The 114029-nt window shown below is 70.6% G+C and carries 107 protein-coding genes, 1 tRNA gene, 2 pseudogenes and 1 riboswitch (1 of these 111 running past the window's edge); of the genes and pseudogenes, 26 read left to right on the top strand and 84 right to left on the bottom strand.

Going from position 1 to position 114029, the window contains the following annotated elements; genetic code table 11:
• The 12 genes from IEX31_RS08800 to IEX31_RS08745 form a co-directional block, all read right to left on the bottom strand.
• Window positions 1-373 carry the 5' portion of an ECF transporter S component gene (locus IEX31_RS08800; protein ID WP_229662211.1) on the bottom strand. It extends 254 nt beyond the left edge of the window, so only the first 373 of its 627 coding nucleotides appear in the window; the start codon lies at window positions 371-373; the stop codon falls past the left edge of the window.
• 37 nt (window positions 374-410) lie between these two features.
• A riboswitch (TPP riboswitch) is annotated at window positions 411-520 on the bottom strand.
• 35 nt (window positions 521-555) lie between these two features.
• Window positions 556-888, bottom strand: a complete 333-nt coding sequence (locus tag IEX31_RS08795; protein ID WP_188743055.1) for a hypothetical protein — start codon at window positions 886-888, stop codon at window positions 556-558.
• Between the two features lie 30 nt (window positions 889-918).
• On the bottom strand, window positions 919-2214 hold the full coding sequence (locus IEX31_RS08790) for a DNA polymerase IV (RefSeq protein ID WP_188743054.1): 1296 nt from the start codon (window positions 2212-2214) through the stop codon (window positions 919-921).
• Window positions 2215-2261: 47 nt separating this feature from the next.
• Complete coding sequence (locus tag IEX31_RS08785; RefSeq protein WP_188743053.1) at window positions 2262-2888, bottom strand: hypothetical protein; 627 nt, start codon at window positions 2886-2888, stop codon at window positions 2262-2264.
• Window positions 2889-2968: 80 nt separating this feature from the next.
• Complete coding sequence (gene gatB / locus IEX31_RS08780) at window positions 2969-4513, bottom strand: Asp-tRNA(Asn)/Glu-tRNA(Gln) amidotransferase subunit GatB (protein ID WP_188743052.1); 1545 nt, start codon at window positions 4511-4513, stop codon at window positions 2969-2971.
• On the bottom strand, window positions 4513-6048 hold the full coding sequence (gene gatA / locus IEX31_RS08775; protein WP_188743051.1) for an Asp-tRNA(Asn)/Glu-tRNA(Gln) amidotransferase subunit GatA: 1536 nt from the start codon (window positions 6046-6048) through the stop codon (window positions 4513-4515). The genes gatB and gatA overlap by 1 nt, the downstream gene beginning before the upstream one ends.
• Window positions 6045-6344, bottom strand: coding sequence for an Asp-tRNA(Asn)/Glu-tRNA(Gln) amidotransferase subunit GatC (gene gatC / locus IEX31_RS08770; protein ID WP_188743050.1), 300 nt, complete (start codon window positions 6342-6344; stop codon window positions 6045-6047). The genes gatA and gatC overlap by 4 nt, the downstream gene beginning before the upstream one ends.
• A 279-nt stretch (window positions 6345-6623) precedes the next feature.
• Window positions 6624-8909 (bottom strand): NAD-dependent DNA ligase LigA, encoded by a 2286-nt coding sequence (ligA, locus tag IEX31_RS08765; RefSeq protein ID WP_229662210.1) that lies wholly within the window; start codon window positions 8907-8909, stop codon window positions 6624-6626.
• Window positions 8910-9238: 329 nt separating this feature from the next.
• Window positions 9239-10039 carry a hypothetical protein gene (locus tag IEX31_RS08760; protein ID WP_188743049.1) on the bottom strand — a complete coding sequence of 267 codons (801 nt, stop codon included), beginning with the start codon at window positions 10037-10039 and terminating at the stop codon, window positions 9239-9241.
• Between the two features lie 177 nt (window positions 10040-10216).
• A complete protein-coding gene (locus tag IEX31_RS08755; RefSeq protein WP_188743048.1) occupies window positions 10217-10933 on the bottom strand; it encodes a hypothetical protein in 717 nt (238 codons plus the stop codon).
• Window positions 10934-11097: 164 nt separating this feature from the next.
• On the bottom strand, window positions 11098-12204 hold the full coding sequence (gene mnmA / locus IEX31_RS08750) for a tRNA 2-thiouridine(34) synthase MnmA (RefSeq protein WP_188743047.1): 1107 nt from the start codon (window positions 12202-12204) through the stop codon (window positions 11098-11100).
• Window positions 12205-12425: 221 nt separating this feature from the next.
• Window positions 12426-13682, bottom strand: coding sequence for a cysteine desulfurase family protein (locus IEX31_RS08745; RefSeq protein ID WP_188743046.1), 1257 nt, complete (start codon window positions 13680-13682; stop codon window positions 12426-12428).
• A 93-nt stretch (window positions 13683-13775) separates the two neighbouring features.
• Between IEX31_RS08745 and glgX the strand changes: the two genes are divergently transcribed.
• Together glgX and ybaK are read left to right on the top strand one after the other, a co-directional pair.
• Entirely contained in the window at window positions 13776-15842 is a 2067-nt protein-coding gene (gene glgX / locus IEX31_RS08740) for a glycogen debranching protein GlgX (RefSeq protein ID WP_188743045.1), read from the top strand.
• Complete coding sequence (gene ybaK / locus IEX31_RS08735) at window positions 15842-16339, top strand: Cys-tRNA(Pro) deacylase (RefSeq protein WP_188743044.1); 498 nt, start codon at window positions 15842-15844, stop codon at window positions 16337-16339. Before glgX ends, ybaK begins: the two co-directional genes overlap by 1 nt.
• 75 nt (window positions 16340-16414) lie before the next feature.
• On the opposite strand, the gene glgP is transcribed toward ybaK, so the two are convergent.
• Complete coding sequence (glgP, locus tag IEX31_RS08730) at window positions 16415-18982, bottom strand: alpha-glucan family phosphorylase (protein WP_188743043.1); 2568 nt, start codon at window positions 18980-18982, stop codon at window positions 16415-16417.
• Between the two features lie 379 nt (window positions 18983-19361).
• Between glgP and IEX31_RS08725 the strand changes: the two genes are divergently transcribed.
• Together IEX31_RS08725 and glgB are read left to right on the top strand one after the other, a co-directional pair.
• On the top strand, window positions 19362-21383 hold the full coding sequence (locus IEX31_RS08725) for a maltotransferase domain-containing protein (protein ID WP_229662209.1): 2022 nt from the start codon (window positions 19362-19364) through the stop codon (window positions 21381-21383).
• Window positions 21384-21426: 43 nt separating this feature from the next.
• Entirely contained in the window at window positions 21427-23619 is a 2193-nt protein-coding gene (glgB, locus tag IEX31_RS08720) for a 1,4-alpha-glucan branching protein GlgB (RefSeq protein ID WP_188743106.1), read from the top strand.
• Between the two features lie 30 nt (window positions 23620-23649).
• On the opposite strand, the gene IEX31_RS18820 is transcribed toward glgB, so the two are convergent.
• Together IEX31_RS18820 and IEX31_RS18815 are read right to left on the bottom strand one after the other, a co-directional pair.
• A complete protein-coding gene (locus tag IEX31_RS18820; protein WP_229662208.1) occupies window positions 23650-24597 on the bottom strand; it encodes a tetratricopeptide repeat protein in 948 nt (315 codons plus the stop codon).
• Window positions 24594-26519 (bottom strand): DUF8094 domain-containing protein, encoded by a 1926-nt coding sequence (locus IEX31_RS18815; RefSeq protein WP_229662207.1) that lies wholly within the window; start codon window positions 26517-26519, stop codon window positions 24594-24596. The genes IEX31_RS18820 and IEX31_RS18815 overlap by 4 nt, the downstream gene beginning before the upstream one ends.
• A 96-nt stretch (window positions 26520-26615) precedes the next feature.
• Between IEX31_RS18815 and IEX31_RS08710 the strand changes: the two genes are divergently transcribed.
• Together IEX31_RS08710 and IEX31_RS08705 are read left to right on the top strand one after the other, a co-directional pair.
• Complete coding sequence (locus IEX31_RS08710; RefSeq protein ID WP_229662206.1) at window positions 26616-28271, top strand: DivIVA domain-containing protein; 1656 nt, start codon at window positions 26616-26618, stop codon at window positions 28269-28271.
• Between the two features lie 22 nt (window positions 28272-28293).
• Window positions 28294-29358, top strand: a complete 1065-nt coding sequence (locus tag IEX31_RS08705; RefSeq protein ID WP_188743042.1) for an AI-2E family transporter — start codon at window positions 28294-28296, stop codon at window positions 29356-29358.
• An 18-nt stretch (window positions 29359-29376) separates the two neighbouring features.
• On the opposite strand, the gene IEX31_RS08700 is transcribed toward IEX31_RS08705, so the two are convergent.
• From IEX31_RS08700 to rpsB, 9 genes are all read right to left on the bottom strand, one after another.
• Window positions 29377-30102 (bottom strand): alpha/beta hydrolase, encoded by a 726-nt coding sequence (locus IEX31_RS08700; protein WP_188743103.1) that lies wholly within the window; start codon window positions 30100-30102, stop codon window positions 29377-29379.
• Window positions 30103-30116: 14 nt separating this feature from the next.
• Window positions 30117-30425 (bottom strand): Rv1322 family protein, encoded by a 309-nt coding sequence (locus tag IEX31_RS08695; protein WP_188743041.1) that lies wholly within the window; start codon window positions 30423-30425, stop codon window positions 30117-30119.
• A gap of 61 nt (window positions 30426-30486) precedes the next feature.
• Window positions 30487-31146 (bottom strand): aggregation-promoting factor C-terminal-like domain-containing protein, encoded by a 660-nt coding sequence (locus IEX31_RS08690; protein ID WP_229662205.1) that lies wholly within the window; start codon window positions 31144-31146, stop codon window positions 30487-30489.
• 47 nt (window positions 31147-31193) lie between these two features.
• The gene (locus tag IEX31_RS08685; RefSeq protein WP_188743040.1) at window positions 31194-31748 is read right to left on the bottom strand and encodes a DivIVA domain-containing protein; all 555 of its coding nucleotides are present in this window, start codon (window positions 31746-31748) and stop codon (window positions 31194-31196) included.
• A 20-nt stretch (window positions 31749-31768) separates the two neighbouring features.
• Window positions 31769-32752 (bottom strand): phosphatidate cytidylyltransferase, encoded by a 984-nt coding sequence (locus IEX31_RS08680; protein ID WP_188743039.1) that lies wholly within the window; start codon window positions 32750-32752, stop codon window positions 31769-31771.
• Window positions 32753-32762: 10 nt separating this feature from the next.
• Window positions 32763-33317 carry a ribosome recycling factor gene (frr, locus tag IEX31_RS08675; RefSeq protein ID WP_188743038.1) on the bottom strand — a complete coding sequence of 185 codons (555 nt, stop codon included), beginning with the start codon at window positions 33315-33317 and terminating at the stop codon, window positions 32763-32765.
• Between the two features lie 33 nt (window positions 33318-33350).
• Complete coding sequence (gene pyrH / locus IEX31_RS08670; RefSeq protein WP_188743037.1) at window positions 33351-34082, bottom strand: UMP kinase; 732 nt, start codon at window positions 34080-34082, stop codon at window positions 33351-33353.
• 107 nt (window positions 34083-34189) lie between these two features.
• On the bottom strand, window positions 34190-35020 hold the full coding sequence (tsf, locus tag IEX31_RS08665; RefSeq protein WP_188743036.1) for a translation elongation factor Ts: 831 nt from the start codon (window positions 35018-35020) through the stop codon (window positions 34190-34192).
• A gap of 43 nt (window positions 35021-35063) precedes the next feature.
• Window positions 35064-35993, bottom strand: coding sequence for a 30S ribosomal protein S2 (gene rpsB / locus IEX31_RS08660; protein ID WP_188743035.1), 930 nt, complete (start codon window positions 35991-35993; stop codon window positions 35064-35066).
• Window positions 35994-36255: 262 nt separating this feature from the next.
• On the opposite strand from rpsB, the gene IEX31_RS08655 reads away from it, so the two are divergent.
• Window positions 36256-36873 (top strand): M23 family metallopeptidase, encoded by a 618-nt coding sequence (locus IEX31_RS08655; RefSeq protein ID WP_188743034.1) that lies wholly within the window; start codon window positions 36256-36258, stop codon window positions 36871-36873.
• A gap of 1 nt (window position 36874) precedes the next feature.
• Here IEX31_RS08655 and IEX31_RS08650 read toward each other — a convergent pair whose 3' ends face one another.
• On the bottom strand, window positions 36875-37810 hold the full coding sequence (locus IEX31_RS08650; protein ID WP_188743033.1) for a tyrosine recombinase XerC: 936 nt from the start codon (window positions 37808-37810) through the stop codon (window positions 36875-36877).
• 7 nt (window positions 37811-37817) lie between these two features.
• Window positions 37818-38720, bottom strand: a complete 903-nt coding sequence (locus IEX31_RS08645) for a phosphodiesterase (RefSeq protein WP_188743032.1) — start codon at window positions 38718-38720, stop codon at window positions 37818-37820.
• Window positions 38721-38787: 67 nt separating this feature from the next.
• Between IEX31_RS08645 and IEX31_RS08640 the strand changes: the two genes are divergently transcribed.
• Window positions 38788-39567 carry a TIGR01458 family HAD-type hydrolase gene (locus IEX31_RS08640; protein WP_188743031.1) on the top strand — a complete coding sequence of 260 codons (780 nt, stop codon included), beginning with the start codon at window positions 38788-38790 and terminating at the stop codon, window positions 39565-39567.
• A 138-nt stretch (window positions 39568-39705) separates the two neighbouring features.
• On the opposite strand, the gene IEX31_RS08635 is transcribed toward IEX31_RS08640, so the two are convergent.
• The 9 genes from IEX31_RS08635 to IEX31_RS08595 all read right to left on the bottom strand — a co-directional run bounded on the left by IEX31_RS08635 (window position 39706) and on the right by IEX31_RS08595 (window position 46680).
• The gene (locus IEX31_RS08635; RefSeq protein WP_188743030.1) at window positions 39706-40377 is read right to left on the bottom strand and encodes a hypothetical protein; all 672 of its coding nucleotides are present in this window, start codon (window positions 40375-40377) and stop codon (window positions 39706-39708) included.
• Window positions 40378-40434: 57 nt separating this feature from the next.
• Window positions 40435-41712, bottom strand: coding sequence for a DNA-processing protein DprA (gene dprA, locus IEX31_RS08630; RefSeq protein WP_188743029.1), 1278 nt, complete (start codon window positions 41710-41712; stop codon window positions 40435-40437).
• Window positions 41709-43250 (bottom strand): YifB family Mg chelatase-like AAA ATPase, encoded by a 1542-nt coding sequence (locus IEX31_RS08625; RefSeq protein ID WP_188743028.1) that lies wholly within the window; start codon window positions 43248-43250, stop codon window positions 41709-41711. Before IEX31_RS08625 ends, dprA begins: the two co-directional genes overlap by 4 nt.
• Complete coding sequence (locus IEX31_RS08620) at window positions 43250-43606, bottom strand: YraN family protein (RefSeq protein WP_188743027.1); 357 nt, start codon at window positions 43604-43606, stop codon at window positions 43250-43252. Before IEX31_RS08620 ends, IEX31_RS08625 begins: the two co-directional genes overlap by 1 nt.
• A 105-nt stretch (window positions 43607-43711) precedes the next feature.
• Window positions 43712-44035, bottom strand: a complete 324-nt coding sequence (locus IEX31_RS08615; protein ID WP_130352672.1) for a DUF2469 family protein — start codon at window positions 44033-44035, stop codon at window positions 43712-43714.
• A gap of 6 nt (window positions 44036-44041) precedes the next feature.
• Window positions 44042-44728, bottom strand: coding sequence for a ribonuclease HII (rnhB, locus tag IEX31_RS08610; protein WP_188743026.1), 687 nt, complete (start codon window positions 44726-44728; stop codon window positions 44042-44044).
• Between the two features lie 2 nt (window positions 44729-44730).
• Complete coding sequence (gene lepB, locus IEX31_RS08605) at window positions 44731-45456, bottom strand: signal peptidase I (RefSeq protein ID WP_188743025.1); 726 nt, start codon at window positions 45454-45456, stop codon at window positions 44731-44733.
• 120 nt (window positions 45457-45576) lie between these two features.
• Window positions 45577-45924 carry a 50S ribosomal protein L19 gene (gene rplS / locus IEX31_RS08600; RefSeq protein ID WP_188743024.1) on the bottom strand — a complete coding sequence of 116 codons (348 nt, stop codon included), beginning with the start codon at window positions 45922-45924 and terminating at the stop codon, window positions 45577-45579.
• Between the two features lie 207 nt (window positions 45925-46131).
• Window positions 46132-46680: a hypothetical protein gene (locus IEX31_RS08595; protein ID WP_188743023.1), complete on the bottom strand. Its 549-nt coding sequence runs from the start codon at window positions 46678-46680 to the stop codon at window positions 46132-46134.
• 86 nt (window positions 46681-46766) lie between these two features.
• Here IEX31_RS08595 and map point away from each other — a divergent pair, with 86 nt between their 5' ends.
• Window positions 46767-47534 carry a type I methionyl aminopeptidase gene (map, locus tag IEX31_RS08590; RefSeq protein ID WP_188743022.1) on the top strand — a complete coding sequence of 256 codons (768 nt, stop codon included), beginning with the start codon at window positions 46767-46769 and terminating at the stop codon, window positions 47532-47534.
• Here the strand turns inward: map and IEX31_RS08585 are convergent.
• Together IEX31_RS08585 and IEX31_RS19555 are read right to left on the bottom strand one after the other, a co-directional pair.
• Window positions 47518-47892, bottom strand: coding sequence for a sirohydrochlorin chelatase family protein (locus IEX31_RS08585; protein ID WP_188743021.1), 375 nt, complete (start codon window positions 47890-47892; stop codon window positions 47518-47520). The genes map and IEX31_RS08585 overlap by 17 nt on opposite strands.
• Window positions 47893-47926: 34 nt before the next feature.
• A pseudogene (locus IEX31_RS19555) lies at window positions 47927-48046 on the bottom strand (hypothetical protein); the annotation flags it as partial.
• Between the two features lie 28 nt (window positions 48047-48074).
• Between IEX31_RS19555 and IEX31_RS19550 the strand changes: the two are divergent.
• Window positions 48075-48140: pseudogene (locus IEX31_RS19550) on the top strand (hypothetical protein); the annotation flags it as partial.
• Window positions 48141-48523: 383 nt separating this feature from the next.
• Complete coding sequence (locus IEX31_RS08575) at window positions 48524-48709, top strand: (2Fe-2S)-binding protein (protein ID WP_268236972.1); 186 nt, start codon at window positions 48524-48526, stop codon at window positions 48707-48709.
• 29 nt (window positions 48710-48738) lie between these two features.
• Here IEX31_RS08575 and IEX31_RS08570 read toward each other — a convergent pair whose 3' ends face one another.
• The 5 genes from IEX31_RS08570 to rpsP all read right to left on the bottom strand — a co-directional run bounded on the left by IEX31_RS08570 (window position 48739) and on the right by rpsP (window position 51579).
• Window positions 48739-49500 (bottom strand): sirohydrochlorin chelatase, encoded by a 762-nt coding sequence (locus IEX31_RS08570; RefSeq protein ID WP_188743019.1) that lies wholly within the window; start codon window positions 49498-49500, stop codon window positions 48739-48741.
• A gap of 110 nt (window positions 49501-49610) precedes the next feature.
• The gene (gene trmD / locus IEX31_RS08565) at window positions 49611-50321 is read right to left on the bottom strand and encodes a tRNA (guanosine(37)-N1)-methyltransferase TrmD (RefSeq protein WP_188743018.1); all 711 of its coding nucleotides are present in this window, start codon (window positions 50319-50321) and stop codon (window positions 49611-49613) included.
• A 9-nt stretch (window positions 50322-50330) separates the two neighbouring features.
• Window positions 50331-50915, bottom strand: a complete 585-nt coding sequence (gene rimM / locus IEX31_RS08560; RefSeq protein ID WP_188743017.1) for a ribosome maturation factor RimM — start codon at window positions 50913-50915, stop codon at window positions 50331-50333.
• Window position 50916: 1 nt separating this feature from the next.
• Entirely contained in the window at window positions 50917-51153 is a 237-nt protein-coding gene (locus tag IEX31_RS08555; RefSeq protein WP_188743016.1) for an RNA-binding protein, read from the bottom strand.
• A gap of 3 nt (window positions 51154-51156) precedes the next feature.
• Window positions 51157-51579 carry a 30S ribosomal protein S16 gene (gene rpsP, locus IEX31_RS08550; protein WP_188743015.1) on the bottom strand — a complete coding sequence of 141 codons (423 nt, stop codon included), beginning with the start codon at window positions 51577-51579 and terminating at the stop codon, window positions 51157-51159.
• A gap of 221 nt (window positions 51580-51800) precedes the next feature.
• Here rpsP and IEX31_RS08545 point away from each other — a divergent pair, with 221 nt between their 5' ends.
• Window positions 51801-52943 (top strand): glutamate--cysteine ligase, encoded by a 1143-nt coding sequence (locus IEX31_RS08545; RefSeq protein WP_188743014.1) that lies wholly within the window; start codon window positions 51801-51803, stop codon window positions 52941-52943.
• On the opposite strand, the gene IEX31_RS08540 is transcribed toward IEX31_RS08545, so the two are convergent.
• Window positions 52930-54363 carry a GH1 family beta-glucosidase gene (locus IEX31_RS08540; RefSeq protein WP_188743013.1) on the bottom strand — a complete coding sequence of 478 codons (1434 nt, stop codon included), beginning with the start codon at window positions 54361-54363 and terminating at the stop codon, window positions 52930-52932. The two genes, IEX31_RS08545 and IEX31_RS08540, sit on opposite strands and share 14 nt — an antisense overlap.
• A gap of 108 nt (window positions 54364-54471) precedes the next feature.
• Window positions 54472-55500 carry a lipid II:glycine glycyltransferase FemX gene (locus IEX31_RS08535; protein ID WP_188743012.1) on the bottom strand — a complete coding sequence of 343 codons (1029 nt, stop codon included), beginning with the start codon at window positions 55498-55500 and terminating at the stop codon, window positions 54472-54474.
• A 168-nt stretch (window positions 55501-55668) separates the two neighbouring features.
• On the opposite strand from IEX31_RS08535, the gene IEX31_RS08530 reads away from it, so the two are divergent.
• From IEX31_RS08530 to IEX31_RS08520, 3 genes are read left to right on the top strand one after another with little or no spacing between them, the layout of a single operon-like run.
• A complete protein-coding gene (locus IEX31_RS08530) occupies window positions 55669-56481 on the top strand; it encodes a spermidine synthase (RefSeq protein ID WP_188743011.1) in 813 nt (270 codons plus the stop codon).
• A 4-nt stretch (window positions 56482-56485) separates the two neighbouring features.
• Window positions 56486-58366, top strand: a complete 1881-nt coding sequence (locus IEX31_RS08525) for an LVIVD repeat-containing protein (protein ID WP_188743010.1) — start codon at window positions 56486-56488, stop codon at window positions 58364-58366.
• Window positions 58363-59055: a DUF305 domain-containing protein gene (locus IEX31_RS08520; RefSeq protein ID WP_188743009.1), complete on the top strand. Its 693-nt coding sequence runs from the start codon at window positions 58363-58365 to the stop codon at window positions 59053-59055. Before IEX31_RS08525 ends, IEX31_RS08520 begins: the two co-directional genes overlap by 4 nt.
• A 23-nt stretch (window positions 59056-59078) precedes the next feature.
• Here the strand turns inward: IEX31_RS08520 and ffh are convergent, their stop codons facing one another.
• The 3 genes from ffh to ftsY are packed head-to-tail and all read right to left on the bottom strand — an operon-like array spanning window position 59079 to window position 62093.
• On the bottom strand, window positions 59079-60659 hold the full coding sequence (ffh, locus tag IEX31_RS08515; RefSeq protein ID WP_188743008.1) for a signal recognition particle protein: 1581 nt from the start codon (window positions 60657-60659) through the stop codon (window positions 59079-59081).
• A 52-nt stretch (window positions 60660-60711) separates the two neighbouring features.
• Window positions 60712-61200, bottom strand: coding sequence for a hypothetical protein (locus tag IEX31_RS08510; RefSeq protein ID WP_188743007.1), 489 nt, complete (start codon window positions 61198-61200; stop codon window positions 60712-60714).
• 17 nt (window positions 61201-61217) lie between these two features.
• Entirely contained in the window at window positions 61218-62093 is an 876-nt protein-coding gene (gene ftsY / locus IEX31_RS08505) for a signal recognition particle-docking protein FtsY (RefSeq protein WP_188743006.1), read from the bottom strand.
• Window positions 62094-62196: 103 nt separating this feature from the next.
• Here ftsY and IEX31_RS08500 point away from each other — a divergent pair, with 103 nt between their 5' ends.
• Complete coding sequence (locus IEX31_RS08500) at window positions 62197-63165, top strand: TIGR03885 family FMN-dependent LLM class oxidoreductase (RefSeq protein WP_188743005.1); 969 nt, start codon at window positions 62197-62199, stop codon at window positions 63163-63165.
• Entirely contained in the window at window positions 63162-64826 is a 1665-nt protein-coding gene (locus IEX31_RS08495; RefSeq protein WP_188743004.1) for an alpha-amylase family protein, read from the top strand. The genes IEX31_RS08500 and IEX31_RS08495 overlap by 4 nt, the downstream gene beginning before the upstream one ends.
• 91 nt (window positions 64827-64917) lie before the next feature.
• Here IEX31_RS08495 and smc read toward each other — a convergent pair whose 3' ends face one another.
• Window positions 64918-68436 (bottom strand): chromosome segregation protein SMC, encoded by a 3519-nt coding sequence (gene smc / locus IEX31_RS08490; RefSeq protein WP_188743101.1) that lies wholly within the window; start codon window positions 68434-68436, stop codon window positions 64918-64920.
• A 164-nt stretch (window positions 68437-68600) separates the two neighbouring features.
• Between smc and IEX31_RS08485 the strand changes: the two genes are divergently transcribed.
• Window positions 68601-69731: a GNAT family N-acetyltransferase gene (locus IEX31_RS08485; protein WP_188743003.1), complete on the top strand. Its 1131-nt coding sequence runs from the start codon at window positions 68601-68603 to the stop codon at window positions 69729-69731.
• Here the strand turns inward: IEX31_RS08485 and mutM are convergent.
• The 10 genes from mutM to IEX31_RS08435 all read right to left on the bottom strand — a co-directional run bounded on the left by mutM (window position 69619) and on the right by IEX31_RS08435 (window position 80373).
• The gene (mutM, locus tag IEX31_RS08480; RefSeq protein ID WP_188743002.1) at window positions 69619-70590 is read right to left on the bottom strand and encodes a bifunctional DNA-formamidopyrimidine glycosylase/DNA-(apurinic or apyrimidinic site) lyase; all 972 of its coding nucleotides are present in this window, start codon (window positions 70588-70590) and stop codon (window positions 69619-69621) included. The two genes, IEX31_RS08485 and mutM, sit on opposite strands and share 113 nt — an antisense overlap.
• A 1-nt stretch (window position 70591) precedes the next feature.
• Window positions 70592-71254: a ribonuclease III gene (gene rnc, locus IEX31_RS08475; RefSeq protein WP_229662220.1), complete on the bottom strand. Its 663-nt coding sequence runs from the start codon at window positions 71252-71254 to the stop codon at window positions 70592-70594.
• 76 nt (window positions 71255-71330) lie between these two features.
• Entirely contained in the window at window positions 71331-71534 is a 204-nt protein-coding gene (gene rpmF / locus IEX31_RS08470) for a 50S ribosomal protein L32 (RefSeq protein WP_022887809.1), read from the bottom strand.
• A 9-nt stretch (window positions 71535-71543) separates the two neighbouring features.
• The gene (locus tag IEX31_RS08465) at window positions 71544-72110 is read right to left on the bottom strand and encodes a YceD family protein (protein WP_229662219.1); all 567 of its coding nucleotides are present in this window, start codon (window positions 72108-72110) and stop codon (window positions 71544-71546) included.
• 8 nt (window positions 72111-72118) lie between these two features.
• Window positions 72119-74455, bottom strand: a complete 2337-nt coding sequence (locus tag IEX31_RS08460) for a transglutaminase TgpA family protein (RefSeq protein ID WP_188743000.1) — start codon at window positions 74453-74455, stop codon at window positions 72119-72121.
• Complete coding sequence (locus IEX31_RS08455; RefSeq protein WP_188742999.1) at window positions 74445-75779, bottom strand: DUF58 domain-containing protein; 1335 nt, start codon at window positions 75777-75779, stop codon at window positions 74445-74447. The genes IEX31_RS08460 and IEX31_RS08455 overlap by 11 nt, the downstream gene beginning before the upstream one ends.
• Window positions 75780-75782: 3 nt before the next feature.
• Window positions 75783-76817 carry an AAA family ATPase gene (locus IEX31_RS08450; RefSeq protein WP_373285513.1) on the bottom strand — a complete coding sequence of 345 codons (1035 nt, stop codon included), beginning with the start codon at window positions 76815-76817 and terminating at the stop codon, window positions 75783-75785.
• The gene (gene coaD / locus IEX31_RS08445; protein WP_188742998.1) at window positions 76814-77305 is read right to left on the bottom strand and encodes a pantetheine-phosphate adenylyltransferase; all 492 of its coding nucleotides are present in this window, start codon (window positions 77303-77305) and stop codon (window positions 76814-76816) included. Before coaD ends, IEX31_RS08450 begins: the two co-directional genes overlap by 4 nt.
• Before the next feature lie 51 nt (window positions 77306-77356).
• The gene (locus IEX31_RS08440; RefSeq protein ID WP_188742997.1) at window positions 77357-79564 is read right to left on the bottom strand and encodes an ATP-dependent DNA helicase RecG; all 2208 of its coding nucleotides are present in this window, start codon (window positions 79562-79564) and stop codon (window positions 77357-77359) included.
• Window positions 79561-80373: a tetratricopeptide repeat protein gene (locus tag IEX31_RS08435; protein WP_188742996.1), complete on the bottom strand. Its 813-nt coding sequence runs from the start codon at window positions 80371-80373 to the stop codon at window positions 79561-79563. The genes IEX31_RS08440 and IEX31_RS08435 overlap by 4 nt, the downstream gene beginning before the upstream one ends.
• A gap of 78 nt (window positions 80374-80451) precedes the next feature.
• Here IEX31_RS08435 and rsmD point away from each other — a divergent pair, with 78 nt between their 5' ends.
• Entirely contained in the window at window positions 80452-81042 is a 591-nt protein-coding gene (rsmD, locus tag IEX31_RS08430) for a 16S rRNA (guanine(966)-N(2))-methyltransferase RsmD (RefSeq protein ID WP_188742995.1), read from the top strand.
• On the opposite strand, the gene thiL is transcribed toward rsmD, so the two are convergent.
• Window positions 81012-82010: a thiamine-phosphate kinase gene (gene thiL, locus IEX31_RS08425; protein WP_188742994.1), complete on the bottom strand. Its 999-nt coding sequence runs from the start codon at window positions 82008-82010 to the stop codon at window positions 81012-81014. The genes rsmD and thiL overlap by 31 nt on opposite strands.
• Before the next feature lie 24 nt (window positions 82011-82034).
• On the opposite strand from thiL, the gene IEX31_RS08420 reads away from it, so the two are divergent.
• Window positions 82035-82550: a DUF3515 domain-containing protein gene (locus IEX31_RS08420; RefSeq protein ID WP_188742993.1), complete on the top strand. Its 516-nt coding sequence runs from the start codon at window positions 82035-82037 to the stop codon at window positions 82548-82550.
• Window positions 82551-82561: 11 nt separating this feature from the next.
• On the opposite strand, the gene IEX31_RS08415 is transcribed toward IEX31_RS08420, so the two are convergent.
• The 12 genes from IEX31_RS08415 to IEX31_RS08365 all read right to left on the bottom strand — a co-directional run bounded on the left by IEX31_RS08415 (window position 82562) and on the right by IEX31_RS08365 (window position 92962).
• Window positions 82562-83653, bottom strand: a complete 1092-nt coding sequence (locus IEX31_RS08415) for a D-alanine--D-alanine ligase family protein (protein ID WP_188742992.1) — start codon at window positions 83651-83653, stop codon at window positions 82562-82564.
• Entirely contained in the window at window positions 83553-84644 is a 1092-nt protein-coding gene (locus IEX31_RS08410; RefSeq protein WP_229662218.1) for an NAD(P)H-dependent glycerol-3-phosphate dehydrogenase, read from the bottom strand. The genes IEX31_RS08415 and IEX31_RS08410 overlap by 101 nt, the downstream gene beginning before the upstream one ends.
• A 37-nt stretch (window positions 84645-84681) precedes the next feature.
• Entirely contained in the window at window positions 84682-85458 is a 777-nt protein-coding gene (locus IEX31_RS08405; RefSeq protein ID WP_229662204.1) for a lysophospholipid acyltransferase family protein, read from the bottom strand.
• Window positions 85459-85465: 7 nt separating this feature from the next.
• Window positions 85466-86836 carry a UDP-N-acetylglucosamine 1-carboxyvinyltransferase gene (gene murA / locus IEX31_RS08400; protein WP_188742989.1) on the bottom strand — a complete coding sequence of 457 codons (1371 nt, stop codon included), beginning with the start codon at window positions 86834-86836 and terminating at the stop codon, window positions 85466-85468.
• On the bottom strand, window positions 86833-87453 hold the full coding sequence (gene leuD, locus IEX31_RS08395) for a 3-isopropylmalate dehydratase small subunit (RefSeq protein WP_188742988.1): 621 nt from the start codon (window positions 87451-87453) through the stop codon (window positions 86833-86835). Before leuD ends, murA begins: the two co-directional genes overlap by 4 nt.
• Window position 87454: 1 nt before the next feature.
• Window positions 87455-88903 carry a 3-isopropylmalate dehydratase large subunit gene (leuC, locus tag IEX31_RS08390; RefSeq protein WP_188742987.1) on the bottom strand — a complete coding sequence of 483 codons (1449 nt, stop codon included), beginning with the start codon at window positions 88901-88903 and terminating at the stop codon, window positions 87455-87457.
• 117 nt (window positions 88904-89020) lie between these two features.
• Window positions 89021-89149 (bottom strand): hypothetical protein, encoded by a 129-nt coding sequence (locus tag IEX31_RS19270; RefSeq protein ID WP_268236971.1) that lies wholly within the window; start codon window positions 89147-89149, stop codon window positions 89021-89023.
• A 187-nt stretch (window positions 89150-89336) separates the two neighbouring features.
• A complete protein-coding gene (locus tag IEX31_RS08385; RefSeq protein WP_188742986.1) occupies window positions 89337-89507 on the bottom strand; it encodes a hypothetical protein in 171 nt (56 codons plus the stop codon).
• Between the two features lie 54 nt (window positions 89508-89561).
• Window positions 89562-90446: a PP2C family protein-serine/threonine phosphatase gene (locus IEX31_RS08380; protein ID WP_188742985.1), complete on the bottom strand. Its 885-nt coding sequence runs from the start codon at window positions 90444-90446 to the stop codon at window positions 89562-89564.
• A gap of 149 nt (window positions 90447-90595) precedes the next feature.
• A complete protein-coding gene (locus IEX31_RS08375; RefSeq protein ID WP_188742984.1) occupies window positions 90596-91639 on the bottom strand; it encodes a TerC family protein in 1044 nt (347 codons plus the stop codon).
• A gap of 270 nt (window positions 91640-91909) precedes the next feature.
• A tRNA-Glu gene (locus IEX31_RS08370) sits at window positions 91910-91982 on the bottom strand.
• A 77-nt stretch (window positions 91983-92059) separates the two neighbouring features.
• Entirely contained in the window at window positions 92060-92962 is a 903-nt protein-coding gene (locus tag IEX31_RS08365) for a diacylglycerol/lipid kinase family protein (protein ID WP_188742983.1), read from the bottom strand.
• A gap of 62 nt (window positions 92963-93024) precedes the next feature.
• On the opposite strand from IEX31_RS08365, the gene IEX31_RS08360 reads away from it, so the two are divergent.
• Entirely contained in the window at window positions 93025-93663 is a 639-nt protein-coding gene (locus IEX31_RS08360; protein WP_188742982.1) for an MBL fold metallo-hydrolase, read from the top strand.
• Window positions 93664-93674: 11 nt separating this feature from the next.
• Entirely contained in the window at window positions 93675-94604 is a 930-nt protein-coding gene (locus IEX31_RS08355; RefSeq protein ID WP_188742981.1) for an NAD-dependent epimerase/dehydratase family protein, read from the top strand.
• A 26-nt stretch (window positions 94605-94630) separates the two neighbouring features.
• Here IEX31_RS08355 and IEX31_RS08350 read toward each other — a convergent pair whose 3' ends face one another.
• The 3 genes from IEX31_RS08350 to IEX31_RS08340 form a co-directional block, all read right to left on the bottom strand.
• Window positions 94631-96976 carry a transglycosylase domain-containing protein gene (locus IEX31_RS08350; protein WP_188742980.1) on the bottom strand — a complete coding sequence of 782 codons (2346 nt, stop codon included), beginning with the start codon at window positions 96974-96976 and terminating at the stop codon, window positions 94631-94633.
• Between the two features lie 342 nt (window positions 96977-97318).
• Entirely contained in the window at window positions 97319-98680 is a 1362-nt protein-coding gene (locus IEX31_RS08345) for a SoxR reducing system RseC family protein (protein WP_229662203.1), read from the bottom strand.
• A gap of 371 nt (window positions 98681-99051) precedes the next feature.
• Complete coding sequence (locus IEX31_RS08340) at window positions 99052-99279, bottom strand: hypothetical protein (protein ID WP_188742979.1); 228 nt, start codon at window positions 99277-99279, stop codon at window positions 99052-99054.
• Window positions 99280-99410: 131 nt separating this feature from the next.
• Between IEX31_RS08340 and IEX31_RS08335 the strand changes: the two genes are divergently transcribed.
• The 3 genes from IEX31_RS08335 (at window position 99411) to IEX31_RS08325 (ending at window position 102687) form a co-directional block, all read left to right on the top strand.
• Window positions 99411-100334 (top strand): ABC transporter ATP-binding protein, encoded by a 924-nt coding sequence (locus tag IEX31_RS08335; protein ID WP_188742978.1) that lies wholly within the window; start codon window positions 99411-99413, stop codon window positions 100332-100334.
• A complete protein-coding gene (locus IEX31_RS08330; protein ID WP_188742977.1) occupies window positions 100331-101950 on the top strand; it encodes an ABC transporter permease in 1620 nt (539 codons plus the stop codon). Before IEX31_RS08335 ends, IEX31_RS08330 begins: the two co-directional genes overlap by 4 nt.
• 326 nt (window positions 101951-102276) lie before the next feature.
• The gene (locus IEX31_RS08325) at window positions 102277-102687 is read left to right on the top strand and encodes a hypothetical protein (protein ID WP_188742976.1); all 411 of its coding nucleotides are present in this window, start codon (window positions 102277-102279) and stop codon (window positions 102685-102687) included.
• 1 nt (window position 102688) lies between these two features.
• On the opposite strand, the gene IEX31_RS08320 is transcribed toward IEX31_RS08325, so the two are convergent.
• The 4 genes from IEX31_RS08320 to IEX31_RS08305 form a co-directional block, all read right to left on the bottom strand.
• The gene (locus IEX31_RS08320) at window positions 102689-103369 is read right to left on the bottom strand and encodes a hypothetical protein (RefSeq protein ID WP_188742975.1); all 681 of its coding nucleotides are present in this window, start codon (window positions 103367-103369) and stop codon (window positions 102689-102691) included.
• Window positions 103335-103691, bottom strand: coding sequence for a helix-turn-helix domain-containing protein (locus tag IEX31_RS08315; RefSeq protein ID WP_188742974.1), 357 nt, complete (start codon window positions 103689-103691; stop codon window positions 103335-103337). The genes IEX31_RS08320 and IEX31_RS08315 overlap by 35 nt, the downstream gene beginning before the upstream one ends.
• A 92-nt stretch (window positions 103692-103783) precedes the next feature.
• The gene (locus tag IEX31_RS08310) at window positions 103784-104968 is read right to left on the bottom strand and encodes a tyrosine-type recombinase/integrase (RefSeq protein WP_188742973.1); all 1185 of its coding nucleotides are present in this window, start codon (window positions 104966-104968) and stop codon (window positions 103784-103786) included.
• Complete coding sequence (locus tag IEX31_RS08305; protein ID WP_188742972.1) at window positions 104961-105161, bottom strand: helix-turn-helix domain-containing protein; 201 nt, start codon at window positions 105159-105161, stop codon at window positions 104961-104963. The genes IEX31_RS08310 and IEX31_RS08305 overlap by 8 nt, the downstream gene beginning before the upstream one ends.
• Before the next feature lie 175 nt (window positions 105162-105336).
• Between IEX31_RS08305 and IEX31_RS08300 the strand changes: the two genes are divergently transcribed.
• Window positions 105337-105825, top strand: coding sequence for a helix-turn-helix domain-containing protein (locus IEX31_RS08300; RefSeq protein ID WP_188742971.1), 489 nt, complete (start codon window positions 105337-105339; stop codon window positions 105823-105825).
• Window positions 105826-105896: 71 nt separating this feature from the next.
• Here IEX31_RS08300 and IEX31_RS08295 read toward each other — a convergent pair whose 3' ends face one another.
• The 6 genes from IEX31_RS08295 to IEX31_RS08270 all read right to left on the bottom strand — a co-directional run.
• Window positions 105897-107057 (bottom strand): TIGR02391 family protein, encoded by a 1161-nt coding sequence (locus IEX31_RS08295; protein WP_188742970.1) that lies wholly within the window; start codon window positions 107055-107057, stop codon window positions 105897-105899.
• 11 nt (window positions 107058-107068) lie between these two features.
• Complete coding sequence (locus tag IEX31_RS08290; protein WP_188742969.1) at window positions 107069-108532, bottom strand: DUF8370 family protein; 1464 nt, start codon at window positions 108530-108532, stop codon at window positions 107069-107071.
• Complete coding sequence (locus IEX31_RS08285; protein ID WP_188742968.1) at window positions 108529-109635, bottom strand: XRE family transcriptional regulator; 1107 nt, start codon at window positions 109633-109635, stop codon at window positions 108529-108531. The genes IEX31_RS08290 and IEX31_RS08285 overlap by 4 nt, the downstream gene beginning before the upstream one ends.
• Window positions 109628-110425, bottom strand: a complete 798-nt coding sequence (locus tag IEX31_RS08280; protein ID WP_188742967.1) for a hypothetical protein — start codon at window positions 110423-110425, stop codon at window positions 109628-109630. The genes IEX31_RS08285 and IEX31_RS08280 overlap by 8 nt, the downstream gene beginning before the upstream one ends.
• A gap of 346 nt (window positions 110426-110771) precedes the next feature.
• Window positions 110772-113138: a DEAD/DEAH box helicase gene (locus IEX31_RS08275; protein WP_188742966.1), complete on the bottom strand. Its 2367-nt coding sequence runs from the start codon at window positions 113136-113138 to the stop codon at window positions 110772-110774.
• A 264-nt stretch (window positions 113139-113402) separates the two neighbouring features.
• Window positions 113403-114029, bottom strand: a 627-nt coding sequence (locus IEX31_RS08270) for an ATP-binding protein (RefSeq protein WP_188742965.1), incomplete at its 5' end; no start/stop codon positions are given.

The raw sequence follows: 114029 nt of genomic DNA, 5'->3' as shown, positions 1-114029 counted from the left end.
TCGCGAAGACGAGCTCGGCGCCGAGTCCCTGGACGAGTCCGGCTTCGATGGTGAGGAGGCCGCCCCACTGGCTGCCGATGAGCGCGGAGACGATCGCCGCGACGAGTTCGGTGTAGAGCGCGGCGCCCGGCTTGCGGATGATGAGCGCGCCGAGCACGCCCCCGACGAGCCAGACCGCGGCGGGCGCGGCCTGAAGACCCGGCAGGAGCGCCTCGATGGGTGCCGAGATCGGCCCCCACACGGCGCCCCAGGCCCAGAAGACGACGCCGACGGCGACGCCGATGACGCTCGCGACGACGATGTCGACCACCCGCCAGCGGAAGCGGCGCGAGCCGCTCGTGGTCGATTCTGATGAGGTGACGGTTGCGTGCACTGTTCGTGCCCTTTCTGTTCGTTGAAAGAGGCACGGGATCGAGAAGTGATGCCCTCCCTGCGCTGGCATGACCCAGATCAGGTTCGACGGTCGAAGGTTGAGAACCTTCCTCTCAGCCCGGTTCACCGGACTCCCGTGTTCGCCACTGAGTATACGCCGGAGCGACCCGGCCGTTGCCGCTCTCAGCGCTTCAGCGCGCGGATGACCACCTTCAACGCCTTGCCGGTCACCCAGACGAGCGGCGTGACCACGAGCAGTAGTCCGATGAGATTCGGTTCGAACCGGACGTCGCCGCCACGGCCGACGTATGCGCCGAGCGGAATCGAGGCGCCCCCACCGCCACCGCCACTGCCCACGTCGCCCTTCTCGTCTTTGCCGCCGCCGCCCCCGAAGCCGTAGTAGCCGAGGGCCACGGGCACGATCTTGGTGCCGTCGATGTCGACCGTCTCCCCGTACGAGGTCTTCACGCCGACGCCGGCGACGGTCTCTGCGAGTTCCAGTACGAGTTCAGCCATGCGGACCACGCTACTCGCCCGTGCTGCGGGCTACCACCCCCACCCGGCAGCGGCGGCCGCGGCGTCATCGTCGTCGAGGTCGGTGCCGGGGCGCGGCCGTTCGCCGCGGCGCTCGCCGCCGGGCTGCACGAGCGTTGCCGGGCGCACGGCGCCCTTCCCGAACTTCGCGGTGACCTCGTCGATCGTGCGCTCGGCATCGCGCCACCCCTCGTCGGGATCCCACAGCATCGCCCCGCCACCCGACGGCCGCAGGTGCTCGGCACGCACACCGATGAGGCGAACGCGCTCGCCGTGGCCGACGAGCTCTGCCAGGGCGTCGGATGCCTCGTCGTAGATGCGGCGCGCGACATCCGTCGGCTCGGCCAGCGTGCGCGACCGCGTGATGGTGCGGAAGTCGCCGTAGCGGAGCTTCAGCGTCACGGTGCGACCGAGCAGCCCGGCCTTGCGCAGCCGCACCGCCACGTTGTTCGAGAGGCGGAGCAGTTCGCGCCGGATCTCGTCGGGGTCGGTGAGGTCGTGGTGGAAGGTGTTCTCGTGGCCGATGCTCTTCTCGGCGCGTGTCGTGTGCACGTCGCGCGGGTCGATGCCATTCGCGAGCCGCCCGAGTCGCGCCGCGAGCGCAGGGCCCACGGCCCGCTCGAGCGCGTCGTGGGGCATCGCGGCGACGTCGCCGACGGTGCGGAGCCCGAGCCGCAGCAGCGACTCCTCGGTGACCCGGCCGACGCCCCACAACGCCGAGACGGGCAACGGGTGCAGGAACGCGACCGTGTCGGCGGCGGGCACCACGAGCATCCCATCGGGCTTCGCCCGGCTCGACGCGACCTTTGCGACGTACTTCGTGGCCGCGACCCCGATCGAGCAGGTGAGCCCCGTCTCGGCGCGCACTCGCTCGCGGATGGTCCAGGCGATCTCCGCAGGGCTGCCGTGCAGGCGGCGGGCACCCGAGACGTCGAGGAACGCCTCGTCGATCGACAGCGGCTCCACGAGCGGCGTGATCTCGCCGAAGATCTCCATGACCCGCTTCGAGTACTTCGAATAGCTCGCGTAGTCGCCGCGAAGCACCACGGCGTTCGGGCACCGCTGCAGGGCGATCGACATGGGCATCGCCGAGTTCACGCCGAACCGGCGCGCTTCGTAGCTCGCCGCGGCCACGACGCCGCGCCCCGCGGTGCCGCCGACGAGCACCGGCTTGCCGCGGAGGTCGGGCCGGCTGAGCAGCTCCACCGACACGAAGAACGCGTCCATGTCGACGTGCAGGATCGGCGTCGCCGAGTCGTCGACGGGCCCCGTCGTCACCTGGCGCGACGAGCCGTCCTGCTTGCTCATGCTGCGACCATAGCCCGTGCCGCCGTCATCGCCGGACCGGGCCGGCGTCAGAAGCCGAAGTCGCCGCCGAAGTCGCCACCGCCGAAGTCGCCACCGCCGCCGAAGTCGCCACCGCCGTAGTCTCCGCCAGCGTCACCACCCGACGCTTCGGCACCGGAGGCATCCGCCCCGGCGTCACCCGCATCGCCGCCTGCTTCGAATGCGGAGGGATCGGGGAGGAACGCCTGCGCGATCGCGGAGCCGATGACGACACCGGCGATGGTGCCCAGCAGCGAGCTGCCGAACATCTGGCCCATCGAGGGGCCGCCGACGCCACCGCGTCCGTTCGCGGCATTCGCGCCCGCGAAGGCGCGCTCCATGGTGCCCGGCGAGCGCATCTCGGCGCGCGTCGCCGCGCGGGCGAGCGCCGCCGGATCGTCGGAGACGACACGCTCACCGGCGGGCGCCTGCTCGGCGAGAGTACGGTACACCTCCGCCCGCTGCTCAGGCGTGAGCTTGGCGAAGGCCTCGGCGTGCACCGCCTCGATCGACTCGGGCGGGGCGGTGCGCAGCAGGTAGCGGTAGCGCTCGATGGCCAGCTCGTCCTCGCTCAGCCGGCGCGCGAGCGGGGCGGGCCGGGACGGCGGGGCCGTGCGCTCGTCCGACGAACCGAACAGTCGGTCCAGGAAACCCATGATGTCCTCGTCAATCGCTCAGGGACGACCAAATCTACGGTCGCCGCCATCGAACCGGCTGTGAATGCGCCGCGTGGCCGCTACGCGCCGGCGTCGGCACCCGCGGCGCGCTCGAGCACGAGTTCGCGAACCCGCGCGGCATCCGCCTTGCCCTGCATCGCCTTCATGACCGCGCCGATGACGGCGCCGGCCGCCTGCACCTTGCCGTCGCGGATCTTCGCGAGCACGTCGGGCTGCGAGGCGAGCGCCTCATCGATCGCCGCGACCAGTGCCCCGTCGTCGGACACGACGGCGAGGCGCCGGGCGTCCACGACCTGCTTCGGGGAGCCCTCGCCCGCGGCGACGCCCTCGAGCACCTGCCGGGCGAGCCGGTCGGTGAGCGTGCCGGCCTCGACGAGGGCGGCGAGTTCGGCGACTTCGGCGGGGGTGACGAGCGACGCGGCATCCGTGTCGCGGGCGTTCGCGAGCCGGGTGAGCTCGCCGGTCCACCACTTGCGGGCGGCGGCCGGCGAGGCGCCGGCCGCAACCGTCTCCGCGACCTCGACGAGGAGTCCCCCGTTCAGGACATCGAGGAACTCGAGGTCCGTGAAGCCCCACTCGGTCTTCAGGCGGCGGCGGCGGGCGGCGGGCGGCTCGGGCAGCGCGGCCCGCAGCTCCTCGACGAGCTCCCTCGACGGCACCACCGGCAGCAGGTCGGGCTCGGGGAAGTAGCGATAGTCGTCGGCGTCGGACTTCGGCCGTCCCGGGCTCGTGGTGCCGGTGTCCTCGTGCCAGTGCCGGGTCTCCTGCGTGATGGTGCCGCCCTTCGCGAGGATGGCCGCCTGACGCTGGATCTCGTGCCGCACGGCCCGCTCGATCGAGCGGAACGAGTTGACGTTCTTCGTCTCGGTGCGCGTTCCGAGGGGTTCGGCAGGCTCACCCGCCGCAGCGCGCGGGCGCAGCGACACGTTCGCGTCGCACCGGAGGTTGCCGCGCTCCATGCGCGCTTCGGAGATGCCGAGCGAGATGACGATGTCGCGGATGGTCGACACGTAGGCGCGCGCGAGCGCGGGGGCATCCGCCTCGCCGCCGAAGATGGGCCTCGTGACGATCTCGACAAGTGGCACGCCCGCGCGGTTGTAGTCGACGAGCGAGTACTCCGCGCCGTGGATGCGGCCGGTCGAACCGCCCACGTGCGTGAGCTTGCCGGCGTCCTCCTCCATGTGCGCGCGCTCGATCGGCACCTGGAAGACCCGCCCGTTCTCGAGCTCGACCTCGACCGAGCCCTCGAAGGCGATCGGCTCGTCGTACTGCGAGATCTGGTAGTTCTTCGCGAGGTCGGGATAGAAGTAGTTCTTGCGGGCGAAGCGGCACGACTCGGCGATGCCGCAGCCGAGCGCCAGCCCGAGCGAGATCGAGTTGCGCACGGCCTCGCCGTTGACGACCGGGAGCGAGCCCGGCAGGCCGAGGTCGACCGGAGCGACGAGCGTGTTCGGCTCGGCGCCGTGGAACTCCGAGTTCGCCGGGTTCGGGGCCGCCGAGAACATCTTCGTACGCGTGTTCAGCTCGACATGCACCTCGAGACCGATGACCGGCTCGAACAGCTCGAGCGCCTCGTCGAAGTCCATCAGTTCTGCGCGCGCCATCAGACGACACCCTCCTCGGCCGCGGCCATCTCATGTGACGAAAGATCGGGGGCCCGGTCGAGGAGCGGACCGCCCCACTGCTCGACGAGGAGCCGCTCGAGGGCGGCGCCCACGTTGTACAGCCGCGCGTCCTCGCGGGCCGGCGCGAGGAACTGGATGCCGACGGGCAGCCCGTCTTCGGGTGCGAGGCCCACGGGCACCGAGATGCCTGGCACGCCCGCGAGGTTCGCCGGGATCGTCGCGACGTCGTTGAGGTACATCGCGAGCGGGTCGTCGAGCTTCTCGCCGAGCTTGAACGCCGTGGTCGGCGCGGTCGGGGTGGCCAGCACGTCGACCTTCGCGAACGCCGCGTCGAAGTCGCGTTGCACGAGCGTGCGCACCTTCTGGGCGCTGCCGTAGTACGCGTCGTAGTAGCCGGCCGACAGGGCGTAGGTGCCGAGGATGATGCGGCGCTTCACCTCGGGGCCGAATCCGGCCTCGCGCGTGGCGCCCATGACCTGCTCCACAGTGCCGCCGCCCTCGGGCGTGACCCGCAGGCCGAACCGCACGGAATCGAACTTCGCGAGGTTCGAGGATGCCTCGGCGGGCAGGATCAGGTAGTACGCGGCGATCGAGTACTCGAAGTGCGGAGCGCTCACCTCCACGATCTCGGCGCCGTTGCGCTCCAGGAGCTCGAGTGCCTCGTGGAAGCGCGAGCGGACGCCCGCCTGGAAGCCGTCGGAGTCGAGTTGCTTCACCACGCCGATGCGCAGGCCCGCGACATCCGCTCGCCGCACCGCCTCGGCCATGGACGGCCATGCCTCGGGGATGGACGTGGAGTCGAGCGGGTCGTGGCCCGCGATGACATCCTGCAACAGTGCGGCGTCGAGCACGGTGCGCGTAACCGGGCCGACCTGGTCGAGCGAGGAGGCGAGCGCGATGGAGCCGTAGCGGCTCACGGCGCCGTAGGTGGGCTTCACGCCGACCGTGCCCGTGACGTGCGCGGGCTGGCGGATCGAGCCGCCGGTGTCGCTGCCGAGGGCGAGGGGCGCTTCGAAGGCGGCCACGGATGCCGCGGAGCCGCCGCCCGAGCCGCCGGGGATGCGCTCGAGGTCCCAGGGGTTGTAGGTGGGGCCGTAGGCCGAGTGCTCGGTCGACGAGCCCATGGCGAACTCGTCCATGTTGGTCTTGCCGAGCGGGATCATGCCGGCCTCGCGCACCTTGCGCACGGGCGTCGCGTCGTACGGCGGCACCCAGCCCTCGAGGATGCGGGACCCGGCCGTCGAGGGCATGCCCTCGGTCACGAGCACGTCCTTGATGGCGATCGGCACACCCGCGAGCGGGCCGAGCGACTCGCCGGCAGTGCGACGACGATCGACAGCGGCGGCGGTCTCGAGCGCACGCTCGCCGTCGACGTGCAGGAACGCGTGCACCGCGCCGTCGACGGCGGCGATGCGGTCGAGGTGGGCGCGCGTGGCCTCGACCGAGGAGACGTCGCCCGATGCGAGACGCTCGCCGAGTTCGGCAGCGGTGAGGCGGACCAGGTGCTCGCTCACTGCTCCTCCCCCAGGATCGCCGAGACGACGAAGCGCGAACCGTCGGACTCGGGTGCGCCCGAGAGCGCCTGCTCGACCGTGAGGACATCACCGACGACGTCGTCGCGGAAGACGTTCTGCATCGGGATGGGGTGACTCGTCGGCGGCACGTCGGGCGTGGCCACCTCGCTCACCTTCTCGACCGCCTGCATGATCTGGCGGAGCTCCGCCGTGAGGTGCTCGATCTCTTCCTCGGTGAGCGCGATGCGGGCGAGGTTCGCGAGGTGGGCGACCTGCTCCGCATTGATTTCGGACATGCTGCTCCGTCGTGTCGGGATGGGGATCCCACCGATTCTACCGGGGTGCGCCGAACAGGCCGATGCCGTAGCGACGCAACAGCTCGTACGCGTCCGCGTACGTCGCGGGCTCCTCCGCGTCGGGCGTGCCGTACTTCGCCGGCAGGAGCCCGAGGAGCCCACGCGCGGACGGACTCGGCGGCTTGTCCTGGTGCGCGTGGGCCGGGTGCGGCGCCTCGGCCTGCGGATTCCAGCACCTCGGCCCGCGTCATCCGTCATCGATCGCTCCCCCGCTCGCGGTCACGCGTCGAGCGCCGCCGGGCCATCGGTCACGAGCCGAGCGAACTGTGCCGCGTCGATGATCCGGATGCCGAACTCCTCCGCCTTGGCCAGCTTCGACCCGGCTCCCGGGCCGGCTGCGACGAAGTCGGTCTTCTTCGATACGCTCGAGGCCGCCTTGCCGCCGGCCGCGATGATCGCCTCCTGCGCACCCTCGCGGGTGAAGCCGTCGAGGGAGCCGGTCGCCACGACCGTGAGTCCGGCGAGCACGCCGCCGCCTTCCGCGGCGCGGCCCGGTCCCGGATGCCCCGGGGTTGCGAACTGCACGCCCGCGGCGGCCCAGCGGTCGACGATCTCGCGGTGCCAGTCGACCTCGAACCACTCGATGAGGGAATCGGCGATGATCCCGCCGACACCCTCGACTTCGGCGAGCTCGTCCCGGCTCGCGGCGCGGATGGCGTCGAGCGATCCGAAATGGTCGGCGAGCGCTCGCGCCGCCACCGGGCCGACATGGCGGATGTTCAACGACACGAGGATTCGCCAGAGCGGCTTGGTCTTGGCCTTCTCGAGTTCGTCGAGGAGCTTGATCGCGGGCCCTGACGGACCGTACTCGGCCGGCCGGGACCTGGTGCCTTGACGGATGATCTTCTGGAACGGCGCACGCCGAGCCGGTTCCCCGGTCTGCTCGTCGACCTTCGGCTCACCGGTCTCGGGGTCTCGCACGACGACCACGATCGGCACGAGCTCGTCGATCGTGAGTTCGAACAACCGCGCCTCGGTTCTGAGCGGCGGCACCTCGGGGAACTCGGGCTGGGTCAGCGCGGCCGCGGTGACCTCGCCGAGGGCCTCGATGTCGAGCGCGCCCCTCGACCCGATGTGCTCCACGCGCCCGCGCACCTGCGCCGGGCACGACCTCGCGTTCGGGCAACGGAGGTCGATGTCGCCCTCCTTCATGGGCCGTAGCGGCGTTCCGCACTCGGGGCATTCGGCGGGCATCTGCCATTCGCGCTCGGTGCCGTCGCGAAGCTCCTCGACCGCACCGAGGATCTCGGGGATCACGTCGCCCGCCTTGCGGAGCACGACGGTGTCGCCGACGAGTACGCCCTTTGCCCTCACGACCTCCTGGTTGTGCAGCGTCGCCTGCTGCACCGTGCTGCCCTGCACCTTCACCGGAGCCATGACCGCGTAGGGCGTCGCACGCCCGGTGCGGCCGATGGCGACACGGATGTCGAGGAGCTTCGTGTGCACCTCCTCGGGCGGGTACTTGTAGGCGATCGCCCAGCGAGGCGCTCGGCTGGTCGCGCCGAGTTCGGCGTGGAGCGCGAGCTCGTCGACCTTCACGACGATGCCGTCGATCTCGTGTTCGACGTCGTGGCGGTGTTCGCCGTGGTGCGCGATGAAGGCGGTGACCTCGTCGATCGAGTCGAACACCCGCGCGTGCGGGGAGACGGGCAGGCCCCATCCGGCGAGGAGGCTGTAGACCTCGGACTGGCTCGAAACGGGAGGGTTGTCCCACGCGCCGATGCCGTGCAGGTACAGCGAGAGCCTCCCCAGGCGCTCGCGCATGAGCTCGAGCGCCTGCGGCGACTTGTTCTCACGCCGCTGGCGGAGGCTGCCGGCCGCGGTGTTGCGCGCGTTCGCGAACTCCGGGAATCGCGTGGGAATCGCGTCATCCGCCCTGCCCCTGGCCCGCTGCTCGGCCGCGAACTCGGCCTGCAACGCATGCTGCCGAGCGTTGAGCGCCTCGAAGTCCTCGGATCGGAGGAACACCTCGCCGCGCACCTCGAAGAACGACGGGTAGCCCTCGCCCTCGAGGCGCCGCGGGATCGCCGGGATGAAGTCGACGTTCTCGGTGATGTTCTCTCCCACACGGCCGTCGCCACGAGTCGTCGCCGTCTCGAGCACGCCGTCGCGGTACGCGAGGCTGATCGCCAGGCCGTCGATCTTGAGCTCGGAGAGCCAGCGCACCGGCCGGCCCGCTGCGGCCTGGGCTTTCGCCGCCCACTCCGCGAATTCGTCGAGGGTGAAGACGTTGTCGAGGCTCAGCATGCGCTCGGCATGCTCGTGCGGCGGGAACCCGGCCGAGACGAGCGCCGCACCGACCTGCTGGGTGGGACTGTCCTGCCCGGCGAGCTCGGGGAACTCCCGTTCGAGGGCTTCGAGCCGGTGGAAGAGCACGTCGTACTCGGCGTCGCTGACGAGGCTGACGCCTTCGGCGTAGTAGGTGGTGCGATACCGCTCGATGCGCTCGGCGAGCTCCTCCGCTTCGGCGCGGGCGGTTTCGAAGTCGGCTGGGATGTCGCTCACAGCCGCAATCCTATGGGCGCCCCCCGACGCCGCCACGGACGCCGCGAGTCATCCCGCTCCGATCCCGGCCTCATCGTTCACGAGTCGAAGGACGATCCCGACGACACACCGGCGGACGCCGGCGTGTCGCGTCGATCGACCTGCGACCGGCGAATGGATGCTACGGCAGCACCCACTTCGCGGACCGTCGCGCGCGTCGCATCGCACCAGGGAGGAGATCCGCGCATCCGAGGTCGATCTCGCCGGCGGGTTCACCCTCAGATCCCCGGATCTTCTCGGAAACGCGAAGGGGGCGGGACGCCGACGCGCCCCGCCCCCTTCACCGCGGTCTACCGCTCGGGCACCAGGCCCGCGCGGTCCACCTTGCGGTGGTAGTGCGTACCGGCCTTGCCGCCGAGGATCGCGCCGCCGAGGCTCGCGATGATCACGACGATCGTGGTGATGATGCCGGCGACGGTGAGATCGCCCTCGGCCACGGGGAACCGCGGGAAGACATTCAACTCGCCGAGCACGTCGTACTGGCTCCCGACGACGACGCTGATCAGCGCCACGATGATCGCGATGACGAGCGCCCACACCCAGACGGCGATGCCCTGCAGGATCCCGTTGAAGCGCGCCATCCGGCCGGCGACGTATCCGCCGGCGTAGTACGCGACGAACAGGATCACGAGCAGCGCGATCGCGCCGACCCAGCCGACGGTCTCGGCGTCGACGGCGGCGTCGACGGCGGCGTCGTCGACGGTGGTCTCGGAATCGACGATGCCGAGCCCGAGCGCCGCACCGGTCGCGGCGAGCAACGCGGTGAGGATCACGGCGGTGCCGGTTGCGGTGAGCCAGCCGAAGAACGCCGACCCCACCTTCACGCCGCCGAACGCCTCGCGCTCGCGGGCGACGACCTCGTTGCGATCGACGAGGCGGCGGTCGCGATCCGCGACCTCGCGCCGGTCGTCGACGCCGTCACGGTCGCGGTCGACGACCTGGCGACGGTCGTCGACGCCGTCGCTGTTCCGGTCGACGACCGGTTCCGCGGGCGTCGCCGCAGGCGTGGTCGCCCGGTAGGGATCTCGGCCCGGCCGGTCGGATGAGGTGCTCCGGTCGGATGAGGTGCTCCGGTCGGATGAGGTGCTCACGGTGGTCCCCTCTCGTCGTGCGCCGCTCATGGGTCATGCCTGCGACGCCGATGCGACCCTACGACGATGCCGGCGTCGCGGCAGGGGCCTTGACAGGCGCATGATTTCCGTACTCGCGACGTGCAGCCGACACTCGGCGCGTGTTCAGGATCCACGCGCCGGCCGCGGGGCCGCGCCCTACGCGTCGAGCGCGACGCGGTCCACCCTGCGGTGGTACCGCATGCCCGCCATGCCGCCGAGCATGGCGATGCCCAGGCTCGCGACGGCCACGACGACGACCGTGATGATCCCGGCGATCACGACGAAGTCCCCGGGAACCAGGAGGCGTCCGAAGCCGCCGACACGGTCGGTCACGTTGTCGAACAGGCGTCCACCGAGCAGGAAACCGGCGACGCCCGCGAGGATCGCGATGACGAGCGCCCACGCCCAGACCGCGAGCCCCTGCACGAAGCCGCTGAAGCGCGCCATGCGCCCCGCCACGTACCCGCCGCAGTAGAACGCGACGAGCACGATCGCGAGGCCCGCGCCCAGGACGATCCAGCCGACCAGCTCGGCATCGAATGAACCGACGCGCGCCGGCACTCGCGGAAGCAGCAGCGGGCCCAGTCCGAGCGCCGCCCCGGCGCCGGCGAGGAGCCCGCCGAGGATGGCTCCCACGGCCAGGGCGATGAGCAATCCGAAGAACGCGGAGCCGACCTTCACGCCGCCGAACGCCTCCCGTTGGCGTTCGACGATTTCATCGATCGTCAGCGGGCGGGCATCCACGGCCGGCGCCCATGCACCGGGTCGTTGGCCGACGGTCGACACGGGACTCGTCATCGGTCCCGTGTCGAGCTTGCGAAACGGCTCGGCGGGGTCTGCGGTCGGATCGGCGGGGTACAGCGGGTAGGACACTGGTATCTCCTCGTCACGTGCTCGGCGCCGGGGGTAGCGCCAGCCGCGAATCTACGCGAATCGGCTCGCGGCGGCGAGAGCCCGCACCGAAGCTGGGGAATACCCTCAGGTGATTCCGGCCACGAGTTCGACGGATGTCGCGGTCGCCCGGCGCGACACCACGCTCAGGCGTCGACGGGAACCGCGCTCACCGTGCGGTCGATGGTGCACTGGCCGAGCACGCGTGTGCCGACGTACACCACCGCGGTCTGCCCGGGTGCCACGCCGTCGAGCGGATGCTCCGGGGTGACCACGAGCTGGCCGCCGGCGACGACCGCCGTCGCGGGCACGGGGTCGGCGTGCGCCCGGATCTGCACCTCGCACGCGAACGGCGTCGCGGCATCCTCGGGCGGCTGCCCGGCCCACGTGTAGCGCGACCCGGCGATCTCGGCCGTCGCGAGCGCCACTTTCGGGCCGACGACGACCGTATTCTCCTTGGGGCGCACCTCGAGCACGAAGCGCGGCTTGCCGTCGGGGGCGGGCGTCCCGAGCCGCAGCCCGCGGCGCTGGCCGACCGTGTACGCGTGGGCGCCCTCGTGCGAGCCGACGACCTCGCCCGCGCGATCGACGATGTCGCCGTGCGCGGTGCCCACCTTCTCGGCGAGCCAGCCGCGCGTGTCGCCGTCGGGGATGAAGCAGATGTCGTGCGAGTCGGGCTTCTGCGCCACCGACAGGCGGCGTCGGGCGGCCTCCTCTCGCACGAGCTGCTTCGAGGGGGTGTCGCCGAGCGGGAAGTACGCGTGCGCGAGCTGCTCGGCGGTGAGCACGCCGAGCACGTACGACTGGTCCTTCGCCCACGCGCTCGCGCGGTGCAGTTCGCGGTTACCCGCGGCATCCGTCACGATCGTCGCGTAATGGCCCGTGCACACGGCGTCGAACCCGAGCGCGAGCGCCTTCTCGAGCAGCGCTGCGAACTTGATGCGCTCGTTGCAGCGCATGCACGGGTTCGGGGTGCGGCCCGCGGCGTACTCGGCGATGAAGTCGTCGACCACATCCGCCTTGAAGCGCTCGGAGAAGTCCCACACGTAATACGGGATGCCGAGCACGTTCGCGGCGCGCTGGGCGTCCATCGAATCCTCGATGGTGCAGCAGCCGCGACTGCCCGTGCGGAGCGTGCCGGGCATGCGGCTGAGCGCGAGGTGCACCCCGACCACGTCGTGCCCGGCGTCCACGGCGCGCGCGGCCGCGACGGCGCTGTCGACGCCGCCGCTCATCGCTGCCAGGACTCGCATCGTTCCAGTGTACGAAACCGATGCTGAGCGGATGCCGCGACCCGCGGATCAGCGGTCGAGGAGGCGCTCAGCGCCGTCTCGGACCAGCCGCCGCTCCCCCGTTCACGAGTCGCAGGAAGATCTCGCCGACACGCCGAGCGACACGCCGCCGCGGGCACAATTCCTCCGTCGACCCTGGAACCCGAGGCCTCGAGCGAGCGGATGCCTCGCGGCCGCGCGCGTCAGCGGTCGAACGAGGTCGCCCGGGCCGCGAGGCCGGCGCGAGCCGCCTGCTCGTACGCCCCCGGCAGGGCCGCGAGGAACGCGTCGACGTCGGCGTCGGTGGACTCGTGCCCGAGCGTGATGCGCAACGCGCCGCGCGCATCGGCCTCCGAGCGACCCATCGCCATGAGCACGTGCGACGGCTCGGGCACGCCCGCCCGGCAGGCCGACCCCGTCGACACGGCGACGCCCGCCATGTCGAGGAGGAACAGCAGCGAGTCGCCCTCGCAGCCGGGGAACGAGAAGTGCACGTTCCCGGGCAGCCGTCCGGCCGCGTCGGGGTCGCCCGACAGCACCGCCGAAGGCACCGCAGCGGAAACACGGGCGATGACCCGGTCGCGCAGCCGCGACATCCGCTCGGCATCGACGTCGAGCCCTTCGTGCACCGCGGATGCCGCCGCAGCGAACGCCGCGGCCGCCGCGACGTCCTGCGTGCCCGACCGCACCTTGCGCTGCTGCCCTCCGCCGTGGATGAGCGGCTCGATCGTCGCAGAGCGGTCGAGCACGAGGGCCCCGATGCCCACGGGTCCGCCGATCTTGTGCGCCGAAACGCTGAGGGCCACGAGACCGGCGCCGGCCGGGGCATCCGTCGCCCGCCGCAGGTCGTGGACGTCGATGGGCACCTGCCCGTACGCGGCGATCGCGTCGACGTGCAGGGGCACGCCGGCACGCGCGGCGAGGCGCGCGACCTCGGCAACGGGCTGGACGGTGCCGACCTCGTTGTTCGCCCAGATCATGGTCACGAGCGCCACGGATGCCGCGTCCCGCTCGAGTGCCGCAGCGAGCGCGTCGAGCCGCACCCGCCCCACCTGGTCGAGCGGCACCTCCTCGACGACCGCGCCCTCGTGCTCGGCCAGCCACTCGACGGAGTCGATCGTGGCGTGGTGCTCCCCCGCGGGGACGATGATGCGCGGGCGGGGCCGCGGACTCGCGAGCAGCCCAGCTGCCGGGCCCGCGCCCTGCCGGCTCCACCACAGCCCCTTGATCGCGAGGTTCACGGCCTCGGTGCCGCTGCCCGTGAACACGACCTCGATGCCGTCGGCGCCGAGGGTGGCGGCGACCCGCTCGCGCGACTCCTCGAGCAGGCGCTTGGCCGCCTGGCCCGCACTGTGGATCGACGACGGGTTCCCAACGACGCGCAGGGCGGCGGTGAGCGCCTCGATCGCCTCGCGACGCATGGAGGTCGTGGCGGCATGGTCGAGGTAGACCATGACCATGACGACACCTCCTCCCGGGAGCACCGAACACCCGGTGCGCGGCACGAGACACCGCGGCGCGGGCAGCGCCTCCACACAACTACTGTAGATCGCATGCCCGCGCCCGACCCCATGCACGACCTCGGCGTCCGCACGGGTCCCGACGGCGGCACCGTCCGGGTCTGGTCCGAGCATGCGAGCTCGATCGAACTCGAGGTGTTCGCCGACGGCGACCTCGACTGGGCGACGTCGCGCACACCGCTCGTGCGCGACGAGCACGGCGTGTGGGAAGCGGCATCCGCTGCTCTCGTGCCCGGTGCCCGCTACGGGCTGCGCGTCGACGGCCCCGCGGGGCTCGAGCACGCGTTCGACCCGGCGCACACATTGCTCGACCCGTACGCGCGGGGCCTCGCGCCGGCGGCCGACGGATCCTGGCGCTGTGTCGCACTCGAGTCGCTCGCCGAGGGCGGCTTCGACTGGTCGGGCACGGCGAAACCCCACGTGCCGCTCGACCACACCGTCGTGTACGAGGCACACGTGCGCGGTTTCTCGAGGCTCAACGAACGCATCCCCGAGCCGATCCGCGGCACCTACGCGGGGCTCGCCCACGACGCCTCGCTCGAGTACCTCACGGGGCTGGGCGTCACGACCGTCGAGCTCCTGCCCGTGCACGCGTTCGTCTCCGAGGAGCGACTCGTGCGGCAGGGCCGCCCGAACTACTGGGGCTACAACACGCTCGCGTTCTTCGCCGCGCACGCGCCGTATGCCACGGCTGCCGCGCAGGCCGAGGGCGCCCGCGCGGTGCGGCGCGAGTTCGCCGGCATGGTGCAGCGGCTGCACGGGGCCGGTCTCGAGGTGGTGCTCGATGTCGTCTACAACCACACCGCCGAGGAGGGACGCCAAGGACCGACATATTCCTTCCGCGGCATCGACAACGTCGCCTATTACCGGCACGACGCGCACGGCCGCTACGTCAACACGACGGGCTGCGGCAACACGCTCGACTTCGGCGGCGAGCCGGCCCGGCGCCTCGTGCTCGACTCGATGCGGTACTTCGCCGACGAGCTGCAGGTCGACGGGTTCCGGCTCGATCTCGCAGCGACGCTCGGCCGCGACGACCACGGTGGCTACACGCCCGAGCATCCGCTGCTGCAGGAGATGCTCGACGACCCCGTGATCGGCGACACGAAGCTCATCGCCGAGCCGTGGGACGTCGGCCCCGGCGGCTGGCAGACCGGCAACTTCCCGGCGGGGTTCAGCGAGTGGAACGACCGGTACCGCGATCGCATGCGCGACTTCTGGCTGGGCGACCTCCGTCGCGAGCGCGAGACGGGCACCGCGGGCAGCGGCATCGGCCGGTTCGCGACGCGCCTCGCGGGATCGTCGAACACCTTCTCGACCGAGCGCGGTCCGCTGGCGTCCGTCAACTTCGTCACCGCGCACGACGGCTTCACGCTCGCCGACCTCACCGCGTACGACGTGAAGCACAACCTCGGCAACGGCGAGGCCAACCGCGATGGCACCGACAACAACAACTCGTACAACCACGGCATCGAGGGCGACACGGACGACGCGAGCATCCTCTCGGCGCGCCGGCGGAGCATCCGGAACCTGCTCGGCACGCTGCTGCTCTCGGCGGGCGTGCCGATGCTCACGGCCGGCGACGAGTACGGGCGCAGCCAGCGCGGCAACAACAACGCGTACTGCCACGACTCCGAGCTGACCTGGCTCGCGTGGGGCGACGCCGAACGCGACGCGGGACTCCTCGCGACCACGAGGCGGTTGTTGCGCCTGCGGGCGGAGAACCCGGCGATCCGGCCGGTGCGGTTCGGGCGGTTCGGCGAGACGACCCCGAGCGCGTCCCAGATGGACTGGTTCAACGCCGAGGGCGCCACCATGACCATCGACGACTGGCACTCCCCCGAGCAGCGCACGCTGCAGTACCTCGCCGCGTCGACGCCCGAGTTCGAGGCGTTCAACCGCATCCTCCTCGTGGTGCACGCGCACGAGACCCCGACCGATGCGGTGCTGCCCGCGCACGAGGGCGTGACCGCCTACACACGGCTGTGGGACTCCGCGGGCGACGAGGCCGTCGACGTCGGCGCAGACCACGTGCCGGGCGAGCGCATCGCGGTGGCGCCGCTGTCGATGGTGCTGTTCCGCGCGCACGGTGAGCGATGATGGCCAAGCGAGCGGATGCCTCGGCCGGCACGCCCGCGACGGTCGCGCTCGCCAGGGCGGGCATCGCGTTCACGGTGCACGCCTACGAGCACGACCCGCGCGCCGCGGCATACGGGCTGGAGGCCGCTGAGAAACTCGGCCTCGACCCCGATCGGGTGTTCAAGACCCTGCTCGCCAGCGTCGACGGCACGCTCGCGGTGGGCATCGTGCCGGTCGCGATGCAGCTCGACCTCAAGGCGCTCGCGCAGGCCCTCGGCGGCAAGCGCGCCGAGATGGCCGACCCGGTGGTGGCCGAGCGCAAGACGGGCTACGTCGTGGGCGGCATCAGCCCCATCGGTCAGAAGACGGCGCTGCCGACCGTGCTCGACGAGTCGGCGATCCTCTGCGAGACGATCTACGTGTCGGGCGGCCGGCGCGGCCTCGACCTCGAGCTCGCGCCCGACGACCTCATCGCCGTCACCGCGGGCCGCTACGCGCCGATCGCCCGCGCGCGCTGACCCGCGGCGCGCCGCGCGCGCTGACCCGCGGCGCGCGGCGCGCCAGCGCTGTCTCGAAACCCGCCCACGCCAAGCTCAGCCCGCGACCGCCACCAATCCGAACTCGGCGGCCGAGAGCATGAGCGGATGCCGCGGCACCACGCGCACCGTGTACCCGAACGCGCCCGCCCGGTCGAGCACGACCGTGCCGGTGTACAGGCGCGGACCCGACGTGTCGGCCGCGGCATCCGGAACCGCCGGCTGCAGTGCGACGCGCCGGGCGCCTTCGATGGACTCGTCGACGCGACTGCGGCCGTAGACCACCTCCACCGTGACGTCGTCGGGCGCGAGACCGTCGAGCTCGACGTACGCGCGCAGGCGCAGCTCGTCGCCGACGTGCGGCGACTCGACGCCACCCGACTCGACGTGCGTCACGTGCACGCCGGGCCACGCCTTGCGCACGCGGCCGCCGAATGCGGCGAGCTCGCGGGCACCTCGGTCGCCGTCGGCCTCGACGCGGCCCGCCTGCTCGGCCGCGGGCCGGTAGAGCCGTTCGACGTACTGGCGCACCATCCGGTCGGCGCCGAGCTCGGGGACGAGCGTCGCGAGCGTCCGCCGCACCCGGCGCACCCACTCCACGGGCACGCCGTCGCCGTCGCGCTCGTAGTACCGAGTCGCGACGCGGTGCTCGAGCAGGTCGTAGAGGGCGGCCGCCTCGAGGGCGTCGCGCTCACCGGCGTCGCCCGCGGCATCCGCCGACGGAATGATCCAGCCGTAGTCGTCGCCCGCGTACTCGGCCCACCAGCCGTCGAGGATCGACAGGTTCAGGGCGCCGTTCATGGCTGCCTTCATGCCCGAAGTGCCGCACGCCTCGAGCGGGCGCAGCGGGTTGTTCAACCACACGTCGCAGCCCGGGTAGAGCAGTTCGGCCATGCCCATGTCGTAGTCGGGCAGGAACACGATGCGCTCACGCAGCTCGGGCTGCTGCGCGAACTGCACGAGCTGCTGAATGAGGCGCTTGCCCTCGTCGTCGGCCGGATGCGCCTTGCCGGCGATCACGAACTGCACGGGCCGATCGGGGTTCGTGAGGATCGTCTTCAGGCGATCCGGGTCCTGCAGCATGAGCGTCAGCCGCTTGTACGTCGGCACGCGGCGCGCGAAGCCCACCGTGAGCGTGTCGGGGTCGAGCACCCGCGCCACCCACTGCGGCGGCTGGGTGCCCCCGTGCTGCTCCGACCACGCCGCGGACAGCCGGCGCCGCGCCTCCTCGACGAGCTGCAGCCGCATGCGCCGTTTGACCGTCCAGAACTCGCCGTCGGAGAGCGCGCCGCTCTGCCAGTCGGCGTGTTCGGAGTCGCCGGTGCCGAGCGTGGCCTCGGCGAGGCCGAGCAGGGCGGGGTCGGTCCAAGTGGGCGCGTGCACGCCGTTGGTGATCGACGTGATCGGCACGTCGTCGGCGTCGAAACCGGGCCAGAGGTCGCCGAACATGCGTCGGCTGACCTCACCGTGCAGCTTCGAGACGCCGTTGGCGTGCTGGGCGAGGCGCAGCCCCATGACGGCCATGTTGAAGGCGCTCGTTGCGGGATCGGCAGCAGGCTCGACGCCGAGCGCCATGGCGTCGGCGGGCTCCACGCCGGGCAGCAGCGAGCTCGTGAGGTACCGCTCGACGAGTCCGTGGTCGAAGCGGTCGATGCCGGCGGCCACCGGCGTGTGGGTCGTGAACACCGTGCCGGCGCGCACGACCTGCAGCGCCTGGGCGAACGAGAGCCCCTCGGCGATGTGCGTGGCGATGCGCTCGAGCCCCAGGAAACCGGCGTGGCCCTCGTTCATGTGGAACACGTCGGGCGCCGGCAGGTTCGCGAGCTCGGTGAAGGCGCGCACGGCACGGGCGCCGCCGATGCCGAGCAGCAGCTCCTGCAGCAGCCGGTGCTCGCCCCCGCCGCCGTAGAGCCGGTCGGTGACCGAGCGCAGCTCGTCGGTGTTCGCCGGGATGTCGGTGTCGAGCATGAGCAGCGGGATGCGGCCGACATCCGCCTTCCACACCCTTGCGTGGAGCGACCCGTCGTCTGGCAGGGCGAGGGTGATCTGCACGGGCGCGCCGTCGGGGCGGCGCAGCACCGACAGCGGCAGCCCATCAGGGTCGAGCACCGGGTAGCGCTCCTGCTGCCACCCGTCCGGCGAGATCGACTGCGAGAAGTACCCGGCCTTGTAGAACAGCCCCACGCCGACGAGCGGAACACCGAGGTCGGATGCCGCCTTCAGGTGGTCGCCCGCGAGGATGCCGAGCCCGCCCGAATACTGCGGCAGTGCCGCCGTGATGCCGAACTCGGGCGAGAAGTAGGCGACGAGCCGAGGGGCATCCGCGCCGAGGGACTGGAACCAGCGTGGCTCTGCGAGGTATTCCCGCAGGCCCGCCCGCTCGCGCTCGGCCCACTCGACGTAGGCGCCGTCGGCAGCGAGCGCCTCGAGGCGCGCCGGATCGACCTCGCCGAGGAAGGCCACCGGGTCGCGGCGGGAGCTGCGCCACAGCTCGGGATCGATGTGCTCGAACAGGCGCTTCGTCGGCTCGTGCCACGACCAGCGCAGGTTTCCCGCGAGCTCTTCGAGGGCCGAGAGCGCACCCGGAACGACGGCACGAACGGTGAACTTGCGGATGGGCTTCACGGGTTTCACCCTAAGGCGGACTCGTGACGAACGTGTGAACGTCGGGTTCCGGATGCCGCGACGCCGGCTTCGGGGCATCCGCCCCTGCCGGCTCCGGGCCGGCGGCGGCCTCGCGGCGCTCGGTGTCGGTGCGGCATCCCGTCGCGACGGGCGCCCCGCTGGATCCGCGCGGGCCTGACCCGCGGCACGCGGGCTTGATCCGAGCATCCTCTGGCCGTGAGCCGCCGGCGTCGTGCTGTCTCGTGCGGGGAATGAGGGTTCTCGGCCGATCGAGGCTCGTCCGGCGCCGAATCGTCCTCAGTCGACGGTATCTCCTCAGATCGCAGAGGGGTGCCGGGCGCTCCGCACGGAAGCGACCGATCCGCGCTACGGTCGGAGCGTGACGACCAATGCAGTGCTGGCCGGCCGGATCCCGGTGACCCGGGTCACCCCCGCCCTCCCCGACGGTCGATGGAGACCCAAGGCCTATGAGGGCGAGGTCGTGCCCTTTCGCGCCACGGTCTTCCGCGAGGGGCACGACATGGTGGGCGCCATGCTGGTGCTCACGAGCCCGTCGGGCAGCGCCATCAGCGAGCGGATGTCTCCGCTGGCGGCCGGCACCGACCGCTGGGAGGCCAAGGCACTCCTCGACGAGCAGGGCGTCTGGCGCTGGCACGTCACGGGCTTCGACGATGAGGTGGCCACGTGGCGTCACGACGCCGCGCTCAAGATCGACGCGGGCGTCGACGTCGAGCTGATGTTCGAGATCGGCGCGCGGCTCCTCGAGCGGGCCGCGGCCGAGACATCCCGCACCCGCGCCGTGCGGGAGCAGCTCACGACGCTCGCTGGCGCCCTCCGCGATGACGGGGCATCCATCACCGACCGCCGCGCCCTCATCGACGACTCCAGCTTCGACGAGTTCGGCCCGCGCCCGCTCATGCGGCTCGCGACCGACTCCCCCGAGCACGAGATCCTCGTCGAGCGGCGCCGGGCGGGCGTCGGTTCCTGGTACGAGTTCTTCCCGCGATCCGAGGGAGCACGGCGGTTCAAGGACGGCCGCTGGCGCAGCGGCTCGTTCCGCACGGCCGCCCGGCGACTCGACGGCGTCGCCGCCATGGGCTTCGACGTCGTATACCTGCCGCCCATCCACCCGATCGGCGTCACGAACCGCAAGGGGCGCAACAACACCTCCGACCCCGGCCCCCAGGATCCCGGTTCGCCGTGGGCCATCGGCGGGCCGATGCGCGACGGCACCCCCGGCGGCCACGACGCGGTGCATCCCGACCTCGGCTCGCTCGCCGACTTCCGTGCCTTCGTGCGGCACGCCGCCGGCCTCGGCATCGAGATCGCGCTCGACCTCGCGCTGCAGGCCTCGCCCGATCACCCGTGGGTTACGGAACATCCGGAATGGTTCACGCAACTGCCCGACGGCACCATCCGCTACGCCGAGAACCCGCCGAAGAAGTACCAGGACATCTACCCGATCAACTTCGACGAGGACTTCGAGGGCCTCGTCGTCGAGGTCACGCGCATCGTGCGGCACTGGATGAAGCAGGGTGTGCGCATCTTCCGAGTCGACAACCCGCACACCAAGCCGCTCGCGTTCTGGGAGCGGCTCATCGGCGACATCAACGCCACCGACCCCGACATCGTCTTCCTCGCCGAGGCGTTCACGCGGCCGGCGATGATGCGCGCCCTCGCGATGGTGGGCTTCCAGCAGTCGTATTCGTACTTCACGTGGCGCAACACCAAGGCCGAGCTCGAGGAGTTCCTCACGAGCGTCTCGCAGGAGACGGCCGACTTCATGCGGCCGAACCTGTTCGTGAACACGCCCGACATCCTCAGCGAGTACCTGCAGTTCGGCGGTCCCGCCGCGTTCACGGTGCGCGCGACCATCGCGGCGACCGCGGCGCCGACCTGGGGCGTGTACTCGGGGTTCGAGCTCTTCGAATCGGTCGCGCGGCCGGGCGCAGAGGAGGCCATCGACAACGAGAAGTACGAGTACAAGCCGCGCGACTTCGCCGCGGCCGAGCGCGAGGGCCGCTCGCTCGCGCTCTACCTCGGCATCCTGAACCGCATCCGCACCGATCACCCGGCCCTCGGGCAGTTGCGCAACCTCAGCATCCACGCGAGCGAAGACGACGCCGTGCTCGTCTACTCTAAGCACCTCGAGGGGCGCTTCACCGCCAGCGGCGTGGACGACACCATCATCGTCGTCGCCAACGTCGACCCCCACTCCGTCAGGGAGACCACCGTGCACCTCGACCTCGCCGCCATCGGCCTCGAACCGGGCGCCCGCTTCGAGGTCGCCGACCTCGTGACCGGCGACCGCTGGACCTGGGGCGCCGCCAACTACGTGCGCCTCGACGCGTTCACGCAGCCCGCGCACGTGCTGAACGTCGTGCGAGGCGCAGATGCCTGACCGGAAGCCGCGTGAGCGGAAGCCTGACCGGGGGCCGCAGCGGATGCCCCGCACCGGCCCGCAGGTGCACGGCGACGTGCTCGCGGCCGTCGCCGGGGGCCGGCACTCCGACCCGCACTCCGTGCTGGGCCAGCACGGGTTCGACGTGGCCGGCACGCCGGGCGCGCACACCGTGATCCGCGCCCGCCGACCGCTCGCCGACGCCGTCGAGGCGCTCCTCGACGACGGCCGCATCGTGCCGCTAGGCCACATCGGGTACGGCGTCTGGGCGGGCGCGGGCGACTTCGGGCCGACGGGCTACCGGGTGCGCGCGCGCTACGGCGACGACGAGTGGACGAGCGACGACCCCTACCGATTCGCCCCCACGATCGGCGACCTCGACCTGCACCTCATCGGCGAGGGCCGGCACGAGGAGCTCTGGCACGTGCTCGGCGCCCACCACCGTGAGCACTGGGGCGCGGGCGGCGGCGTGCGCGGCACGGGCTTCACCGTGTGGGCACCGCACGCTCGCGCGGCGCGCGTCGTCGGCGAGTTCAATCGCTGGGACGGCGCCGGGCACGCCATGCGCAGCATGGGCGGCACGGGCGTGTGGGAGCTGTTCGTGCCCGACCTGCCGCCCGGCACGATCTACAAGTTCGAACTCCTCACGGGCTCGGGCGACTGGGTCATGAAGGCCGACCCCATGGCCCGCCAGGCCGAGGTCGCACCGGCCACCGCCTCGGTCGTGAGCACCAGTTCGCACGCTTGGGGCGACGACGAGTGGATGTCGCGGCGGGCGCACGCGAACGCGCACGAGCTGCCGATGAGCATCTACGAGCTCCACCTCGGATCGTGGCGGCCCGGCAGGGGCTACCGCGACATCGCCGACGAACTCATCGAGTACCTCGACTGGCTGGGCTACACGCACGTGGAGTTCATGCCGCTGGCGGAGCATCCGTTCGGCGGCTCGTGGGGCTACCAGGTGACCGGCTACTTCGCCGTGACCAGCCGCTTCGGCAGCCCCGACGACCTGAAACACCTCATCGACCGGCTGCACCGGGCCGGCATCGGCGTGATCATGGACTGGGTGCCCGGCCACTTCCCGAAGGACGACTGGGCGCTCGCGCGCTTCGACGGCGAGCCCCTCTACGAGCATCCCGACCCGCGGCGCGGCGAGCAGAAGGGCTGGGGCACGCTCGTCTTCGACTACGGCAACCCGCGCGTGCGCAACTTCCTCGTCGCGAACGCGCTGTTCTGGCTCGAGGAGATGCACGTCGACGGCCTGCGCGTCGACGCCGTGGCATCGATGCTCTACCTCGACTACTCGCGCGAGGACGGCGAGTGGCTGCCGAACATCCACGGCGGTCGCGAGCACCTCGAGGCGATCGGATTCCTGCAGGAGGCCACCGCGACGGCCTACAAGCGCAACCCCGGCATCGTCATGATCGCCGAGGAGTCGACGAGCTGGCCCGGCGTGACCGCACCGACGAGCTCGGGCGGGCTCGGCTTCGGCTTCAAGTGGAACATGGGCTGGATGCACGACACGCTGCAGTACATCCAGAAGGACCCGATGTACCGCTCGCACCACCACCACGACCTGACGTTCTCGTTCCTGTACGCGTTCAGCGAGCACTTCGTGCTGCCCATCAGCCACGACGAGGTCGTGCACGGCAAGGGGTCGCTGCTGCGCAAGATGCCGGGCGACCACTGGCAGCAACTCGCGAACACCCGCGCCTACCTCGCGTACATGTGGGCACATCCCGGCAAACAACTGCTGTTCATGGGGCAGGAGTTCGGGCAGCTCAGCGAGTGGAGCGAGGAGCGCGGGCTCGACTGGTGGATCCTCGACCAGCCCAGCCACCGGCAGCTCGCAGAGTTCGTGGGCGCACTGAACCGCACCTACCGGTCGATCACGGCGCTCTGGCAGCTCGACGACGACGCCGCGGGCTTCGAATGGGTCGAGGGCGGCGCCGCGGCCGAGAACGTCGTCGCGTTCCTGCGGTACGACCGCGAACGGCGGCCGCTCCTCTGCGTCGTGAATTTCGCGGGTCGCCCGCACGACGGCTTCCGGCTCGGGCTCCCGTCGGCCGGGCGTTGGCGCGAGGTGCTGAACTCGGACGCCGTGGAGTTCGGCGGTTCGGGCGTCGGCAACCTCGGCGGGATCGACGCGACGGATGCCCCGTGGGCGGGCCGCCCCGCGTCGGGCACGTTCACCCTGCCGCCGCTCGCGGCCGTGTGGTTCACGCCCGGAGGCTGAGGGGCGGCATCCCTCGCCCTTCGATACCGATCAGTACAGCAGGTTCGTGAGCCGGCGACGGGCGGCGCCGACCCGCGCGTCCTCGGGGCCGGCCACCTCGAAGAACTCGACGAGGCGCTCGCGCACGCGCTTCCTGCCGTCGGTGTCGAGCTTCGGGAACAGCGTGAGGAGCCGGTCGAACGCGTCGTCCACGTGACCGCCCGAGAGGTCGAGGTCGGCCACGTCGAGCTGCGCGTCGAGGTCCTCGGGGGCGGATGCCACGGCACTCCGGATCTCGTCGAGCGTCTTGCCCTGCAGGCGCGCGAGCAGGTTGACCTGGGCGAGGCCCGCCACCGCGAGCGCGTCGCGCGGGTCCTGCGCGATCGCCGTGCGGTACGCGGATGCCGCTGCCTCGTAGTCGCCGCGGTCGATCGCGTCGTACGCCTCCTGGTGGAGTGGCGGCAGCGGCGGCTCTGCGCGTTCGGCCGAGTCCACCTCGGCGCCGCCCTCGGCAGCGCCCGACTCGACGCGACCGGACACGCCGTGCTGGGCGCCGAGTTCGAGCAGCTCGTCGAACACCTGCTCGATCACCTCGTCGGGCTGGATACCGGCGAACAACGGCACGGGCTGGCCGGCCACCACGGCGACCACCGTGGGGATGCCCTGGGCCTGGAAGGCCTGCACGAGTTGCGGGCTGCGATCGGCGTCGGCAGCGGCGAGCACGATACGCCCCTCACGTTCACGCACGAGCCGCTCGAGCGTGGCGACGAGCTGCGTCGACTGCTCGCTCCACGACGCCCACAGCACGACGACAACCGGAACGCTGCGCGAGAGCTCGAGCGCGGAGCCGAACGCCGCATCATCCGTCTCGAACACGACGGCGTCGCCGTTCCCCGGACGCTGCGCCGGTTGTGCCTGCTGGGGCTGCTGCTGTCGCTGCACGAGCGCGGAGAGGTCGACGGCTCCGCGCAGGCCACTCGGCGGTGTGGGATCGGTCACGGTACCTCCGATGCTGCGATCAGGTTCTCGGACCAGCCGAGAAGTCGGATCTTCTCCTCCGAGCCGACGCTCGGCACGTAGAACAGCAGTTGCACGCCGATGACGCGCTGCACGCCCTTCGCGCTCTTCTCGGTGAAGCCCGAGAGGGCGGCGCCCGGGGCGCCCTCCTGGAAGCCGATCGTACCGCCGTCGTTCGGCGTGACGTTCTCGGTCTGCTCGATCGAGACGGTCACGAGGGCACCAGAGTCGTTCGTCGCGAGCGCCACGGTGGGCGTGTCGCCGACCGCGTTCGAGAACGCGATGTCGGCCGTCTCGGGGAGGTCGGCGTCGGCCGCCTGCTGACCGGCGACGCCCAGCTGCTGCTGCAGCATGTCGCCCTCGGTCTCGAAGAGGGGGTAGGACTCGGATGCCTCGCCCTTCAGCAGCACGTCGGCGTACGCCGCGGCGACCTGGCCGGGCGGAAGCACGAGGCCCTTGAACTCGGGCGAGATGAGCGGTGCTCCGATGGATGCAGGCGCCACCTCGGGCACGTCGGCGTCGGGCGCGAGCGACATCGCGTAGACGATCTTGTAGTTGTCGCGCGGCGTGGCCTGCTGGAGCACGAGCGCCGTCGGCGCGATCGTCGGGTCGGAGTTCTGTGCGATGGTGAGCACGGTGCGTCCGCTCGTCGGCCATCCGGCGACCTGCTGCGGCAGGGTCAGCGTGAGCGGCGAGGCCGGCACGGCCACGGGCGCGGCATGGTCCGGCAGCGCGCCACGGATCGTGTAGTTGGCAAGTCGTGCCTCAAGGGCGGGACCCGTGAACCGCTGTTCGACGGCCGACGCGTCGCGGGCCCCGTCGACCTCGGTCGTGAAGACCGCGACCCGGCGCATGATGCGCTCCATCTGCTGCACGGTGACGGCGGGCTCCATGACCGCTTCCTCGTCTTCGGCTGGCGCGTCCGTCGGCGCGGGTGTCGACGTCGTCGCCGGGGCGGTCGACGCGGGCGCCTGATCGAAGCTCGGCCAGTAGTCGGGGGAACAGGCCGTCAGCGCGATGGCCGGCACGGCGATCAACGGCACGATGGCGATACGCCTCGCCCGGCCGATGGCGCGACGGTTCCCGCCCGTCACCTGGCTGCGCCGGATCGACGGCGGCTTGGGTGCGCTGGGGAGCTTGCCACGCCGACCGCCCGGCAGGTTGCGGCGCGGGCCGCGTGAGCGGCGGTGGTGCATGAAGCCAGCGATGAGCAGGGCGGTGCCGACCAGGAACACGAGGGCACCGCCGGCGATGAGCGGGCCGGCCATCGGCGTGGAGTTGTCGAGCGGCCACGAGACGGTGAGATCGGTCGGCGCCGGCGCCGCGCCGTCGCTCGCGAGCAGTACCGAGATGCCATCGGGCACGTCGATCGTGGTCGTCAGGGATCGCTCGTCGGTGAACTCGTCGAGCCAGAGATCCGATCCGGCCGGGGATGCGGCCGGGTCGGGCGCGGCCTCCGCCTCGGGGGTCGCGGGCGGCGTGGTCGGCGTGGTCGGCGTCGCGGTGGCGGTCGTGCCGTCGTCGTCCACGGCCGCGGTCGTCACGACCTCACTCGCGAATTCCTCCGCCTCGGCGTCGTAGCGCACGGCCACGTACGGCTCGTCGCCGAGCCAGGCCTCGACGTCGGAGGCGCGGCCGTAGGCCATGAACACCGTCTCGGAGCCCGACACCGTCAGCGTCTGCTTGCCGGAATGCGCGCCGAGCGCATCGGGCTCGACGACGACGTAGGCCGCCTGCCCCTCGAGTTCGCTGGAGAGCGTCACCCGATCGGGGTCGAGGTAGACGGTGCGCTGGGCGATGCCGAACCCGATCATCACGGCCGCGGCCACGAAGGCCACGATGGCGAGAGCAAAGCGCACGAACAAACCTCCGGTGCCGCCGATGGCGGCTTCGAACAAAGACATTCCACACTACCGGCGGTGTCTGGGAGTCTCCTAACCACAGCCTGTGGGCAGCGTGCACGCGCGGCCCTCCGTGCCCGTACAATCGACACATCCCGCATGAGCCCCCACGAACGCGGGACCGAGCCCGGAGGAAGAATGGCCGTCGAAGAGACCGAGTTCACGCAGGTGTTCCGCGGATACGACAAGGACGAGGTCGACAAGAGCATCAATGGGCTCCGACGCGACATCATCAACGCGAACAACCAGCTCGCCGAGCAGGCGAAGGAGACCAAGCGCCTCCATGCCCGCATCGAGGAGCTGACGGCTGAACTCGAGGAGGTCGGGAGCCCCACGTTCTCCGGCCTCGGCACCAAGCTCGAGAACACCCTCCGCGTCGCCGAGGAGCAGTCGACCCGCCTCATCGCGCAGGCGGACATCGACGCCGAGAAGCTCCGCCGCGCCGCCGAGGACGAGGCGCACCTCATGCGCTCCGACGCGCACGAGGTCGCCGAGCGGTCGCTCAGCGAGGCCCGCGCCCAGGCGAACCGCGTGCTCGAGAACGCCCGTGCCGAAGCCGACGACATGGTCTCCCGCGCGCACGAGGCGAGCGAGCAGCTCCGCCAGGAGGCCGCCCGCGACGCCGCCGCGATCCGCGGCGCAGTGGCGACCGAGTCGGCCGAACTGCGGTCGAGCGCGAAGCGCGAGGCGGCGGCCACCGTCGCGTCGGCCGAGCGCAAGGCCTCGGAGATCCTGGTCGCGGCGAACACCGAGGCCAATGACGCCCGCGCCACGGCAGCCGGACTCGCACAGGAGACCGAGCAGACGCGAGCCGAGGTCGCCATCGAGCTCGACCGGGCGCGCGCCGAGCTCGCCAAGGAGACCGAGCAGGCCCGCATCGACCTGGCCCGTGAGACCGAGCAGGCGCGTCTCGACCTGGAGCGGGAGACCACCGAGGCCCGCGCCGGCATCGACGCCGAGATCGCCGAGCGCCGCGCGGCCCTCGTGCACGAGCTCGAGCAGGCCCGCACCGATCTCGACCACCAGCTCGAGGCCAGCCGTGCGGAACTCGCGCAGCAGAAGGAGCAGGCCAAGGTCGACCGCGACCGCGAGGCGGAGGCCGCGCGCCTCAAGCTGCAGCACGAGCTGGAGCGCATCCGCGCCAAGCACGCCGCCGACCTCGACCAGATGCGCGCCGACCTCGCGCTCGAGCAGGAGCAGGCCCGCGCCGACTTCGAAGCGGAGGCCGAGCAGGCCCGCATCGACCTCGACAACCAGCTGACCTCCATGCGCAAGAAGACCACGCACGAGGTCAACCGCATGCGACGCGAGATCGAGAAGGCCCACCTCGACCTCGAGGCCGAGCTCACCCGCAAGCGCGACGAGGCCGAGCAGGAGTTGCTCACGGCGCACCAGGAGGCCGCCGCGCAGACGCAGAAGTTCCTCGACGACGCCAACGCCGAGCTGGCCGAGGCCGTGGCCCACACGGCCGGGAGCCGCGCCGAGGCCGAGCGACTCGAGACGAAGGTGCGCAGCGAGATCGCAGCGGTTCGCGACCGCGCCGACGAAGAGGCGCGCGAACGCATCTCGGCCGCGCACGACCAGGCGCGCAAGCTCATCGCCGACGCCGAGGAGCGCACCCGTGCCCTCGTCGCCGACGCGGAGGACCGCCTGTCGCAGATCAAGATCGAGCGCGATGCGGTCGCTGGGTACTTCGAGAGCCTGCGCGGCGTGCTGACGCAGGCCGAGCAGGTGGCCGCCGAGTCCCGCCGCTAGTCCGGGCGACGCGCGTCAGTCGATGAAGATCCAGAACGCGTTCCGAATCGGTCTCGTCGGAACGCTCGGGGTCGGCGTCGGCCTGCTCATCCTCTCGGCCATCGCGACCCTGTCGACGATCATCGCGTACGTCGGCGCGGCGCTCTTCCTGGCCCTCGGCCTCGACCCGGCGATCAGCTGGCTCGAGCGCCGAGGGCTTCCGCGCTGGGCGGCGATCGTCATCGTCATGACGGGGGTCGGCCTCCTGGTCGCCGCACTCGTGCTCGCGGTCGTGCCCATCATCGTCGACCAGGTGAGCCAGCTCGTCGACGAGATCCCGGCCATCTTCGAGCGCGTGAGCAGCTTCGACTGGGTCGAGTCCCTCGAGGAGCAGTTCCCGCAGCTCGCGATCAGCGACCTGCAGCAGCAGGTCTCGGCGGCGATCACCGACTTCTTCACCAATCCCGAGAAGCTGAGCGAGCTCGCCGGCGGCGTGCTGCAGGTGGCGATCGCCGTCGGCGCAGGAGTCTTCGCTATCGTGATCGTGCTCATCCTGACGCTCTACTTCACGGCTTCCCTCAACAGCATGAAGCGCGCGAGCTACCAGTTGGTGCCCGCCTCGAAGCGTGCACGATTCGCCGACCTGACCGAGCAGATCACCCAGTCGGTCGGCCGTTACGTGCTCGGCCAGGTGTCGCTCGCCGCCGTCAACGGCATCCTGAGCTTCGTCTTCCTCTCGATCATCGGGGCGCCGTTCCCGGCGGTCCTCGCGTTCATTGCGTTCCTCTTCTCGCTCGTTCCGCTCGTCGGCACGCTCTCAGGCTCGATCCTGATCGTGCTGGTGTGCCTCATCCCGGGCCTCGGCTCGTCGCTCACGGCGCTCGCGGCCGCGATCTACTACCTCGTCTACATGCAGGTCGAGGCGTACGTGTTGAGCCCGCGGATCATGACGCGTGCGGTCAAGGTTCCCGGGGCGCTCGTCGTGGTCGCGGCCCTCGCGGGCGGTTCGCTCCTCGGCATCCTCGGCGCGCTCATCGCCATCCCGTTCGCGGCGTCGATGCTGCTCATCATCAAGCAGGTCGTGATCCCGCGTCAGAACGAGCTCTGACCCTGTTCGACGAGGAAATCAGTCCGTGGCGGATGCCGCGGGCCAGGTTGTCGGCAGCGGCAGCGCCGCCGGATTCACGGCCGCGACGATCTCCTCGAGCACCCGACGGGTCTGCGCCTCGCCGACCCACAGGTGCTTGCCGCCGGCCACGTCGATGCGGCGCACGCGCGGCAGCACCGCGAACCGCTCCGCTGCGGCGTCGGGCCTCAGGTAGTCGTCGTGCTCGGGGATGAGGGCGACGATGGGCGCCGACGACGCGTTCCAGCGCCTGAGCTCCTCCTCGCTCGTGCGGTGCAGCGGCGGCGACAGGAGCACGGCTCCGGCGATGCCGTGGTCGAGCCCGTACTTGAGCGCGAGCTCGGTGCCGAACGACCAGCCCACCAGCCACGGGTTCGGCAGGCCGCGCTCGGCGACGAACGCCATCGCGGCCGCGACATCCGCTCGCTCCTCGATGCCCTCGCCGAACGATCCCTCGCTGGTGCCGCGCGGCGAGGTGGTGCCGCGGGTGTTGAACCGCAGCACCGCGAGGTCCGCCAACGCAGGCAGTCGGGCGGCCGCCTTCCGCAGGATGTGGGAGTCCATGAATCCACCGGCGGTCGGCAGCGGATGCAACGTCACGAGCGTCGCGACGGGCGGCCGGTCGACCGGGGTGGCCAGCTCTCCCACGAGCGTGAGCCCGTCGGCGGTGCGCAGCTCGATCTCCTCGCGGATCGCCGGCAACTCGACGCCGGCCCTGATCTCGATGTGGTTCTCGTGGGTCACTGGGTGACGATCCTCCAGCAGTGGATGTGCCAATGGCGGCGTGCGGCGAGGTCGGCGGCGTCGCCGAGCACGCCGTCGGCGCGCCAGACCACGAGGTGGGCGACGCCCGGCGCCACCTCGAGTCCGCAGCCGGGGCAGAGGTACGGCTTCACGGCCTGCAGTTCGGAGACCGGCTGGACGTTCCATTCGCGTCCGCCCCGGACCTCGATGCGCCGCCAGCTCGCCGTCATGCGCTCGATGTCGAGCTCAGGATGCGGCTCACGCGCACGGGCCGCACGTCCCCGGGATCGGTTCGAGCGCGCCATGGTTCCAGTCTAGGGTCGCCCGTGGGCGCCCGTTCACGGGCACGGATGACCCGACAGGAATTCAGTACCAGCCGGCGTCCTGCGAGTGCGCCCAGGCGCCGCAGGGGGTGCCGTAACGGCCCTGGATGTAGCCGAGGCCCCATTCGATCTGGGTGGCGGCGTTCGTCTCCCAGTCGGCGCCGGCGGTCGCCATCTTGGAGCCCGGAAGCGCCTGCGGGATGCCGTAGGCGCCGCTCGACGGGTTGTAGGCGTTCACGCGCCAGCCCGATTCCTTGCCCCAGAGCGCGACGAGGCAGTCGAACTCCGTCGAGGGCCAACCGCGCGCGGCCACGGCACCTGCCGCGTAGGCCTGCGCCGACCCGGGGTCGGGCGTGATGGCAGGCGGCGCCCACCCGCTGGCCGACGTCGAGGCGGGCGCGAGCCTGACCTCGGGCTTCTTCTCGACGACGTAGCCTTCGCGGGCGACGCCGATGGTGTAGTCGCCATCGACGTCGTACGCCTGCACCTCTGCGCCGCCGAACCGATCGCCGTCGCGTGCGAAGTCGGGCGAGGCGGTCGCGCCCGAGAAGGGGTCGACGACGTTCACGAGGAGGAAGCTGACCGAGGCGGCGAATGCGAACACCACGACCGCCGCCTGCTTGACCGGACCGCGCGTGCGGGTGCTCGTCGTATGCGGGCGCACGGCGACGGCCGCCTCATCCGATCCCATATGCCTGCCCACGATTCGTCGAGTGTATCCGAGCCGCCGCGGCCCCGTCGAACCGACACTCACCGCACTGCGAGCATGACATCGACGACGGCGTCGAGCACGAGATCGACCTGGGATTCGCGGTAGCCGCCGCGTTGCGTCGTGAACACCACGGTGCGCACGTCGTCGATCGAGATGGGCCATCCGTCGCGGAAATAGCGGGTGAGCTTGTCGGCGAACCGGTCGACCTCGCGCACGCGGTAGCCGAGGGCGAGGGGGCTGACCCGATCGAAGCGCTCGCCCTCGGGACGGGCGAGCCGGTTCGTGATCACCTGGGCGGTCGTGCGGGCCTCGGCGAGCCACGCCTCCGTGCCGTGCAGCCGGGCGGCCACCTGGCGTTCCTCGGCGGCGAACGCGTCCTCGAGCCGTTCGAGCGCGGCATCCACGTGCGCGGTCGAGTACCCGCGCTTCTGCATCGCGAAGGCGGCGAGCCGGATGCGCTCCGCGCTCAGCGGCGGATCGCCGGGTCGGGCCGTGCCGTCATAGGCACGACGTGCGACCTGCAGGAACTCCTCGACCTGTTCGATGTTGTACCCGAGGTGAGGCTTGCGTGCGCGGGGGAAGGTGGAATCCACCGCACCATTATCCCGAACGCTCAACCGAAGATCCGGAACGCCACGAACGCGACGGCCGCAGACGGCAGGATCGAGTCCAGCCGGTCGAGGAATCCGCCGTGGCCCGGCAGCCACGAGCTCATGTCCTTGATGCCGATGTCGCGCTTGACGAGCGACTCGGCGAGGTCGCCGAGCGTCGCCGTGAGGAAGATGGCGGCGCCGAAGATCAGGCCGAACCACCATGTGTTGCCGAGCATGAGCGTGGAGAGCAGCACGCCCGCGACGAGACTCGCCGCCGCTCCCCCGGCGAAGCCCTCCCACGTCTTCTTCGGGCTGATCACGGGCGCCATCGGGTGCCTGCCGAACATCAGACCCGTCGCGTACGCGCCGGTGTCCGCCGCCACGGCGATGACGATGAACGCCAAAGTCCACCACTGCCCGCCCTCGGCCGCCGTGAGCACGACGGCGAACGTGGCGAGGAACGTGACGTAACCCTGCACGAACGCGCCGGCGATGAGGTCCCGCACGAGGCTCGCGCCTGTGCGGCGCAGGCTCGGCACGACCTGCTCGGCCAGCCGCCACAGGCTCACCACCACGATGCCGACGATCACGGCGACGAACTGCCCGCCCGCACTACCGTAGTAGGCGGCCGGCACCGCGGCGACCGCGACCGCGACGGTCGGGATGCGGGGCACGCGGTAGTCGTCCTTGCGCAGCGCCTGCGCGAGCTCGTAGCTCGCGAACCCCGCGAGCACCACCGCGAAGAGCATGAACAGCTCTTTGATGACGAGCAGGCTCAGCAGCAGTGCGCCGCCGAACACGAGGCCGATGATGATCGCGAGGATCAGGTTGCGACCGGTGCGCGCCTGGATCTTCTCCTGTGCCTCGTCGAACTGCGCCTTCGAGGCCTCGAACTGCCGCTCGAGATCGGCCTTGCGCGCATGCACCTGCGCGCGGAAGTCCTCACGCGCGGTTCGGTCATGCCCCCCGGCGTCCGACTGATCCTCCCTTGGGACGCCCGACATCGTGTGCCCCTCAGACCTCGAGGAGTTCGGCTTCCTTGCGCTTCAGCGCGTCGTCGATCGCGTCGACGTTCGTCTTCGTGATGTGCTCGAGCTCCTTCTCGGCGCGCGACACCTCGTCGTCGCCGACCTCGCCCTTGAGCGCGTCGAGGTCGTCCTTCGCCTTGCGACGGATGTTGCGCACCGACACCTTGGCGTCCTCCGCCTTCGAGCGCACGATCTTCACATACTCCTTGCGGCGTTCCTCGGTGAGCTCGGGAAGCGTCACACGGATGATGTTGCCGTCGTTGGAGGGGTTGGCGCCGAGGTTGGGCGTGTCGCGGATGGCCTGCTCGATGTCCCGCGTGGCGCTCTTGTCGTAGGGCGTCACCACGAGCGTACGGGCCTCGGGGTTCTGCAGCGAGGCGAGCTGCGACAGCGGCGTGGGCGTGCCGTAGTAGCTGACCATGATCTTCTGGAAGAGCTGGGGGTTCGCGCGTCCCGTGCGCACCGTCGCGAAGTCGTCCTTGGCGACTTCGACGGCCTTGTGCATGCGTGCAGTGGCATCGGACAGTACATCCGCGATCACGGGAGCTCCTTCTGGTTCGCTACTCGGGACAGTCTATCGAGTGGACGCGGGCACGCCGTTGCTCACGACGGTGCCGAGGTCGGCGCCGAGGATGGCGGCCGTGACGTTGCCTCTCGGCTCCACGCCGAAGACCTGCATGGGCATGCCGTTGTCCATGCAGAGGCTGAACGCCGTGGAGTCGACCACCTTGAGGCCGCGTTGCAGCGCCTCCTGGTAACTGATCCGGTCGATCTTGTGCGCGTCGGGGTTGGTGTGCGGGTCGTCGGAGTACACGCCGTCGACCCCGTTCTTCGCGACGAGCACGACGTCGGCGCCGATCTCCAGCGCACGCTGTGCGGCGACCGTGTCGGTCGAGAAGTACGGAAGTCCGGCGCCGGCGCCGAAGATGACGACCCGGCCCTTCTCGAGGTGGCGCTCCGCGCGGCGGGGGATGTACGGCTCGGCGACCTGGGTCATCGAGATCGCCGACTGCACGCGCGTCTCGGCGCCCGCCTGCTCCAGGAAGTCCTGCAGTGCGAGCGAGTTCATCACGGTGCCGAGCATGCCCATGTAGTCGGCACGTCCGCGGTCCATGCCGCGCTGCGAGAGCTCGGCGCCCCGGAAGAAGTTGCCGCCGCCGACGACGATCGCGACCTCGACGGTGCGCGCGGCGTCCGCGATCTCCCTGGCCAGCGCGGCCACGACGTCGGGATTGACGCCGAGTGCCCCACCGCCGAACGCCTCGCCCGACAGCTTCAGCATGACCCTTCGCCTGCGTTCCGTCATCCTCGACCCCGTTCCTTCATGCCCGTGTCAAAACTAGTGGAAGAAGCGCGCCGCGCACGGATAAGGGAGCCCGGATCGCCTGCGCGAACCGGGCTCCCTCACCTTGGCTAGGCGCCGACCTTGAAGCGAACGAAGTCGCTCACCGTGAGGCCCGCGTCCTCGACGACCTTGCGCACCGACAGCTTGTTGTCCTTGGCGTAGTCCTGCTCGAGGAGCGCGACCTGCTTGAAGTAGGCGCCGAGGCGACCCTCGATGATCTTCGGGAGGGCGACCTCGGGCTTGCCCTCCTCGCGCGAGATCTGCTCGACGATCGCACGCTCCTTCTCGACCGACTCGGCGGGGACGTCGTCACGCGAGAGGTACTCGGGGTCGGCGAACGAGATGTGCTGCGCGATGCTGCGCGCCGTGTCCGCGTCGTCGCCCGAGTAGCCGAGCACGACGCCGACCTGCGGCGGCAGGTCCTTCGACGTCTTGTGCAGGTAGATCGCGAAGTGCTCGCCCGTGACGAGGCGGATGCGACGCAGCTCGACCTTCTCGCCGAGGATCGCGGCCTCCTCGCTGATCACGTCGGCGACGGTCTTGCCCTCGGCCGGCGCAGCCAGGGCGGCCTCGACGGTCTCGGCACGAGCTGCCGCGACAGCGGCGAGCACGCGGTCGGCCAGCGCGACGAACTTGTCGCCCTTGGCGACGAAGTCGGTCTCGCAGGCGAGCTCGATGAGGGTGGCGGTGCCGTCGCCATTTTCGACGGCGGCGACGAGGCCCTCGGCGGTGGAGCGGTCGGCGCGCTTGGCGTTGCCCTTCGCGCCCTTCAGGCGGAGGAGCTCGACCGCCTTCTCGAGGTCGCCGTCGGCCTCGACGAGCGCGTTCTTGGTATCGACCATGCCGGTGCCGAGGCGCTCGCGCAGGGTCTTGACGTCTTCGAGAGTGAAGTTGGCCATGTTGTGGAAGTCTCCTGGACTCGTGGTCGTGTGTGGAGGGGTGTTACTCGGTCTCGGCAGCGGCGGCGCCCGAGGTATCCGCCTCGGACTCGGTCGCGGCCTCCGCGGTGGCATCCGCAGACACCACGTCGACGACCTCTTCGATCTCGGCGGCCTCGGCGGTCGCCTCGTCGACCTTCGCGGTCTCGGCGGAGGACTGCTCGGGCGTCTGCGCCTGGAGGAGCTCCTGCTCCCACTCGGCGAGCGGCTCGACGGCCGACACGTTGCCCTCGGCCTCGGGCTTCTGGTGGCGCTCGATGAGGCCCTCGGCGGCGGCGTCGGCGACGATGCGGGTGAGCAGGCTCACCGAGCGGATCGCGTCGTCGTTGCCCGGGATCGGGTACTGCACCTCGTCCGGGTCGCAGTTCGTGTCGAGGATGCCGATGACGGGGATGCCGAGCTTCTTCGCCTCGTCGATCGCGAGGTGCTCCTTCTTGGTGTCGACCACCCAGAGCGCCGACGGGGTCTTCGACAGGTTGCGGATGCCGCCGAGCGACTTGTGCAGCTTGTCGAGCTCGCGCTTCTTGATGAGCAGCTCCTTCTTGGTGAAGCCGCTCGTGGTGCCCTCGAAGTCGAGCTCCTCGAGCTCCTTCATGCGCGCGAGGCGCTTGGACACCGTGGTGAAGTTCGTGAGGAGACCGCCGAGCCAGCGCTGGTTGACGTAGGGCTGGCCGACGCGCTTGGCCTGCTCGGCGATGGACTCCTGGGCCTGCTTCTTCGTGCCGACGAAGAGGATGGTGCCGCCGTGGGCGACCGTCTCCTTGACGAAGTCGTACGCCTTGTCGATGTAGGCGAGCGACTGCTGCAGGTCGATGATGTAGATGCCGGAACGCTCCGTGAAGATGAAGCGCTTCATCTTCGGGTTCCAACGGCGGGTCTGGTGCCCGAAGTGCACGCCGCTGTCGAGCAGCTGGCGAATGGTGACGACGGCCATGAGCCGTACTCCTTCTGTTCTCAGTTGTCGCTCCGACCGGCGGTCGGGAGCCCTGGTGCCCGGCACGGCTCCGCCCGCTCTTCCGAGCGGGACTGAGTGGAGTCGTCGGCCGAAATGGCACGCGTAGTCGCCCCGGCAGGCCGAGGCGCTCTCGACACTCTACCATCGGCACCGGTCCTCCCCAACCGCGCGGGCTTCCGAGGCGTGCACGGATTCACGCGGATCGGGCGACGGATGCCTCGGCCGGACCGAGCATCGAGGCATGCCCGCTTCCCGCCGACTCCGCGCACCCGGCCGACCGCCCACCTCAGACCGCTCGCCTGCTGCCCCGCCGCAGCGCCACCGGATCGTGGTCGCCGTCGTGGCATCCGCCCTGCTGTTCGCGGCCGCGGTTGCGGCTGCGTGGCTGATGCCCACGGCGGCGCACGGCGAGCCGGCGCCCGCGACCACGGCGATCGGGCCCACCGAGCCCTGGGTGTGGCCGGTGCCGCCCCCGATCGCGGTGGTGGCGCCGTTCCGGGCCCCGCCCACTCCCTACGCGGCCGGGCACCGCGGTATCGACGTCGCCGCATCGCACGGGGACGTCGTGGTCGCACCGGCTCCCGGCGTCGTGCGCTTCGCGGGACCGGTCGCCGGGCGAGACGTGGTGTCGATCGACCACGGCGACGGGGTCCTGAGCGCCATCGAGCCGGTCGAGGGCGCCGTGGCGGCCGGCACGGCGGTGACTCCGGGCCAGGTGATCGGCACCGTGGCATCCGGCGGCCACTGCGACGCGGTGTGCGTGCACTTCGGCGTCAGGATCGACGGCGAGTACGTGTCGCCGTTCCTGTTCCTCGGCGGGCTGCCGCGCGCCGTGCTGCTGCCGATGGGTTCTTCGTGACTCAGGCGCGCGGGTGCGCGGTCCGGTAGCTCTGCTTGAGACGTTCCGCCGAAACGTGCGTGTAGATCTGCGTTGTGCCGAGGCTCGCATGTCCGAGGAACTCCTGCACCGCCCGCAGGTCGGCGCCGCCGTCGAGCAGGTGCGTGGCGGCGCTGTGGCGCAGTGCGTGCGGTCCGCTGGGGCCCGCACCCGGAATCGACGAGAGCATCGCGGCGATCTGTCGGTGCACGCTGCGCACGCCGAGGCGGCCGCCCCGCACGCCGAGGAACACCGCATCGGATGCCGCTCCCCCGGCTGTTCCCGGGTGCTCGACCGCGGCCGCCAGGATCGCCGGCCGCGCCACCTCCAGGTAGCGGTCGAGCGCGCGGGCGGCCGGCGCCCCGTAGGGCACCACGCGTTCCTTCGCGCCCTTGCCGGTCACGCGCACCGTGCGACGCCGGCGGTCGACGTCGGCGAGGTCGAGGCCGACCAGCTCCGACACGCGCAGCGCCGACGCGTACAGCAGCTCCGCGATCGCGGCGTCGCGCACGGCCACCGGGTCGCCACCCGCCGCGCGGTCGGCGAGCGCGGCGAGTGCCTCGGCGAGGGCACGCTCGGTCGCGACGCGCGGCAGCGTGCGCTGCGCCCGCGGCGCCTTGAGTCGCACGCCCGGATCGGCGACGATGAGCCCGCGCCGATGTAACCACGCCGTCCAACCGCGGGCGGATGCCGCGCGGCGGGCGATGCTCGTGCGGGCGAGTCCGCGCTCCGTCGCCGCCCACAGCCAGTCGCGCAGGAGCGCGAGCTCGACCCCGGCGGGATCCTCCACCTGACGCTCGGCGGCGAAGCCGACGAGCTCGACGAGGTCGGCGCGGTACGCGGCGACGGTGTGCTCGGAATACCCGCGCTCGGTACGCACGTGCGCGAGGTAGTCGTCGACCAGCCCTTCGAGTGTCATGGCTCGCTCACGGGCTCGGCGGTCGCTTGCGCGAGAATCGCTCGAGTCGCCCATCGGGCGACAGCCGCTCGACCTCGGCGAGGAACTCCGCGCCGAAGCTCGTCACGAGCGGGAACGGCCCGACCGGCACCACCGACGTGACGATCGAGTCATCGTAGACGTGCACGAGCGTGAACGACCGGCCGCCGTCGATGCCCTCGAGCTCACCGGGCGGCGTGGAGAGGTCCATCGTGTAGGAGGTCGCGCCCGCGACCGAGACGGGGATGCCGGCGAACATGCCGTTCGCGGCGTAGTGCAGGTGTCCGCCGAGGATCATCCGCACGTCGCGTCCGCGCACGATGTCGGCGAGTTCGTCCTGGTCGCGCAGCTCGAGCACGTCCATGAGCGAGAGCGGCGTCGCGATGGGCGCGTGGTGCATGGCGATCACGGTGCCCTCAGGGGCGGGATCGGCGAGCACCGCGTCGAGCCAGGCGAGGGATGCCGCGTCGAGCGCGCCGTGATGGTAGCCCGGCACGCTCGTGTCGAGTGCGATGACGCGAAGCCCGCCGACCTGCACGACCTGGTGCACGGGCTGTTCGGTGGCGGGCTCGTCGAGGAGCTCCGAACGGAACGCTCCACGCTCGTCGTGATTGCCCATGACCCAGATGAGCTCGGCGCCCGTCTCACGGGCGAGCGGCTCGAGCGCGGCCCGGATGCGGTGATAGGCGTCGGCCTCGCCGAGGTCGGTGACGTCGCCGGTCACGACGATCGCGTCGAGGGTGCCGCCGAGCCGCGCCAGTTGGGTCGTGGTGCGTTGGAGTGCCGTGACCGTGTCGGCCACGCCGCCGAGCGGCGCGCCCTCGGCGAGCAGGTGCGTGTCGCTGACATGGGCCACGACATGTCGGGCCGCGGGGTATCGTCCGAGCTGCATCCAGGCCTCCTTGCGCGCAGGCATCCTCGCCCAGCATATGGTCGCGCCCGCGATGCATGATGGAGGCATGGCGGGTGTCCTGCTGGATCTCGATGGCGTCGTCTACGTGGGCGACGAGGCGCTGCCCGGTGCCTCCGAGACGATCTCGTGGCTTGCGCGCGAGGGCATACCGCACCGCTACCTGACGAACACCTCCTCGCGTCCACGGAGCGCGATCGTCGAGAAGCTGGCACGCATGGGCATCACCGCGGACACGTCGAGGATCCTCACGCCCGGCGTCGTCGCGGCGGCGTGGTTGCGCCGGGAGGGCATCGAGCGCCCGGCGCTGTTCGTGCCGGATGCCACGGCCACCGAGTTCGCGGGACTCGAGCCGCTGCCCGGCGCGTCGGAGCAGGGCGCCGGTGCGGTGATGGTCGGCGACCTCGGCAAGGGATGGGACTTCGCGACGCTGAACCGCGCCTTCCGCCTCCTCATGAGCGACCCCGGCACGCCGCTGGTCGCGCTCGGGCTGACCCGGTACTGGCGTGCCGTCGACGGCCTCCGCCTCGACGCGGGTGCGTACGTTCGCGCACTCGAGTACGCCAGCGGCCGGAACGCGGTGGTGCTCGGCAAGCCCGACCCGGCGTTCTACCGCGCGGCCGTCGAGGACCTGCACCTCGCGCCCGACCAGGTCGTGATGGTCGGCGACGACATTCGCACCGACGTCGAGGGCGCCCAACGGACCGGCCTCGTCGGTGTGTTGGTGCGCACCGGCAAGTTCACCGAGGCCGACCTCGCGGGCGACATCACGCCCGACGCCGTGCTCGACTCGATCGCCGACCTGCCGCGCTGGTGGGCAGGGCGCTGAGCTATCCCCGATCACTCGCGCAAACGAGCGGCCCGAGCGGCCCGAGCGCTCCACCCACGAGCGTCCAGCTCCCCGGTGACAGGAGCGCTGCGACTTCGAACAACAGCTCGTACTCACCGGATCGGTCGTCGACGGTGATCAGGTGCCGCTTGTCTGCCACGCTGTGCGCATTCGCTCGATCGCGTCGAGACCCGCTCGGCGCACGCGGGTGTTGGGGCTGCGAAGGCAGTCGGCGGCAACGAGCGCGAGCGGTGTCGCGCCGTGGACGCGGGGCTCGCCGCTTCGGAAGCCATGCACGATGATTTCGCCCGTGAGCGATTCGATCAGGTCGTACTGCGAGATGACCGCATCGATGCCCGCGGGTGCGTAGCCATGGATCATGTTCGAGTCGCCGACCACACGCACCGTCGATCGTTCGTGGAGCCGATCGAGCGCGCTCTCGCCGGTGAGGGCAAGCGCGTCGCGAACGAGGTCCGGCCGGCGCGCATCGAAGCGCGCGGTGATCACGGCGGCGGCGATGCGCCTGCCGAGGGAGAGCGCGTCGTTCGACGCGATTCTTCGGCGAACCTCCGCATTCGAGCCGGCCTCCGCCCCGGAGAGCGACGTGATGACACCCCAGACCACATCCTCCGCCCACGGCCTTCCCTCGATCGGCCCGATCGCCTGGCGTTCATGCACGCTGCTGAGTTCGATCAAGAGGCCCGATGAGTACTTCCGGCCGCGGAGATCGCCGGCACCCCACAATTCGGCGATCCGCCGACGCGTGACGCCGAGTTGCGCCGCGGCATCCGCCGCCGTCACCATGCTCATGGTAAACCCTTCTCGATCGAGAATAGTTTAGCGAATTGCACCGCATCCGACCAAGACTCACCCCCGAACGCGGCGGCGCAGCCACCCGTCGGCGTGCCGAAGCGCGACGCCGTGGAGTTCGAGCGGCCCGAGCACGCCCATGACCTCGAGCACCGACATGCCCGAGCGACGCGCGATCTCATCGATGCTGCGGGGACTCCGCGTGCTCAGTGCATCGGTGACTCGCAGCACGTCGGGTGAGAGCGCCGCGTCATCCTGATCCACTTCGGTGGCACCCCCGCGTCGCTTCGCCCCGCTCGGACGCACGTCGCCACGTGCCCGCACCGGCACTCCCCCGCCCGCGAGCTCCGCCATCTGCTCGGCGTCGACGACGCACACGGCGTCGTACTCCCGGAACAGTCGATGGCACCCCGCGGAGGCCGGGCTCGTCACCGGTCCGGGGACGGCGCCGAGCGGCCGGCCGAGCTCGGCAGCGTGCCCAGCCGTGTTGATCGACCCCGAGCGCATGCCCGCCTCGAGCACGACCGTGGCGTCGGCCGCCGCCGCGATGAGCCTGTTGCGTTGAAGGAATCTCCACTTCGTGGGCGCCGCGCCGCACGGCAGTTCGGAGACCACGGCCCCGGTCTCGGCGATGCGGCCGAGCAGCGCCTCGTGCCCGAGCGGATAGAAGCGGTCCACCCCGCCGGCCAGGAACGCCACGGTGACCCCGTCGCTTGCGAGGGCGGCGCGGTGCGCCATGCCGTCGATGCCGTAGGCGCCGCCCGAGACGATCGTGAAGCCGCGATCGACGAGACCCGCCGACGCCTCCATGGTGACGTGTTCGCCATAGCCCGTCGCGGCCCGCGCGCCCACGAGCGAGATCGAGCGGATGTCTCGTGCCAGGGCATCCCGGCGGCCACGCACCCAGAGGCCGATCGGGGAGTGCGCGCCCAGTTCGTCGAGCTGTGCCGGCCAGGCACGGTCACCCGGCACGACGAAGCCGGCGCCGACCCGTGCGGCCTGCCCGAGCGAGCGTACGAAGGCCGCATGATCCAGTCGTGGCAGCCAGCGATCCAGGCCCGTGGCGGCCTCCCGCTCGTCGAGGTCGCCGCGGGCGCCGGCGACGGCGCCCGAGAGCGTCTCGCCCGTGACGCGCTCCAACAGCAGCTCCGCGGTGCGGACGGCCCCGATCGCCGCGATCACCCGCCCGAGGACCCCGTCGCCGGGCTCGGCGACGAGCCCGAGCACCGCCCTCGCGAACGCGTCGAGATCGCCCGGTTCCGTATCCACCACGCCGCGACGCACCGCCGCGAACTCGGCCTCCGACTGCTTCGCCGAGCGTTCGACGACGTTCATGCCGTGATCCCCTTCCGGAACAGCAGCGCACGGCCGACGTGCCCCGCGTCGGGCGCGGTCACACCGTCGAGGTCGGCGAGCGTCCATGCCGTCTTCAGCACGCGGTCGTAGCCGCGCATGGTGATGCCGCCGCGTTCGAGCGAGTAGTCGAGCGAGGCAGTGGCCCGGCCGCCGGGATGGAGGCGCCCGGCACCCCGGAGCCACGGCCCGGGCATCTCGGCGTTCGTGCGCCACGGCGTGCCTCGAAGCCGCTCGTGCGCAACGGCGCGAGCCTCGACGACCCGACGCCGCGCCTCGACGCTCGTCATCCCGGGTTGCTCGCCCGCCATCCGCAGCGAGGCGGCGGTGATGCGCGGCACGGGGATCTGCAGGTCGATGCGGTCGAGGAGCGGCCCCGAGATGCGGGCGAGGTACCGGCGCCGCATCATGGGCGTGCACGTGCACGTCGAGTCCTTCACGCCCGCATTGCCGCAGGGGCAGGGATTCGCGGCGATCACGAGCTGGAACCGGGCCGGGAACGAGGCGACCGCGTTCGCACGGTGGATGGCGATGGAGCCCGACTCGAGTGGCTGCCGCAACACGTCGAGCACACTGGCGGGGAACTCGGGAGCCTCGTCGAGGAAGAGCACGCCGTGCGAGGCGCGCACCACGGCGCCCGGGCGGATGACGCGGCTGCCGCCACCCACCATCGCTGCCGCCGAAGCCGTGTGGTGCGGCGCCTCGAACGGCGGGCGACTGGACAGGCCACCGTCGAGCGGCAGGCCAGAGAGCGACCGGATCGACGCGACTTCGAGTGCGGCATCGGCGTCGAGATCGGGCAGGATGCCCGGCAGCCGCGACGCGAGCATGGTCTTGCCGGCGCCCGGCGGCCCGAGGAGGAAGAGGTGGTGGCCGCCCGCGGCCGCCGTGAGCAGGGCGTCGACGGCCTCGTGGTTGCCCGCGACATCCGCGAGATCGCCGACGGCGACCGGCCCTGCGTCGGACCGCGCGAGCGCCGGCACCGGATCGACCGGGCGCTCGTCGAACCGGCCGCCGTGCCTGATCGCGGCGTCGAGGAGCGAGGCGACGCCGATCACCTCGACACCCGGCACCAACGCCGCCTCGGCGGCGTTGGCCTCGGGCACCATGACGGTGTCGTGCCCGGCGCGCGCGGCGGCCAGCACCGCCGGCAGGATGCCGTCGATCGGGCGCAGCCGGCCGTCGAGGCCGAGCTCGCCGAGGTGCACGACGCGATCGATCGACTCGACGGACACGTCGCCGGACGCCGCGAGGCAGGCGAGCGCGATCGCGAGGTCGAACCCCGACCCGTGCTTCGGCAGTGCCGCGGGCGACAGGTTGATCGTGAGCTTACGCTGCGGCAGCGGGCAGCCGGCGTTCGTCGCAGCGGAGCGCACGCGCTCGCGCGCCTCGCCGAGCGCCGCATCGGGCAGGCCGATGATCACGAACCCGGGCAACTGGCTCGACAGGTCGGCCTCGACCTCGACGATCGATCCGGCGAGTCCGAGCAGCGCCACGGAACGGGTGCGGGCGACCGGCATCAGCTGATCCCCTCGAGATGCTCGATGAGGGCCGGCGCCTCGGTGGGGGCGAGTACCGCGACCGCGTCGATGCGGATGCGCGAGACGGCCGCATCCGTCGCCTCGCACCACGCGATCGCGAGCCGTCGCAGGCGCGCGAGCTTCACGGGCGTGATCGACTCGAACGGATGCCCGTAGTCGTGGGTGGTGCGCGTCTTCACCTCTACGAAGACCGTGTCGTGCCCGTCGCGCGCGACGATGTCGATCTCGCCGAGCCGGCACCGCCAGTTGCGGTCGAGCACCTCCATGCCACGACCGAGCAGGTGGTCGACCGCGAGTTGTTCGCCGCGCCGACCGAGTTCCGCGTTGTGGGCCATCCGCACCACCTCCGCGAACAGCGTGGCGGTGCGCGGCGGTGCCTCATGGCCGGCGGAGGCGATCCGTACAGGGATCCGGCTTTCCACAGGCCCGCTGCGGGAGAGTCACTCGTCGAGCGCGAGCTCCTTGGGCAGCTCGAACTCGCGCGTCGCAAGCTCCTCGACGTTGACGTCCTTGAAGGTGAGCACGCGCACCGACTTCACGAACCGGTCGGCGCGATAGACGTCCCAGACCCAGACGTCCTTCATGTTGAGCTCGAAGTAGAAGTCGTGCTCGGTGTCGCGACGCACGAGTTCCACCTCGTTCGCGAGGTAGAAGCGGCGCTCGGTCTCGACCACGTATTGGAACTGCGACACGATGTCGCGGTACTCGCGGTACAGGGCCAGCTCGACCTCGCGGTCGTAGTCTTCGAATTCGTCCTCATCCATCGGCATTCATCCTACGCCGAGGTCAAAGAGCGTCGGCGCCTCGGCCGGACGCTCGTGCAACCACGTGGTGCGGTGCAAGGCGCTCGGGCCGTGCTCGTCGAGGGCGGCGAAATGACCGGGGGTCGAGTAGCCCTTGTTCTCGTCCCAGCCGTACAGCGGCAGCTCGTCGTGCGCGCGGCGCATGCCGCCGTCGCGGTGCACCTTGGCGATGACGGATGCCGCGGCCACCGACGCGCAGTCGCGGTCGGCCTTGATGCGCGTCGTGACCCGCACGCGGCGCTCGATCGACGCGCTCAGCCAGTCGTGGTTGCCGTCGAGGACGAGCGGCGCGTCGGCGGCCACCTCGACGGCCGCGGTCAGCGCCTGGAACGCGCGCGCTCCCGCTAGGCCGAGGCACGCCATGATGCCGTGCTCATCGATCTCGGCGGCGGATGCCTCGCCCACGGCCCACGCGTGCACCCAGGACAACGCCCTCGGCGCCATCGCCTCGCGCTTGGGCTCGGGCATGAGCTTGGAGTCGCGGAGGCCGGCGGGCATGCGCCGCACGCTCGGGTCGATCAGCACGATCCCGACCGTCACGGGGCCGGCGAGCGCGCCGCGGCCCACCTCGTCGCAGGCGAGCACCATGGATGCCCCCGAGCCGAACAGCTCGCGCTCGAGCTTCAACGACGGAACCGGGACGGGCGGCGTCATGGTCAGCCCGCTCCCTCGTCGACGCCGGCGAACGTCTCGGGGTAGTTGCCGAGCCAAGACCAGTGGTCGACCGGCCAGCTCACCACGAACGCCCGGCCGACCACGTTGTCGATTGGCACGAAGCCCTCGAGCGGCGTCTCGCCGTTGTAGCGCGAGTCCTTCGAGTTGTAGCGGTTGTCGCCCATGACCCACAGCGAGTCGTCGGGCACGACCTCGTCGAAGTCGTCGCGCGACACCTTGGTCTCACCGGGAGGCAGCGCCACGTACGGCTCGTCGAGCGGCACGCCGTTGACGCTCAGCTGCCCGAGCGCGTTGCAGCAGACGACGTGGTCGCCCGGCAGGCCGATGATGCGCTTCACGAGGTGGTCGTTCGAGTCGGGCGCGGAGAGGCCGACGAACGCGAGGAACCAGTCGACCGCGGCGATGAGCGGCGGCTGCTGAGCCTCCTCGCGCGCGGGGAGCCAGCCGCCCGGGTCCTTGAAGACGACCACGTCGCCGCGCGTGATGGGCGTGACCTCGGGCACGAGCTCGTTCACGATGATGCGATCGTCCATCACGAGGGTCTGCTCCATCGACTGCGACGGAATGAAGAACGACCTGATGAGGAACGTCTTGATGAGGAATGAGACGAGCACCGCCACCATGAAGATGACGAGCAGGTCCCTGAGGAAGAGGAGGGTGCTCTTCTTCCTGCGTGCCGATACCGAGCCCGCGCGGTCCATGTCCATCCGCGTGGTGCTTGCCTTTTCTGTCATTTGACCGCCCGAACTCCCCACCCAGTCTAGGGGTGGGGAGCTCGGTGACGATGACGAGCCGCTCGCGACGCGCGGGCGGCGGCGTCGATCGGATCAGCTCCCGCGCTTCTCCTTGATCTTCGCCTTCTTGCCGCGGAGCTTGCGCAGGTAGTACAGCTTCGCGCGACGGACGTCGCCGCGGGTGACGACCTCGATGTGGTCGATGACCGGCGAGTGCACCGGGAACTTGCGCTCGACGCCGACCTGGAAGCTGACCTTGCGAACCGTGAAGGTCTCGCGCACGCCCTCGCCCGAGCGGCCGATGACGACGCCCTGGAAGACCTGGATGCGCGAGCGCGCGCCTTCGACGATGTTGACGTGCACCTTGACGGTGTCGCCGGGGCGGAAGTCGGGGATGTCCGACCTCAGGCTCGCGGCGTCGACGTGGTCGAGGATGTGCATGATGGTTCGCTCTCTGCGCCCGCCACCGGTCGAACGCGGATCATGGATGGAATGTCCGGTGCCGCCTGCGCGATCGCTCGCGTCGTGCGTTGCTCCCCGGAGGCAGAGACCTGCGGCGGCACAATCGTCTATTGTGCCATGCCGCAGCCCGGCGCGCCAAAGCGCTCCCCGAAGCACAGGCGAACACGGTGGGATGCCCTGTCGCGGTCACTGCCCGCTGTCGGTACGCTCCCCGCCACCGTCGGTGCGCTCGGTGCGCTCCGTGCGCTCCTGGATGACGATGATCTCCTCGTCGACGCGGGTGAACGGGCGGGACGCGGTATCCCCGCTGCCTTGCCCTGTCTGCTCGGCGGCAAGGCGCTCGAACTCGACCATGGTGGCCTCCATGCGCTTGGCACCGTCGGAGATGAGCTGCCACACGGAACTCCAGAACGCGACGATCGCGAGCAGGATGGCCATGACGCCGAAGAAGGCGCCCGAGTCGCCGTAGAACCCGATGCCGATGACGGCGGCGTGCAGCGCTCCGACCACGCCGACGTCCATCCACGAGGCTGCCCGGTCGGCGCGCACGGTCGGACGGATCCTCACGAGGAGCGCGACGACCGCGAGCGTGATGAAGGTGATCGGTACGGTGATCACGAGGCCGAGGGTGCCCCAGCCGCCCCGGCCGAAGGTCACCCAGCCCACGCCCAGCCAGATCGGCAGCACGACGGCCGCGGCGACCAGCCACCAGAGGAACGCACGCCGGATCAGCATGGCCACAGCGTAACCCTGGCCGCCTTCGAGCGGGCCGGGTGTTCACTCAGGGCGGAGCCGCCAGAATGGACTCGGAGAGGATGAGCGTGATCGAACTGAGGACCCCCGCCGAGATCGAGGAGATGCGACCCGCGGGCCACTTCGTGGCCAGCGTGCTGGAGGCGACGTCGAAGGCTGCCGCCGCGGGCGTCAACCTGCTCGAGCTCGATGCCCTCGCGCACGACATGATCCGCGACGCGGGCGCCGAGAGCTGCTACATCGACTATCACCCGTCGTTCGGCGCGAGCCCGTTCGGCAAGGTGCTCTGCACGTCGGTGAACGACGCGGTGCTGCACGGCCTCCCCCACGACTACCGGCTCCGCGACGGCGACCTGCTGAACCTCGACTTCGCCGCCGAGGTGAACGGCTGGGTTGCCGACTCGGCGATCTCGGTGGTCGTCGGCACGCCGCGCCCCGAGGACCTGCGGCTCATCGACACGACCGAGCGCGCACTGGCCGCGGGCATCGCCGCCGCGCGCCCCGGCAACCGCATCGGCGACATCTCCCGGGCCATCGCCGACGTCGCGAAGGCCGAGGGCTACCCGATCAACACCGACTTCGGTGGGCACGGCGTGGGACGCACCATGCACGGCGACCCGCACGTCCCGAACAACGGCCGCCCAGGGCGGGGCCTGCCCCTGAAGCCCGGCCTCGTCATCGCGATCGAGCCGTGGTTCCTGGCGACCACCGACCGGATCTTCACCGATCCCGACGGCTGGACGCTGCGCAGCGCCGACGGGTCGCGCGGCGCGCACTCCGAGCACACCATCGCGGTCACCGACGGCGACCCGATCGTGCTCACGCAGCGCGGCTGAGCGCGCGGGCCGCGGCGAAGCGGTCGAGCACGAGTTCGACGAGGGCCGTGGGCGGCGGGGCATCCGGCCGCAGGAGGGGCGCGGTCATGACGGTCGCACCGGCGGCGACCGCGCGATCGTGGAACGTCCCGGGGCGAGCAGGTAGCTCGCGACGCACCACGCGTGACACGTGCCGCGCGATCGCGTCGGGCTGCGCCGGTCGCGCCGCCGAGATGAAGCCGACGGCCACGGGGCGCCCGATGCGCTGCGCGAGGCGCCGGCCGACGTCGCGGCAGTCGGCGACGGCGCGTGCGTCGCTCGATCCCGCCGGGCAGGGTCGGGCCGGATGCCCCGGCCGCCGTCCGCGCGAGGTCCACATGCACGTGGTAGCCCGCCGACAGCAGGAGCGGCACGATCACCGGGTCGTGGCCCGTCACCAGCGAGCCGAGCACGGATGCCACGTCGGGCGCCTGCACGTCGACGAACGCGTCCTCCACCGCGAGGTCGGGCGCCGCGCTCTGCGCCGATGCCACGAGCGCCGCCACGGCCGCGCTCGCCGACGTCGTGCTGCCGGTGACGCAGTGGGCCGAGGAGGAGGGCACCATGACGAACCTCGAGGGCCGCGTCATCCGTCGTCGCCGGGCGGTCATGCCGCCGACGGGGGTCCGCGACGAACTGCGGGTGCTCGCCTACTGGCCGTACCCGCGCGGCAGCGCCGGCACGCCCCGGCTCTTCGCCGACCGGTTCGCACACCCCGACGGCCTCGCCCGCCTCGTCGCCGTGTCGGTACGGGAGTCCGTGCGTCGGCGTCCCGCCGAGGGCGAGCTCACGCTCGTCACCGGGCGGCTGCTCGAGCACTACCAGAGCGGCACGCAGACCCGCCGGGTGCCCGAGTCCATCGGGGCGCGCCCCGAGGCGGTCGCGTCGATGCATCCGTCCACCGCCGAACGGCTCGGGGCCCCGACTACGACCCCGCCGAGGACGCCGACGCGTTCGCATCTGCCACCACGGTGTGCTGGTGCAACGGGGTCACCGTGGGACGCATCGAGGAGTCCGCGGCGTGCGGCAACACCACCGTCGAGGGCGTCGGACGCGACACGCGGGCCGGGACCGGCTGCGGCGGGTGCAAGGGCCGCATCGCCGACGTGCTCACCGGGGCCGCCGCGGCCGACGGGACGCCGAGCCTCACGGCCTGACCGGAGCGACCCGCTCGATCGAACCGCCCTCAGGCCCGCTCGCGGCTGTTCGCGTCGGCCTCGTCGTAGCGCTCGAGCACGAGATCGACGAGCTCGGGCGCGGCGGGTTCCTCGGGAAGCAGCAGCGGGTCGGCGATGGCGTCGGCGCCGGCGACGGATGCGGCGTCGTAGAACGTGCCGGGGGCGAGCAGGTACGAGCCCACCACCACGCGTGCGCCAGGGTGCACCTCGCGGATCATCTCGATGGCGTCGGGGAGCCGCGGGATCGCGGCCGCGATGAAGCCCACGGTCACGGGCCGGCCGAGGCGCTGCGCGAGCCGTCTGGCGGTCTCGAAGCACTCGCGCACGGCCCGCGGGTCATTGGAGCCGGCCGCGGCGAGCAGCACGGCGTCGCCGTCGGCGAGGCCCAGGCGAGCCAGTCGCGCCGCGAGGACCTCGACGATGCGATCATCGGGCCCGAGCTCGGCGGCCAGCTGCGCACCGCCGCCCAGGCGGTCGAGTCCGAGAGAGAGGCCGGTGCGCACGTGGAACCCCGCCGAGAGCACGAGCGGCACGATGACCGCACCGGGCTCGGCGTCGGCCGCCAGCGCGGCGGCGACGTCGGCGTTGGACGCGTCGACGAAGCTGATCGAGACGTCGAGATCGGGGCGGGCGGATGCGACGCCGTCGACGAGGCGGATGATCGCTTCGCGGTTCTCACCCGACGGCGCCCCGTGCGTCACCGCGACCAGCCGGAGCGGAGGAACGCCGAGATGGTCCGTCGGGACGCCCGCACCAGTCGACCCGACCATCTCCAGACCCGCGCTTTCCGGCGGTATCCGGTCTCACCCGCCGGTTTCGACGCTATGCACGGTGTGTTTCGCGAACGGCACTCGGGTGTTTCCGACAGGTGAAGAGTGCCTCACGCGGGCGTATCGCCGGGTGCGTCTCCGAGCAGTTCGGGCCGCACTCGGGCCGTGCGGTCGAGCTGCTGCTCGCGACGCCAGGCGGCGACCCGGCCGTGGTTCCCCGAGAGCAGCACGGGCGGCACCTCGTGCCCGCGCCAGACGGCGGGCTTCGTGTAGCTCGGGTACTCGAGGAGGCCGTCCTGGTGGGACTCCTCGACGAGGCTCTCGGGGTTGCCGACGACGCCGGGCACGAGTCGTCCGGCAGCCTCGATCATGGCCATCGCGGCGACCTCGCCCCCGTTCAGCACGTAATCGCCGAGGCTGATGAGGCGCACGCGCATGCGGCCCGCGTAGTGGTCGACGACGCGCTGGTCGATGCCCTCGTACCGCCCGCACGCGAACACGAGGTGCTCCTCTGCCGCGAGCTCGCGCGCGATGGCCTGCGTGAACGGCTCGCCGGCGGGCGACGGAACCACGAGCAGCGCGTCGGATGCGCCGTCGCCGACGATCGCGTCGAGGGCCTCGCCCCACGGCTCGGGCTTCATGACCATGCCGGCGCCGCCCCCGTAGGGCGTGTCGTCGACGGTGCGGTGCCGGTCGTGCGTGAACTCGCGCAGGTCGTGCGTGACCACCTCGATGAGCCCCGCCTGCCGGGCCCTGCCCAGCAGCGAGATGTCGAGCACCGAGAAGAACCCGGGGAAGATCGTGACGATGTCGATCCGCATCGCGCCCGCCTACTCGCTGCGCTCGTCGGGCTCCGCGGATGCGTCGCCCGCCGCCTCGGGGAGCTCCTCGAAGAGCCCCGACGGCGGCGTGACGGTGACGGCGCCGGCCTCGAGGTCGACCTCGGGCACGATCGCGGAGACGAACGGCACCATGACCTCGCCGCCGGGCGTCTTCACGATCAGGAGGTCCTGCGCGGGGAGATGGTCGACGTGCGTGATCTCGCCGACCTTCTCGCCGTCACGGAGCACGGTGAGCCCCACGAGCTGGTGGTCGTACCACGCGTCGGGCTCGGGCGCCTCCTGGTCGACGTGGTCGACCCAGAGGATGGCCTTCACGAGGCTCTCGGCGGCGGTGCGGTCGTCGACGCCCTCGAAGAACCCCACGGGATGCCCGTTGTACCACCGGAGCTCGCGCAGCCTCAGGTGCTTGCCGTGCCACGGCGAGTCGGCGGGCACCTGCAGCGAGAACTCGGCCCCGGGCACGAAGCGGCGCTCGGGGTCGTCGGTGTAGAGCTCGAGCTTGAGGGCGCCCTTCAGGCCGTGCGCCTTCGTGAGGCGGCCGACCCGGAGCTGCGTTCGGGCTGCGGCGCTCACGTCAGTCGTCGGTGTCGACGACGTCGACGCGAACGCGGCGGCCGTCGGCGAGTGCGGTCACGAGGGTGCGGAGCGCCTTCGCGGTGCGGCCGGCGCGTCCGATCACGCGACCGAGGTCCTCGGGGTTCACGTGAACCTCGAGGACCTCGCCGCGTCCGCTCGAGGCGGCGACGACCCTGACGTCGTCAGGGTGATCGACGATCCCCTTGACGAGGTGTTCGAGCGCGGACTGGAGCAAGGCCTAGGCCTCGTCCGTGGCGGCCTCGTCGGCGGGCGCCTCCTCGGCGGGGGTCGCGTCGGCCTTCGCCGGCTTCTCGGCCTTGGGCTTCAGCACCGGCTTCTTGGCCTCGTCGGCGACGAAAGCGGCCTTGGGCTCGGCGACCTGAACGCGGGAGACCGCGTTCTCGTCGCCCTTGAACTTGCCCCAGTCGCCCGTGAGCCTGAGGATCGCCGCGACCTGCTCGGTCGGCTGCGCGCCGACCGAGAGCCAGTACTGGGCGCGGTCGGAGTCGACCTCGATGAACGAGGGGTTCTGGGTGGGGTGATACTTGCCGATCTCCTCGATCACGCGACCGTCGCGCTTGGTGCGCGAGTCGGCGACGACGATGCGGTAGTACGGCGCACGGATCTTGCCGAGGCGCTTGAGACGGATCTTGACAGCCACAATTCTCCTGATGATGTGATGAGGTTGGCGAACTGACAGCCGTGAGCGTGGGGTGCACACTCGGCGGAAGCTCTCTGGGGTCCTGCGCGCCGGATAGAGGGTCGGGCGGTACAGAACTCGACTGACCATTCTTGCAGATTTCGCGTCGTAAGGATAATCGCCGGGCTCGCGTGCCAAGATGGGCCGACATCGGTGCATCCGCCCGTCCGGAGGGGGTTCGCATGGAGATCGAGTTCGCCCGATCCGCCCGGTCCACGGTGGGCCTCGAGTGGGAGATCGCGATCGTCGACCGCCCCACCGGCGAGCTGGCCTCGATCGGCGACCGCGTGCTCGAGGTGCTCGATGCGCGCAGCGAGGGCGGGCGGCATCCGTGGATCACCTCGGAGCTGCTCACGAACACCGTGGAGCTCGTGAGCGACGTGCACCGCACCGTCGCCGGCGCCGTCTCCGACCTCGAGCACCAGCTCGCCGAGGTGCGCGCCGTGATCGACGAGCTCGGCGAGTACGAGCTCGTCTGCAGCGGATCGCACCCGTTCAGCCAGTGGTACGACCAGCACCTCACCGACAAGCCGCGCTACCACAAGCTCATCGATCGCACGCGCTGGTGGGGGCGCAACATGATGATCTGGGGCGTCCACGTGCACGTCGGCATCGAGGAGCGCGAGAAGGCGCTGCCCATCCTCGACGGGTTGCTCGCCTACCTTCCCCACCTGCAGGCCCTCTCGGCGTCCAGCCCGTTCTGGGCGGGGGTCGAGACGGGCTACGCCTCGAATCGCGCGCTGATGTTCCAGCAGCTGCCCACGGCGGGACTGCCCTACGCGCTTCCCGACTGGGCCGCCCACGAGCGCTTCGTCGACGACCTCGTGCGCACGGGCGTCATCGAGGACCACACCGAGGTGCGCTGGGACATCCGCCCGTCGCCACGGTGGGGCACCGTGGAGGTCCGCGTGTGCGACGGCGTCTCGACGGCCGCCGAGATCGCCGCGATCGGCGCGCTCGTACAGTGCCTCGTCGAGTGGATGTCGACGCGGCTCGACGAGGGCGGCACGCTCACCGTGCTACAGCCCTGGTACGTGCGCGAGAACAAGTGGCGCGCCGCGCGGTACGGCATGGAGGCCGAGATCATCACGGATGTCGCGGGCACCGAGCGCCTCGTCACCGACGACCTGCACGACCTCATCACGACGCTCGTGCCCGTGTCCCTGCGGCTCGGCTGCGCCGCCGAGCTGCAGCAGGTGCGCACCATGCTCGACGGCGGTGCGAGCTACCAGCGGCAGCTGCGGATCGCCGAGGCCGCAGGGGGCGACCTCACCGCGGTGGTCGCGCATCTCGCGCGCGAGCTCCGCGGGCTCAGCGCGGTATAGCGCGCGTGTGGATGAGCTCCGCGTACCACTTCGCGCTGTCCTTCGGCAGCCGCTCGAACGTGTCGTAGTCGACCCGCACGATGCCGAAGCGCTTCGAGTAGCCGTAGCCCCACTCGAAGTTGTCGAGGAGCGACCAGACCTGGTAGCCGCGCAGGTCGACGCCCCGCGCCATCGCCCGATGCGCCGCCGTGAAGTGCCTCCGCAGGTAGTCGAGGCGATCGAGGTCGTGCACGGCCGGTCCGTCGGCCTCCTCGGTGACGACGTCGTCGAACGCGGCGCCGTTCTCGGTGACCATGAGCGGCAGCGACGGGTAGGCCTCGTGGAGGGCGACGAGGAGGTCCTCGAGGCCGGACGGGTCGATGTTCCAGCCCATCGCGGTGTACGGACCCGGCTGCAGGAGGAACTCGACGTGCTCCGACCCCGGCCACGGCGTGCCGCCCATGTCCTTGTGCCCGTCGGCGCGCACGCGCGGCGAGACGCCGTCCCACATCTCCACCGTGACGGTCGAGTAGTAGTTCACGCCGAGCAGGTCGATCGGCTGGGCGATGAGGTCGGCGTCGCCCGGCTTCACGAACGACCAGTCGGTGATGCCGGCCGTGTCGGCGATGACGTCGGCCGGGTACTCCCCCTCGAGGAGCGGGCCGAGGAAGACGCGGTTCGCGAGGCCGTCGATGCGCCGGGCCGCCTCGGCGCCGGTCGGCCCGGACTGGCGGATGACGTGCAGGTTGAGGGTGATCGAGTACCCGGGATCGTTCGTGACCACCTCCCTGAGCGCCGCGACGGCCAGTCCGTGCGCGAGGTTCAGGTGGTGCACCGCGGCGAGCGCGGCGGCGCCGTCGGTGAGGCCGGGCGCGTGCGCGCCGGAGCCGTACCCGAGGTACGCGCTGCACCACGGCTCGTTGAGCGTCGTCCAGACGGCAACGCGGTCGCCGAGCCGCTCCCCCACGATACGGGCGTAGTCGGCGAACGCCTCGGCGGTCGCGCGGTTCGCCCACCCGCCCTCGTCCTCGAGAGCCTGCGGGAGGTCCCAGTGGTAGAGCGTCGCGATTGGCCGGATGCCTCGTGCGATGAGTCCGTCGACGAGGCGCTCGTAGAACGCGAGCCCGGGCTCGTTCGCCGGCCCCCGGCCGGTCGGCTGGATGCGCGGCCAGGCGATCGAGAAGCGGTAGGCCTCCAGGCCGAGGCTCACCATGAGGTCGAGGTCGGACTCCAACCGGTGGTAGTGGTCGCACGCGGTGTCGCCGTTGTCGTCGTTCCACACCTTGCCGGGCGTGTGGCTGAACGTGTCCCAGATCGACGGGCCGCGCCCGTCCTCGTTCGCGGCGCCCTCGATCTGGTACGAGGCGGTCGCCGAGCCGAACAGGAAGTCGTCGGGAAAGGCCAGGCCCGCGTCGCGGTAGTCGGCGTTGCCGGTCGTCATCGTGGTGCTCCAGTCGTCGGTCGCGGCATCCGCTGCCGCATCCGCATCCGCATCACTGTAACGCGCTCGGCCGACGGTGCCACGATCGGCGTCGCACGATGACGCCGCTCAGTACCAGTAGTCGCCCATACGCGCGCGGTGTGCGGCGATGAACTCGCTTTCGCCGCGGCGCCACGCCTCGGCGCGCTCCTCGTGCGGGAGGAGGAACGCGGGCATGTACTCGAGCACGTCGCGCGCGAACGCGCTCTTGAACGTGAGCACGCCCTGGCCGGGGGCGTCGGGCTCGGCGGGCGGCGGCACGTGACCGAGGTCGTAGCGTTCGATCCCCGATGCCGCGAGGTCGCGGATGATCTCCCACTGCAGCAGGCGCGACGCCATGAGCTGGGGCCGATCGCGCAGCGAACCGCCGTCCTTGTACCAGGCGTTGCGGCCGTACCGGGCGACGAACGCGCCCGCCACGACGCGGCCGTCGTGCCACGCGAAGTAGAGCTGACCGCGCTCGTGCTCGCTGAACGCCGTCCACACGCGTTCGAGGTAGCACGCGCCGCGGAAGAACGCGCCCGTGCGTTCCTCGGTCTTGCGCACGAGGTGGAGCATGCGCCGGCGGTTCTCCTCGGTGAGCTCAACGCGGCCTGCGGTGACGCCGTTGCGCTCCGCGACGCGGATCTCGGCGCGCGCGCGCTTCTTCATGGCCGCGAGGACCTCGTCCTCGCCCGAGCCCGTCTCGACGACGACCGCGTGCCGGTACTGGGAGGCGCGCGTGGGAAGCCATACGCTCGATTCGAACGCCGCGACGAGCGCGTCGTCACGGGGCTGGTGCACCTCGATCTTCGTGGCGAACGCGTTGCCCCGCTCCGCGCGGATGCATTCCGTGAGTGCGGGGATGTCGGCCGGCGCGAGCCCGCTCACGCGCGGAAGGTGCTGCAGCGTGCCGAATCCCTCCGCGTTCCGTTCGAACACGAGCACGGGGAAGTCCGGGTCGGCGCCGAGCACACATCGCTTCACCTGCCACGGGCCGTCCGACCGGATGCGCTCCCACGTGCTGGATTGCATGAAGTGCGGCAGCGTGTGCGTGCTGAGGATGCGATCGTCCCATCCGATCGTGACATCCGTGTGCGCCGACTGCACCGTCTGCACTGCGCCTCAATCCCTCCGGAATCCCCAGCGCCGCCCTCCGCCGTCGGATTCCGCTCTTGGCGCACATCATAGGCGTACTCGGGGTCCGATCAGGGCATTTCCGCCCGTGGCATCCAATCTCGACGCGCCGTCTGGCCTGTCGCGTGCCGCCGACCTATGGTGGGACGCATGGGCGATCGGCGACTCGAACTCGACGGCGAGCACGTGAGCGCGCGGCTGCTGCCTGGGCACGGAACGAAGGGCGGGTACACCCTCGTCGTCGACGGCGTCACCCAGTCGCACGTGAATCCGAGGGACCCCCGCGACCTGCAGCTCGAGTACACGCGCATGGTCGCGTCGGTGATCGACGGATGCCGCGAGCCTGCTGGGCCGATCCGGGCGCTGCACCTCGGCGCCGGCGGACTCACGATCCCGCGCTACGTCGGCGCGACGCGGCCCGGCTCGGTCCAGCACGTCGTCGAGCTGCACCGGGTGCTGCTCGAGTTCGTGCTCGGCGCGCTACCCCTCGGCGACGACGTCGACCTCACGATCCAGTACGACGACGGTCGCGCCGCGGTGGAGCGCGCGACGCGCACGGGGGACGGCTACGACGTGGCCGTCGTCGACGTGTTCTCGGGCAGCATCTCGCCGCGGCACATGTCGACGGCCGAGTTCTTCACCGCGCTCGGCGGGCTCCTCGCTCCCGGCGGCGTCATCGTCGTCAACACCCTCGCGACCCGGGCGCTCTCGATGAGCCGCGAGGTCGGTGCGACGCTCGCGTCCCTGCAACTCGAGGTCGTCGCGCTCGCCGCGCGCGCGGTCGTCGCGGGCGAGAGCCTCGGCAACGTCGTGTTCGCGGCATCCGACGCCCCGCTCGACGGCGACGGCTTCATGCGACGCGCGAACGACGGCCAGCGGCCCATCGACCTGCTCCGCGGTCCGACGTACGACGACTTCGTCGAGGGCGCATCGGTCCGCCGCGACGGCGACGCCGCCGCCTGACGCCATGCGCGATCGCGGCAGGCTTCGAACGTGGCCGGCCGCCGCGGCGACGTTCGCCGTGCTCGGCGCCGCCGTGCTCCTCGCCCCGCCCGCCGTGTCCACGCCCTCAGCGGCGCAACCTGCCGACCGCGAGCCCTCGATCGGACCGGGTCTCGAATGGGTGGCGCATCGCGACAACCCGTTCCGGCAGGGCGACGACCCCGACTTCATCAATTCCGATCTCGCCTTCACGGGCGACCACCTGGTGCAGGGCAACTACGCCGGATTCTCCATCTGGGACATCGCCGATCCGACGGCGCCCGAGCTCGTGAGCGCGGTGTCGTGCCCGGGCGGCCAGGGCGACATCAGCGCCGTAGGGAACCTCGTGATCGTGTCGGTCGACGAGACCATGTCCGACGACTCCTGCGAGGCGGGGCGCGTGCCCGAGACGGAGGACAACTGGGAGGGCATCCGGATCTTCGACATCAGCGATCCGCGGCAACCGCGCTTCGCCGCCGCCGTGCGCACGCGCTGCGGGTCGCACACGCACACCATCGTGCCCGACCCTGCGAGCGCCGAGCGCGTGTTCGTCTACGTCAACGCGTACAGCCGCGGGGCATCCCGCAACTGCACGGGCCGAAACCCGCTGCAGGTCGTCGAGGTGCCGCTCGATGCCCCCGAGGACGCGGCAGTGGAGAGCGAGCTCGACCTGTTCGAGGACGCGACCGCCTTCGGGCCTGACGACCGCGTCGCCGGCGGCGCCGAGACGCGATCGACGACCGGATGCCACGACATCACCGCCTTCCCGGCCAAGGGCCTCGCGGTGGCGGCATGCCGCGGCGACGGCCTGCTGCTCTCGATCGCCGACCCGCTGGCGCCCGTGGTGCTGCAGCGTGTGCGGGATCCTGCGGTGGCGTTCTGGCACTCGGGGATCTTCGACAACGAGGCGACGCGCATCGTGTTCCAGGACGAGCTCGGCGACGGGTTCATCAACACCTGTTCGCCGGCGTTCGGCGCCGACCGCGGCGCCGACGCGGTGTGGCTCGTCCAGCCCGACGGTCTCGCGAAGGCCGGCACCTATAAGCTGCCGCGCACGCAGTCCGAGCTCGAGAAGTGCGTCGCGCACTCGGGCGGCCTCGTGCCCGTTCCCGGCCGCTTCATCGTGGCGCAGGCGTGGCTCGAGGGCGGCGTCTCGGTGATCGACTTCACCGATCCTGCGGCACCGGTCGAGCTCACCTGGTTCGACCGGCCCGACTACGGGTACTCGATGGACTACACGGCGGGCATCTGGTCGGTGTACCCGTACCGCGGGTACCTCTACGCGAGCGACATGTACGAAGGGCTCGAGGTGCTGCGCCTCACCGATCCGCTGTTCGCCGACGCGGCACGGTACGACGACTCGGGCCTGAACCCGCAGACGCAGCCCGAGTTCGCGTGGGTGTGGCGCGACGCGCCGGTCGTACCGGCCTCCGACGCCGAACGCGCGTCGCTCGAGACCCTGGTGGTCGACCCGGCCACGATGGAGCCCTCCACCACGGCGACCGTGTCCGTGTCGCTCCCGCCCGGGTCGCTCCAGCCCGGCGAGACCGCCGACGTCTGGTGGATGCCGACGCAGGCGGTGCTCGCGACGGTCACGGCCGCGGCCGACGGTTCCCTGGCTGCGACCGAGGTGACGCTTCCGGGCCCCCTCGAGGTCGGGCGGTACGACCTCGTCGTGCGCGGCGACGCGTCGGCGCCGCGGCTCGCGATCGGGATCGTCGACGTGGTGACCGACCAGCGCGCCCGCGCCGACGAGGCGACCGACGACGACGGCCTGCCGCGGTGGCCGTTCCTCGCGGCCCTCGTGCTCCTCCTCGTGGGCGCCGGCGCCTTCGCCGTGCTCGCCCGCCGTCGGGCGTCGTCGTGAGCGAGCGGATGCCCCGGCCGCGCCGCCCGGCGGACGGCGCCGGCCTCGCCGGGCTCGCAGCACTCACCGGCTTCGCGGTGCTCACCGCGCTCACGCTGTCGGCCTGCACGACCGCGCCCGACGAGCCGGCGGGGACCGCGTTCGTCACGCCGTCTCCCCCCGGTGGGTCGTCGTCCTCGGCCGACGGCGGCGACGCCGCACCCGCGCCCGACGAGGACGCCACAGCCGCCGACGTCGCGTTCCTCGAGGCGATGGTCGCGCACCACGAGCAGGCCGTCGAGCTGGCCGGGCTCGCCGCAGCGCGCGCGGCCGACGTCGAGCTGGCCGACCTCGCGAACCGCATGCACGTCACACAGGCCGCCGAGGCGGCGTCGATGCAGTCGTGGCTGGAACGGCGCATCCGCGACGGGGGTTCCGCCGATCACGATCACGACGTGACGATGCGCGGCGAGATCAGCCGGTCGACGCTCGACCGGGCGGCCGAGCTCGACGGGCCCGCGTTCGACGAGTTGTTCCTCGCCGTGATGGTGGCGCACCACAGGGGCGCCGTCGAGATGGCCGAGGCGCGGCTCGCCGAGGCGGGCGACCCTGCCCTCGCCCGGTGGGCTCGCGCCATCGCGACGGCGCAGGCACTCGAGATCGACCGCATGCTCGATATCAAGGCACGCCTCTCCGACTCGGGAAGCTAGCTGGTGGCCGAGGCTCGAGACGTTCAGCGGCCGAGGAACTTCTGCAGGGCGGCGAGCTCCTCCTCGTTCGGGGCGCCCTTCGCCGCGCCGCCACCCAGGCCGAAGCCCGATCCGGCTGGAGCCGGACGCTGGCCGACCGGCGACCCGCCCGACGCGATCGCGGCGTTCTCGGCGGCGCGCTTCGCGGGGTTGCCCGAGCGCGAACCCGACTTCTTCTTGCTGCCCTTCGTGGCCTGTCGCTTGCCGCCGCCGACGCCGGAGCCGGGGATCGGCCCCATGCCCGGAACCTGCGGCATGCCCCCGCGGGCGACGGTCTTCATCATCTTCGCGGCCTGCTCGAAGCGCTGCACGAGCTGGTTCACGTCGGTCACGGTCATGCCCGAGCCTCTCGCGATGCGCAGGCGCCGCGAGCCGTTCAGGAGCTTGGGATTGCGCCGCTCGGCGGGGGTCATCGACTGGATGATCGCCTCGGTGCGCACGATCTCGCGCTCGTCGAAGTTCTCGAGCTGCTGCTTCATGCCGCCCGCACCCGGCAGCATGCCGAGCATCTTCTTGATCGAGCCGGCGCCGCGCAGCTGCTGCATCTGCGCGAGGAAGTCCTCGAGCGTGAACTGCTCGGTCGCGAGCTTCTCGGCGACCTTGAGCGCCTCCTCCTCGTCGAAGGCCTGCTGGGCCTGCTCGATGAGCGTGAGGATGTCGCCGAGGTCGAGGATGCGGCTCGCCATGCGGTCGGGGTGGAACGGCTCGAAGTCGTCGAGTCCCTCGCCGGTGGACGCGAAGATGATGGGACGTCCGGTGACGGATGCCACGCTGAGCGCAGCGCCGCCTCGGGCGTCGCCGTCGAGCTTGGAGAGCACGACGCCCGTGAAGTCGACGCCGTCCTGGAACGCCTTCGCCGTCGTGACGGCGTCCTGGCCGATCATCGCGTCGATGACGAACAGCACCTCGTCGGGGTTCGTCGCCTTGCGGATGTCGGCGGCCTGCCTCATCATCTCGGCGTCCACGCCGAGCCGACCCGCGGTGTCGATGATGACGACGTCGTGCTGTGCCCGCTCGGCCTGCTTCAGGGCGTCCTTCGCCACCTTCACGGGGTCACCGACCCCGTTGCCGGGCTCGGGCGCGAACACGGGGACTCCGGCCTGGCCGCCCACGACCTGCAGCTGGTTGACGGCGTTCGGACGCTGGAGGTCGGCCGCGACGAGGACGGGCGTGTGGCCGTCCTTCACCAGCCACTTCGCGAGCTTGCCGGCGAGGGTCGTCTTGCCCGCGCCCTGGAGGCCCGCGAGCATGATGACGGTCGGCGGATTCTTCGCGAACTGCAGTCGGCGCTGCTCGCCGCCGAGGATCGCGACGAGTTCCTCGTTCACGATCTGCACGACCTGCTGTGCCGGGTTCAGGGCGCGGTTGACCTCGTCGCCGAGGGCGCGCTCGCGCACGTGGGCGGTGAACTGCTTGACCACGTCGAGCGCGACGTCGGCGTCGAGCAGCGCGCGGCGGATCTCGCGAACGGTGCCGTCGACGTCGGCGGCCGACAGCTTGCCCTTGGTGCGGAGGTTCTTGAAGGTCTCGGCGAGGCGGTCAGACAGGTTTCCGAAGGTAGCCATGGTTGTTCGATTCTAGGCGAGAGCAGATGCGTCCCCGCTGAGCGGGGCGGGGTCAGCCGTCGAAGCGAACGTCGACGATCTCGCGCCCGATGTCGATCGCGGCGATGAGCCGCTCGTCGGTGTCCTCGGGCGCGAGCGCGTACTCGAACTCCGCGAACGGCTCCCCCTGGTCGTCGGCCTCGGGCCGCAGGTCGACGCGCAGCAGCGACAGCGAACGCAGCGCGTCCACCTGCCGGTCGCCCGAATCACGGCCGATCGCCGCATCGATCTCCTCGGCCTGCTCGAGCTCGGGGTCGAGCAGCACGTCGAGGAACCGCATCACGGGCGTGCCGCCGGAGTCGAGCTGGCTGACGAACGCCGACCGCAGCTCGTCGTCGACGAGCTCCAGCTCGCCGACGAGCACCGCCGAGGCATCCAGCGACGCGTTCGACACCATCTCGTCCCCGGCCTCGAGCACGACCTCGACCCGTTGGTCGCCGTACTCGATCATCTCCGACCAGTAGTCGCCGACGATCCCGAAGTAGTCGTGCTCGGTCGCCATGGTTCCCCTCCTCGTGGTCAGCCGACGAGCTGCTGTGCGAAGACGTGCGGCGTGAACCCCGTGAGGTCGCCGATGCCCTCGCCCTGTCCGATGAGCTTGATCGGCAGTCCGGTCTTCTCCTGCACGGCCAGCACGAAGCCGCCCTTGGCGCTGCCGTCGAGCTTCGTGAGCACGAGCCCCGTGACGCCGCCGTGCTCGATGAACGCCTCGGCCTGCGCGAGGCCGTTCTGCCCGGTGGTCGCATCGAGCACGAGCAGCACCTCGCTGATCGGCGCCTGCTTCTCGAGGACGCGCTTGATCTTCGACAGCTCGTCCATCAGCCCGCCCTTCGTGTGCAGCCGCCCGGCGGTGTCGATGATCACGATCTCGATGCCGTCGCGCTTGGCCTGTTCGACGGTCTGGAAGGCGACGGATGCCGGATCCTGGCCCTCGCGCTCGGGACGCACGATGCCCGCGTCCGCGCGCTCGGCCCACGTCGCGAGCTGGTCGACCGCGGCGGCGCGGAACGTGTCGGCGGCCCCGACCAGCACGGTGCGGTCGTAGTTGCGCAGGAATCGCGCGAACTTGCCGATCGTCGTGGTCTTGCCGACGCCGTTCACGCCCACGACGAGCACGACGGCGGGGCGTTCGGTGAGCTTCAGCGTGGGGTCGTACTTCGCGAGGCGCTCCTCGATGAGCTCACGCAGCATCCGCTGGACGTCCCGAGGGTCGGTGGTGCGGTACCGGTCCACCTTCGCGGTCAGGTCCTCGATGACCTCCTCCGTGACGGCGGGGCCGAAATCGGCCCGGATGAGCGCCGACTCGAGGTCCTCCCACGTGTCCTCGCCGATCGTCTTCGCCCCGAATACCCCGCGAAGCGCTGCACCGAGCGACCAGGACGCGTGTTCTGCCATGCGTCCAGCCTATTGCGCCCGGTACACCGCCGATGCCTGACCGGCAAGGGGTTGCCGGCCGGCCGGCGCCGCGCGACCCTCGAACCGAACGGAAGGAGTGCGCATGACGATCGTGGGATTCCACGCCTCGCACGAACAACTCCCGCCCAGTGCCCTGCTCGACGCGGTGAAGCTCGCCGAGGAGGCGGGCTTCGATGCCGCGATGTGCAGCGACCACCTCGAGCCGTGGAGCGTCCGCCAGGGCCACTCCGGGTACGCGTGGAGCTGGCTCGGCGCCGCGCTGGAGGCCACCCGGTTCTCACTCGGCGTCGTGACCGCGCCGGGGCAGCGCTATCACCCGGCCATCGCCGCGCAGAAGATAGCGACGCTCGGCGAGATGTACCCGGGACGGTTCTGGGCCGCCATCGGCAGCGGCGAGGCCGTGAACGAGCACGTGACCGGCGACCCATGGCCCGGGAAGGAGGAACGCGACGCGCGGCTCGCCGAGACCGTCGACGTCATGCGACGCCTCCTCGCCGGCGAGGAGGTCACGGCCGATGGCCTGGTCCGCGTCGACCGGGGTCGCATCTGGAGCCGTCCTGAGGTGCCTCCGCCGCTCTTCGCCGCCGCGGTGAGCACCGAGACGGCCGGCGACGCCGCCGCGTGGGCCGACGGCATCATCACGATCGACCAGTCCCCCGACGTGCTCCGGGAGGTCATGGACGCCTACCGCGAGGCCGGCGGCGATGGGCCGGTCGCCGTGCAGGTGCACCTCAGCTGGGCGCACACGGACGAGGAGGCGCTCGCGATCGCGCACGACCAGTGGCGGCAGAGCCTCGTTCCCGCGCACCTCGCGTGGGAGCTCGCGCGTCCCGAGGAGTTCGACGAACGCACCGCCGACGTCACGCCCCAGCAGGTGGCCGAGACGCTGATCGCATCCGCCGACACGGCACGTCACCTCGACCACCTGGCCGGCATCGCCGCGCTGGGCGTAGATCGCATCTACCTGCACCACGTCGGCACCGAGCAGCACGCGTTCATCCACGCCTTCGGCGAGCGCGTGCTGCCAGGGCTCGAGGAGGCGGGCCGATGAAGATCACGGATCGGAGCGACCTCTGGTGGAAGACCGCGGTGGTCTACTGCCTCGATCTCGAGACCTTCATGGACTGGAACGACGACGGCTACGGCGACTTCGAGGGGCTTGCGCACCGCCTCGACCACCTCGCCGAGCTCGGTGTCACGTGCATCTGGCTGATGCCGTTCCAGCCGACGCCCGATCGCGACGACGGGTACGACATCACCGACTTCTTCGGCGTCGACCCCCGCCTCGGCTCGCTGGGCGACGTGGCCGAGCTCACCCGCTCCGCCCGCGACCGCGGCATGCGCGTGATCATCGATTTCGTGATGAACCACACGTCCGACAGGCATCCGTGGTTCAAGTCCGCCCGGCGCAGCCGGACCGCACCGTTCCGCGACTTCTACGTGTGGGTCGACGAGCCGCCGAAGCAGCAGGCGCAGACCGTCTTCCCCGGCGAGGAGGACAGCGTGTGGGAGCTCGACGAGCGCACCGGGCAGTACTACCTGCACAGCTTCTACCGGCACCAGCCCGACCTCAACATCGCCAACCCCGCGGTGCGCGACGAGATCGCCAAGACCGTCGGCTTCTGGCTCGAGCTCGGGATCTCCGGCTTCCGGGTCGATGCCGTGCCGTTTCTCATCGAACCGCCGCACGGCGTCGACATCGGCGACCCGCACGAGTTCCTGCGCGACCTGCGCCGTTTCCTACAGCGGCGTTCGAGCGAAGCCGTGCTGCTTGGCGAGGTGAACCTGCCGTTCGACCAGCAGCTCGACTACTTCGGCCGTCCGGGAAATCCGCCCGAGCTCACCATGCAGTTCGACTTCCTGGGCATGCAGGCGCTGTACCTCTCGCTGGCCAGGGAGGACGCCCGACCGCTCGCCGAGTCGCTCGCGAAGCGTCCGCGGCTCGAGCCCGAAGCGCAGTGGGCAAACTTCGTCCGCAATCATGACGAGCTCACGCTCGACAAGCTCTCCGAGTCCGAACGCGAGGAGGTGTTCGAAGCGTTCGCGCCCGAGGAGTGGATGCGCGTCTACGGACGCGGCATCGTGCGTCGCCTGCCGCCGATGCTCGACGGCGACCCACGCCGGATCCGCATGGTCTACAGCCTGCTGTTCTCTCTGCCGGGCACGCCCGTGCTGTTCTACGGCGAGGAGATCGGCATGGGCGAGAACGGCGGGCAACCGGGGCGTCAGGCGGTACGCACGCCCATGCAGTGGACCGGCAAGGTGAACGGCGGATTCTCGCGGGCGACGCCGCGCAAGCTCACGGCGAGCCCGCCGACCGACGGCTACGCACCCGAGCACGTCAATGTCGAGGCGCAGATGCACGACGTCGACTCGCTGCTCGCATTCATCCGCGAGCTCGCCGTACGCTACCGCAGCTCCCCCGAGATCGGCTGGGGCGAGCTCGAGGTGCTCGAGACCGGCCAGGCCGCGGTGCTGGCGCACCGCATCACGGCAGATGTCGGACGGTTCGTCGCCGTGCACAACTTCGCGCCGAGACCGACGGTCGTGTCGCTCGAGCTCGGTGCCGTGGCATCCGACACCGTGTTCTCGGACCTGTTCGCGATCGACACCTTCCCGCTCGACGAGACGGGCCGCATCGACGTGCACCTCGACGCATACGGCTACCGGTGGTTCCGTATCGTCGAGCCCGACGACCGCCGGCTGACCTGAGGTCGGTGCCGGTCGCCGCGATCGGTGCCGCGGGTCGACTGACGGGGCGGATGCCGCGGGGCGCACCCTGCGGCATCCGTCGCCGCAGCCCTCAGCTCGCGCGCGCCTCGCGCTCCTCGCGCACGCGCTGCCCGACCACGGCAGACACGCCGTCCTGGCGCATGGACACGCCGTAGAGCGCATCCGCGATCTCCATGGTGCGCTTCTGGTGCGTGATGACGATGAGCTGGCTGGAGTCGCGCAGGTCCTCGAGCGTCGTGAGGAGCCGGCCCAGGTTCGCGTCGTCGAGCGCGGCCTCGACCTCGTCCAGGATGTAGAACGGGCTGGGCCTCGCCTTGAAGATCGCGATGAGCAGGGCCACCGCCGCGAGCGAGCGCTCGCCTCCCGAGAGCAGTGACAGGCGCTCGATCTTCTTGCCCGCGGGCTTCACGCTCACCTCGATGCCGGTGGTCAGCAGGTTCTCGGGGTCGCTGAGCGAGATGCTGCCGGTGCCGCCGGGGAAAAGGACGGGGAACACCTCGGCGAACGCCTCGCGTGTGTCCTCGAAGGCGCCGCGGAAGATGGCCTCCATCTTGCCGTCGATCTCCTCGATGATCGTGAGCAGGTCCCTGCGCGTGTTCGCGAGGTCGGTGAGCTGCTCGGTGAGGAACTGGTGGCGCTGCTCGAGGGCGGCGAACTCCTCGAGGGCGAGCGGGTTGACGCGGCCGAGCTGTGCGAGCTTGCGTTCGGCGCCGGCCAGGCGGCGCTGCTGCTCCTCGCGGAGGAAGGGGCGAGTCTCGCCGTCGTCCTGCTCGGCCGGCACCGGGATCTCGGGTCCGTACTCGACGATGAGCACGTCCTCGGTGAGCCCGAGCTCCGACTCCGCACGCTCGACGAGGCCGGCGGCGTGCAGCTTCTTCTCATAGATCCGAAGCTCCAGGCCGTGCACGTCCTCGGTCACCGCATGCAGGCGCTCGCGCACGACGGTCTCCTGTCGGCGCACGCGCTGCAACTCCTCGCTGTGGCTCGCCCGCTCCGCCTCGGCGCGTCCGAGGGCGACGCGCGCCTCGGCGACCGACGCGTCGACGGACGCGAGGGCCGCAGGCAGCGACGCGGCGACGCGGGACGCGGCCTCGAGCTGGGCCCGGCGGACGACGGCGCGGCGCGCGGAATCCGCTGCGGCCTGCTGCTCTGCCTCGAACTGGCGCTCCATGGCCCGCACGCGTGCCTCCTCGGCCCGCACGCGCTCCTTCGCAGTCTCGAGCCGGAGCCGTGCCTCGACCTCTCGCTCGCGCGCCCGCTCGAGTGCGGCGAGCGCGCCGTCACGCTCGGACGCGTCGAGCACGGGGCGCGCGACGGACCTCGCGGCGTCGAGGGCGGCTCCGGCCTCCTCGTCCGCCCGCTCTGCGTCGGCGACGCGTTCCTCGGCATTGGCCGCAGCCTGCCGGAGGCGCTCGGTCTCGGCGTCGGCCGCCTCGGCCTGCACGCGCGCGCGGTTCAGCTGCTCGGTGCGCTGGGCGAGCTTGGCATCGAACTCGCGCAGTGTGGCGAGCGCCGCCCTGGCCTGCTCCTTCGACCGCTCGAGGATCGTGCGCTGCTCGGCGAGGTCGAAGCGGGAACGCTCGATGAGCGTGCGCACCTCCTCGAGCCGGGCGCCTGCCCGGTCGCGCTCGGCGATGAGCTCGATGCGGCCCTGCTCACGGCCCGTGCCGCCGCGGATCACATAACGCCCGACGACCGTGCCGTCCTTGGTGATGACGGTGATGGGGCGGTCGAGGCTCGCGAGCGCGAGCTCCGCGGCCCGGGCGGCCGCAAGGTCGTCGGCCACGAACACCTCCGCGAGGAGCGACAGGACGCCGTCAGGCGCCGTGACGACGTCGCCCGCGGGCACGAGGCCCTCGACGACGTGCGGCGCGCGCCGGGGACGACCCGGGTCGGCGAGCGCAAGCGCGACCCGGCCCAGTTCGCCGCGCTCGGCGTGCTCGAGCGCGCGGAATGCGGCGGCGCGGTCGTCGACGAGAACGGCGTCGGCGACCGACCCGAGCGCGGCGGCGATGGCGGGCTCGTACCCGGGCTCGACCTGCAGCGATTCGGCGAGGAGGCCCCGCACGCCGTCGATGCTCGCCGCGACGAGCGCGGCCGAGCCGTCCCTCTGGTCGAGCGCGAGCGAGAGGGCGGCCGTGCGGGCGGCGAGGGCGCCCTGCTCGCGCTCCCGGCCGTGCAGCTCCTCGCGGATCCGCTCGATCTCGGCCTCGGCCCCGAAGACGGCGGCCTGGGCGAGCTCGTACGCCTCGTCGAGGTCGGTCTCGGCGCTGTCGCCCGCCTCGGCCTCGGCCTCGGCACGCGCGAGCTCTGCGTCGGCGGCGGCGCGCCGACCGGCGGCGGCCTCGAGGGCGTTCGCGTGCCGGAGCACCTCACCCCGTACGGTCGCAAGCCCGGATGCAGCGGTGTCGGCTCGACCGGCGAGCTTCGAGAGCTCGAGGTCGTACGCGGTGACGCGCGCGCTCTGCGCGGCGATCCGCTCGTCGACGGCGTCGAGCTCGCCGCGCGCGGTGCGCGTGGCCGCGACCGCGACCTCGAGACCGGATGCCGCGTCGTCGACCGCTGCGGTGAACGCGTCGAGCCCCGCGGTCGCCTCGTCGATCATCGCTCGTGAGACGGCCGGCGCGGTGTCGGCCGGCTGTGCCTCGGCGCTCAGCAGGGCGATGCGCTGGCGGGCGAGGGCGTCGAGGGCGCGCAGCCGTTCCCGCGCGGACTCGAGCGCGTGGCTCGTCGACCGCGCGGCGTCGACGTCGTCGCCGAGGTAGGCCGACTCGAGGCGCGCGACGCGCGCCTGGTGCTGCTCGAGCTCGTCCTGAAGCACGAGGCGTTCGCTGTGACGTTCGTGCTCGCTGCGGCCGTGCTCCTCGAGCGCGAAGCGCAGCGCCACGACCTCGTCGGCGAGCAGGCGGGCCCGCGCGTCGCGGACGACGGCCGCGATCGTCGCCGCCTCCCGCGCCACCTCCGCCTGGCGGCCGAGCGGCTTCAACTGGCGCCGGATCTCGCCCGCCAGGTCGGACAGGCGCGTCAGGTTCGCCTGCATGGCGTCGAGCTTGCGGAGGGTCTTCTCCTTGCGGCGGCGGTGCTTCAGGATCCCCGCGGCCTCCTCGATGAAGCCGCGCCGGTCCTCGGCGCTCGCGTGCAGGACGGCGTCGAGCTGCCCCTGGCCGACGATGACGTGCATCTCGCGGCCCAGGCCCGAGTCGCTCAGCAGTTCCTGCACGTCGAGCAGCCGGCAGGTCTCGCCGTTGATGGCGTACTCGCTCGTGCCGTTGCGGAACAGCGTGCGCGAGATCGTCACCTCGCTGTACTCGATCGGCAGCGCGCCGTCGGCGTTGTCGATCGTGAGGCTGACCTCGGCGCGGCCGAGCGGACCCCGCGTCGCGGTGCCCGCGAAGATGACGTCCTCCATCTTGCCGCCGCGCAGCGTCTTGGCGCCCTGCTCGCCCATCACCCAGGCCAGGGCGTCCACGACGTTGGACTTGCCGGAGCCGTTCGGGCCGACGATGCACGTGACGCCCGGTTCGAAGGCGAACGTCGTGGGCTGCGCGAAGGACTTGAATCCCTTCAACGTCAGGCTCTTCAGGTACATGGTCCCCCGGGTACGGCTGGCGGTGCGGATGCCTCGCACGAGCGTACCCGAGCGAGCGGCCTGTTCCGGTCCGCCCTCGCCGCAGAAGTGAGGATCGGTCATTGCCGCCCGGTGCGCGTCCCGATAGTCTGGGCGGCTGCCCGCGCGGCCTGTAAGGAGCGATCATGACCGTCGACATCCGTCCGATCCGCCTTCCCCGCCACGTCGGCGCAACCGATGACGCCGAGCTGGCCGCCTACGAGACGCTCCTGCGACGCCTCGACGTCGAGGCGCTCGGCACCTCCGACCTGACCCGCCGGCCCCAAGAGGTGCTGCAGGACCTGCGCCGGGCCGAGTTCACGCGGTACACCGCGATCGGCGCGTTCGACGCCGACCGGCTGGTCGGCCTGGTCGAGGTGCAGTGGGAGCTCGACGCCGACGCCGCCACGGCGTACATCGAAGTCCTGGGTGTCGAGCCCGATCGACGGCGTGAGGGCATCGGCTCGGGGTTGCTCGCCAGCGCGGAGGAGGCTGCGCATGCGGCCGGGCGCCCCGCCATCGTGCTCTCGGCCGACCACCTGATCGGTGCGCAGGATGCGATCAGGCCACGGCTCCACCCGCCGCAGGGCGACGCCGACATCGCGGCCGACGCGCCGCCAGCACGATTCGCGCTCGCGCACGGCTTCGCCCTCGGCCAGCTGTACCGGGTGAGCGCCATGGACGTCGCGGGGAGGGGCGACGCGTTCCGACGACTCCTCAGCACATCGCTGGAGCAGGCTTCCGACCGCTACCGCCTCGTGGGCTGGCAGAACGAGGCCCCCGACGAGCTCATCGACTCGCTCGCGGTCGCCCACGAGCGGATGTCGACCGACCCGCCGACGGGCGCCATCGCGTGGGGGCTCGAGCAGTGGGACGCCGCGCGCATCCGCGACGGCGAGCGCCGCGCGCGCCAGGCGGGCCGCACGCACCTCAACGTCGTCGCGGTGGCCCCCGACGGCGAGGTCGCCGGGTTCACCGAACTGTCGCTCCTGCCCGACTCGCCAGCGGTCGAGCAGTGGGACACGATCGTGCTCGCTCCCCACCGCGGACACCGGCTGGGCATGCGGCTGAAGCTCGCGAACCTGGTCGCCCTCGACGAGCTCGACCCCACCCGGGAGCGCATCTACACGTGGAATGCCGACGAGAACCAGCACATGCTCGCGATCAACGTCGCGCTGGGCTTCCGTCCGTTCGCACTGGAGTCGACGTGGCAGCGCCCGCCCGCGGCATCCGGAGCCGCTGGCAGCGCGGGCACCGGTGCGACGAGCGGTTCATGAACGACTCGCGCACCATGGGCGTGCCGCAGCGCGGACAGGGCAGGCCCGCGCGACCGTAGGCGTTCAGCGAGTGCGCGAAGTACCCGGATGCCCCGTTGACGTTGACGTACTGCGCGTCGAAGCTCGTGCCGCCCTCGGCGAGGGCCTTGCCGAGCACGTCGCGCACCGCGGTGAGCAGCTCGCCGCCCCTGCGGCGCGTCAGCGACGAGGCCGGCTGCTCGCCGTGCAGGCGCACCGCCCACAGCGCCTCGTCGGCGTAGATGTTGCCGACACCGCTCACGAGGCCCTGGTCGAGCAGCACGCGCTTCACCCCCGACGCCCGGCGCGCGAGGGCGTCGAGGAATCGGCGGTCGTCGAAGGCCGGGTCGAGCGGATCGCGCGCGATGTGGGACACCTGGGCCGGGATGCTGCGCGCCCAGGGCCCGGAGACCCCGGGTGAGAAGCCGGCCACCTCGCCGTCGGCGGTCGGCACGAGGCGGTCGACGGCCAGTGAGCCGAACGTGCGCTGGTCGACGAAGTCGATGCGGAGCTCTCCGTGCTCGGGGTGGTCGAGGTGCAGGCGGATGCGCGCGTGACGGTCGTCGCCCGGGTGGTCGGGCGTGCGGAGCAGCAGCTGTCCGCTCATGCCGAGGTGGCCGACGACGGCGCGGTCGTCGCCGATCGGCAGCCACAGGAACTTGCCGCGACGCACCGCCGCCTCGATGCGCGCACCGGTGACGAGCGATTCGAAGTCGCCGGATGCCGCGTCGTGCCGGGTCAGGGCACGGCGATCGAGCACGTCGACCGCGGCGACCCGAGCTCCGGTGACCGCCTGCGCGAGTCCGGCGCGCACGACCTCGACCTCTGGCAGCTCGGGCACGTCAGTGCGAGTTCAGCCTGGTCCAGGCCTCGAGCGCGGCGGACATCTCGGCCTGCTTCTTGCTGGAGCCCTCGCCGGAGGCCTGCACGAGCTCGCCGACCATGACGGTCGCCACGAAGTGCTTGTTGTGGTCGGGCCCGGACTCGACGATCGTGTAGACGGGCGGCGGGGCGCCGCGTCGCGCCGCGATCTCCTGCAGGCTCGTCTTCGGATCCATGGCCGCGCCGAAGCGCTCGGGGTCGCTGAGCAGCGGCGTGATGAGCCGCAGTACGAGTCCGGTTGCCGCGTCACCGCCCGCGTCAAGGTAGACGGCCCCGATGATCGCCTCGACGGTGTCGGCGAGGATCGACGGCTTGTCGGCGCCGCCCGTCATGGTCTCGCCGCGGCCGAGGCGGATGTACGGCCCGAGCCCGATGGCGCGGCCGACCTCGGCGAGGGCCACGCTCGAGACGAGGCTCGCCCGCCGCTTCGCGAGTTCGCCCTCGTCGAGCTCGGGATGGTCCCGGAACAGCTTGACGGTGACGGCCTGCCCCAGGATCGAGTCGCCGAGGAACTCGAGGCGCTCGTTGGTGGGGATGCCGCCGTTCTCGTACGCGAACGACCGGTGCGTGAGCGCGAGCAGCAGCAGGTCGGGATCCACCTCGACCTGCAGCGTCCGCTGCAGGTCGTCGAGCGTGTGCTCAGCGTGTCCCGTCTGCCCCGTTCGCGTCACGACCGGGTCGGATGATGCTGTCGGCCGACTAGACGTCGGCGACCTTGCGGCCCTTGTACTCGAGGAAGAGCGGTGTGCCCGCGGAGTCCTCGACGACCTTCGCACGGTGCGGGAGGCTGTAGGTGACCTTGCCGTTCTCGACGGTCTTGACGAGCGTGGGGACCTCCGCCTTCCACTGCGAACGGCGCGCGTGGGTGTTGGCGCGTGACTTCTTCCGCTTGGGAACAGCCATGACTCTCTCTCAATCTCTCTGCTGGTCGGCCTCGGATGCGACATCCGTGCCCTGGTCTTCGGAAGCCTGGAACCCGGCGAGCGCGGCCCATCGCGGGTCACGGTGCTCATGGGTGACGAGTTCGGGATGATCGGCCAGTCGGACCCCGGTCATAGGATCGAGACCCGGGCAGTCCGGCCGGCACACCGGCTGGAACGGCAGTGACAGCACTACCGCATCTCGTATGAGCGGTTCAAGATCCACGTGGTCGTCTTGAACCTCAACCTCGAAAGCTTCTCCAGAATGATACGCGAAAAGCTCCTGGAACTCGACTCGGACGGGCAGGGCGATGTCGATGAGGCACCGCCCGCACTCGCCCTCGGCGACCGCGTCGACGTCGGCCGAGACGAGGATCCCCTCGTGCACCGACTCGAACCGGAGGTCGAGATCGAGCTCCGCGCCCTCGCGGACCGCCACGAGTCCCTCCCCCATCTGCGCGGCGACGGGGACCGAGAGGTGCGCTTCGCGCATCTCTCCAGGGCGGTTCACGAGGTCGCGCACGTTCACGCGGAACGGCGAATGCTGAGTGGCCACGATCGACGATTCTACGCCCCGGCGCGGGCGCGACCGCCGAGCACCCGGCGCACGCCGTCGACGAGCGAGTGCGGCATGAGGAGCGCGCGTGCCCGCTCGGCGCCCACCGCGTCCGCGAGGAGCGCAGCACGTGCGGTGGCGAGATCGTCGACGAGCGACCCGGATGCCGCAGCACCCGCCGTGCCCCCGCCCGCGGGGCCGTAGCGCTCCCGCTCCACGGCGTCGCGCAGGCGCACGATCGCGGCCCGGGCGCGGGCATCGTCGAACGCCTCCCGCTCGGCCAGCCGGGCCGCGAACTCGCGCGGCGTCTCGCCGCCGTTGCCGCCCGCGCCGAGGTCGAGCGCCGTCGCGGCGAGCTCGTCCCACGCGGCATCCGCCGGTCGTTCATCGCGGCGGATGCGCCGGATGCGCGCCCGACGCTGGCTCAACCGGAACAGCGCCGGCAGCAGCAGCAGCACGGCGACGGCGAGGGCGACGACACCGCTGCGGATCCACAGCTGCGTCGCCGTGGCGACCGGGTCGGCCACCTGGCCCGCGAGTCCTCCGTCGGGGTCGACGTCGGGACGGCCGGTCGAGCCGGGCCCGGTGGGCGGTGCGCTCGCCAGCGGCGGCGCGCCCTCCTCGCCCGCGCCGGGACGCGAATAGCCGGGAACCGTGCCGCGGCCCGGGGTCGGCTCGAACGGCACCCAGCCGACGCCCTCGAAGTAGAGCTCGGGCCACGCGTGCAGGTCGTGCGAGTCGACCTCGATGCGCTGCACGCCGTCCACGCGCTGGTCGGTCGGGGACCCCTGCGTATAGCCGATCGAGATGCGCGACGGGATGCCCGACTCCCGCGCGAGCACCGCCATGGTCGAGGCGAAGTGCACGCAGTAGCCGGCCTTCGTCTCGAGGAACCTCGCGATCACGTCGAATCCGCCGCCGTCGTAGCCGTCTTCCACGGGCGCCTCGGTGGAGTAGTCGAACTCGGCGCCGCGCAGGTACGCCTGGATCGCGACCGCCGCGTCGTACGGCGACGCCGAGGCCGTGAGGGCGACGGCCGTCTCGGCGATGATCGCGGGCATCTCCTCGGGCAGCGCGAGGAACGACGCCAACTCGTCGTCGAGGTCGCGATCGGCGTTGCGGAGCTGCTGCGGCGTGGGTTCGACGTCCAGACGCGTCACCCGATAGCTCTGGCCGCCCGTGTTCGTGTCGACGCTGCGCACGGTGAGGGCGCCGTCGTCCCAGAACCACGAGCCCTCGAGCCCCTCGATGCGTGCCGTCGGATACGGCACCGGCAGCCAGGTCGTGCGCACCTCGTCGACGACGACGTCGATCGGATGCTGCGAGGTCTCGACCGCGCTCGAGAGCCCGTCGGGCCGCGGCATCTGGTCGACCGTGTTGTCGCCGTCGACCGCGGTTTGGGTGGGCGACCAGACCTCGCCCTCGAACCGGTCGAGCGTGAGCAGCGTGAAGTACGGGCGGTCGCCGTCGCGCGCGAGGTAGTGGAAGGCCGGCAGCGGCTCGGGCCGCCGGAGGTCGCGCCCCAGGTCGATGAACGGGCTCACGCCGCGCGCGAAGAGGGTGCCCTGCGACGGACTCCCGAGCAGGAGGCTCGTCGAGACGCTCGGCGTCGACGCCGCGAGCACGGAGGCCGCGAGCAGGCCGACGGCGGCGAGCCCGAGCGACGCGCCGAGCGTCGACACGATGGGCACGCGCTTCGGCGCGATCACGGTTGCCGCCTGATCGCCCTCCTCGCCGGCGGCGAGCCGGGCACGCCGTCGCACCCGGACGTCCACGCGCAGCAGAAGGAGGTAGGCGGCGGCGGTGAGCACGAGCGTCGGCAACTCGGCACCGGCCTCGATGATGAAGCCGGGGATGAGGATCGGCACAAGTGCGGGTGCCGCTGCGAGCGCCGGCATGCGGGCCGTCTGCACGAGGATGTCGACGACGACCGCCAGCAGGCCGATGCCCACGGCGAGCGCGAACGTCAGCGGCGGCACCGGGATCGCGGGCACGGATTGCTGCTCGATCGTGCGTTGCGCGCCCGCCATCAACTCGCCGAACGTCTCGAAGGTCTCCGCCGTGGGCACGATGAGCGCGACGCTCGTGCCGCCGCCGAACAGCAGCGTGAGCAGGAGGAGCAGCACCACGAGCTCCAGCACCGGCACGAGGGAGGGCGGCGTTCGGATCGAGCGCAGCCCGAAGCCGGAGAACAGCGTGCCCGCGGCGATGAAGGCGCACAGCCACCACCACCCGCTGCCCGCGATGAGCGGACCGAGTGCCATCGTCGCGATGACGAGGAACAGGAACGACGTGGCGGTCAGCGCGAGGCGCTGCGCGCGCGAGAGCGGCATGAGGTCAGGGCGCATGCGCCGGCCTCTCGCGAGGCGTCGTCGCGATGCCCGACCACGCCTCGCCGATCTCGGCCGGCCGGCGAACGCGCACGACACGCCAGTCCGCGTCCTCGATGAGGTCGAGGACGAGACGCGAGACGCCGTCCGTGGCGAAGGCGACCGCGGGCTCGAACGACGGACGGAGCGCGACGAGCGCGCGAGCGTCCTGCTCGTCGGGATCCACGAGGACGGCGAACCCGGGCGAGCGCGCCTCGCGGGCACGGGGATGTGCGTCGGACTGCGCCGCCCCCGTTCCGTGCCACGCCGCACGGCCCGGCCGGTCGAGCCTCGCGAGGTCCTCGAGGAGCATCCGGTCGCCGCCCGGCGTCCGGTAGGCACCGCCGAACGCGGCGCCGGGGATCACGCCGCGCTCGGGATCGGCGACCTGCGTGCAGCGCACGCGGAACCCGCGCTCGAGCAGGTGCATCCCGATCGATGCGGCGATCTCGATGCCGAGTTCGAACCCGAAATGCGCCCCCTCGTCGTCGTCCCGGCGCAGCGAGGCCTCGGACCGGCCGGAGAGCGTGGTGTCCAGGAGGATGCGCGCCTCGGGATCGCCGCGCTGCTCCTCCTCCCGCACCATGAGCTCGCCGCGCCTGGCCGTCGCGGCCCAGTTCACCCGGCGGAGGGGGTCGCCGTAGCGATACTCACGGGCGATGAGCTCGTCGGAGTTCGGGTGCGTCCGCCGCCGGAGCCCGTGCACCACGCCGTCGATCGAAGCGGCGCTGCCGAGCGCCGCGTCCAGCGGGGTGACCCTCGGCGTGACGACGACCTCGTGACCCGTGCCGACCTCGCGGTCGATGCGGGCGAGGCCGAACGGGTCCGCGACGCCGATGCGGAGCGGGCCGATCGAGTAGACGCCGCGCCGCGGCATCCGGAGCCGGTACTCGAGCCGTACGGTGTCGTCGCCCGAGGGGAGCACGCCCTCGTACGGCCCGATCGCCGGCAGGATCGACTCGGCCGGACCCATCAGTCCCTCGGGCACCGTGTCGCGCCAGTGCGCGCCGTCGAACGTGCGTCGCGCGCGGTTCTTCACGACGATCGCGACGCGCGTCCATCCGCCTGCTGCGACGACCGCCGGGGCGAACCCACGGGTGACGGCGAGCCTCGGGTTGCGCACCACGACGAACACCGCCGCCGCGAGCGGCGTCGCGATGCCGACGAATGCGAGGAGCACCACGTCGCGCAGGTCGAACCACAGCGAGACGGCCAGGAGCAGCACGCCCACGATCATGAGCGAGCCGCCGCGCCGTGTCAGTCGCGGCCAGGCGGAGACGCGAACGGGACGCGGGCGGAACATGGGTCAGATCCTTCGTGCACTGCCGACGGGAACCGGCGTCTCCCCCACGATGCGACGCACGACGGCGTCGATGAGCGGCCCGCTGTCGCGGTCGTGGGCGCCGATGGCACGGCTCGTCGGCACGAGCCGGTGCGCGAGCACCGGCACGGCGAGCGCGTCGACGTCGTCGGGCAGCACGAAGTCACGACCGTGCATGGCGGCGTGCGCCTTCGCCGCGCGAATGAGCTGCAGCGTGGCGCGCGGGCTCGCACCGAGGCGCAGCTGGCGGTCGTCGCGCGTCGCGCGTGCCAGCTCGACCGCGTACTCCTTCACGGGCTGCGACGTGAACACGTGCTGCACGGCGGCGATCATGGCTCGGAGCTCGCCGAGGGTCACGACGGTGGCCAGGCGATCGAGCGGACTCGACGTCTCCCGCGTCGACAGCATGGCGAGCTCGTCGGCGGGCGACGGATAGCCCATCGAGATGCGCGCCATGAAGCGGTCCCGCTGCGCCTCGGGCAGCGGGTAGGTGCCCTCCATCTCCACCGGGTTCTGCGTCGCGACCACGGTGAACGGCAGGTCGAGCACGTAGGTGGTGCCGTCGGCAGTGACCTGGCGCTCCTCCATGCACTCGAGCAGCGCCGACTGGGTCTTCGGGCTCGCGCGGTTGATCTCGTCGCCGATCACGATGTTCGCGAAGACGGGACCGCGCTTGAACTCGAACCGTCGACTCGACTGGTCGAAGACGGAGACCCCCGTCACGTCGCTCGGGAGGAGGTCGGGCGTGAACTGGATGCGGCTGACGCTGCAGTCCACCGAGCGGGCGAGCGCCTTGGCGAGCATGGTCTTCCCGACGCCCGGCACGTCCTCGATGAGCAGGTGTCCCTCGGCGAGCAGCACGGTGAGCGCGGCCGTGACGGCATCGCGCTTGCCCGCGATGACCGTCTCGACGTTCTGCACGACGGCCGCGGCACGCGAACCGATCTCGTCGATGCCCATGACGAAGTCGGGTGCGTCGTAAGCGCCCGCGCCTCCAACCGTGACCGCAGCCTCGCTCATGGGGTCATCGCCGCCTGCAGGAACTCGGACACCACCTGCGGCACGTACGGCGAGACGTCGCCGCCGAGCGCGGACACCTGTCGCACGAGCGAGCTGGACACGTGCGCATTGGCGGGATCGGTCAGCATGAACATCGTCTCGACGCCGGCGAGGTGCCGGTTCACGATGGCCATGGGCGTCTCGTAGGCGACGTCCACCTGCGACCGGATGCCCTTCACGAGCACGGACGCGCCGACGTCGGTGCAGTAGTCGACGAGGAGGCCCATGCTCCATGACGCGACGACGATCCGCCCGTCGAGGCCGGCGTCGGCGATCGATCGCTCGATGAGCGCCACGCGCTCGGCGATGGGCAGCAGCGCGGACTTGTCGGGATTGTGCACCACGACGACGTGCACCTCGTCGTAGAGACCGGCGGCCCTGCCGATGACGTCGAGATGGCCGAGCGTGACGGGGTCGAACGATCCTGGGACGACGGCGATCCGCTGCATATCCCCCAGCGTAGTGCCCGAGCACGGCACGGGAGGCGCTGCTCCAGAGTCTCAGCCCTTGCTCAGGAATCCGCTCGTCTCGGCGTCGAGACGGCGTCTGACCTCGGCGGCGAGTGCCCGGTGCCGCTCGAGCCCGGGGTCGGCGTCGAGCACCTCCGCCGCGAGCTCTCGCGCGTCGGCGATGAGGTCGCCATCGCGTGAGACGCGCAGCAGCTTCAGCGATGAGCGCCCGCCCGATTGGGTGGCGCCGAGCACGTCGCCCTCCTGCCTCAGCTCGAGGTCCACGCGGGCGAGCTCGAACCCATCGAGCGTCGCCGCCACGGCCTCGACGCGCTGCAGCGCGAGCGAGCCGGGCTCGGCGGCCGTCACGAGCAGGCACAGGCCCGGCACCGCGCCGCGGCCGACGCGTCCGCGCAGCTGGTGCAGCTGCGACACGCCGAACCGGTCGGCATCGACCACCACCATCGCGCTCGCATTCGGGACGTCGACGCCGACCTCGATGACGGTCGTGGCGACGAGCACGTCGAGTTCCCCGGCCGCGAAGGCGCGCATCACGGCGTCCTTCTCGTCGGAGCCCATGCGCCCGTGCAGGGGTGCGACGCGCTTGTCGGCGAAGCGCGGATGCGACTCGAGTTCCGCAAGGACCGATGCCACGGATGCCGCCTGCCCGCCGCTTCGGCCGTCTGCGGCGTCGGGCTCCAGCGCGTCGGGGTCGTCCTCGACGACCTTGGAATCGATCGCGGGGCACACGACGAAGCCCTGGCGACCCAGCTCGACCTCCTCCGCGAGCCGCTCCCACACTCGCGCACGCCAGCCCGGACGCTCGGCGAGCGGCACGACGTACGTCTCGATGCCCGCGCGCCCGGCGGGCAGCTCCCGGATGGTCGACACGTCCAGGTCGCCGAACACCGTCATCGCGACGGTGCGAGGGATCGGCGTCGCGGTGAGCACGAGCACGTGCGGGGGGTGCTCGCCCTTCAGCCGCAGCGCCTCGCGCTGCTCGACGCCGAACCGGTGCTGCTCGTCGACCACCACGAGCCCGAGGTCGGCGAACGACACCGCCTCTCCGATGAGGGCGTGCGTGCCGACGACGATGCGCGCCTGCCCCGCGGCGGCCCGCAGAAGCGCCTTCCGGCGCTCGGCGGCCGGCAGCTGCCCCGTGAGCAGCGTGGGCACGAGCGCAGCCGACAGGTCGGGACCGAGCATGCGCGCGATCGAACGGAGGTGCTGCGCGGCGAGCACCTCGGTGGGTGCGAGGAGCGCAGACTGACCGCCCGAGTCGGCCACCGCGAGCATGGCCCGGAGGGCCACGACCGTCTTGCCCGAGCCCACCTCGCCCTGCACGAGCCGGTTCATGGGCACCGGCTGCTCGAGGTCGGCGGCGATCTCGGCCCCCACAGCGCGCTGGTCGGCGGTGAGCGAGAACGGCAGCGACGCGTCGAACCGCTCGAGCAGGCCCCCGGGCGACGGATGCCGCGCCGTCGTCGTGTGCGCCCGGAGCTCGGCACGACGCAGCAGCAGCGCCGTCTGCAGCACGAACGCCTCGGTGAACCGGAGCGTGCGACGCGCCGCCTTCCAGTCGGCCTCGGTTTCGGGCCGGTGCGCCGCCTCGAGGGCGGCACGCTGGTCGAGGAGGGATCGCGCCTCCCGAACGGCGTCGGGGATGGGGTCGTCGAGCGGGCCCAGGCCGTCGAGGAGCAGCGCGATCGCCTTGGCCAGCTGCCAGCTCGCGAGCGTGCTCGTGGCGGGATAGATCGGGATCGGCGCCTCCGCCCACCGCTTCGCTGCCGCGTCGCCCGCCGAACGCGGCACGTCGTCGTCGAACAGCTCGTAGTCGGGGTGGGCGAGCTGGCGATTGCCCTTGTAGTCGCCGACCTTGCCCGCGAAGATGCCGCGGCGACCGGGGCGCAGGTCGTTCTCGCGCCACTTCTGGTTGAAGAAGGTGAGCGTCAGGATGCCGGTGCCGTCGGAGATCTTCGCCTCGACGATCGACCCGCGGCGGTGTCGCATCTCGCGCACGCGCACCTCGAGCACCTCCGCCACGATCGTGACGTTCTCGTCGAGCGGCAGGCTCGCGAGCGCCGTGAGCTCGCCGCGCAGCGCGTAGCGCCGCGGGTAGTGACCGAGCAGGTCGCCGACCGTGCGGTATCCGAACGCGCGCTCGACGGCCTGCGTGGTGCGTCCGCCGAGCGCGCCCGTCAGGCGCGTGTCGAGCGTGAACCGACCGGCGCCCGCGGCATCCGCTCCTTCGGCCGTCATGCCTCGATCGTAGGCTCCGCCTCGGTCAGGGCGGCGAGCTCGGCCTGCACGTAGGGGTCGTCGGGGCGGGCGCGCGCGAGCTCGCGCTGCAGGTCGAGCGCCTCGTCGGTGCGGCCGATCGTGCGCAGGCACCGCGCGACGGACCAGCGTGCCACATGCTGTTGCTCGGCCGTGCCGTACCGGTCGGCGACCTCGACGGCCTGCTCGAAGTGATGCAGCGCGGCGAGCGCATCGCCCGCGTCGTGCTTGGTCCAGCCGAGGTTGTTGTGGAGCGCGACGCCCCAGCGCAGCACGCGCGGGTCGCGGGAGCCCGCGAGCACGTCGAAGCCCTCTGCGGCCCACTCCTCCTCGTGACCCGCATCGTTCAGGGCGAGCATGTGCAGGGCGTCGAGCACGAGGAACGGCGAACCGGCGAGCGCGGCCTCGCGCGCCGCGCGGGTGAGCACGGGAACGGCCTCCTGCCGCCGCTCCGCGTCGGCGGCGAGGATGCGCCCGCGCTCGATGGCGATGCGCGCGCGCACCTCGGCCGCGTCGCGCTCGGGGTCGTCGGAGGGGATGCCGCCCGACGCGATGGAGTCGAGCACCTCGAACGCCTCGGCGGCTCGGCCCTGGATGCCGAGCGCGCGCGCGCGCTGAGTCGACATCACGGCGCGGAAGTGCGCGGTGTGCGTGTCGTCGTCTGCGGCCTCGCGGAACCGCTCCTCGCTCGCACCGGGATCGCGGAAATCCCAGAGGCGGTCGATCATCTGCTGTTCGTCACCCCGGTGACGAACAGGTTCGGCGGGCACCTGGTCGGTCGAGTCATCCACCCCTCCATCATTGCAGCGGATGCGACCGCCTCGCGGGAGCATGACAGCCCGCGGCGTCGTCGCTAGGCTGCCGGGGACATGACCCGCATCATCGCCGGCGCCGCCGGCTCGCTCACCCTCGCCGTGCCCCGCTCGGGAACGCGTCCCACGAGCGACCGCGTGCGCGAGGCGATCTTCTCGGCGCTCGCGGCGCGCGACGCCATCGAGGGCGCGGCCGTGCTCGACCTGTACGCGGGCTCAGGGGCGCTCGGCCTAGAGGCCGCGAGCCGGGGCGCAGCCGAGGTGGTGCTCGTCGAGCGCGCGAAGGGCGCTGCCGACGTGTGCCGCCGCAACGCCGACGCCGTCGGCCGTGCCCTGCGCGGCCGTCCAGCGCGCGTGCGGGTCGTCCCACGGGCGGTCGCGAGCTACCTCGAGTCGGCCGCCGGCACGTTCGACCTCGTCCTCATCGACCCGCCGTACGAGCTCGGCGAACGTGCGCTCGCGCACGACCTCGCACTGCTCGCACCGCTCCTCTCCCCTGACGCGGTCGTGGTCGTCGAGCGCAGTTCCCGGTCGCCCGAGCCCGACTGGCCCGAGGGCATCGTGGCCGACCGGCGCCGCGACCACGGCGAGACGACGCTCTGGTGGGCGGCCCGGACTCAGCCCGAGCTGCCGTCCCAGCCGGCGTAGGGATCCCAGCCGTCGGCGCCCGCCCGCTCGCCGTCGACGAGCACCTGCCCGGGGTCGTCCACGACGCGGCCGACGACCTGGAACGGCTCGGGCACGCGCGTGCCGGCCTGGAACGTGGCGAGTAGGCCGTGGTCCTCGGCGCCGGCGAGCGCGACGCGCAGGTCGGGACCGAGCGCCCTCGCATCGAAGTCGATGCCGACGCCGCTCGCCTCGGCGATGCGGCGCGCGTCGCGGGCGAGCCCGTCGGAGACGTCGAGCATTGCCGTGGCGCCCGCCACCGCCGCGACGACGCCGGCCGCGACGGGCGGCTCTGGGGCGACCTGCGCCCGCACGAGCTCCGGATGCCGCGCCCGCACCTCACGCGCCGCCTCGGCGTCGGGCATGCCCGCGGGATCCGTGCCCTCCGCGAAGAGCAGGGCGAGTCCGCGTGCCGCCGTGCCGCGTTCACCCGCGTGCGCGACGACGTCGCCGACCCGGGCGCCCGAGCGCAGCACGGGCTCGCGGCCCTCGAGATCGCCGAACGCGGTCACCGCGATGGTGAGCACCGACGACGCCGACAGGTCGCCCCCCACGACGCCCGCGCCGGGGGCGAGCACGGCGAGGCCCTCGCGGAGCCCGTCGGCGAAGCCCTCGAGCACGGCGACGGGCGTCGCCGGCGGCGCCGCGACCGCCACGACGAGCCCGGTCGGCCGGGCGCCCATGGCGGCGACATCCGTCAGGTTGGTGGCCGCCGCCTTCCAGCCGAGTTCGAACGGCGTCGACCACGCCAGCCGGAAGTCGGGACCGTGCACGAGCATGTCCGTCGTCACGACGAAGCGGCCGTCGGTGGCGGCGACCACCGCGGCGTCGTCGCCGGCGCCGAGCAGCGTGGTGTCGCCCGGGGCGAGCCGCGGCAGGATGCGGGCGAGCACCGCGCTCTCGCCGAGCTCCGCGATCGTGGGTCCGCCCGGGCGCGCAGCTCGTTCCATGCCACTCACGGTAGCCTGAGATCGATGCCCCACCCAGCCGCCCGCCGCCCCCGCGGGCTTCCTCGATCCGTGTTCGCGGCCGCGGTCTCGCTGGCCGGCGCCGTGATGATGGCGGGCTGCGCGCAGGCTGTGACCTTCGATGCGGCCCCGTACGCGACCGACCCCGACTGCGCCGCGGTCGTGGTGCGCCTGCCCGACGCCGTGGCCGGCCTCGCCGAGCGTGAGACGAACGCCCAGGGAACAGGAGCCTGGGGCACGCCGGCCGCCGTCCTGCTGCGCTGCGGCGTCGAGCCGCCGGGGCCCACGACCGACCGTTGCGTGACCGTCGACGGCGTCGACTGGATCATCGACGAGTCGGATGCCCCGAGGTTCCTGTTCACGACCTACGGCCGCACACCCGCCGTCGAGGTGCTCGTCGACAACGACGTCGTGTCGGGGTCGACGGCGATCGCCGACCTCTCGCCGGCCGTCGCCGCGATCCCCGCGGAGGGCGGTTGCGTCGGGCTCGACGACGCCGTGCCGACGGAGTCGCCCGAGTAGCGCACGCCGCGCTAGCGCACCCCCCTCGCGTGCCCGACCTCGATGAGCTCGGTGATCAGCTCGGGATAGCTCAGGCCCGAGTTCAGCCAGCAGGTGGGGAACATCGAGATCGGCGTGAAGCCCGGCATCGTGTTGATCTCGTTGACCACGAAGCCCTCTTCGCCGAGGAACACGTCGACGCGCGCGAGGCCCTCGGCGCCGATGGCCTCGAACGCGTGCCGCGCGACGCGCTGCAGTTCGAAGAGCTCGCCGTCGCCGAGGTCGGCCGGGCAGATGAGCTCGACGCCCGGGGCGTCGAGGTACTTCGCCTCGAAGTCGTAGAACTCGCGGCCCGTCACGATGACCTCGCCCGCGACGCTCACGCGCACGGGGGCGTCGGCGCGGCCCTCGAGCACCGCACACTCGATCTCGCGGCCGTGGATCGCCGACTCGATGAGCGCCGTGCGGTCCTCGGCGAACGCGACGTCGAGGGCGGCATCGAGCTCGGCCCAGTCGGCGACCTTCGTGACGCCCATCGACGAACCCGCACGGGCGGGCTTCACGAACACCGGCAGCCCGAGGCCGCGCCCGCGGCGCTCCCACAGCTCCCGGTCGTGCTCCCATGACTCCCGCGTCACCGTGACCCAGGGGGCCACGGCGATGCCCGCGCCCTCGAGCACGGTCTTCGTGACGTGCTTGTCCATGCCCATCGCCGAGGCCAGCACGCCGTTGCCGACGTAGGGCAGGCCGACGAGCTCGAGCAGGCCCTGGATGGTGCCGTCCTCGCCGAACCGGCCGTGCAGGATGGGGAAGACGACATCGACATCGCCGAGCGAACGCTCGCCCGAGGCATCCGTCACCGTCAGCGCTCGTGAGGCAGCGCTCTCGGGCCAGCGTACGCGCGAGCCGTTGTCGACGACCTCGGGCAGGTGCTGCGGATCGAGCGCGAACCGGTCGGGGTCGTCGGACTCGAGCACGTAGGCGCCGTCGCGGGTGATCCCGACCGGGATCACCTCGAAGCGGTCACGGTCGATCGCGCCGAGCACCCCGCCCGCCGTCGCGCAGCTGATCGAATGCTCGCTGGAGCGCCCGCCGAACAGCAGAACCACCCTGAGCTTGTCCATCCTTCGTCCTTTCGCCCTGGGGCTCGTCGTCGGTCGTGAGGTGCGGTGCGATGTCCTTCGGCGCCAGCGTGCCCGCCAGCACCTGGCGGACCTGCTCGATGATGGGCATCTCCACGCCCTTCGCCCGGGCGAGCTCGAGGATGGGCCCCACGGACGCCAGTCCCTCGGTGGTCTGCTGCATCTGGTTCACGACATCGCTCAGGTGGTAGCCCTGGCCGAGGAGTCGCCCGGCGGTGTTGTTGCGCGACAGCGGCGACTGGCACGTCGCGATGAGGTCGCCGAGGCCCGCGAGCCCTGAGAGCGTCTCGGGATGCGCGCCGAAGGCGACGGCGAAGTCGGTCATCTCGACCAGTCCCCTGGTGATGATCGACGCCTTGGTGTTCTCGCCGTAGCCGGCGCCGTCGACGATGCCGATCGCGACGGCGATGAGGTTCTTCAGCACGCCGCCGAACTCGGTGCCGATGACGTCGGTGTTCACGAACGAGTGGAAGTAGCGGTTGCGGGCGACGGATGCCACGGACTGCGCGGTCTCGAGGCTCGTCGACGAGACGACCGCCGCGGTGGGCTGCTCCTTCGCGATCTCGAGCGCGAGGTTCGGCCCGGAGATGACCGCGATCTGCGACGCGTCGACGCGCAGCACGTCGGCCATGACCTCGCTCATGCGCAGGCCGGTCGACTTCTCGACGCCCTTCATGAGGGAGACCACCGTCGGGGAGGCGCGCAGGTGGGGGGCTGCGATCTTGAGGTGCTCGCGCAGCGCCTGGCTCGGCACCGACACGTAGACCTGTTCGGCGCCCGCGAGCGCGAGGTCGAGCCGGCTCGTGGCCCGCAGGTTGAGCGGCAGGTTCACGCCGGCGAGGTAGTCGCTGTTGCGCTTGGCCTCCTGGATCTCGCGGGCGAGCTCCGGCCGGCGCGCCCAGACGACGACGTCGGCGCCGCCGTCGGCGAGGATCTTCGCGAAGGTGGTGCCCCAGCTGCCGGCGCCGAGCACTGCCACGCGCTTGCCGTGGGGCCTTCGGGCCTGGCTCCTACGGTTCAAGGCGACCGGTCTCCTTCTGCCCGTGCGCCGCGGGATCCCAGCGCTCGGCCGGCGCGGGTTCGCCGCGGAGCTCGGCGAGGAGCGCCGCGATCGCATTCATCAACTCGCCCGTCGCCTTCAGCAGCGTGGCCTGGGCGAGCGGCTTGCCGCGGTAGGCGCTGAGGTCGAGCGGCTCGCCGATCGAGACCTGGATCGTCTTGCGCGGGAAGAAGCTGAGCTTCTTGCCGTAGCGCGGCAGCAACGCCTGCGTGCCCCAGTGCGCGACGGGCACGATGGGGATGCCGCGCTCGAGCGCGATGCGCACGGCGCCGGTCTTGCCGCGCATCGGCCACAGGTCGGGGTCGCGCGTGAGCGAACCCTCGGGATAGACGACGACCATGCGGCCCTTCTCGACGAGCTCCTCCGCCGCTCGGAGCGCGGCGTGGCTTCTGCTGCCCGCACGTTCGACCGGGATCTGGCCGGAGGTGCGCAGGAACCACGCGAGCACGGGGTTCTTGAAGAGCGAGGCCTTGGTGAGGAACCTGGGCGCCCGGCCGAGCTTCCAACTCGCCACGCCGATCACGACGGGGTCGATCTCGCTGTAGTGGTTCGGAGCGAGCACGAACGCGCCGCTCCGGGGCATCCGCTCGGCGTGGTGGAACCGGAAGCGGACCGCGAGGTTCATCACCGGAAGGATGATGACGGCGAGGACCCAGAAGAACGAGGGGCGGCGGGTCTCCGAGCGCGGCTTCGCGGCAGCGTCGGACGAGGAGTTCTCGAGTGGCACTCCCCCATTATCCTTCGAGTTCGAAGTCCGCCCCGAGGAGCTCCAGCTTCGTGATGAAGTCCTCATAGCCGCGCGCGATGATGCCCACGTTCGACACGGTCGACCGGCCCTCGGCCGTGAGCGCCGCGATGAGGTGGCTGAAGCCGCCGCGGAGGTCGGGCACCTCGATGTCGGCGCCGTGGAGCTGCGACGGGCCCGAGATGACGGCGGAGTGCTTGAAGTTGCGCTGGCCGAAGCGGCATGGCCGCCCGCCGAGGCATTCCTTGTGCACCTCGATGGACGCGCCCATCTCGATGAGCGCGTCCACGAAGCCGAATCGCTGCTCGTACACGGTCTCGTGCACGATCGAGACGCCCTTCGCCTTCGTCAGGGCCACCACGAGCGGCTGCTGCCAGTCGGTCATGAACCCCGGGTGCACGTCGGTCTCGATGATGACGGGCTTCAGCTCTCCACCGGGGTGGTAGAAGCGGATGCCGTCGTCGTGGATCTCGAACGCGCCGCCGACCTTGCGGAACACGTTGAGGAACGTCAACAGGTCGGCCTGCTTGGCGCCGCCGACGAAGATGTCACCCTCGGTCGCGAGCGCCGCCGCAGCCCAGCTCGCGGCCTCGTTGCGGTCGGAGATCGCCCGGTGCGTGTACCCGCTGAGCTTCTCGACGCCCTCGATGCGGATGACGCGGTCGGTGTCGACCGTGATGATGGCGCCCATCTTCTGCAGGATGTTGACGAGGTCCATGATCTCGGGCTCGATCGCCGCACCCGACAGCTCGGTGATGCCGTCGGCGAGCACCGCGGTGAGGAGCACCTGCTCGGTCGCACCGACGCTCGGGTAGGGCAGCGAGACCTTCGCGCCGTGCAGCCCGTTGGGCGCCGACATCCGGATGCCGGTCGGGAGCTTCTCGACGATGGCGCCGAAGTTGCGCAGCACCTCGAGGTGGTAGTCGATGGGACGGTCGCCGATGCGGCAGCCGCCGAGGTCGGGGATGAAGGCCTCGCCGAGCCGGTGCAGCAGCGGACCGCAGAACAGGATCGGGATGCGGCTGGAGCCCGCGTGCGCATCGATGTCGGCCATGTGCGCCGACTCGACCGCCGAGGGATCGAGGATGAGCTCGCCCTCGTCGACACCATGGGTGACCGTCACGCCGTGCACCTCGAGGAGGCCGCGCACGATGCGGACGTCGCTGATGTTCGGCACGTCCTTCAGGACGCTCGGGGTGTCGCCGAGGATCGCTGCGACCATCGCCTTGGTCACGAGGTTCTTGGCGCCCTTGAGCTCGATCCTGCCGCGCAGCGGCTTGCCGCCGTTGATCGTGATCCGGTCGACGTTCAGTCCGACCGCCGTTCCGTGGTGCCTGGCATCCTGCCCGAGTGTGTTCACAGACTCCCTGATTCTGCCGGCTCCCTGATGGGGAGCGTCTTCGGCCGCCAAGACGCTCGATGCGACTCGAACTCGGCGATCGACTCCTCGTCCCGCAGGGTGAGCCCGATGTCGTCGAGCCCTTCGAGAAGCCTCCACCGAGTGTAGTCGTCGATGTCGAACGACACCGTGAGCGCACCCGCGCTCACCGTACGCCCAACCAGATCGACGGTGACGGGTATTCCCGGGTGGGCCTCGACGACCTCCCAGAGCCGTTCGACGTCCTCGTAGGCGACCTGGGCGGCGAGCAGGCCCTGCTTGCCCGAGTTCCCGCGGAAGATGTCGCCGAAGCGGGAGCTGATCACGACGTCGAACCCGTAGTCGCGCAACGCCCACACGGCGTGCTCACGGCTCGAACCGGTGCCGAAGTCGGGGCCGGCGATGAGGATGCGCCCGCCCCGGTATTCGGGCCGGTTCAGGATGAACTCGGCGTCCTCGCGCCACGCGTGAAAAAGCGCGTCCTCGAAGCCGGTCTTCGTGACCCGCTTCAGGAACACCGCAGGGATGATCTGGTCGGTGTCGACGTTCGACCGGCGCAGCGGAACCGCCACGCCGGTCACGGTGCTGAACTTCTGCACGTCAGCGTCCCTCCCCTTCGCCCTGCAGATCCCACGGGCTCGAGAGCGTGCCCCGGATCGCGGTGGCCGCCGCGACGAGCGGCGACACGAGGTGCGTGCGGCCGCCCTTGCCCTGGCGGCCCTCGAAGTTGCGGTTCGAGGTCGAGGCGCACCGTTCGCCGGGCGCCAGCTGGTCGGGATTCATGCCGAGGCACATCGAGCAGCCCGCGAAGCGCCACTCGGCGCCGAACTCCTCGAACACCTTGTCGAGGCCCTCGGCCTCGGCCTCGAGCCGCACCCGGGCCGAGCCCGGGACGACCATGACGCGCACGCCGTCGGCCTTGCGCTTGCCCTTGATGATCGACGCGAACGCGCGCAGGTCCTCGATGCGGCTGTTCGTGCACGAGCCCATGAAGACCGCGTCGACACGGACGTCCTTGAGCTTCGTGCCGGGCTCGAGCGCCATGTACTCGAGGGCGCGCTCGGCGGCGGCGCGCTCGTGCTGGTCGTCGATCGACGCGGGGTCGGGCACGGCATCGGAGAGCGAGACGCCCTGCCCGGGATTGGTGCCCCACGTCACGAACGGCTCGAGCATGTCGGCGTCGATGAACACCTCGGCGTCGAAGACGGCGCCCTCTTCGGTGGGCAGCGTGCGCCAGTACTCGACCGCGGCGTCCCAGTCGGCGCCCTGCGGCGCGTGCGCACGGCCGTGCAGGTACGCGTACGTCGTCTCGTCGGGCGCGACCATGCCCGCGCGGGCGCCGGCCTCGATCGACATGTTGCAGATCGTCATGCGGCCGTCCATCGACAGCGAGCGGATGGCACTGCCGCGATACTCGAGCACGTAGCCCTGCCCACCGCCCGTGCCGATCCTCGCGATGACGGCGAGGATGATGTCCTTCGCGGTGACGCCGGGACGCAGGGTGCCCTCGACGTTGACCGCCATGGTCTTGAAGGGCTTCAGCGGCAGCGTCTGCGTGGCGAGCACGTGCTCGACCTCGCTCGTGCCGATGCCGAACGCCATCGCGCCGAATGCGCCGTGCGTCGACGTGTGCGAGTCGCCGCAGACCACGGTGATGCCGGGCTGCGTGAGGCCCAGCTGCGGGCCCACGACGTGCACGATGCCCTGCTCGACGTCGCCGAGCGAGTGCAGTCGGATGCCGAACTCCGCCGCGTTGCGGCGCAGCGTCTCGATCTGCGTGCGGCTCGTCGGGTCGGCGATGGGCCGGTCGATCGCGAGGGTCGGCGTGTTGTGGTCCTCCGTCGCGATCGTGAGATCGGGCCGGCGCACCGGCCGGCCGGCCATGCGCAGGCCGTCGAAGGCCTGCGGGCTCGTGACCTCGTGCACGAGGTGCAGGTCGATGTAGATGAGGTCGGGGGTGCCGTCCTCGCCCTTCTTCACGAGGTGGGCGTCCCAGACCTTCTCGGCCAGGGTGCGGGGTCGCGGTTCAGCCGCTGGTACTGCGTTCAACGTTCGCTTCCTCAGAATCTGTGGTCAGCCGACGGCGGACTCCGCGACGGGATCGGCCTAGGACGAGGCCCCGCCGCGGCACAGAAGAAGGAGTCGTGGAGCGCGCACCACATCAGGCTACACCGTGTCGAGCGGCACCCGATCCAGCAGCACGGCGAACTCGCCGAGCAGCACGGTCGCCCCGCTCGGCGCCTCCACGGGCCGTCCGGGCTCGAGTTCGCGCGATTCGCCCTCGGGCGTGAGCACGCGCGTGCCGTTCGTCGAGGAAGAGGTCGGTGACCTCGACGCGGCCGTCGACGACCTCGATGCGCGCGTGCGTCTCGGACCGGATCTCGCCGGGTCCTCCAACCGGATCGCCGCCGCCGCCGGCCGGGTCGGGTCGGGCGCCGGGTCGCGGCCGAGCACGACCGACGCCGACGCACGCGGTAGCGGCTCACGAGGCGCCGGAGGCGGCCCGGCCGGCCGCGACACGGCGCGTACCGCGGCATCCGACGCCGTCGGAAGCGACGTCCGTCACGACGACCTCGACGGCGTCGCCCGAGAGCACCCGTTCGGCCCACGTCGCGATCCCCGCGCCCGAGACCTCGCTGTCGCCGTCACGCACCCTCGGTTCGCGACGACTCCGCCACGCACTGCGGCGAACCATGAGGCCGCCGAGTCAGGACGGTACGTCGCCGTTCCCACCTCCCACGCCACGCGGCGTCGTGTCCTCGTCGGGCCGGGCGTCGGGGCGATCCCGGGTCGCCTCGTCGTCGTCGCCGGCACCGAGCTCGGACTCTACGACGATCACGGTCACGTTGTCGCGGCCGCCGTGTTCCAGCGCGGCGTCGACGAGTTCGCCGGCGAGGCCCGCGGCGTGTCCGGTGTCGCCCGCGAGGATGTGCGCGAGGCGCTCGTCGTCGACCTCCTTCGAGAGACCGTCGGAGCAGATCAGGAAGACCTGTCGGCCCGTCGCGGGAATGAGCCAGATGTCGGGTTCGACGACGGCATCGGCTCCGATCGCCCGAGTGATGACGTTCCGCTCGGGATGCCGATCGGCCTCATCCGCGCGGAGCAGCCCGGCGTCGACGAGCTCCTGCACCGCGGAGTGATCGACGCTGAGCTGTTCGAGCGTACGCCCGTCCCACGCGTACACGCGGGAGTCGCCGATGTTGAAGACCATCCAGTGGAATCCGGCGCCGTCGCCCGCGTCGACGAGCGCGACCCCCGTGAGTGTGGTGCCCGCGACGGCGGTGCCCTCCTCGCCCTCCTCGGTGAGCGCCCGCACGGCGTCGTTCGAGCTGTGGATCGCATCCAGCACCTGCTCGGGCGTCGAGGGCCGCCCCGCTTCGAGGTGGCGGCGGAAGGTCTCGACCACCGTGCGGCTCGCGGCGTCGCCCCGCGCGTGGCCGCCCATGCCGTCGGCCACGAGGTACACGGGCGCCTCGGCCAGGTAGGAGTCCTCGTTGACGCTGCGGGCAAGCCCCACGTCGCTCCGGGCGCTGTGCGCGATCACGGCCGAACCGCGCGGAAGTGCGACGACGTCCTCGCCATCATCCGACACGATTCTCCTCGCCGCAGCTCGCCACCGGGCCCGCCGACCCGGGCGCCCCACCCAGGCGCCGCCTCACCACGCTAGCAAGTCACGGCCGGGCGCGCCGACCGTTGTGGAGAGACCCACGTCACGACCGGGGCCCGGCCGGGCAACGACCCTCAGTGCTCGGAACCGCGGCTCTCCTCGGTGAAACGCGGCACCTCGTCGAGCAGCGTGGCGCCACGACGCTGCGAATCGACCCGCGCCTTGACGAGGCTCGCGATCGTCGCGACGGCCATCGACGCGATGATCACGCCGAGCGACATCCACGTCGAGATCTCGGGCGCCCACTCGACGGGCTCGCCGCCGTTGAGGAACGGGAGCTCATTCACGTGCAGGGCGTGCAGCACGAGCTTCACCCCGATGAAGGCGAGGATGAAGGCGATGCCGTACTTCAGGTACTCGAGTCGTTCGAGGAGTCCGCCCAGGAGGAAGTACAGCTGGCGCAGCCCCATGAGCGCGAACACGTTCGCCGTGAACACGATGAAGGCGCTCTGCGTGATGCCGAAGATCGCCGGAATCGAGTCGAGCGCGAACAGCAGGTCGGTCGTGCCGATCGCGATGAACACGATGATGATCGGCGTGAACATTCGCGTGCCGTCCACCGTGGTGCGCAGCTTGATGCCGTCGTAGTCGTCCGAGATGCGCACGCGCTTGCGGAGCATCCGGATGAGCCGGCCCTCGTTCTCCTCGGCGCTCTCCTCGCGGTGCAGGAACGCCTGCTGGATCGCCGTCCACACGAGCCACGCGCCGAAGATGTAGAAGACCCAGCTGAAGTTCTCGATCAGTTGCGCGCCGAGCAGGATGAAGATTCCGCGGAAGATCAGGGCGAGGATGATGCCCACCATGAGCACCTCCTGCTGCATCTTCTTCGGCACGGCGAACCGCGCCATGATGATGACGAAGACGAACAGGTTGTCGATCGACAGGCTGTACTCGGTGAGCCAGCCCGCGATGAACTGGCCCGCGTGCTCCGCATCGCCGAGCAGGAACATCAGCAGCGCGAAGATGAGGGCGAGCGCGACGTAGAATACCACCCAGAGTGTCGACTCGCGGAACGAGGGGACGTGCGGGCGCTTCACGACGAGCAGCAGGTCGCCGATGAGGACGAGCGTCAGGACGACGAGGGATCCGATTTCGAACCAAGCGGGGAGTTCGAGCACAAGTGGCCTTCCGGTGCGGGGTCAGGTGAACCCGAAAGTCTCTCCCGACCGCGCCATCGGCGCGCCGCCACGCCCGGAGCGGCGTCTTCGGCGCTCGTACTGACGATCGTGGCCCGAGGCGGACTCGCCCCGCGGGATACTCCCCTTCGCTCGCACGAGTCTAGCCGATGGTTCGTCGACGGATGCCCCGGGCTGGACCCCCGGGAAACGCCGAATGCCCCCGCGGAGCGAGGGCATTCGTCAGTCGTCGGATGTCGCATGTCGCATGCGTGACCCCAGCGGGATTTGAACCCGCGCTACCGCCGTGAGAGGGCGGCGTCCTAGGCCGCTAAACGATGGGGCCGAAATCGACAACTGGAAGAGTATGACACAGGCGCGGACGAGCCGCAAAATCGAGGCCGCCTCGCCGACCGCGGCCGCTCAGGCGAACACCGAGACGGCTCCCGGCGCCACCTCGACCTCGATCGGCAGCGCGCCGATGCGCTCACCGTCGGCGTAGGCGATGATGTCGTCGGCCTCGATGGTGATCCTCCGGCCGCGCACGAACTCGACTGCCGGGTGGTCGGTGTGCTCGCCCGCGAACACCTTCGGGAACACCCTGATGAACCCCATGCGCGACAACGGATGCACCATGAAGACGTCGAGCATCCCGTCGGCGAGGTCGGCGTGCGGCACGATGCGCATGCCGCCGCCGAGCAAGGGGTTGTTGGCCACCGACACGAGCATGGCTCGCTGCTCCCGGCGTACGCCGTCGATCGTGATCGTGTACATCCGAGGCCGGAATGTCGCCAGCTCGCGGATGAGGGCGAGCGTGTAGCGGCTCGGTCCGCGCGGGCGGGACATCCGGTTCGCCCGCTCGTTCACGACGGCGTCGAAGCCGGTCGACACGACGCACGCGAAGTACGTCGAGAGCCCGCCGTGGCGGATGATGCCCGCGTCGATGCGTCGCGGGGGCCGCTCGAGTGCGGCGACGAGCTCCTCGGTGGCCGCCGCGGGGTCGTCGAACGGCAGGCCGAGGCCGCGCGCCAGGTCGTTGCCCGTTCCGGTGGGGACGATGCCGACCGGCACGCCCGTGCCCGCGACGAGGTTCACGGCGAGGGAGACCATGCCGTCGCCGCCGACCACGATGAGCCCGCCGGCGCCCTGCGCGAAAGCCTGCTCGGTCTCTCGCCGGAGCAGCTCGAAGTTCGGCTCGCGCAGCATGGAGACGTCGTAACCCTCCACGATGAGGCGTTCGGCGACGACCGGCCCGACGGCGCGGTTGCGACCGAACGAGGCGGCCGGGTTGACGGCGACGATGAGGCGCCGAGGGGCACGATCCATGGAGCGATTCTGGCAGGCCGCCGGACTTGCGCGGCAACCGACCGGCGGTGTTGGCTCGACGCATGCGACTCACGAAGCTCGAACATGCCGCGCTCGTCATCGAGGACTCCGGAAACAAGCTATTCATCGATCCCGGCAAGTTCACGACGCCCATCACGGAATCGGCGGGCGCCGTCGCCGTCGTCATCACGCACCAGCACGACGACCACTGGACGCCCGAACAGCTCGGTCGCATCGTCGAGGCGAACCCGGAGGTGCGCATCTTCGGTCCCGCCGGCGTCGCGACGGCGGCATCCGGCTTTCCGATCGAGACGATCGCGGCCGGTGACGAGGTCACGGTGGGGCCGTTCCGCCTGCGGTTCTTCGGCGGACGGCACGCCCTGATCCACTCCTCCATCCCCATCGTCGACAACCTCGGCGTGCTCGTGAACGACCGGCTGTACTACGCGGGCGATTCGTTCACGGTGCCCGAGGGCGTCGACGTCGAGGTGCTGGCGGCGCCCGCGGGCGCGCCCTGGATGAAGATCGCCGAGTCGATGGACTACGTCATGGCCGTGACGCCGCGCCGCGCGTTCCCGACGCACGAGATGGTGCTCTCGCAGGCCGGCAAGGCCCTGTCGAACGCGCGGCTCGGCTGGGCGACCGAGCAGGGCGGCGGCGAGTACGTGCCGCTCGAGCCCGGCGACACGCTCGACTTCTGAGGAGGCGACGGATGTCACGACACCTCGTCATCGGCGCCGGACCCACGGGGTCCTCCCTCGCCGAGCATCTCGTCGCCTCGGGCCAGACCGTGCGCGTGGTCACGCGTTCCGGGCGGATGTCCACCGCCGGCGCGGAGTCCGTCGCACTGGACGCGACGGACCCCGAGGCACTCGCTCGCGCCGCCGACGGCGTCGACGTGATGTACGACTGCGCGAATCCCGGACCGTACCCGCGCTGGGAGACGGGGTGGCCGCCGCTCGCCGCAGCGGCGCTCTCGGCCGCCGAGCGCACGGGCGCCGTGCTCGTGACGATGGGCAACCTGTACGGCTACGGCCCGGTCGACCAGCCCATGACCCCGGCACTCCCCCTTGCCGCGACCTCCCGCACCGGCCGGCTCCGCGCGCGCCTCTGGCTCGACGCGCTCGCCGCGCACGAAGCCGGACGCGTGCGCACCACCGAGGTGCGCGCGTCGGACTACCTCGGCCCGACCGTGAGGGCCGAGCACGGCCTGATCGCGCGATACGGCGCCTCAGTGCTCGCCGGCCGCGCAGCGAGCGTGGTCGGCGACCCCGATGCGCCGCACAGCTGGACGTACGTGCCCGACATCGGCCACACGCTCGAGGTGCTCGGGCGCGACGAACGCGCGTGGGGCCGCGCCTGGCACGTGCCGACGAACCCACCGGTCGCGATCCGGGCGCTCCTCGAGCAGCTCTCCACGGCGGCGGGCGTCGCCTCGCCGGTGGTGCGTCGGATGCCGCGGGCCCCACTCACGGCGCTGGCGCCGTTCGTCCCGCTCCTCGGGCACGTCCGCGAGCTGCGGTATCAGTTCGACCGGCCGTTCGTCATCGACGCCGCGGAGACCACCGAGGCGTTCGGGATCCGCCCCACCCCGTGGGCCGAGGTGATCGACCGCACCGCGGCCGCCTGGGCCGCACGCTGACGAGGGCCCGTCAGATGTGAGCGCGGTCAGTCGTCTCCGCCGTTCCCGCCGCCGTTCCCATTGCCCCCGCCGCCGTCGCTGTTCCCGGGCCCGCCCTCGTCGGGCGCGCCTCCGTCGTCGGAGTTGTTCGAGCCGGACGGCGGCGGACCGGCGGGCCCGAACGATTCGGGGAAGGCGTCGCCGCCGTACTTCGCCGCGGCGACCGACATCACGTGCGGCCACATCCGGTGCCGGGCGGTGGCGGCCTCCCCGCTGTCGAACCGGATGCCGCGCTGGTTCGCCTCGCCGTTCACGCTCACCACCGCCGCTGCGATCGCCACCTTCGTGCTCGCGCCGACCATCCACGTGTCCTTGGCTCCGTCGGTCGTGCCGGTCTTGCCGATGAGCGGCACCCTGGGCTGGGTGGCGCCGTACGAGGCCGTGGCCGTGCCACCCGTCATCACTCGCCCCAGCGCGTAGTACATCGCGGACGCGACCTCCGGTGTCACCGACTGCGTGCAGGTCGACTGCGGCGGCGGGATCTCCTCACCGTCGCGGCCCACGATGCGGTCGATCGCCACGGGCGTGCAGGTGACCCCGTTGTTCGCGATGCCCGCGAACGCGACGGCCATGCTGAGCGGGGCGACCTCGTTGGTGCCGATGACCGACGCCGGCCCCTGCTGGAGCGGGTCGCCGTCGGCGCGGTGCATCCCGAACGCCTCGGCGGTCTTGCGGATGCCGCACAGGTCGAGCCGCTTCGCCATGCCGACGAAGCCCGTGTTGATCGAGCCGATGGTCGACTCCAGGGCGCTGTAGTTGCCGCCCGACTCGTTGGCGTCGTTCCTCGGGTTCCAGTCGCCAGCGAACTGCGGCCCCAGGCAGCTGTCCTGGAAGACCCCCCAGTTGCTCTTCCGGCGGGAGTCGACGCGCTCAGCGAGGCTGTGGCCCTCGTTGAGCCACTGCGCCAGCGTGAAGACCTTGTAGGATGAGCCCGGCTGGAAGCCGCGCGACCCGCCGTAGTCGTAGTCGGTGTTGTAGTTGATGCTCGTGAATTGCGGTCCCTGCTGCAGCACCAACGGATCCTGGCTGTAGGTCTTGTTCTGCGCCATGGCGAGGACCCGCCCAGTGCCGACCTGCACGCTCGAGATCACCGCACCGAGGTCCCACCCCGGGTAAGCCTGCGGCACGTTGTTGCCGATCGCAGTCTCGGCCGCGTTCTGCAGGTCGAGGTCGAGGGTCGTGTAGATCTGGTACCCACCCCGGCGGAAGTTGAGCATGCGCGTCTCGGCGTCCTCACCGAAGATCGGATCGGTCTGCAGGATGTTCTTCACGTAGTCGCAGAAGTACGCGCTGCCGCCGGCGGTCTGACAACCGGTGCTCGGCTCCTTGATGGCAGGCTGCACGGGGGTGGCGATCGCCTCGTCGAACTCCGCCCGCGTGATCTTCCGCTCATCGAGCATCTGCCGCAGGATGTAGTCGCGTCGCCCGAGGTTGTCGGCGTAGCCGTTGGCCGCGCCGTTCGCCTCGTCGTCGGGACCGTCGATCTTGAACTTCGCCGGATTGTTGACGATGGCCATGAGGGAGGCCGCCTGCGCGAGCGTCACGTTCGCCGCGGTGGTCGAATAGTAGTAGTTCGCTGCGGCCTCGATGCCGTACACGGTGCCGCCGAAGCCGGCGATGTTCAGGTAGCCGAGCAGGATCTCGCTCTTGCTGTACCGCTTCTCGACGCCGATCGCCAGGCGCATCTCCTTGAGCTTGCGGTCGATCGTGGTCTCGGTGACCGAGTCGTAGCAGCCGAGCCGCTCATCCTCGATGAGGGCGAACCGCTCGTCGCCGGTCAGTGCCGTCCGCTGCTCGTCGGTCAGGTCCTCGAGCGCCACGGTGGCCGCTTCGCGCTCGCACTCCTGCACGCGCACGTTCTTGACATACTGCTGCGCGATCGACGAGCCGCCCTGCGTCTCGCGGCCGGTCGCCGTCGTCACGGCCGCTCGCACGGTGCCCTGCAGGTCGATGCCCCCATGCTCGTAGAAGCGCGGGTCCTCACCGGCCACCGCGGCATCCTTCACGTACTGGCTGATCTGGTCCCAGCCGACCTCGACCCGGTTCTGGTCGTAGAAGGAGGCGAGTAGTGCGGTCGACCCGTCGGAGCGCGTCGCATAGATGTCGCTCTTCTCCGACAACTCGCCGATCTCGAGGTAGCTGGGGAGGTTCTCGAACATGCCGATGGTTCCGGATGCCGCGATCCCGACGGTCGCGATCGCCGGCGTGATGCCCACCGTCACGAGCGTGGCCGCGGCCGCGCTCGTGACGACGAGGCCGACGAATCCGCCGAGGACGCCGAGCGGCGTACGGGTCTCGGCGAAGTCGCGGTTGCGCTTGTTCCGAGCGTCCACGGTCCCCACCTCCACCTGTCGTCAACAGCGTACGGACTTCGAGTCGAGTCCCGGTCCTCCTCCCCATGCAACCTCAGCGGGTCCCCCCTGTAAAGTGACCGCGGGGGTGAGTCGCGGGTGAGTCGCGGCTGAGTCACACCCCGTGTCGAGATGGCCGGCACAGCGGCGACCCGAGTTCTGGGGGCTTCAGGCGAAAGCGTCGTCGGCGTACGCTGAGCAGATCGCCGCGGCGATCGGACTCCCGCGGCACGCAGGCCCGCCACCCAAGGGGACGAGGGGTGCCGTCCATTCTCCGGGACGGCACCCCTCGCTCCATGCTGTCGTTCACGGCGCTCCTCCGGCTCACCACCCGGTGAAGAGCAGGTGCTGCACCACGAGGGCGAACCCGAGTTGCCCCGCGAAGCCCCAGCGGCGCCACGGCTCGGGCAGCAGCGCGGTGCCCACGAGCAGCCAGGGCACGAACGGCAGCCAGATCCGCTCGACCTCGGCCCGGCTCATCCCCGACAGGTCCGCGAGCATGATCACGACGGCGGCGACCAGGGTGAGCACGACGGCCACCCGGCGCCATCCATCGAACGGTCGGGCGCGGGTCGCGGCGGCCGCGATCGATGCGCCCACGAGCGGCCCCGCGCTGACGGCGAGCACGGCGAGGTTCGCCCAGATCCAGTACTCGGGCGGGCGGATGCCGCCGGCGCCGACATAGTAGCGTTCGACCAGGACGGGGAACGCCTCCCACCACCAGAACCCGCCGAGTCCGAATGCGAGCGCCACCAGGAGGGCCGCGCCCGTCGCGATCGGCAGCGGCCACCAGGACCGGGCGAGGAACAGCACCGCGACGGCGAGCACGCCGAGCAGTGGCAGCCCGTACGACAGGAAGACGCACAGGCCCAGCACCGCGCCGGCCGCAGCGCTCCAGGCCACCATCGCGCGGGTGCGGGTCGCGGTCGCCGCGATCGCGAGCAGCGCCAGTCCCCACGCCGAGGCCATGGTGAACATCGCGTCGGCGGAGGTCGCCATCCAGATCGCAGCAGGCCCCATCACGAGGAACGGCGCGGCACGGCGCGCTGCATCCTCGGCGCCGAGCCGCCGCAGCGCGGTCAGCACTGCGAGCGGTGCGGTCGCGGCGAGCAGGATGATGAGGAGGCCGGCGCTCACCCATGATCCAAGGCCGAGACGGAACAGCAGCCAGAAGAAGAGCGTGGCTCCCGGCGGGTGCCCGGCGACGTGGGTGGCCCAGTTGCCGTCGGAGCCGATCGGGATGCGCGCGATGAAGTCGTCGAGGAAGGCACCGACATCGTCGATGCGCTCGGCCGTCGGCAGGTATTCGTATTTCGACGCGAGGATCGCGCCGATCCCCGAACCGCCGTCGACGAAGGCGAGCGAGAGCATCCATACGAGGCCGCCGATGAACGCCGCCCCGAGCAGTGCGTCCCATTGGAGGCGGGCGGCGAGGCCGACCGCGCTCCGTGCTGCGAGCACCGCGACGGCGATGGCTGGCACCGTGCCCCAGCCGATCCGGGGCATCCACTCCGCATGCAGCGGCGGAAAGGAGTTCACGTACGGGTCGATGCCGGTGATCACCGGCACGAGGATCGCGGCGGCGATCAGCGCGAGCGCGACCGAGGTGCCGATCCACAGCGGCAGCGTCGAATGCGACCTGGCAACCGCGTCCACGGGCCTGGCCGCCTGCTCGTGCTGCTCCATGCGCAAGAGACTGGCACACGCTGGTACCGCGGGCCAACGACCGGCGCGCCTGTCACGGGATCGTAATGAAGTGGCCCCGCGGCATCCGTCGATCGTGCCCGGGCATCCGCAACGCCCGCTCGCGCATTTCGGGCGTGCATCTGCGGTTGTCCGTCGACGACGGAATACCGTCGCTCGTGTTCGCGGCTGATGAGGTCGGACGAGAACACGCGCCGCGAGGATCAGCCGGTGATGCCGATATCGAGAACCGCGATAGTGGGGGGCAGGGTGCGATGCGGGTTCTCCGCGCGTACGACCGCGACCTTTGCCGCGGAATCCTGCGCCTCCTACAGCTGGGTCGTCGAGCTCGGCGCCGTACGGGAAGGAGAGGGTCACATGCGCGGCGTGGACGAGGATCCACGGAACTGCTCGGAGTTCTTCTTCGGCCCGGTTCCGTAGCCCGAGCTGCGCTGCGCCGGCCACACCACCTCGACAGTCTGCGGCAGCACCTCGAAGATCCGCCGCCGGATGGCGAGCGCGATCTCGCGCACGGCATCGGAGCGGCCCTCGAGGGTCTCGCGGAAGTGGGTGGAGTCGGTGGTGAGAATGCCGGCGGCCATGGCGTGACGCTACCAGTGCCCGCGCCACGCGTCGCCGGACCGACCGAGATGCCGCACGCGCACCGCTCGGGACCGTGAGGAAGGCGTGCGGAATACTCAGAAACTCGTGGAACCTGCGTACGCTCACACGCATGGCTGCAGTCATCCACACCCAGGGTCTCGTCAAGCGCTACGGAAAGGTCCGTGCCCTGGACGGCCTCGACCTCGACGTCGAGGCCGGGCAGATCCACGGCTTCCTGGGCCCGAACGGCGCCGGCAAAACCACCACCATCCGGGTGCTCCTCGGCCTAGCGCGAGCGACGTCCGGTGAAGCCACGGTCTTCGGCGCCGACCCCTGGCGCGACGCCGTCGCGATCCACCGCCGCGTGGCGTACATCCCCGGCGACGTGAGTATCTGGCCCAACCTCTCGGGCGGCGAGGCGATCGACCTGCTCGCGCGCCTGCGCGGCGCGAAGCGCCACGACCGGGGATACACCGCCGAGAAGGAGCGGCTCATGGAGGCGTTCCAGTTCGACCCGCGCAAGAAGGGCCGCGCCTACTCGAAGGGCAACCGCCAGAAGGTCGCGCTCATCGCTGCGCTCGCGGTGCCCGCCGAGCTCTACCTCTTCGACGAGCCCACGAGCGGCCTCGACCCGCTCATGGAGGTCATGTTCCGCCGCGAGATCGCGCGCGTGAAGGCCGCCGGCGCGACCGTGCTCCTGTCGAGCCACATCCTCTCCGAGGTCGAGCGGCTGTGCGATCGGGTGTCGATCATCCGCGCGGGCCGGATCGTCGAATCGGGCACGCTCGCCGACCTCCGTCACCTCACGCGCACGGAGGTGTCGTTCGAGGGCACGGATGCCTCCGCCGCCGCGGTGATCGCGGGCGCCCACGACGTCGTGGCCGAGGACGGGCGCGTGAGCTTCACGCTCGACAGCGACCAGGTCGCCGCCGCCCTCCCCGAGCTCGCCCTCCTGCAGGTCGTGGGCCTGCGCGTCAACCCGCCCTCGCTCGAAGAGCTGTTCCTTCGCCATTACGGCGACGACCTCGCGGCCCTCGAAGGAAACGGACGATGACCCAGCTCAGAGTGCTCCTCGCACAGCGGCTGCGCCGGGACTGGCTGCAGCTGACGCTGTGGATCGCCGGGACGGTCGGCCTCGCGTTCGCGGGCTACGGGGGCGTCGCCGACACCTACGGCACGGAACAGGACCGCATCGGCACCCTCGCCGCCGTCATGGCCAATCCCGTCATCCTCCTGTTCCGCGGGCTTCCGTCGGGTGCGGACGAGTCGGCGCTCCTCGTCTTCCTCCTGTTACCCTGGCTCGCGGTCATGGGCTCGTTCATGAGCACGTTCCTCGCCGTTCGCCACACGCGAGGCGACGAGGAGATCGGGCGCCTCGAGCTGGTCGACGCGACGCCCGCGGGCCGGTGGGCGCCCACAGTCGCGACCCTGGTGCACGGGACGCTCGCCGCACTCGCGCTCGGCATCCTGGTCGCCGCCTCCTTCCTCGCGGGCGGGGCCGCGACGGAGGGCGCGCTGCTCGTGGGCGCCTCGGTCGCAGCCGTGACGCTCGTCTTCCTCGCGGTCGGGATGCTGTCGGCACAGCTCATGCGCACGTCTCGAGGCGCGAATTCGCTCGCCGTGTGGATCCTGATCGCGACGTTCGTGCTGCGCGGGATCGGGAACGCCATGGGCACGCCGAGCGACGACCTCACCCGCATGGAGAGCTCGTGGCTCACGTGGGCGTCGCCCTTCGGCTGGGGCGAGAACACGCGCGCCTTCGACGAGAACCAGTGGTGGCCGCTGCTGCCGTGCCTCGCCGCCTTCGTCGTGCTGATGGCCGCCGCGTTCGCGCTGCAGGCGGTGCGCGACGTCGGCGGCGGCATCGTCCCCGAGCGGGCCGGACGCGCGGCGGCAAGAGGCGCCCTCTCGTCGACGACCGTTCTGGTCTCACGCCTGTCGGCGCCCTCGACGGTCGGCTGGATGGTGGGCGGCCTGCTGACGGGCGCCCTCTCCACAACTCTCGGCAAAGTCCTCGACCAGGTCGCGGGCGAGAACCCCACGATCGCCGACGTGCTGAGGTCGCTCGCCGCCTCGGGCGACCTGGAGCAGGCCGTCGTCGTCGTGTTCTTCACGATGGTGGGCCTGTTCGCGGCGTGCGCCGCCGTCCAGACGGTCGCCCGGGCCCGTCAGGAGGAGGCGCACGGCACGGCGGAAGCGGTCCTCGCGACACCCGTCCAGCGCGTGCGCTGGCTCGCCAACTTCCTCGTCGTCGGGTTCATCGCGATCCTCCTGACGTGCGCGGCCGCTGTCGGCGGCGCAGCCCTCGGCGCGACCGGCGACGACGCCGGGCCGGAGCTGCTCCGCGCCGCCGTCGTCGCGGCGGCAGGCCAGGTGGTCGCGGCCTCCGTGTTCCTCGTCCTGACGGCGCTCGTGTTCGCCGTCGCGCCGCATCTGACGATCCCGCTCGGCTGGACGCTCGTCTCGGTCGCGATCGTGCTCGGCCTGTTCGGGCCGCTGTTCGACTTCCCCGACGCGCTCGTCAACCTCTCGCCGTTCGCCGTCACGCCGCAGATCGACGGTGACGGCGTCGATCTCCGGGGGCTGTGGTGGCTCGTGCTAGCCGTCGCGGCAGGCGGCGCGGCATCCCTCGTCCTCATGCGGCGTCGCGAGCTCGCACCAGAGGGGTAGTGCCGTGAGCGACACGTACCCGGGAGCCGAGGCCGCCGAGCAGGCCGCCGCGATGCTCACCGCGGCGGGCATGGCCCGCATGCCGAGCCGTGTCATGATGGCCCTCGTCGGCTCGCCCGACGAGGGCTACACGGCCGCCGAGCCGGCGCTGAACCCGCCTAGTAGTACTTGGTTAGGTTGGTCCGGCGCGTTGGCAGTCCGGGAACAAGGACTTCGGGATCATCGGCCGCATCTCCGGCTTCGACATCCACATCGAAGCCCGCTCCGGGCTCACCTCCCTCGACGTGACCGTCTCGCTCCCAGAGGTGCCCCGCTCAGGGTTCACGATGCCCAAGGAGTCATTCCTGGAAGCCGGGCTCGGGCTCGTCCAGCGCATCGAGAACCGCGTCTCGGGTATCCCGTCGCTCCTCCACCAGGCCCGCGCCGACCTCGAGGAAGCCGAGCAGACTGTCACCGACACCCAGCAGCGCCTCGGCCAGCCCTTCCGCCACGCCCAGGCACTCGCCGACGCAGAGGAAGACCTCGCCCGCGTCGAATCCCAGCTCACCGCGATGCAGGACGAACCCCGCCCCGAGCCCGCCGCGCCCGAGTCAGAGCGGGTCGAGCTGACCATCGACGCCGTGCGCGCCTACGAGCCCCACCTGGGATCGCGGGAGACCGCGGGGCGAGCGCCCACAGCTCCGTTCATCCCCGAAACGCCCGCGCACACGCCGCCGAGCAACGCGCCGAGGCTGTAGCTCAGCGGCACTCCGGGCCGAGCCCGTCGATGATCGCAGTCGGGTCGGCGACGATCCGCTCGCAGCGCAGGCAGCACGTGCCGCGGAAGATGACCGCGGGCTCGGAATGCGCACCCCGCTCGGGCGGTATGCCGTAGAGATCGGCGTGCGCGGCGAACAGGCGCGGGTGCTGCTTGGCGATGGCGGCATGGAACTGCGCGGGCGTGGTCGGCGGGTTGAGCTGACGCTCGACGAACAGGTCGATCACCGTCGAATAAGCATCGCGCGTGAGTCGCTCGGCAAGGAACAGGTCCGGGTTCACCGCCGAGATGCCGACGCTGGCGAGGTCGTCCAGTCCGGAGTCGTCCACGTCCTCGGTGATGAGGAAGTGCGCGCCCGCGGCTGCGGCGTCCGCGAGGATCTGCCGATCCGCGCCCTTCGTTCCGCCAAAGCGTTCCTCACCCTGGCCCGATGGCGCGAGCAGCACGCCGAAGCGCTCCCGGACAGTCGACGGCGGCAGCGCCCTCGGGCGCATATGAACCGTGGCTTCCTGCTCCGCAGCCTGACTCCACAACGCACGGAACCCGCTCGGCACTCCCCCGACGACCAGGAGGGTGCGGGTGACGGGCTTGGCGATGATGTTCGCGTCCAGGAAGACGCGCGTCACCTCACTGCTCGCCGAAAAGGTCGTCGCGGAGCTCATCGCGCGTCAGCTCCACCAGGTCGCCCATCGTCTTGCGCCAGTACCGCTCGAACTCCTCGTAGGGAATGCGGTTGCGGTTGCCGACCTTGACCGCGCGAATCTCCCCGGCCTTGATCTTCCGCGAGATAGTCGGGCGCGATACGCCCATCGCATCGGCGACCTGCTCGGGCGTCATCATGCGACGCTTCGCCGTGAGGGTCACCGCCTCCCCGTCGGCCGCGGCCCGCTGCACATACGCGGCCACCTGCTCCAGCCACGCCGGGCGCGCCCCGGCGCTGGCACGCACGTCCTCCGGGTTGATCGTCAAGCTCGTCATCGTCATGACTCCATCGTACCGCCAAATGCACAGTCTGGACAATACAAGTGTTCATAGCGTATCGCCTCCACTTCCTCCAGAACAGGCCTGCGAAGGCGTCATCCAATGATGTCGGCCGTGATGGGGTCGACCATCTCGGCGGTGACGACGTAGCTGTTGCGGGTGACCTGCTCGCTGGCGTGGCCGAGCAGCCGGGAGGCGATGGTGATGCCCGCGGCGGCTTCCAAGATGGTCGAGGCGGTGCGGCGGAAGATGTGCGTCGAGAACTCGTCCGTGTCGATCCCCGCTGCGCGCAACGCCTGCTCGTTGTCGTCCACGAAGGTGCGCAGCAGCCGCTCGAAGTTGCTGACGGTCATCGGCTTGCCGGTCTTCGTGGCGAACAGGGATGCCTCCGCCTCGGTGCCGGCATGAGCGAGCTGGCTGCGAATCGCGGCGGCGGCGAAGCTCGGCAGGGCGATGCGGCGCTTCTGCCTCGTGCGCTTGGGGGCGGGCTTGCGCTTGCTGCCCCCCATTTTGCTGTACTGGATCGTCGAGTCCACGAGTGCCGTCGGCGGGTTCGCGGTGATGTCCACGTCGCAGCGGCGCAGCGCGAGCACTTCGCCGATGCGCTGGCTGGTGCCGACCATGATCCACATCCCGTTCTCCAGCGCCGTGACGTTGGGCCGCGGCCCGCGCCTGTCTTCGAGCCGCCAGGCGTGGATGAGGCGCTGCACGACGAGGAGCTGCTCCGGGGTGAGCACCGAGGTCTTCTTCTCGGGTAGAGGCAGCCGCCGAGCGTCCCGCACCGGATTCGAGACGAGCACGTCGTACTCGATGCCCGTCAGGCACACCTGCGACAGCACCGACCGCGCCTTGCGCGCAGCCGACAGGGAGCGGCTTTCCAGGATGTCCGCGAGGATGCGGTTGCAGCGCCGCACGGTGAAGTCGCGCAGCATCAACTCTCCGCAGGTCGGCACGATGACGTTGCGGATGGTCGCCTCGTAGACGTCGAGCGTGGAGTCCTCGACGGTGCCGGAGTGCGTCTTGTCGTGCAGGAACACGATGCACGCCTGGGCGATGGTCGAGTCCGGGCTGATCGTCGGCCCGCCCGTCGCGGTGCGGATCGCCTCCGCCTTCGCGCGCAACGCAGCCGTGGCCTCGTCCTCGGTCTCGCCGCTGGCCTTCACCCGCTGCGTCTTGCCGAGTTCGTCGGCCAGGAGTGCGCGGGCCTGGAACCGGCCGCTGGGCAGTTCGATGGTCTGAATCGCGCCGAGTTGTCCGGCGCGCAGCTTCGGCCTAGTCATCGCTGTCGAGGTCCTCGAACCAGACCAGCACCTCGCGGCGCAGGTAGCGGACGTGCCGACCCATCCGACGCCACGGCGGGCCGGTGCGGCTGCGTCGCCATTCCTCCACCGTGCGCGGCGACACCTGGAGCATGGCGGCGACCTGCTCGGGGGTCAGGATCTCGGTGAGGAGTTCCGTGGTGCCGTCGCTCATACCCAACAGGTACGACACGGCTGCACGGTGTCGCTGCCGCCAGCACGGGCTCAGCCGTGGCGGTACGGGCACCCTCTGGGGCAAGCCCCGCCGGAGGGGGTTTACGGGACTGAAAACGGGACTTTGGGCTTGGAGAGCCACCGGGAGCCTCTGCTTCCCGCAGGGCTCCAGATGCATGAAACCCCCGACAATCCGGGGGTTTCAGGGTGTCACACTTGCTGACCTTATTGACATCTGTTCAAACCATGGCATAACCGGTTTTACCCCAGATCAGCTGCGAGAACTCGCAAGCGGGGTTCCGGCGGAAGCCGAGCCGCCGAAAGGTTCGAGCTACCAACCACACGCACTATCCAAGCGACTGGGGCCTCAGAAGGTCGAACAGATCGTCCAGGCATATCAAGCCGGCGAGAGTGCCCGCAGCATCGCGACGAAGCACGGCGTCGCCGTGTCTGCCGTGGTCAACCTTCTGCGCAAAAACCAGGTCGTCGTGACGAAGCGTCGCGTGACCGACGCCGAGTCCCTTCGCATGGCAGACGACTATATAGCCGGCCTTACGATTCGAGAGTTGGAGAAGAAGTACGACCTATCTCACGGCGCAGTCATGCGAGCAATGCAACGCCTCGGCATTGAGATGCGCGCGAAAGCACCGCGCAAGAAGTCCTAGACAGCGAATCGACACTTCTTCTTGGGGTTGTCGGCAGGATCGACCACGGCGTCTGGCACTGACGCAGCGCGTTATTGGTCGGCTGCGATCCGCTCCTCGGCCTTGGGAGAGATCGTTTCCGGGTACTTGTCCTTCATGTACTCGAGGAAGGAGACCGTGCCCGCCTCTTGGCTGTACCCATTGCTGTCGACGGTAGGCAGGTCGAGCAACGTATCGATATCGGCCATGCTCAGCGCGTCCGCCACAAGTTCGAGTCGCATCAGCACAATGTTGCTCTGGTCAAAGCTCCGCGTGAAGTCGGCCTCCTTGAGCCACTTCTCCTTGAGGACTCGTCGCACTGACGGCGAGGAGAGTTCGTCGGGAAGCGTCACGCTGGCAATCCACCGCCCGCCATCGAACACGCGGTAGAAACGCGTAGCGGAGTACGACTGTCGTTCCTTGGTGATGAGGTCCTCGACCTTCTCGATCAGCTCATCGCTGACGTACCGGGTGATCAGGTCGTAGGCAAGACTCGCAAGCGAGATGTAGTGAAGCGCGAGATTGCGCTCGAGCGACGTCGCCAGCGTGTGCGACTTTTCGTTGCGAAGGAACTGGATGGCCATGTTCAGGTACTTCACGCCCTCGAAGAAGTCCTTTTCAGCGAGACTCGCCGGCGCGTGCCCGAAGATGGCCGGCTGATTCTCGGGCTTGAATGCGTCCGTGGCCTTCTCGCTGCCGGTCTTCTCGCGGAGCGCTTCTCGCACCACTTTGTATGACTCCTCGACAGCGTGGAAGTAGTCCTCGGTCGCAAGGTAACGCTTGATGTGGGCGTAGATGTCCTCGTGGATCTCGATCTGGATCTTGTTTTCTGTGACGGTCGCTTCTGTCGTGAAGCTCACCGCCGTGGGCACCTGGTCGTCTACTTGGTGCGCGCCCGCCAGGCGTTCGGCCACAGCGCGCACTCGCTCCATGCTTGCGTCGTTGACCTCGTAACTCAGGAACCCGGTCAGCCGCTTCGCCTCGATGTAGTCGATGAGCGCGCGCAGCGAGGTCGCTACTTCCTCATCGGTGCCGCCTCGCCACAGTGCGCGAAGGCGATTGGCCTTCGAATCGCCAAACCCCGGATACCGCTCGGTGTCGTAGACGTCGATGTTCAGATCGTGGAAGAACTCGGCGAACGAGTCGTTGCTGAAGTCGAGCACGTAGCCGCCAGACATGCCGAGTACCGCTTCGAGCAACACCTTGTCAGCCACGCTCAGGCTGCTCATGGTCGATCTCCCGTGTCCGTCGTCTTCGTCGACTTATCGTCCTCGATCTTCGAGGCCGACAAGGGACGACGGGCGTCCACCGTCGAGTAGTGCAACGCTGCCCCCACCGTGCTCGCCACCGCCGCTACCTCCGCCGGAAGGGACTTCAGCCGCGCGACCGCACCGCGGTTGCTGCGGTACTGCACAGCGATGAACCAGCCTTCGGTGGCTCGGTCAGACTTCAAGTAGCTCAGGAGCTGGTGGCGCACGCCGTTCCAGAACTTGCCGTTGTGGAGCTTCTTGACTTCGATGAGCAGCCGCGAGGACGTCCCGGAGGATGCCTTGAAGTCGACGGATCCGCGACCGAGCTCCACTTCGCGGTCAAGCTCGACGTCGAACTGTCGAAGGTACGGCTGCGCGAGCCCCAGCAGGAGGAGCTGGATGGCTTCCTCGGGCTTCTCCGTTCGGTCGTCGTTCCAGAGCAGACTCCAGCCACGCTGCTCCTCTACGAAGTGTCGGAAGCGATCGACGACCTCCGCGACGAGTCCGACCAGGTCCTCAGTGGTTGCTACAACACGCGTCGGTAACGGGTGCGCTACCGCGAAGCGTGCGGGCTCACGATCCCACTGGACGACCCCGAGCGGGTCCGCGCCGAAGTCGTAGCCCATGAGATCCTTGCGGCTCGTTTGAGCACGCGCCCACTCGCGAACCCGCTCGGGGTGCTGGCGCGCGAACGAGACGATGCTCGCTTTAGACACCGCTTGTCCGACCTTGAGGTTGAGCGAGAGACGGATGTCGTCGTTGAAGTGCGAGTCGAACCAGTCGTCGGCGTTGAGTGTTGGAAGCCCACCGAGAATGAATTCCGGCACCAAGATGATGGGACGCCCCGTGACTGGGTTCGTCGGGAGCTCAACCTCGTCGTCGTGCCACCTCGCAGCGTCGAGCGAGACACGCGCGTGACGAACTTTGTGCGGCGCCAACGGCACGCTGTGCCGCCTGGCAACTTCCTGCGTGTAAGAAATGAGCTGTGCCTTGATGACGTTCGCGGTCGCGTCCGAGATCCGGTCGGCACCGATGCCTTCGTTCAGGATGCCGATCTCCTCGATGTGCTCCGGCTGGGTCAGCCCGGCCGCGATCGCGACCGCGATACCGTCGGCCATCCGCGCGGCGAAGCGGTCGCCGGCCCCCGACCCGCGCGTCCCGACAGCGGTGTAGCCAAGTCCCAGCTCGAACGGCTCCGGAAATGTCAGAAGTCGACGCGCGGCCTGCGCAGACACCGAGGTCGAGCTTGTTGCCTTCGCGACGAGGCCGTAGCAGTGCACGAAATGCGCGACTAGCTCGTGGTGTGCCTGAGCCCAGGCGCCGCCCGCTTCGAGTAGAAGGAGCGGGTCGATGAACAGCTTGGTGTCGACCGTCAGGTGCGGATCGAACCAGTCGTCGGCGGCGGCGCGTTCGATATTGAACGCCTCCGTGAACCTCACAGCTGCACTCCGGCAGTGGGCACCCGTGATGCGGCAATCTCGTAGAGCCCGACGGGTAGGCCGGAGCCGGCGAGGAACGTCTCCTCGTCGACGCCTGCCTCACTCAGTACCTCACGCGCGCGCGGAAGCAATGACGGCATCTCGAGCGACGAGATCCTCCCAGGCTCAGCGCGGCGCCACCCGTTCTGAGACATTCGGATCATCGCGTTCCGATAGGACACGTCACCCATGACGCCGAGCGCGCGCGCACGGTAGAGAAGTGCTGCGAGGCTCACACCCCAGTGCTCCTTGAGGTCCGCAAGCTGCGCCCACGCCTTGCCTGCGGTGGAGGCGGGAAGGAAAGGCGCGATCTCTTCGGCCGGCATCAGGAACTCCGACGCGAACCGGTTGGCCTGCTCCTCCGCGACCTTGCCGCCGGGCTCCGCGTCGTGATGCATGATCAGGTGTCCGAGCTCGTGCGCGACATCGAACCGCTGCCGATAATAGTCATCCTTCACCGGGTTGAGGATGATGATCGGCCTCGTCGAGGACTGCAGAGAGTAAGCGTCGATCGCCGCCACACCGGGCTCGCTGAACACCACGACGACACCCCTGCGCTCGACGAGGCGTATCACGTGCTGGACCGGCCCCGGCGGAACGCGAAAAAACTCCCGGGCTTCGCGAGCGGCCTCCTCAGGAGTCATCGAGCGCTCATCAGGATCGACTGGAAGGTCGGGCAGCAGCGCCTCCGGGAACTCGACCGCGTTCTCCAGCATGCCCGCGATCTCAGCGACAAACCGGCCGTATGCCTCTGCCTCGTCCTGGGCGATCTGTGGTGTTGAGCGCAGCGACCGGAAGTGCGGCTTGTTGACCTTTGGCGGAGCACCGCCACCAAAGAACTGCGGCTCGACGCGAAGCGCCAACGCGAGCTTCGCTACCGTCGCTCGGTTGGGTTGCTTGGCGCCGCTCTCCCACGCGGTCACCGAAGCTGGTGACATCTCGATCAGCGATGCAAGGTGGGACTTTTTTAGCCCCTTGAGCTGGCGCGCCATGGTGAGGCGCTCACCGTTGAAGAACGAAGCTGCGGCGGCGAGCGTCTGCGACGGCCGACGCAGTTCAGCCATTCGCCGAGCCCAACCCCTCGTCCGTGCGCGGCTTCTTGATGCGCACCGGCACATCCTCGACATCGGTCGTGACGCCATCGCCGGGCATAGTCGGCGGGACAGATATGCCCGCAACGCCGAGCGGCGTGCCATCCGAAAGGAGGAGTCGCCGCCAGTGCCAGCACGAGTCCCCCGGGTACTCGGGATTCTTGCTCTGCCCGATGTACAGCTCGAACTGCTTCGTCGTCGGGTTGAAGGCATGCGCCACGACCAGAGTCACTCCGGCGAAGTCATCGTCATCAGGGATGCCCGCTATCGACTCGAGCCCGAACTCCTCGTCGTCAAAGAGCGCGTAGTCGCGGACGAACAGCTGAGATGCGACCCGGCGCTTCGCGTCGCTGCGCTGCACCCACTTGATGTCGTCGATCTTGCCGAACGGGAACGACTGCAGCAGCACCCGGAAGCCCTCGATAGCCCAGCCTGGAGATTGCTTGTAGTCGCTGCGGAAAATCGCATCGGCAGCGAGACTCGGCATCGCGTTGAACACTTCAGGCGTGACGCCGCGCTTGACGACATCATCGCCAGTGCCGTCGACGTCCTGACCCAGCACGAACCGACCGTTCGAGGTCGCCCGGTCGATGAGGTCCTTGAGGTGCTTGAAGTTCAGGTACCCGACGACACCCTGATCGTGGCCCTGGTCCTCGTCGTACAGCTGATCCGTCGCTGCGAATGCCGCGGGCGCCGCCCAGGTCAGGACATTGAGCAGGCCCGAAGCCTGGAGGCTCGAGAGTGCGTCGTCTTCTGCAGTCATGTGACCAAGGTACACGAGACTCAGTAGGTAGCGCGGTCAGTTTTACTCTCGGCGTGTCGCGGTGACTTCTAACCATCCTTGTCCGGCTCGCTGTGAGCCGCGCCGGAGCGTCCCGGGGCGTTGACTGGTCGGGTTGTATGCAGAGGGCTAAGGCGTTCTCGAGCGCCGAGAGCATCTCCATGAAGTTGAGTGCGTCCGCGATCACCTCGTCGATCACATCTGTTGGGACAAACGTCTCCGAGACGACGGATGCCCATGTACTTGCCGGGTGTGTGGGTGAACAAAACGTAGTGGTCGAATTCGCTCAAGATAGCCCTCGCCGATATTGGCGGGCGCTCATGGGAGATCAGCGAGATGCTGGTGACGCGTTCGTCGGCAGCACCTTCTGAAGGATGCTCGATACTTCCTCACGTGCCTCATCCGAGAGCTTTGGCGAGGCGAGGATCGCCTGCTCGTCGATGTCCTCGAGCTCTCCGCTCGTGCTGAACCTGAGCCCAGATCCGTGCTCGGCGAGCAACTCGGTAGCGATCGCGCGGCTGAATCCCACCTCTTGTAGCTGGATTGCGCGGGGGTCGGCAGTGCCGTACTCGACGAGCGTAGCGACATTCAACCCGGACTTCTCGCGGCCAACCGCAGCGACGCTGATGTCGTAGAAGTTCTGCAGGTAACCGATGATGAGGAACCGCAGACCGCCTTCGATGTCTCTGAGGGTCCACTCGATGACGAGGTTGACGTGCTTCGGCGACCTTGAGCTGAACGGCTCGACCACAAGACTCTCCTCGCGCGAGTAGTCGCGGTACGAGATCGAACCTCGGTTGGCGTAGTACGCGATCGCGCTCGAGATCACACGGCTGATCGGGTCGCCGCGAACCCAACCTCGCATGAGCAGTGCCCAGTAATAGAGGCGGCGGTCCGCCCCCTCCGCGGTCGTGTTCTTCGGCAGGAGTGGATCGCGACCTGACGATTCGGTGGTGCGCCAGCTGTAGAGCGCGCTCAGCCTGCGAAGCGCCCCGTGGAAGGTCGCGACATCCTCAAGGTCGGCATCGTCAGCGATGAGCGCGCCGTCGACGCCAGTGGAGAGCTGACGCCAGACGTTGTCCTGGTACTCAGGCAGGATGTTCGGCGATCGGCGAAGGACATCGGCTGGCACCTCGACTCGCGTCGCGGCTTTTCGCAGCAGATCGCGCCCGTCCTTGACCTTGTCGAGGAAGTGGCTGCGAAGAGGGGTTTGCTGATCATCGATCTGATGGAGGGTCAAGATGGATGCGTACTGCTCGACGCTCCGTTGATGGTCGGTCGAAACCGGCCCTGGCAGCGCCTCACCGCGCAGCACCCTCGCGATGTCGGTGTACTCCTTCTTCCGGTTGTTTGCCGGCTTTACAAGGAAGCTCTCTGCTCGAGCGGGCTCCGCCCTTGGGATGAGAGCCTGGGACGCAGCAGACCAGCGCTTCGACTCCTCGCGAACACAGATGACATTGCCCGAGAAGTCGTAGGTCAGGCGCCCAGCTCGACCCGCAAGATTCTCGAAGTCGATCTTGGTAAACGAGCTGTTGCCGTGTTTGTCACTCAACACGAAGATGTTCTTGGCCGGCAGGTTCACACCTTCAAGCAGAGTCGAGGTACAGACGACAAAGCGCACCGGCGAGTTGGGATCGGAGAATGCGCGCTCGACGCGCTCGCGAACGTCTTGAGGCATCTTGCCGTGGTGGTACGCCACACCGTGCTTCAGCGTCTGCGCGAGGAAGTAATCCTTGTGCACGTACTCCTGCACGTGCTTGATCAATTCGTCAATCTTCGGGTCGCTGATCGCCGGGAGCTTCGCTGCGAGGCGGAGTGCAAATGCCGCGGACTTCTCGGAGCCGTTGACATAGATGATGCCCTTGCGGTCGCCACTCCTGCTGAGCACAAGGTCCACGACGTCCGAGGTTTCAGTTGCCGCATCTATCGCCACCGGTTCTTGGTCGAGTCCCGAGAAGTAGTACTGCTTGCGCGCCACCAGGTCAACGAAATACCGCTGCTGCGCGACAGTGCGCTCCTTCACGGTGAGAGCCCCGTTGGTTGCCTTCCCGAAGAGCTCGAGGAACAGTTCCGGGTTCACGATGCTTGGAGAAGCGAATACGAGCTTCGTCGCGAACCGCCGAGTAGCTTCGACGATCGCGTGGTAATAGAGCGAGCTGCGTGCATCGTTCTTGGCGATGATCTTCTGTGCCTCATCGACGACGAGGTAGTCGATCTCACGGACAGGGTTGGCCAAGTAGCGAAGGAGGCGTTCAGGGGTGAGCACGAAGATCGTGCGTCGATAGCGGCGCCGCAGCAAGCGTGGAAGTGAGGGATACGTTGCGACGTTGACCTCGGGAACCTCCTCGAGGAGTTCGCGAAGGTCGGTAGCGGTTTGACCGATGAGGGCTTTAGTCGGCACGAGGACCACGACACAGTGATCATTCAGATCGTCGCGTCGCACGATGTCGTACAACGCGTCCTTGATGATGAAGGACTTCCCGAGCGAGGTCGGACCCGAAAAGCTGAAGAAGTCGGCGCCGCGCATCTGCTCCGCAATGACGTACTGCGTGTCGGTCAACACTGCGTCGCCCCTGCTGGTTTGCTGAAGCACTTCCTTCGCGATTCGCAAGGTGCCGCGCCCAACTGGCAGCGCGTAGCGACTGCCCACGCCCTTCTGAAGAGTTCGAATACCCGGGAAGTTCCCGAGCTGCACGAGTACGGCCTCGGCGACAGCGAGCGCACGATCGCTCAGAGCCTCGTCGAGTCCGATCAGCTCGTCGTACTCACGTAGGAGCGCGATCGTCGTGTAGGCAAGCTCGCGATGACGCGGATCGCTCGCATGGGAAAGGATGTCCGCGTAGCGGAGTGGCGCGTAGCGTGAGTTGGTACTGGTGGTCCAGCGATCTGGTACCGGCGTTCTGGGGGGATGGTACCGGCTCTGGGGTGGTGCTGGTGAGCCGGCACCATCGTTCGCCGGTTACTCCCAGTAGCCCTCGCTGACGCGGGCGTGGTCGTGGCGGAGTCTGCGCATGTCGATCTGGCCGAGGTTGATCGTTCTCGCGTGGTTCGCGAGCCGGTTCACGATGGAGTCCGCGGCGACCCGGTCGGGGAGTTCAGCGACCCAGTGCGCGGGCCCGGTCTGGGAGGCGATCATCGTCGGGAGCCGGTGTTCTCGGTTCGCGAGGACGGCGAACAGGTCGCTGGCGGCGTCACTGTCGATGCCGACGGTGAGGAAGTCGTCGATGATGAGGAGATCGGTTTCCGAGAGCTCGTTGAGCAGTTTCTGGTGTGCGATCCCATCGCTGCGGGCGATGACGAGGCGGCGGGCGAGGTCGTCCATCCGGGCGTAGGTGACGGCGTGGCCGTTGTGGCAGGCGCTGATCCCGAGCGCGCAGGCGAGGTAGGTCTTCCCGCCGCCGGTGGGCGAGCTGATGAGCAGGTTCATGGGGTCTGCGCGCCAGTCGTGGGCGGCGTATCGGCGCATCCGGACCGGGGTGATGCCGCGCCCTTCGCGGTAGTCGACTTCCGCGACCGATGCGTCCGGGATCGGGAACTGCGCCTGCCGGATCAGCCTCTCGACTTTGTGTGCCCGCCGCTGCTCGAG

The organism is Agromyces bauzanensis, from assembly GCF_014645655.1.
Lineage (GTDB): Bacteria > Actinomycetota > Actinomycetes > Actinomycetales > Microbacteriaceae > Agromyces > Agromyces bauzanensis.
Note: the sequence above shows the minus strand (reverse complement) of the source record. Positions and strands in the feature narration are given on the sequence as shown.

Excerpts from the sequence above, each read along its gene's own strand:
- IEX31_RS08795 (WP_188743055.1), bottom strand. The coding sequence starts at position 888 with ATGGCTGAACTCGTACTGGAACTCGCAGAGACCGTCGCCGGCGTCGGC.
- gatC (WP_188743050.1), bottom strand. The coding sequence starts at position 6,344 with ATGTCCGAAATCAATGCGGAGCAGGTCGCCCACCTCGCGAACCTCGCC.
- IEX31_RS08325 (WP_188742976.1), top strand. The coding sequence starts at position 102,277 with ATGCCCAAGGAGTCATTCCTGGAAGCCGGGCTCGGGCTCGTCCAGCGC.
- IEX31_RS08640 (WP_188743031.1), top strand. The coding sequence starts at position 38,788 with ATGGCGGGTGTCCTGCTGGATCTCGATGGCGTCGTCTACGTGGGCGAC.
- IEX31_RS08625 (WP_188743028.1), bottom strand. The coding sequence starts at position 43,250 with ATGCCGGTCGCCCGCACCCGTTCCGTGGCGCTGCTCGGACTCGCCGGA.
- IEX31_RS18815 (WP_229662207.1), bottom strand. The coding sequence starts at position 26,519 with ATGTCTTTGTTCGAAGCCGCCATCGGCGGCACCGGAGGTTTGTTCGTG.
- IEX31_RS08545 (WP_188743014.1), top strand. The coding sequence starts at position 51,801 with ATGGAGATCGAGTTCGCCCGATCCGCCCGGTCCACGGTGGGCCTCGAG.
- rpmF (WP_022887809.1), bottom strand. The coding sequence starts at position 71,534 with ATGGCTGTTCCCAAGCGGAAGAAGTCACGCGCCAACACCCACGCGCGC.
- glgX (WP_188743045.1), top strand. The coding sequence starts at position 13,776 with ATGCCCGCGCCCGACCCCATGCACGACCTCGGCGTCCGCACGGGTCCC.
- ftsY (WP_188743006.1), bottom strand. The coding sequence starts at position 62,093 with ATGGCAGAACACGCGTCCTGGTCGCTCGGTGCAGCGCTTCGCGGGGTA.
- ffh (WP_188743008.1), bottom strand. The coding sequence starts at position 60,659 with ATGGCTACCTTCGGAAACCTGTCTGACCGCCTCGCCGAGACCTTCAAG.
- rsmD (WP_188742995.1), top strand. The coding sequence starts at position 80,452 with ATGACCCGCATCATCGCCGGCGCCGCCGGCTCGCTCACCCTCGCCGTG.
- coaD (WP_188742998.1), bottom strand. The coding sequence starts at position 77,305 with ATGCAGCGGATCGCCGTCGTCCCAGGATCGTTCGACCCCGTCACGCTC.
- IEX31_RS08360 (WP_188742982.1), top strand. The coding sequence starts at position 93,025 with ATGCGACTCACGAAGCTCGAACATGCCGCGCTCGTCATCGAGGACTCC.
- rplS (WP_188743024.1), bottom strand. The coding sequence starts at position 45,924 with ATGCACATCCTCGACCACGTCGACGCCGCGAGCCTGAGGTCGGACATC.
- IEX31_RS08785 (WP_188743053.1), bottom strand. The coding sequence starts at position 2,888 with ATGGGTTTCCTGGACCGACTGTTCGGTTCGTCGGACGAGCGCACGGCC.
- IEX31_RS08450 (WP_373285513.1), bottom strand. The coding sequence starts at position 76,817 with ATGAGCGAGGCTGCGGTCACGGTTGGAGGCGCGGGCGCTTACGACGCA.
- IEX31_RS08285 (WP_188742968.1), bottom strand. The coding sequence starts at position 109,635 with ATGGCTGAACTGCGTCGGCCGTCGCAGACGCTCGCCGCCGCAGCTTCG.
- IEX31_RS08415 (WP_188742992.1), bottom strand. The coding sequence starts at position 83,653 with ATGGACAAGCTCAGGGTGGTTCTGCTGTTCGGCGGGCGCTCCAGCGAG.
- trmD (WP_188743018.1), bottom strand. The coding sequence starts at position 50,321 with ATGCGGATCGACATCGTCACGATCTTCCCCGGGTTCTTCTCGGTGCTC.
- IEX31_RS08695 (WP_188743041.1), bottom strand. The coding sequence starts at position 30,425 with ATGGCGCGCTCGAACCGATCCCGGGGACGTGCGGCCCGTGCGCGTGAG.
- gatB (WP_188743052.1), bottom strand. The coding sequence starts at position 4,513 with ATGGCGCGCGCAGAACTGATGGACTTCGACGAGGCGCTCGAGCTGTTC.
- IEX31_RS08635 (WP_188743030.1), bottom strand. The coding sequence starts at position 40,377 with ATGAGCATGGTGACGGCGGCGGATGCCGCGGCGCAACTCGGCGTCACG.
- tsf (WP_188743036.1), bottom strand. The coding sequence starts at position 35,020 with ATGGCCAACTTCACTCTCGAAGACGTCAAGACCCTGCGCGAGCGCCTC.
- IEX31_RS08455 (WP_188742999.1), bottom strand. The coding sequence starts at position 75,779 with ATGTTCCGCCCGCGTCCCGTTCGCGTCTCCGCCTGGCCGCGACTGACA.
- IEX31_RS08440 (WP_188742997.1), bottom strand. The coding sequence starts at position 79,564 with ATGACGGCCGAAGGAGCGGATGCCGCGGGCGCCGGTCGGTTCACGCTC.
- IEX31_RS08615 (WP_130352672.1), bottom strand. The coding sequence starts at position 44,035 with ATGGATGAGGACGAATTCGAAGACTACGACCGCGAGGTCGAGCTGGCC.
- mnmA (WP_188743047.1), bottom strand. The coding sequence starts at position 12,204 with ATGCGAGTCCTGGCAGCGATGAGCGGCGGCGTCGACAGCGCCGTCGCG.
- pyrH (WP_188743037.1), bottom strand. The coding sequence starts at position 34,082 with ATGACGGAACGCAGGCGAAGGGTCATGCTGAAGCTGTCGGGCGAGGCG.
- IEX31_RS08525 (WP_188743010.1), top strand. The coding sequence starts at position 56,486 with ATGCGCGATCGCGGCAGGCTTCGAACGTGGCCGGCCGCCGCGGCGACG.
- IEX31_RS08500 (WP_188743005.1), top strand. The coding sequence starts at position 62,197 with ATGACGATCGTGGGATTCCACGCCTCGCACGAACAACTCCCGCCCAGT.
- IEX31_RS08300 (WP_188742971.1), top strand. The coding sequence starts at position 105,337 with ATGAAACCCCCGACAATCCGGGGGTTTCAGGGTGTCACACTTGCTGAC.
- IEX31_RS08460 (WP_188743000.1), bottom strand. The coding sequence starts at position 74,455 with ATGCGCCCTGACCTCATGCCGCTCTCGCGCGCGCAGCGCCTCGCGCTG.
- rnhB (WP_188743026.1), bottom strand. The coding sequence starts at position 44,728 with ATGACGCCGCCCGTCCCGGTTCCGTCGTTGAAGCTCGAGCGCGAGCTG.
- IEX31_RS08680 (WP_188743039.1), bottom strand. The coding sequence starts at position 32,752 with ATGTCGGGCGTCCCAAGGGAGGATCAGTCGGACGCCGGGGGGCATGAC.
- IEX31_RS08595 (WP_188743023.1), bottom strand. The coding sequence starts at position 46,680 with ATGCTGATCCGGCGTGCGTTCCTCTGGTGGCTGGTCGCCGCGGCCGTC.
- IEX31_RS08745 (WP_188743046.1), bottom strand. The coding sequence starts at position 13,682 with ATGGTCATGGTCTACCTCGACCATGCCGCCACGACCTCCATGCGTCGC.
- IEX31_RS08530 (WP_188743011.1), top strand. The coding sequence starts at position 55,669 with ATGGGCGATCGGCGACTCGAACTCGACGGCGAGCACGTGAGCGCGCGG.
- IEX31_RS08710 (WP_229662206.1), top strand. The coding sequence starts at position 26,616 with ATGAGCCCCCACGAACGCGGGACCGAGCCCGGAGGAAGAATGGCCGTC.
- IEX31_RS08790 (WP_188743054.1), bottom strand. The coding sequence starts at position 2,214 with ATGAGCAAGCAGGACGGCTCGTCGCGCCAGGTGACGACGGGGCCCGTC.
- IEX31_RS08420 (WP_188742993.1), top strand. The coding sequence starts at position 82,035 with ATGCCCCACCCAGCCGCCCGCCGCCCCCGCGGGCTTCCTCGATCCGTG.
- rpsB (WP_188743035.1), bottom strand. The coding sequence starts at position 35,993 with ATGGCCGTCGTCACCATTCGCCAGCTGCTCGACAGCGGCGTGCACTTC.
- dprA (WP_188743029.1), bottom strand. The coding sequence starts at position 41,712 with ATGAACGTCGTCGAACGCTCGGCGAAGCAGTCGGAGGCCGAGTTCGCG.
- lepB (WP_188743025.1), bottom strand. The coding sequence starts at position 45,456 with ATGGACATGGACCGCGCGGGCTCGGTATCGGCACGCAGGAAGAAGAGC.
- IEX31_RS08340 (WP_188742979.1), bottom strand. The coding sequence starts at position 99,279 with ATGGCCGCCGGCATTCTCACCACCGACTCCACCCACTTCCGCGAGACC.
- IEX31_RS08495 (WP_188743004.1), top strand. The coding sequence starts at position 63,162 with ATGAAGATCACGGATCGGAGCGACCTCTGGTGGAAGACCGCGGTGGTC.
- IEX31_RS08485 (WP_188743003.1), top strand. The coding sequence starts at position 68,601 with ATGACCGTCGACATCCGTCCGATCCGCCTTCCCCGCCACGTCGGCGCA.
- ybaK (WP_188743044.1), top strand. The coding sequence starts at position 15,842 with ATGGCCAAGCGAGCGGATGCCTCGGCCGGCACGCCCGCGACGGTCGCG.
- IEX31_RS08280 (WP_188742967.1), bottom strand. The coding sequence starts at position 110,425 with ATGACTGCAGAAGACGACGCACTCTCGAGCCTCCAGGCTTCGGGCCTG.
- IEX31_RS08570 (WP_188743019.1), bottom strand. The coding sequence starts at position 49,500 with ATGGTCGGGTCGACTGGTGCGGGCGTCCCGACGGACCATCTCGGCGTT.
- IEX31_RS08645 (WP_188743032.1), bottom strand. The coding sequence starts at position 38,720 with ATGCAGCTCGGACGATACCCCGCGGCCCGACATGTCGTGGCCCATGTC.
- IEX31_RS08345 (WP_229662203.1), bottom strand. The coding sequence starts at position 98,680 with ATGGAGCAGCACGAGCAGGCGGCCAGGCCCGTGGACGCGGTTGCCAGG.
- IEX31_RS08355 (WP_188742981.1), top strand. The coding sequence starts at position 93,675 with ATGTCACGACACCTCGTCATCGGCGCCGGACCCACGGGGTCCTCCCTC.
- IEX31_RS08365 (WP_188742983.1), bottom strand. The coding sequence starts at position 92,962 with ATGGATCGTGCCCCTCGGCGCCTCATCGTCGCCGTCAACCCGGCCGCC.
- IEX31_RS08330 (WP_188742977.1), top strand. The coding sequence starts at position 100,331 with ATGACCCAGCTCAGAGTGCTCCTCGCACAGCGGCTGCGCCGGGACTGG.
- glgB (WP_188743106.1), top strand. The coding sequence starts at position 21,427 with ATGCCCCGCACCGGCCCGCAGGTGCACGGCGACGTGCTCGCGGCCGTC.
- IEX31_RS08315 (WP_188742974.1), bottom strand. The coding sequence starts at position 103,691 with ATGACGATGACGAGCTTGACGATCAACCCGGAGGACGTGCGTGCCAGC.
- IEX31_RS08305 (WP_188742972.1), bottom strand. The coding sequence starts at position 105,161 with ATGAGCGACGGCACCACGGAACTCCTCACCGAGATCCTGACCCCCGAG.
- IEX31_RS08310 (WP_188742973.1), bottom strand. The coding sequence starts at position 104,968 with ATGACTAGGCCGAAGCTGCGCGCCGGACAACTCGGCGCGATTCAGACC.
- IEX31_RS08510 (WP_188743007.1), bottom strand. The coding sequence starts at position 61,200 with ATGGCGACCGAGCACGACTACTTCGGGATCGTCGGCGACTACTGGTCG.
- IEX31_RS08705 (WP_188743042.1), top strand. The coding sequence starts at position 28,294 with ATGAAGATCCAGAACGCGTTCCGAATCGGTCTCGTCGGAACGCTCGGG.
- IEX31_RS08320 (WP_188742975.1), bottom strand. The coding sequence starts at position 103,369 with ATGAGCTCCGCGACGACCTTTTCGGCGAGCAGTGAGGTGACGCGCGTC.
- thiL (WP_188742994.1), bottom strand. The coding sequence starts at position 82,010 with ATGGAACGAGCTGCGCGCCCGGGCGGACCCACGATCGCGGAGCTCGGC.
- IEX31_RS08540 (WP_188743013.1), bottom strand. The coding sequence starts at position 54,363 with ATGACGACCGGCAACGCCGACTACCGCGACGCGGGCCTGGCCTTTCCC.
- IEX31_RS08620 (WP_188743027.1), bottom strand. The coding sequence starts at position 43,606 with ATGGCCCACAACGCGGAACTCGGTCGGCGCGGCGAACAACTCGCGGTC.
- IEX31_RS08655 (WP_188743034.1), top strand. The coding sequence starts at position 36,256 with ATGCCCGCTTCCCGCCGACTCCGCGCACCCGGCCGACCGCCCACCTCA.
- IEX31_RS08650 (WP_188743033.1), bottom strand. The coding sequence starts at position 37,810 with ATGACACTCGAAGGGCTGGTCGACGACTACCTCGCGCACGTGCGTACC.
- IEX31_RS08585 (WP_188743021.1), bottom strand. The coding sequence starts at position 47,892 with ATGTGGACCTCGCGCGGACGGCGGCCGGGGCATCCGGCCCGACCCTGC.
- IEX31_RS08335 (WP_188742978.1), top strand. The coding sequence starts at position 99,411 with ATGGCTGCAGTCATCCACACCCAGGGTCTCGTCAAGCGCTACGGAAAG.
- smc (WP_188743101.1), bottom strand. The coding sequence starts at position 68,436 with ATGTACCTGAAGAGCCTGACGTTGAAGGGATTCAAGTCCTTCGCGCAG.